The organism is Streptomyces lomondensis (assembly GCF_014651035.1).
Lineage (GTDB): Bacteria > Actinomycetota > Actinomycetes > Streptomycetales > Streptomycetaceae > Streptomyces > Streptomyces lomondensis.
Window position 1 is genome coordinate 280987 of record NZ_BMWC01000004.1, and the last position, 115343, is coordinate 396329.

Here is a 115343-nt window from a genome sequence, read left to right on the forward strand (position 1 = left end):
TGCTGTCCGACGACGTGGCCGAGGCCGGGATCACCGTGCTGACCGGCGGCACCGAAGTCCACCTGGTCCTCGTCGACCTGCGCCACTCCGCGCTCGACGGGCGCCAGGCCGAGGACCGGCTGCACCGCGTCGGCATCACCGTCAACCGCAACGCCGTGCCGTTCGACCCGCGCCCGCCGATGGTGTCCTCGGGCCTGCGGATCGGCACCCCGGCGCTGGCCACCCGGGGCTTCGGCGAGACGGAGTTCCGGGAGGTGGCCGACATCATCGCCGAGGTCCTGAAGGGGGACCGGGCCGACGACGAACTGCGCGCCCGCGTCGGGAAACTCGCCGCCGCCTTCCCCCTCTACGCCCACCTGAAGGGAGCCGAGGCATGACCGCCGCCCAGCCGCTTCCGGAGCACCCGGACTTCCTCTGGCGCAACCTCGAGCCGCGCTCCTCGTACGACGTCGTCATCGTCGGCGGGGGCGGCCACGGCCTGGCCACCGCCTACTACCTGGCCAAGAACCACGGCATCACGAACGTCGCCGTCCTGGAGAAGGGCTGGCTGGCCGGCGGCAACATGGCCCGCAACACCACGATCATCCGCTCCAACTACCTGTGGGACGAGAGCGCGGCCATCTACGAGCACGCGCTGAAGCTGTGGGAGCGGCTCCCGGAGGAGCTGGACTACGACTTCCTGTTCAGCCAGCGCGGCGTCCTCAACCTCGCGCACACCCTCCAGGACGTCCGCGAGGGCGTGCGCCGCGCGGGCGCCAACCGCCTCAACGGGGTCGATGCCGAGTGGCTCGAACCGGACGAGGTCGCCAAGGTCTGCCCCATCCTCAACGTCTCGCCCCGCACCCGCTATCCGGTCCTCGGCGCCACCTTCCAGCCCCGGGCCGGCATCGCCAAGCACGACCACGTCGCCTGGGCCCTGGCCCGCCGCGCCGACGAGCTGGGCGTGGACCTGATCCAGGGCTGCGAGGTCACGGGTTTCCTCAAGGACGGCGACCGGGTCGTGGGCGTCGAGACGAACCGGGGCCGTATCCACGCCGGCCGGGTCGGCCTCGCGGCGGCCGGGCACAGCAGCGTGCTGGCCGAGCGGGCGGGCGTCCGGCTGCCGGTGCAGTCCCATCCGCTCCAGGCGCTGGTCTCCGAGCTGCACGAGCCCGTGCACCCGACGGTCGTCATGTCGAACCATGTGCACGTCTACGTGTCCCAGGCCCACAAGGGCGAGCTGGTGATGGGCGCGGGCGTCGACTCGTACAACGGCTACGGCCAGCGCGGCTCCTTCCACGTCATCGAGCGGCAGATGGCGGCCGCCGTGGAGCTGTTCCCCGTCTTCGCCCGCGCGCACGTGCTGCGCACCTGGGGCGGCATCGTCGACGTCACCCCGGACGCCTCCCCGATCATCGGCGCCACCCCCGTCGGGAACCTCTACGTCAACTGCGGCTGGGGCACCGGCGGCTTCAAGGCCACCCCCGCCGCCGGCTGGACCTTCGCCCACACCCTCGCCACCGGCGAACCGCATCCGCTGAACGCCCCCTTCGCCCTCGAACGCTTCACCACGGGCGCTCTGATCGACGAACACGGCGCAGCGGCCGTGGCCCACTGAGGAGGCACCACCGTGCTGCTGATCACCTGCCCGTGGTGCGGTCCACGGGACGAGACCGAGTACCACTACGGCGGACAGGCCCACGTCCCCTACCCCGAGACCCCCGCCGACCTCACCGACGAGCAGTGGGCCGCGTACGTCTTCTACCGCGACAACCCCAAGGGCCCGTTCGCCGAACGGTGGATGCACAGCATCGGCTGCCGCCGCTGGTTCAACGTGCTGCGCGACACCGCCACCCACGAGGTGCTGACCTCGTACCGGCTGGACGAACCCCGCCCCGAACTGCCCCAGGCCGGAGGGAACCGATGACCGACCAGCACTTCCGGCTCCCGCGGGGCGGCCGCATCGACCGCGGCACCGTACTGCGGTTCACCGTCGACGGGCGGGAACTGACCGGCCACCCCGGCGACACCGTCGCCTCGGCGATGCTTGCCAACGGCCTCATCGAGGTCGCGCCCTCGCTCTACCGCGGCCGTCCGCGCGGCATCGTCGCCGCGGGCGTCGAGGAGCCCAACGCCCTGGTGCAGATCGACGGTCCGTGCTCGGAGGGCATGCTGCCCGCGACGACCGTGGAGCTGTACGACGGCCTGTCCGCCACCACGCTCTCCGGGATGGGCCGGCTCGACCCGGCCCCCGACCCCGCCGTCTACGACAAGAAGTACGTCCACACGGACGTCCTGGTCGTCGGCGCCGGACCCGCAGGGCTCTCGGCCGCCGCCGCTGCGGCCGGTTCCGGTGCCCGCGTGATCCTTGTCGACGACCAGCCCGAGCCCGGCGACTGGGAGGGAGCCGCCGAACTGCTCGCGGCCCTCGACGCCGCCCCCGAGGCCGTCGTCCTGCACCGCACCACGGCTTTCGGGTCGTACGACGACAACTATGTGCTGGCCCTCCAGCGCCGCACCGACCACCTCGGCGCCGACGCCCCCGCAGGCGTTTCGCGGCAGCGGCTGTGGCACATCCGCGCCCGTCAGGTGATCCTGGCGACCGGCGCGCACGAGCGTCCGCTGGTCTTCGCGGGCAACGACCGGCCCGGGGTGATGCTCGCCGGCGCCGTGCGCACCTACCTCAACCGGTATGCCGTGGCGCCGGGTTCGCGGGCCGTGGTGAGCACGACCAACGACAGCGCGTACGACACGGTCGCCGACCTGCACGCCGCGGGCGTCGCGGTGGCCGCGGTCGTGGACGCGCGCGCCGAACTGTCCGGGCGGGCCGCCGAGGTCGCCGCCGCGACCGGGGCGCGGGTCCTGTCCGGCAGTGCGGTGGTGGACACCTCGGGGGATCGACGGATCACTGGTGTCACCGTCCAGGGCCTCGACTCCGATGGCCGACTCGCCGGCGAGCCACGCCGGTTCGACTGCGACCTCCTCGCCGTCTCGGGCGGCTGGAGTCCGGTCGTCCATCTGCACAGCCAGCGCCAGGGCAAGCTGCGGTGGGACTCCGGACTGGTTGCCTTCGTGCCCGACGGGACCGTACGGGACCAGCAGGTCGTGGGTGCGGCGCGGGGGACGTACGGCTTCCACGGATGCGTGGCCGAGGGGGCGCGGGCCGGGGCGCTGGCGGCCACGGAGGCCGGGTTCCCGGTGCCGGTGCCTTCGGCGTCGTACGAGGAAACGCGTTCTGAGACGCGCGCCCTGTGGCTGGTGCCGGGCCCGGACGACGGCTGGGACACCCACTTCGTCGACCTCCAGCGCGATGTCACCGTCGCCGACGTCCGGCGCTCCACCGGCACCGGCATGCGAGGCGTCGAGCACGTCAAGCGCTACACCTCCCTCGGCACGGCGAACGACCAGGGCAAGACGTCCGGCGTCAACGCGATCGGCGTGATCGCCGAGGCCCTCGGCGGTTCCCCGGGAGAGATCGGCACCACGGCCTACCGGGCGCCCTACACGCCGATCGCCTTCGCCGCCCTCGCCGGGCGGGAGCGCGGCGAGCTGTTCGACCCGGAGCGGACCACCTCCATCCACAGCTGGCACGTCGCGCACGGCGCGGAGTTCGAGGACGTCGGGCAGTGGAAGCGCCCCCGGTACTACCCCCGGCCCGGGGAGGACATGGACGCGGCCGTCGCCCGTGAGTGCCGTGCGGCCCGTGAGGGCGTGGCGTTCATGGACGCCTCCACGCTCGGCAAGATCGAGATCCGGGGCACGGACGCGGGCGAGTTCCTCAACCGGATCTACACCAACGCCTTCAAGAAGCTGAAGCCCGGCACGGCCCGCTACGGCGTGATGTGCAAGCCCGACGGCATGATCTTCGACGACGGCGTGACCCTGCGCCTCGACGACGACCGCTACTTCATGACCACCACGACCGGCGGTGCCGCCGCCGTCCTGGACTGGCTGGAGGAGTGGCTCCAGACGGAGTGGCCCGAACTCGACGTGTACTGCACGTCGGTGACCGAGCAGTGGGCGACCATCGCCGTCGTCGGCCCCCGGTCGCGCGAGGTGGTCGCCCCTCTCGCCCCCGACGTCGACTTCGCGAACGAGGCCTTCCCGTTCATGGCCTTCCGCGAGACCCTCCTGGCCTCCGGCGTCCCGGCCCGCATCTGCCGGATCTCGTTCTCCGGCGAACTCGCCTACGAGATCAACGTGCCCGCCTGGTACGGCCTCGCGGTGTGGGAGGAGGTGGACGCGGTCGGCCGGCCGTACGACATCACCCCGTACGGCACCGAGACCATGCACGTCCTGCGGGCCGAGAAGGGCTACATCATCGTCGGCCAGGACACCGACGGCACCGTCACCCCGCAGGACGCGGGCATGTCCTGGGTGGTGTCGAAGCAGAAGGACTTCATCGGGAAGCGGTCCTTCGCCCGCCCCGACACCGCCCGCGGCGACCGCAAGCAGCTGGTCGGCCTGCTGCCGGGCGACCGCGCGACCCGGCTGCCCGAGGGCACCCAGCTCGTCGCGCCGGACGTCTCCCTGGAGACGGTGCCCGTGCCGATGCTCGGCCATGTCACCTCCAGCTACCACAGCCCGGCCCTCGGGCGCCCCTTCGCCCTGGCGCTCGTCGCCGACGGGCGGGCGAGGATCGGCGAGACCCTGCTCGCACCGGTGGGCGACAGGCTGGTGCCCGTCGAGGTGGCCGACTGCGTCCTCTACGACCCGGAAGGGACCAAGCGCGATGGCTGAGCCGATGACCGAGGCGGGCCCGGTGGCCCTGCGGACAAGCCCCCTGGCGCATCTGGAGGAGCGGATGCGCGCCGCCGCCGTCCCCGGCGCCCGGGGCGTCACGCTGACGGAGCGGCCGTTCCTCACCATGGTGAACCTGCGCGTCGGCCCCGGCTCCGAAGCAGCGGACCGGATCGAGCACACCCTGGGGGCACGGCTGCCGCGCCGGTGCGGCGACACCACCTCCGCCGGGCCCCACACCGTCGTCTGGCTGGGCCCCGACGAGTGGCTCGTCCTCTCCTCGGCCGAAGGGGCCGTCCTGACCGCCGAGTTGCGGGCGGCGCTCGGGCCGGCCCCGGGCTCGGCCGTGGACGTCTCCGCGAACCGCACCACGCTGGAGCTGAGCGGCCCGTCGTCCCGTCAGGTGCTGGAGAAGGGCTGCCCGCTGGACCTGCATCCCCGGGCCCTCGGTCCCGGGCGGGCGGTGTCGACCACGGTGGGCCCCGTGGCGGTGCTGCTCTGGCAGGTCGACGACGCGCCGACGTACCGCCTGTTCCCGCGCTCCTCGTTCGCCGACTACCTGGGGCGCTGGCTCATCGACGCGATGGAAGAGTTCCGCGGCCCGGAGGTGCCGTGAGGGGGCGCCGGCCGAGCACGGCAGCGGGTGAACGCCGTGCGGGGTACCAGGGGTGCGCCGGGTTCGTCAGCCGGCCAGGCGTTCCACCAGCAGGAACCCGCCGATGGCGATCATCAGCGCACCGGAGGCACGGGTGACCGCCCGGGCCGCGGAGGGCCTGGTCCGCAGGACGGTGCGGGCCAGGACTCCGACGGCGAGGTGGACGACGGCGCAGGCGGCCATGTGCAGCGAGCCGAGCAGGCCGGTCTGCGTGGCGACCGGCCAGCCGCCCGCGGGGTCGATGAACTGCGGGAACAGCGAGAAGTACAGCAACAGCGCCTTCGGATTCAGCCCGCTGGTGCCGGCCCCCTTGAGCATGATCCGCAGGGAGGACGAGCCGGCGGCGGAACCGGCCTCCGCCGCGGAGGCCGTCACGGCGGTCGGCTGCCGCAGCACGCCCCAGCCGAGCCACATAGATAGCCGGCTCCGGCCAGGGTCAGGGCGGTGAGCACAGTCGCCGAGCTCGCCACGAGGACCACCAGGCCCGCGACCGCGAGCAGGGTGTACCCCGCGTATCCGGCGATCAGCCCGGCGACCGCCGGAACGACCGACCGGTCCCTCAGGCCCGCGGCGATCGCATAGGCCCAGTGAGGAAGGCTAGGCCGGATCGCCCCGAAAGTGTTCCTTCTTTCCCCCTTGATCGCACCGTCCGGGGCAGAATCTTCCCCATGGATGCCCTGGACCGGAAAATTCTTACCGAGCTGCAGCGGGACGGCCGGCTCACCGTCACCGAGCTGGCCGCTCGCGTGCGGCTGAGCGTCTCGCCCTGCCACCGCCGGCTGCGCGACCTCGAACGCGAGGGCGCGATCCGCGGCTACCGGGCGGTCGTGGATCCGGCCGCCGTGGGCCTCGACTTCGAAGCCCTCGTCTTCGTCACCCTGCGCTGGGAGGACGCCGACACGGTCACCGCGTTCGAAGAGGCGGTGGCCGCCGTCCCGCATGTGCTCCAGGCCCAGCGCCTGTTCGGCGAACCCGACTACCTCCTGCGCGTCGCCACCGCCGACCTGGCCGCCTTCCAGCAGCTCTACGACCAGCGGCTGGCCCGGCTGCCCGGCGTGCAGCGCCTGACCTCCACGCTCGTGATGAAGCACGTCGTGGACGACCGGCCGCTGCCCGAATAAACCTGCCGCTGCCCGAAGGCCACCGGCCCCGGGGCGGCCACCGTCAGGCCCCGAGCGGCCTCAGCCCTCCAGGCCGCCGGCGAACGGCATCGTCCGCCACTGCTCGACGGCCGGCTTCAGCGCGTCCACGAGCAGCGGCAACTGCGGCGCCAGCGCGAGACACGCCACCGCGCGGGACATGCCCACGGCGTTGACGAAACGCAGCACGCCCTCGTCCAGCCGCCGCAGACCCCGGCGCTCGGCGGCCGCGTCGTAGGCGGCCTCGCACTCGGGGCCGAGAGCCGCCAGGTCCCACTCGACCGGTCCCAGCGTGGTCAGCTCGAAATCGGAGTACAGCTCGCCGTGCGGGGCGGAGACGATGTTGGCGGCGGGGGAGTCGCCGTGGATCGGCTGGACTTCGACACCCGGGAACGCCGCCTCGAACTCCGCGCGCGAGCTGAGGACGGGTTCCAGCACCTCCCACTCGCGCCGCGCACGGTCCAGGTCGGCCGGGTCGAGGAGGTCCGGACGCCCGTCGAGCGCGGCGAGCCCGTCGGTGACGAACCGCGGCTCGGCCGCCGACAGGAACGGCAGCTCACCCGGGTACGCGCGCAGCGCGGCGTGCAGATCGGCGACCAGGCCGGCGTTGCGCACGAAGTCGGGTTCGACGCTCTGGTCCAGCTCGACGAACTGCCAGAACGTCATCGAGAAACCGTCGCGCCGCACCGGCTCGCGCGGCACGAGCGGACTCGGCGGGATCACCGGGTGACCCTGGTCCGCGAGCCACCCCGCCACCTCCAGCTCCAGCCGCTGCCGCGCCGCCTGGTGATCGGGATCGGCGTACGGGGGCAGGACGGTGGGCACCCGCACCACCACGGGCGACGGAGCGAGGTGCACCACGACGGAGAAGACGTCGTAGAGCACCCGCGCGTCGGTCACCGCGAGCCCCAGATCACGCCCCGCCGCGACGGCCGCGGCGAGCGCGCGGGACGAGCGGGCGGCTATCTGATCAGGCGTCATCAACCCTTGCATGCCGCGATGGTGCCATGCCGCACACGGCCACGCGACGGATTAAGGATCAACGGCTCCGCCCCGGCAGCGGTGCGCCCCCGGTCAAGAACCGGTGCGCTGCACGGCAACCGGCCCGGTGCCCTCCGCCCTAGCGTGGCCGCGTCCGCACCACTCGCCCGGAAACGAGGAAGGAGCACATGCCGTACATCACCGTGGGCCAGAGAACCCGACGAGGACGGCGTTCTCCAGGTCGAGGCGGGGAGCTTCGACGCCTCCCTGGGCCGTCAGTTCGCCGCCACCGCGCTCGACCTGCTGGCGCTGCTGATCAACGAGCGGAGCGGCCGCTTCACCTCCCCGGCCCCGGAGACCGCCGCGGCCACCCTCGTCCGCGTGCAGGACCACATCCGCCGCAACCTCTCCGACCCCGGCCTGTCACCGACCGGGATCGCCCGCCCACTTCATGTCGGTCCGCTACCTGCACAAGCTCTTCGAGCCGGTGTCCGGGGCACGGGGTCGCGACCGTCGCCCGCCGCTGGGGGTTCGTGAGCCCCAGCCATTTCAGCCGTGCCTTCCGCGCGGCCTACGGAGTGACGCCCCGCGAGTGGCGGACGCACGGCCTGTGCGGCGAAGGGCAGCAGGAGGCGGCGGGGCGGGAACGTCCCGTGGGACCGGCTCGTTGCCCATGAGTTCGCCCACGTCACCGACCCAGGGAGCATCGTGCCCGACACCACGCCCGACCCGTCCACCGTCCTCCCCGCACTCCCGGCCCTGAGCGCGCAGGCCGAGCGGCTGATCGAGCTGGGCGTGCACGAGATCGCCGGGCTGTCCGCCGAGGAGGTCCGTACGTTCGCCGCCGAGGCCGACGGCGACGGTGCCCTGCTGACCGTGCACCCGGACAGAGCCCCCGCCTCCGCCCTCGCACCGCTGCTGCGCCGCGACGGCAGACCCGGCTTCGTCGTCGTCGACATGCCCGACGTCGACGAGTTCGCCCCGTGCGCCCTCGATCTGCCCGACGCCCCGCTCTACCTCGTCACCGGCGTCGACCGCGGCGACCACATGGCCAACTGGTCGCCGGACGAGGCACTGCCCGCCCTCAGCAAGGAGGACCGCACCCCGCTGGTGCTCACCGAAGGAATCCACTGGGTGCTCCAGCAGCCGGAGGCCCTGGAGCGCAACCGCTGCTTCATGACCATCGGCTCCCGGCTGCGCAAGCCCGACGGCACCCTGGACGCCCGCACCCCGGCGATCTGGATCAGCAACGGCACCGGGCGGGACGGCCGCGAGCGCCGCAACGCCCCGAAGGTCGGCTGGTGCTGGTGGAACAACCGCCACACCTGGCTGGGCTTCGCCTCGGCCACGGGCCGCGGGGTCTAGGACCCCCGGGGCCGGGGGTCACCGGCGCGGGCCTTGGCGTGGGCCCCTGGGACCGGCGTGCCGGCCCGGGTCGCGTCACTGTGTGAAGCGGAGGGGCGGTGCCGGGCGGCCCGCGGTCAGGGCGGTGAGGCCCGGCCTCCCGCCAGTTCCCCTGGCCGAGATGGACCAACGGCACCGAGTAGCCGACGGTCAGGACGGTGAAGTCCCGTACGTCGGGCGGGATTCGGTCGCGGTGGCAGGGGTCCGCGAGCGCCATCGCTCATTAGGCCAGGTACGCAGGCCCCGGCACTGGAGGGGTCAGAACCTGGGGCGGGGGGACTGGGACTGGACGAGTTCCTCGGCCTCCGCCTCGGTCTCGACGGAGGGCGGGGAGCCGGCCAGGGGCTTGTTGGCGGTTTCCCGCATGCACAGGACGGCGACCACACCGACCAGTGCAGCGGCCGTGGCGTAGTACGCCGGCATGAGGGTCGAGTCGAAGGCGCTGATCAGAGCGGTGATCACCAGAGGCGTCGTGCCGCCGAAGACCGAGGTGGCCAGGTTGTAGGCGACCGACAGGGACCCGTAGCGGACATGGGTGGGAAAGATCGCCGGGAGCGCCGCCGACATCGTGCCGAGCATCGTCACCAGCGAGAGCCCCATCATCAGCAGTCCCAGGGCGATGAGGAGGACACTGCCCTGCCGGATCAGCAGGAAGGACGGCAGGGACAGGAAGAGGAAGCCCAGCATCCCCGTCATCAGCAGCGGCCGGCGCCCGAAGCGGTCCGAGAGCCGTCCGACCTGGTTGATCAGGCACATCTGAAGGACCATCACGAGGAGCAGGATCAGCAGCCCGTGATTGGTGTCGTAGCCCAGTTCGTCGGACAGGTACGTCGGCATGTACGAGAGCAGCATGTAGTCGGTGATGTTGTACGCCGCGACGAGCGCCAGGCACAGCAGCAGCGGCCGCCAGTAGCGGGTGAAGATCTTGCCGAGGTCGGCGGCGGCCGAGGTCTCCACGGCCTCGGCGGCCTCGCTCGCCTTGACCTGCCCGCCCTCCAGCTTCTGGAACGCGGGCGTCTCGTCCAGCTTGAGCCGCAGATAGAGGCCGATGAAGCCGAGCGGGGCCGCGATCAGGAAGGGAATCCGCCAGCCCCACGCCAGCATCTGGTCGTCGCTCAGGAGGCTCTGCAGGACGACGACGAGGCCGGAGGCCCCGACATAGCCGGCGAGCGTGCCCAGCTCCAGGAAGCTGCCGAAGAAGCCGCGCCGCTTGTCGGGCGCGTACTCCGCGATGAAGGTCGAGGCGCCCCCGTACTCCCCGCCGGTCGAGAAGCCCTGCACCAGCCGGAAGAAGATCAGCAGGGCCGGGGCCCAGAGGCCGATGACGGCGTGCGAGGGGACGAGGCCGATGGCGAAGGTCCCCACGGCCATCATGATCATGGTGAGGGAGAGGATGCGCTTGCGGCCGACCTTGTCGCCGAGCGGCCCGAAGACCATGCCGCCGAGAGGACGCACCAGGAAGGCCACCGCGAACGTCGCGAACGAGCTGAGCAGCTGGGCGGTGTCGTTCCCCGAGGGGAAGAAGACCTGCCCGATGGTCGAGGCCAGATAGCTGTAGATGCCGAAGTCGTACCACTCCATCGCGTTGCCGAGGGCGGCGGCCTTGGTGGCGCGCTTGACCGCCGCCTCGTCGGTGACGGTGATGTCGCTGCGGCGCAGCTTCGGGTGGCGTCGTTTCTCGATCGCCCGGAACAGCATCCGGTGTCGTTTCACAGCCGCGCGATCCACCGACTCGTCGTTGTCGGGCGCCGCCATCACGTCGTTCCTTTCGCCGGTCGTCTTCCCGAGCAGAACGCCTGCACAGTTCTCGCGCGATCAAACGACCCCCTTCACACGGCGTCCGGTCGACTACCGAGGGTGAGGTGCGGGTGCTCAGGGTGAGATGCCTCGCGTCCGTGCCGGGCGGTGTGTGCGCCTGCCCCGGCGGGGGAACTTGTCCCGCCCGGGTGCGCCCGATGAGCGTCGCCCGGGCGCGCCTGGCGAGAGGAAGGAGCCCATGTGACGGCGTCGGCGGCGGATGGCCGGGACCAGGGCACGCCGGTGGCGGGCGGCGAACCGGATCCGCGCCGGTGGCGGGCCCTGTGGGTCACCCTGGTGGCCGGCTTCATGAGCCTGCTCGACGTGTCGATCGTGGCGGTCGCGCTGCCCACCGTCCAGCGCGAGCTGCACGCCTCCGCCGCGCAGGTGCAGTGGGTGGTGTCCGGATACGCCCTGACGTTCGCCCTCGCCCTCGTCACCGCCGGCCGCCTCGGCGACGCGCTGGACCGGCGCCGCATCTTCCTGCTGGCCCTCAGCGGCTTCGTGCTCTTCAGCGCGGCCTGCGGAGCGGCTCCCACCATCACCTGGCTGGTGGCGGCCCGTCTCGCCCAGGGGCTGGCGGCCGGCTTCATGGCCCCGCAGAACTCCGCGCTCATCCAGCAGATGTTCCGTGGCGCCGAACGCGGTCGCGCCTTCGGCTTCTTCGGCGCCACCGTCGGCATCTCCTCCGCCGTGGGCCCGCTCACCGGCGGCACCATCCTCGCGCTGGCGGACGGCGCCCAGGGCTGGCGGTGGATCTTCTACGTCAACGTCCCGATCGGCATCCTCGCCGTCCTCCTCGGCCGCCGCCTGCTGCCCCGCACCCCGCGCTCCGGTCGGGGACACGTGGACCTGCCCGGCGTCCTGCTCCTCGGCCTCGGCGTCCTCGCGCTCATGTACCCGCTGGTCCAGGCGGAGGCCGGCGGCCTGAGCCGGCTGTGGTGGCTGTTCCTCGCCGGTGCCGCGCTGCTCGTCGTCTTCACGCGGTGGCAGCGCCGCCTCGTCGCCGGGGGCACCCAGCCGCTGCTCGATCCCCGCCTGTTCACCACCGTGCGCGGCTATGCCATCGGTGCCGGCGTCGGCACGCTCTACTTCATCGGCTTCAGCGGCGTCTGGCTGGTCTTCGCGCTGTTCTACCAGAGCGGCCTGGGCTTCTCCCCGTTCCGGTCCGGCCTCGCCGTGACTCCCTTCGCGCTCGGCTCGGCCTGCGGGGCCGTGGTCTCCGGACGGCTGGTGGACCGGCTCGGCCGCGTCCTCACCGTGGGCGGGCTGACGGCGGTGATCGCCGGGCTGGGCGGTGCCGCGCTGCTGCTCCGCTTCGCGCCCCTCGGCATGGCGCCCTGGCTCGCCGCCCCGGCCCTGTTCCTCGGCGGCGTCGGCAGCGGCTGCGTGGTGTCACCCAACATCACCATGACGCTGCGCGAGGTGCCCGTGCGCATGGCGGGCGCGGCGGGCGGGGCCCTCCAGACCGGGCAGCGGCTCGGCGCCGCGGTGGGCACCGCCGCCCTGCCCGGGCTCTTCTACGTGGTGCTGGCCCGGAGCGACGACTACCGAGGCGCCCTTGTCACCGCGCTGGGTGCCGGCCTCGTCGGCATGGCGGCGTCCCTGGCCCTGGCGACGTACGACTGGCGCCGCGACCGGCGGACGGGCCGGCCGCACAAGAAGTGCCCGGACGACGTCGCCCACAGCCCCGTGCACGCCCGGCAGACCTGACGCGGGGCGCCTCAGGTGGCCTGCGGCTCAGGTGCCTGAGGGGTGGCCGGGGCCTCGTCCGTCAGCTCGCCGCGGAGGGCGGCGAGGGTGAAGGCCGTCATGGACGCCAGGCCGAGCAGCGCGAGCGGCCCCCAGATCGCCGGGATCGCCCAGAGCGGCCAGTCGTTCGCCGCCTGGGCCCAGAGCGCCAGGATCGCCGTGCCGCCCAGGGCGACGCCGTGCCACCGCACCACGGTCGCCGCCGCCGCGCGCCGCCGGTCGCCCCGCGCCAGGACCGACCAGACCCATCCCACGAGGGCCGGCAGGCCGAACGAGAGACACGCGAGCGCGCCGCCCAGCCGGTCCGCGGGCCACTCCTGGGGACCGACGGACGTCGGCTGGCTCCGCCCCTCGGCGTCCCGCACCTCGACGACCCGCCCGCGCCAGACCAGACCGACGACCTTCTCGCCCGGCGCCATCTCGGACAGGACGGGATCGGTGTTCCGGAACGTCACGTGCCACGGCTCGCCGGACGGCAGCGTGAGCTCCGCCTCCGGCGTCTCGTACCGATCATTGCGGTGCATGTCGGCGGTCCGCACGGTGAAGTCCTGCTCCCACACGCACGCGGACGCCCTCACCGGAGCGGAGGCACAGGCCGGCGCGGCCCGGAACTCCCGCTCCCGCTCCAGCGCCCCCCGCACCTGGAGGGCCGACACCACGCCCACCACGAGCGTCGCGACAGCGAACAGCAGCCACATGACGGACCGCAGCGTCCTGTTCGTCGACGACCCCACCGTGCCTCATCCCTCTCAGCCGAACCAGGCGGACGGCCCGCCTCACCACGTCGGGCCGGCGACCTCCGACCGGCAGAGTGTGCCAGTGACCTGCGCGGTCGTCGAGCGGGGGGCAGGAACAAGCTCTGGGGGTACACCGAGTAGCGCCGATCGCGCATGCTGCCGGTATGCGCTTCTCCGTCAACATCCCCAACTTCGGTGACTTCGCCGACCCCCGCAACGTCGCGACCGTGGCGGCCGCCGCCGAGCAGGCCGGCTGGGACGGGCTCTTCGTCTGGGACCACGTACTGCACCGGGAGCACCAAGGGCGTCCCTTCGCAGACCCCTGGATGCTGCTGACCGCTGCCGCGCTGGCGACCTCACGGATCCGGCTGGGCACCTTGCTGACGCCGGTTCCCCGCTACCGCCCACAGCAACTCGCCCGCCAGGTGGCCACGCTGGACGGGCTCAGCGGCGGCCGGGTGGTCTTCGCCGCCGGTCTGGGCGGTCCCGTCGAGGACGAGTACCGCAGCTTCGGCGACACCGCCGGGCCACGCGTCCTGGCCGAGCGGCTGGACGAGGGACTGGAGCTGCTGAGCCGCTTCTGGTCCGGCGAGCCGGTGCACCACCACGGCCCTCACTACGAGGTCCGGGACGTGACGCTGCTGCCCGCGACCGTGCAGCGGCCTGGTCCGCCGGTGTGGATCGGCGGGTTCTGGCCGCGGCGTCCGCCCATGCGGCGGGCGGCGCGCTGGGACGGCGCGGTGCCCCTGTTCGAGACGGCCCGGCACGGGCATGCGCCCGACCCGGCCGAGGTCCGGGAACTGGTCGCCTATGTGCGCAAGCACCGTACGGCCGGGGCCGAGCGCCCCTTCGAGTTCGTGCTCGGCGGGGCCACGCCCACGGACGCGGCCAGGGCCAAGGACGTGATCGGTCCGCTGCACGACGCCGGCGCCACCTGGTGGGACGAGCGGCAGCTCCAGACCGGCCCCGACCTGGACCGCCTGGCCCCGGTGCTGCGCCGCGTGGAGGCGGGCCCGCCGGTCCTCTAGCCGGCCGCTCGGCGTCCGGCACCCTCCAGAGGCCTGGGACAGTATCGGCGCAAGAGGCAGGGCCGCGTGCGGGGGTCGAGGCAGAGGACGAGTGGGATGAACCGGCCACCAGGAATCCGGCCACCAGGAATGATGGACGTGGCACGCGAGGCCGGGGTCTCGCACATCACCGTCTCCTGGGTCATCAACGATCACCCGTCGGTACGGCCGGAGACCCGGGCCCGCGTCGAGGCCGCGATCAGGAAGCTGGGCTATCGCCGCAACAGCGTGGCCAGGGCCCTCAAGAGCCGCCGTTCCTCGACGATCGGCGTGGTGATCGCCGGGTCGGACCTGTTCGAACTGCCCCGCATCCTGCTGGGCGTGGAGACGGCCGCCAAGCAGGCCGGCTACTGGGTGAGCCTGGCGGGCCGGCAGGGCGAGAGCACCACCGCCGACCTCGTGGAGACACTGCAGCGGCTCACCGACCAGTCGGTGGAGGCCATCGCGGTCGTCACCGACCGGCCCGTCGCCGTGGAGGCGCTGTCCGGCCTCGACTTCGGCGTGCCGGTCGCCGTGGTGATGTCCGGCAGCGAGCCCCACCCCGGCCTGTGCTTCGTCGAGGTCGATCAGGAACTCGGCGCCCGGCTGGCCGTGCGCCACCTGCTCGACCTCGGGCACCGGCGCATCGCCCATCTGACGGGCGCCCTGCGCGCCTTCGACGCCCGGGCCCGCGTCGAGGGCTGGCAGGCCGAACTCGCCGCCGCCGGAGCGGAAGGGGCCCTGCTGGAAGGGGACTTCAGCGCGGAGAGCGGATTCCGCCTGGCCCACCGGCTCGGCACGGACGGCTCCGGCCTGCCCACCGCGGTCCTCGCGGGGAACGACCAGATGGCGATGGGGGTCCTGGCGGCGTTCGCGGAGCGGGGCGTGCGGGTGCCGCAGGACGTGTCGCTCGTCGGGTTCGACGACATGAAGGGCGCCGGATACCTCGTGCCCGCCCTGACCACGGTCCGGCAGGACTTCGCCCACCTCGGCAGGAGCGCCATCGAGCTGCTGGTGCGGATGCTCGGCGGGGAGCGGGCGCGACGCCGGAAACTCACGCCGGAACTCGTCGTACGGCGCAGCACCGCCGTGCCTCGCGCGGATTCCTGAAGCGCGCCGCCGCTGCGAAAGTTTCGCTCTCCTGGCGTGCTGTCGCCCGGGTGCCCCCGTCGGTAGCGTCGTGCGGACATGTGTGCTGCCGGCCGGCGGCACAGGGAAGCGGCCCTCGCCAGGGGGCGTCTCACCCGAGGAGCACGAACAGCACATGCGTTATCGGGAACTCGGCCGCACCGGACTGACCGTGTCCGAGATCGGCTACGGGGCCTGGGGCCTCGGCCAGGGGGCCTGGGTCGGCGCCGACGACGACTCCGGCGTACGCGCCCTGCACCGGGCCGTCGACCTGGGCGTCACCTTCATCGACACCGCCAGGGCGTACGACCGCAGCGAGCGCGTCGTCGGCCGTGCCCTCAAGGCGCTCCCGGGCGGCGGGGACGGCATCCACGTGGCGACGAAGGTCGGGCCGAAGGTGCCGGTCTCGCTGTCGCCCAGCGGACTCGACCCCATGGCGGCGTTCCCCGGCTCGCACCTGCGCGAGAGCCTGGAGACCAGCCTGCGCGAACTGGGCCGCGACCACGTCGACCTCCTCCAGCTGCACACCTGGGAGGACGAGTGGACCGGCCGCGGCGACTGGCTGGAGACGGTGGACGCCCTCAAACAGGAGGGCAAGATCAGGTTCTTCGGGATCTCGGTCAAGGACCACCAGCCGGAGAACGTGCTCGCGGTGCTGCGCACCGGAGTCCTGGACGCGGTCCAGGTCATCTACAACATCTTCGAGCAGGCCCCGGCCGACGCCCTGCTGCCGGCCTGCGAGGAGCACGGCGTCGGGGTGATCGGCCGGGTCGCGCTCGACGAGGGCGCCCTCACGGGGGCGATCCGCACGGGCGTCACCTTCCCCGAGGGCGACTGGCGCAACTGGTACTTCAGGGACGACCGGCCGGCCCAGGTCGAGAAGCGCGTGGCCGCGATCCTCGCCGACCTGGGGACCGGCATCGAGGAACTCCCGTCCCTCGCCCTGCGGTTCGCGCTCGCCGGGCAGGCGGTGTCCACGGTCATCGTCGGGATGCGCTCCCTGGCGAACGTGGAACGCAACGCGGCGATCGCCGACGCACCGCCGCTCACCGGCCACGAGCTCTCGCTCCTGGCCGGGCACCGCTGGGCGAAGAACTTCTACGGCTGACCCGCTGCCGAACCGGCGCGCCCCGGGGCGTACTCGAACCAGTCCACGTGCGCCTCGGCCGCGCCGGTCCCGGCATCGCCGGTGCCGTACAGACCGAGGTGGACGCCGACGAACCCGCCGGCCCGTTCCGTGCTGAAGAAGGACCGCTCGATGCTGCCCGGGGTCACGGGCCCGGCCGGCCCCCAGGCGCACCACGGTCATCGTCACGCACCACGTCGCCCTCGCGGCCCGGGCCGACCTGATCGTCGTGATGCGCGCCGGACGGATCGTCGAGCAGGGCCGCCAGGAAGAGTTGCTCAGCGCCCGCGGAACCTACGCCACGCTGTGGTGCCGAGGCCGGCCACCAACGGACGCGGCACCGGCCACGTCCCGCGAAGCTTGACGTGGCCGACGTCAGCAGGATGGGCTGGAGTCGATCCGGATCTCCCGCAGCGTCTGGACGTGGTCCCCTGCCCAGCCGTTCGGTCCGATACAGGCCGATCCCCACCAGTGCCCGTGAGGTTCGGAGGGAAGCGAGTAGTAGATGTGCACCGTGTCGCCGTTTCGGGTGTTGAAGACGCTGAAGCCGGTGATCGGAGGGACGAGGCTCTGCGTCGAACTCGTGACGACCCGGAACTTGGCGACGATGGAGCCTCTGAGATCAGGCTCGTCGTAGACACAGGCGTACGGATACGGACAGCCGTGGGCGCTGTCGGCGCGCACAGGTGACGCGACGGCCACCGTGGCGAGTAAGGCTGACACGGCGGAGAGAACTTTCAGCCGTGTCATGCGAACCGCAGGGCCGGGACCGAGCTTCTCTTCCGCTTCAGTAGGTGGGTACCCACACGTCGTACGTCTCGTCATACTCTCTCCCCCCGCCCTGCCCGCCGGGCACGATCTCCCAGATGATCTCGCCGCGGCAGGGACCAATCTTCCGCAAGATGACCTGCACCGTGCGGTCGGTGTGGTTCACGATGTCCCAATCCGGCCAGTACCTGGGATTCTTGTTGATGCGTTGGATGCAGCCGCTGGGATCGAGATGCCAGACGCCGTTGACATGCAGCACCCCGGTAGCGGCGTGGGCCGAGGTGGGGGTTGTGATGACCAGGATGAGGGAAGCGGCGAAGGAGCCGACTCTGGCAGCCAGACGGAGCGTGTTCTTCCTCCAAGCTCTGGTGCTGAGGCCGCTCTTCGTCATGTGACTCATGCATCCAGTCTGACCATGGACAGCCGGGGCCCCAATCGCCCGTTCAGGTGATGCGGCAGGGCTGCGCGGAAGTCGACCACGAGAACGCCTTGGTACCGACGGTGCCCGTATGCTCCACGCGTGGCAGCCCGGTCCGTAACGACTCACAGAGAGAAACGGTGCATGCCGAAAGCCTGGAAGGAACCCGCCGAGCCCATGGCCTTCCCCGCGCACTTCCTCCTCGGTTCCGCGACCGCCGCCTACCAGATCGAGGGCGCCGCCACCGAAGACGGCCGCGGTCCCTCCATCTGGGACACGTTCTCCCACACCCCGGGCAGGACCTGGAACGGGGACACCGGGGACGTCGCCGCCGACCACTACCACCGCCTCGAGGAAGACCTCGACCTCATGGCGTCCCTGGGCCTGCGGGCCTACCGGTTCTCGATCGCCTGGCCGCGCGTCCAGCCCACCGGCCGGGGCGAGCCCAACCCCAAGGGCCTGGACTTCTACGGCCGCCTGGTCGACGGCCTTCTCGACCGGGGCATCACCCCCGTGGCCACCCTCTACCACTGGGACCTGCCCCAGGCCCTCGAGGACGAGGGCGGCTGGACGAACCGCGCCACCGCCTTCGCCTTCGCCGACTACGCCCGTGTCGTCGGCGAGGCCCTCGGCGACCGCGTCCCCGTCTGGACCACCCTCAACGAACCGTGGTGCTCCGCCTACCTCGGCTACGGCTCCGGCGCCCATGCCCCCGGCCGCACCGACGGCGCCGCGGCGCTGACGGCGGTGCACCACCTCAACCTCGCCCACGGCCTCGCGGTCCAGCAGCTCAGGGCGGTCGCCACCAACAACCCGCAGTGCTCCGTCACCCTCAACTTCCATGTCCTCAGGGGCAGCGGCGACGGCGCCGAGGAAGCCGTACGCCGTATCGACGCGCTGGCCAACCGCGCCTTCACCGAGCCCCTGCTGCGCGGCCACTACCCGCAGGACCTCATCGAGGACACCGCCGCCGTCACCGACTGGGCGTTCGTCGAGGACGGCGACCTGGCGCGGATCCACCAGCCCCTGGACCTGCTCGGCGTCAACTACTACGCCACCACCGCCGTCCGCCTCTGGGACGGCACGACCCCGCGCCAGAACCACGACGGCCACAAGGACGTGGGCGGCTCGCCCTGGCCCGGCTCGCCCCACGTCGAGTTCCTCGCACAGCCCGGCCCGCACACCGCCATGGGCTGGAACATCGACCCCGACGGGCTCGAAGAACTCCTCCTGGACCTGCACCGGCGGTTCCCGGACCAGCCCCTGGTCATCACCGAGAACGGCGCGGCCTTCGAGGACCACCTCTCCGTCCGCCCCGACGGCACCCGTGCCGTCCACGACCCCGAGCGCGTCGACTACCTCCGCCGCCACCTCCTCGCCGCCCACCGGGCACTCGCCGCCGGCGTCGACCTGCGCGGGTACTTCGTGTGGTCGCTGCTGGACAACTTCGAATGGGGCTACGGGTACTCCAAGCGCTTCGGCATCGTCCACGTCGACTACGAGACGCAGCGCCGCACGCTCAAGGACAGCGCGCTGTGGTACCGGGAGCTGGCGAGGACGGGCAGCATCCCGCCGTCGGCGACAGTTGGGTGAAGCATCAACTATGTTTACACTGTCTCCATGGCGGAGACAGTGCGATGGCTGACGCCGGAGGAGCAGCGCGCGTGGCGGGGCTTCATCCGGCTGCATGAGCGGCTCGGGGGGCGTCTGGGGCGCTTGCTCCAGTCCGAGTCGAAGGTCTCGCCTGCGGACTTCGCGGTGCTGGTCCATCTGACGGACGCCCCGGACGGACGGCAGCGGTACCAGGATCTGGCCCGGGCCCTGGAGTGGGAGAAGAGCCGGATGTCCCACCACATCGCGCGGATGGCCGGGCGGGGCATGGTGGTGCGGGAGGAGTGCCCGGAGGACGGGCGCGGCGCGTTCGTCGTCATCACGGACGCCGGGCGCAAGGCGATCGAGGCCGCCGCGCCCCGCCATGTCGAGGCCGTGCGCGCACTGTTCATGGACCATGTCACCCCGGCCGAGCTGCGCGTGCTGGCCGAGATCTCCGAACGAGTCATCAGCAGGATGGACGAGGACCCGGCCGGCTGACCCACGACGCCCACGGATGACCTGGAACCGAGCGCTGCTCCTCGCCGCCCGGTGCCCGCACGGCCGTGCGACGGGCCGTGCTCATCCAGGGCGTGGATGACGCGGATACCGGATGCGGATCGTACGGAGGTGGCGGCGGGCCCCCGGGCGCCTCATGGTCGCGCCTGCACGCACCCCGCCGCCCGGATCCGCCGCCGGCGTGCGGGCTTCCCCCAGCGCTCAGCATGCCGTGCGCCGCCACCTGGAGTCGTCATACCCGGTTCCGTGTCCCTGCCTCCGGCCGAGGCCGAGGAGACCGCCCCGCCGCCCGTCGCCGTGTCGGGCCCGGCTCCTGTGCCGCGCGTCGCCCTGCTGATGGCGGCCAGCTGCCTGCCGATCCTCGGGGCGGTGCTGATCGCACCGGTGCCGCCGGAGATGCAGGACCACTTCGCGTCGACACCCGGCGCCAAGGCGCTCGTCCCGCTGGCCCTCACGGTTCCGGCGCTGGCACTGGCGCTCCTGGCCCCGTTCGCGGGGTGCTCGTGGACCGGCTGGGCTGTAAGCGCCTGCTGGTCGTGGCGACGGTCCTGTACGCCGTGTTCGGACGGCCCCGCTGTGGCTGGACTCCCTGGGGGCCGTCATCGCCGGCCGTGCCCTGGTCGGGGTCGCCGAGGCCGCCGTCATGACCGGCTGCACGACACTGACCGGCGACTACTACGACGGACGGCGGCGGGTGAGGTACCTGGCCCTGCAGACCATGTGCGCCTCCGCGTCCGCGACCGTCTTCTTCGTGCTCGGTGGTCCCGTCGGTGCGGCCGGCTGGCGCGCGCCCTTCTGGATCTACGCCGTGAGCCTGCTGCTCGCGCCGGTGACGGCCGCCATGCTGCCCCGGGCCGGAATGACATGACCTCGTCCGCCCCGTCGGCCTTCCGCGAGGCGAACGTCCGAGAGACGCCGCTCGGCCGTACCGGCACGGTGGACGAGGTCACGCCGCTGGTGGCCTTCCTCCTCTCGGATGAGGCGTCCTTCGTCACGGGTGCCGAGATCCCCGTGGACGGCGGCCTCACCGCGCACGGCGGCGCCAAGTCGGTCTCGGACGCCCTGCGCCGGTACGCCGGAACGGGCCTCGGCCTACACCACAGGCTGTTCAGTGGTGGCGGAACCGGGGCTGAAGATCCGCTCAGCGATGGTGCCGGGCTGGAGGGCGTGGTTGCCGAGGAAGCCGGCGACGCGGGCGACGGCGGCCTCCCGGGCCGCGGCGGTGCCGCCGCCGCGGGGCCCGACGAGCTCCCGGAAGCCGGCGGCTTCCGGCGCGCACAGCAGACGCACCACCAGGCCGGCGTCCACCCCGGGAACGCCGGGCCGCGACGGCGGCTTCGAACGCCGTCGTCAGCGCCGTACGGTCGAGGCCGTCGAGCAGGTGTCCGGCCTCCCGGGGCCCGTAGGCGACCTGCAGGAGCCGCCGTACGTGGTCCGGGGCGGCGAACTCCGCGTCCGCGGACGCCCGTACAGCGCCGAACGGGGCGTAGCCCAGGCGACGCTCCTGCACGTCAGCCGCGCCGCACGAGGATGCTCAGCGAGTTGGCCAGGACGATGGCCCCGATGCTCGCCCACTCGGTCCGGCCCAGGTTCTGGCCCAGGCCGATCCAGCCCACCAGGGCGGCGAGCACGGGGTTGACGCTCATGAAGAGCCCGAACGCCTGGGCCGGCACGGTGCGCAGGGTGAACAGGTCCGCCAGGTACGGCACGGCGGAGGACAGGACACCCGCGGCGACGGCGCAGCCGACGGCCTCGGCGGTCGGCGGCTGCCGCAGCACGAGGACGACACCGACCGGCAGGAACATCAGCGCGGACAGTCCGGCCGCCGCCGCGGAGCCCTGGGCGCCCGGGACGCGCTGCCCGACCGTGCGGTTGAGCAGGATGTACGACGCCCAGCACACGGCGGCCAGCAGCCCCAGGCCCATCCCCAGGTAGTCGGTGGACGGCTGCGGGCGCATCAGGACGACGACGCCCGCCGCCGCGATCACCGCGCAGCACGCGTCCACGCGGCGCCGCGCGGCGGCCAGGGCGATGGTGAGCGGCCCGAGGAACTCCAGCGTCACCGCCAGGCCCAGGCCGATGCGGTCGATGGCGCTGTACAGGGACAGGTTCATGGTCCCGAACACCACGGCCAGCGCCAGCACCGGCTGCCACTGCCGCCAGGTGAAGGACCGCAGTTGCGGCCTGCCGACGGCGAGGAGGACGACCGCCGCGACGTACTGGCGGGCCGCGACGACACCGGCCGGACCGAGCACGGGGAAGGCGAGCGAGCCGATCGCGGCACCGGTCTGGTTGGACAGGCCGCTGCCCGCCATGGTGAGCACGCCGATGAGACGGCGCCGGCCCGGCTCCGGGTCCGCACGCGTCACGGGGTGTGCGGGCTCCGCGGGACGGGCGGAGGGCTTGGCGGGTGCGGAAGCGGCTCGCATGCGCCGATCGTGCGGCGGAGCGGGCCTTGCGCATAATGCGTTCGCCGACGCATCTATACGCTGACGTCATGGATGTGGAGCTTCGTCAGCTGCGCTGTCTCGTCGCGATCGTCGACGAGGGCACCTTCACCGACGCGGCCATCGCGCTCGGGGTCTCCCAGGCGGCGGTCTCCCGCACCCTCGCGTCGCTCGAACGGGCCCTGGGGGTACGGCTGTTGCGCCGCACATCCCGCGAGGTCACCCCGACCTCGACCGGGCTGCGGGTGGTGGCGCAGGCCCGCCGGGTGCTCGGGGAGGCGGCGGATCTGGTCCGGGAGGCCACCTCGGGCCGCACCAGCCTGCGCATCGGCTACGCCTGGTCGGCGCTGGGCCGCCACACCCCGGTCTTCCAGCGCCGCTGGGCCCAGAGCCGTCCCGGGACGGAGTTGCACCTGGTCCGCGTCAACTCGGCCACCGCCGGCCTGGCCGAGGGTGTGAGCGAACTGGCGGTGGTGCGCAGGCCGTTGGAGGACCGGCGGTTCGACTCGGCCATCGTGGGGCTGGAGCGGCGCGTCGTCGCCCTGGCCGCCGACGACCCCCTGGCCGGGCGCCGCTCGGTGCGGCTGGCCGACCTCAGCGGCCGGACCCTGCTGATCGACAAGCGGACCGGAAGCACCACACCGGATCTGTGGCCGCCCGACTCCCGCCCGGCGACGGAGGAGACGCACGACGTCGACGACTGGCTCACGGTGATCGCCACGGGCCTCTGCGTCGGCGTGACCGCGGAGGCCACCGCACACCAGTACCGGAGGGCCGGGATCGTCTACCGCCCGGTGCGCGACGCCGAACCGATCGCCGTACGCCTCGCCTGGTGGCGGGACGACCCGCACCCCGCAGCCCAGCCGGCGATCGAACTGCTCACCTCCCTCTATCGCAACGGCTGACGCCGACAGGGCCCTGCGCACGCCGATTCCGCAACAGCCGAAATTCGCGCGTTCCACTCCGATAACATGCTCGAACTAATGATCAAATCGGTAACCCAACAAATCGGCTGAAAACTTGATATCTAAATCATCGCGCATAAGATGCAGAATGCTGTGGGGCGCGGCAGGAATCGTGACCCTCGGATTCCTCGTCGCGCTGGAGATCACCGCCCGCCACTACGGCCTGCCGGGGCCGATGGTCAGCCAGGCGCGAGAGGTGGTGTTCGCCCCCAAGTCGGGCTTTCTGCTGTACGCCAGCATGGCGCTCACGATGGTGGTGCTCACCTGGCGGCAACGCCGCATCGCGATTGCCGCCGCCCTCGGCATCGACGCGGTGTTCCTGCTGGTGCGGTGGGCGGTCGGGGCCGATCTGACCGAGGGTCACCCCTTCGGCAACGGCGCTCTGTGGGTCATCCTGGGCATCGCGGTCATCGCCGTCACACGCCGCACCGGCCCCGAACGCCTCCTGCTGCTGAAGGGCGTCGGACTGGGGCTGCTGCTGGTGACCGGCCGCAAGACCGGCGACACCTGGCTGCTCATCACGTCGGAGACCCGCCGGACGGTGCTCGACCAGTACCTGGCGAACGCCGATCACGCACTGGGCAACCCGTCGTGGCTGGTGGGGCGGATGGTCACCGCGACCGGCCCGGTCGGCGCACGTCTCCTCGACTACGTCTACGCCCAGCTCGCGGTGGCCGCGGTCGTCGTCGCGCTGTACCAGATGCGGAAGGTGGCGGTCGAGCGCCGCTTCCCGAGCCATCACCTCGTGCGCACCTTCCTGGTGATCGGCCTCCTCGGGCCGGCCATCTACATGATCTTCCCGGTGGTCGGGCCGATCTTCGCCTTCGGCGCCGACGGCGGGCACTGGGCGGTGGCCAACCTCTGGCCGGACACGCCGCCGCCGGTCACCACCCCGCACGCGATGCCGTTCGACGAGATCACCCCCCGCAACTGCATGCCCAGCCTGCACACGGCCTGGGCCACCGCGATCTTCATCCACTCCCGCAAGGGCCCACGCGCCCTTCGGTACGCCGGCACGTTCTGGCTGATCGCCACCCTCACCGCGACACTGGGCTTCGGCTACCACTACGGCGTGGATCTCGTCGCCGGCGTGGTGTTCGCGTACACCATCGAGGCGGCACTGCGCTCGCTCGACCGCGGCTGGGACCGGTCGGGGATCCTGCTGGTCGCCTACGGCACGACGGTCTTCGCGGCGCTCCTGCTCTCCTATCGCTATGCGCCGGTGGAGATGGCCACCTATCCGTGGGTGTGCGGACCGCTTCTCATCCTGGCGATGGCGTCGGTGGTCTACGGCTATGTACGGACCACCGAACGGTGGGAACCGACGGCCGTGCCGGCGCAGCGATCGCCGTCGCAGGCCGATCTGACCGCCGTCCCGTAGACGGCTCCCGCAGCGGGGCGCCTGACCCGTATCCCGCCTCAGGCGCCCCTGGCGTGCCGCGCCGGTGCGGGTTACCGGTCCTTGGCCAGGGCGACGAGTTCGGCGAACAGGCCGCCGGCCGCGACCAGGTCCTCGTACCTACCCTGCTCGATCACCCGGCCCTCGTCCATGACGAGGATCCGGTCGGCGAGGCGGGTGTTCTCCAACTGGTGGGTGACGACGATCGTCATGCGCTCGGCGGCGATCCTCTTGATCTCCAGGAAGATCGCGTGCTCACCGCGTGCGTCCATCTGCGACGTCGGCTCGTCCAGGATCAGCAGCGGCGTCCGGCGGTACAGGGCCCGCCCGCACACCAGGCGCTGCCACTGCCCGCCGGAGAGTTCGGCGCCGCCCCACAACTCCTTGGCGAGCAGGGTGTCCAGCTGCCGGGGCAGCTTCTCGATCGCCTCCCGCATGCCGACGGCGTCGACGACGTCCCAGACGGGCCCGTCGTCGAAGGTCTTCGGCTGCCCGAGCGTGATGTTCTCCCGGGCGCGCAGGGGCCAGCAGGCGAAGTTCTGCGGGACGAGCGCGGTCCGCTTCCACACGGCGTCGGGGTCGGCGTGGGCCAGGTCGACGCCGTCCCACAGCACGCGCCCCTTGTCGGCCAGGAGGATGCCGGTGATGAGCTTGGCGAGGGTGGACTTGCCCGAGCCGTTCTCCCCGACGATCGCCAGGATCTCGCCCCGGCGCAAGGTGAGCGACACCCCTGAGACGGCGGGCTCCTCCTTGCCCGGGTACCGGTACACGACCTCGTCCAGGCGGATCTCGTCCACGCGTTCCGGAATGGTCGACTCGCCGCGCTGCGGGGCGCGTTCCGCGGCCAGGTCGAGGAAGGCGCGCATGTCCGCCAGGTAGAGCGAGGTGTGGAACATCGCGGCGCCGTGGATGACGAACTGGCCGAGCGCGGCGAGGGTGGTCTGCACGGCGACGACGGCGGTGGCGGCGACCGGCAGGGCGACCCGGCCGCCGGCGGCCAGCCAGGCGAGGGCGGCCCAGGTGCACAGCAGGAACACCCCGCCCAGGGCGCTGGTGGTCAGTGCGATGCGCAGCAGGCGCGGGGCCGCGGTGAGCGTGCGCTGGTCGATGCGGTCCGACAGCGCGCGGTACCAGTAGACGAGGTAGCCGGTCATGCCGTTGGCGCGGACCTCGTCGCCGAAGCGGGAGTAGGTGGCCCACCAGCGCATCATGGAGCGCACGTTGCGGTCGCCGACGTTGAGGTAGTGGGTCTCGTAGTCGACCCGCGCGGACAGGACGGCTCCGGCACCGGCCGGGAGGACGGCCAGCAGGAGCAGGGGCAGCATCAGCGGGTGCAGAGCGGTGATGACTCCGCTCGCCGCGATCATGCGGATCAGGGCGGACATGAACCGCTGGGCGTCCTGCACCATCAGCCGGGTGCGTGTGACACCGACCTCGGCGGCCTCCTGCCGGTCGGCGAAACCGTCCTCGCCGTAGGCGGAGGTCTCCACCCGGCATACGGCGGCGACCAGGGCGATGTCCGCCTCGGTCGTCAGCAGGGGGGTGATCCGGCCGTCGGCGTAGGAGGACAGGGCGCTGCTGATCCGGCCCACGGCGGCTGCCGTCGTCACCACGACCAGGGCGGGCAGGGCGCCGTGCAGGCGTTCGGGGACGGAGCCGCTGCCGAGGATGTGCGTCATGGCCTGAGCGGTGCACGCGAGGACGACGGCAGCCGCGATACCGGTCAGGAGCTGGCACGCCAGGAGCAGCACGACGCCGGTCCTGTCCACGGCCCACGCCATCCGGGCGGTGTGCCCGAGGACCGACGGCAGGCGGCGGCACATGGCGCCGAAACCGGCGTCTGCCAGCGGGTTCCTCCCATGCACCCCCTCGAAGCTCAGGGTCGCGGGCGGGGGAGGGGGTGGCGTCTTCTCGTCAGCGGTCGAGGTGTCGGTCACAGTCACCTGCGTCCCTCCTGGAGGTCCGTGCCGCGCCTGGACGGCTCGGCGGTGCCCGGCCTAACGACCCGGCACCGGAATCGAACGCGGTCGATTCCGGACGTGCTGAGCCCCTTGCCGTGCAAGGGGTCCACGGCGGCGGCTCGGTGCTCAGGCCGGTCCCGGCGACGCCGGTTTGGCCGAATCGCGGATGCGTGAAACCCCTGTGACGGATGGGTCCCGCGACGGCCGGGGATCGACAAGGCTCCCACCACGCGTGCCGCCCCCGTTTGCCGTCCCTGCTGGTGGGGGACCCGGCCGGGCATGAACGTGATGCCACGCCGCCTGCCGCGGCAGAACCGGGTCCTGTGGCTGCTGGACCGCCTGGAACGCGAGCCCAGGGCGGACGCGGTGATCGACACGCTCCGCAGGGGCGTGCGAGCCCTGCCGCTGGGGCGCGGCCGGGACGTGCTGCACGGCCGGTGGCTGGGGCATCCCGTGCACCCGCTGCTGGTGCAGGTGCCGATCGGCAGCTGGCTGTCGGCGGCGCTCCTCGACCTGCGGCCCGGCCGCTCCCGCGCGTCGCGGCTGCTGATCGGTACGGGGCTGGCCGCCGTCCCTCCCACGGCCCTGGCGGGCTGGGCCGACTGGGCGGAGCTGCACCGACCGCAGCAGCGCGTCGGGCTGGTGCACGCCCTGTCCAACACGACGGCCGTCGGCCTGTACGCCGCCTCCCTCGCCTCCCGCGTCAAGGGACGCGAGGCCGCGGGCCGGGTCTACGGCTTCCTGGGCCTGGCGGCGGTCGGGATCGGCGGCCTGCTGGGCGGCCACCTGGCCTACCGGCAGGCGTCCGGCGCCAACCACGCCGAGCAGGTCCCGTACCTCGTCACCGAGGGCTGGCACCGCATCGGAACCGTGGACGAGTTCCCGGTCGGCCGGCCGGTGCGGCGCAGTGTGGACGACGTGCCGGTGCTGGTGGTGCGCGAGCCCGGCGGCGCGATCCACGCGCTGGCCGAGCGGTGCAGCCACCTCGCGGGACCGCTCGCCGAGGGCACGGTCGCCGACGGTTGCGTCCGCTGCCCGTGGCACGGCAGTGTCTTCCGCCTCTCGGACGGCTGGAACGTACGCGGCCCCGCCACCGCGCCCCAGCCCTCCTTCGAGACCCGGATCACCGACGGCCGGGTCGAGGTGCGGCTGCGCCACCAGGACGGGGGACAGCATGCGGGAAGCGGCCGGGACCTGGCCGGGCAGGGGAGCGGAACGCGATCGGGAGCTGCTGATGGACACGACGCCCGTGGCTGACAGCCGTCCGGCACGGCGGCTGCGCGGACTCCTCCGGCGCACCGCGCGGAGCTACTCGGCCGGGCACGACCGGCCGCTGGGCGGCTACCTCGTCGCCATGGCGGGCTTCGCGGCGTACACGGCGGCCTGGACCACGGCGGTACGGCTCCGCGGGCGACCGCTGCCCGAGCGGCCCGAGCCCTGGGACGTCGTGCTGACCTCGGTGGCCACGTTCCGGCTCAGCCGGCTGCTGAGCAAGGCCTCGGTGACCAGCCCGCTGCGGGCCCCCTTCACGCGGTACGTCGGACCGCAGGGACCCGCCGAACTGCACGAGGAGGCACAGCCGCAGCAGGGCAGGCACACCGTCGGCGAACTCGCGACCTGCCCGTTCTGCATGAGCGTCTGGGTGGCCTCTGCCCTGACCGCCGGCCGGCTGCTCTGGCCCCGCGCCACCCGTACCGCCATGGGCACGCTCACCGCCCTGGCCGGGGCGGACGCGCTGCAACTGGCGTACGGCGCCCTGCTGGACAGGACGACCGGCGACCGGCCCGCCGATCCGGCGTCTCGGTCACGGCGTGCGGCGGACCGCCCGTGAACCGTGCGGCAGCCGGTCGCTCACCGTCCGCGCCTCCCCGTCTTCGCCGTGCTCCCGGCGGGGGAGCAGCGCAGCCAGGCGGTGATCCAGCCCGTCTGCATCGCGGCGTCGAGGAGATACGTCGGCCGGATCCGTCCCTTGGGCACATAGACCAGATCGACGGCCAGCAGGGTGAGGGCGGTGCCCAGGCCGATACGGCGGGCGTGTGCCGGGCCCTGCGGGCCGGCGGCCGCGGTGAGCTGGGCGAAGCCGGCGGAGGCCAGCAGTCCGCCCGTCGTCATCTGGAGCCAGACATCGGTCTTCGGGCCGAAGACCCACTCGAAACTGCGCAGGTGGACCAGCGGCCACAGCCCGCCCACGACATTGAAGGCACCGTGTGCGACGGCGACGGCGACCGCGTCCGCCGGCCCGGGAGTTCCGTTCCTGTCCAAGGCGACCTCCCCTCGTAGGACCGCCCGAGTACCCCCGGCCGACCGTCCCAACGCAGGTCAGGACCCGGCCGCGGGTTTCCGCCATCGCGTGTCGGGGACCCGCGACCTGTGGTGGCGTACGAGGCGGAGCATCGCGTGCGTCTGCCCGCCGTGCGGGCGGGCTGGCTGACCCAGACGTTCGTCCACTGGGCCTACCCGCCGGAAACGGTGCGGGCGCTGCTGCCCGACGGACTGAGCGTGGACGAGTACGACGGGGCGGCCTGGGTGGGGCTCACCCCCTTCGTCATGGCGGACGTGCGCCCGCACGGCGTCCCCGCCGCGCTGCCGGGCCTCCCGACGTTCGCCGAGACCAATCTGCGGACCTACGTCCGGCACCGGGACGGGCGGGACGGACTGTGGTTCCTGACCATCGAGGTCGCCTGCCCGCTGATGCTGGCGGCCCGCGCGATCGGCGCGCCGTACCACCAGGGCACCCTGCGTGTCTCCACGGACGGCGGCACGGTCGCGTACGGCGGTTCGAGAGGGACCGGCCGGCCCTCCTACCGCCTCGTCGTCCGCCCCGGCGCTCCGATCGAGCCGGCGGAGCGGGACGTGTGGCTGACCTCGCGCTGGCGGGCGTACACCCGCCTCGGCCTGCTCTGGGAGACGCCCGTCGAGCACGAGCCGTGGCCGCTGGCCGAAGCCAGGGCCGACGTACTGGAGGAGACACTGACCACCGCCGTCGGGCTGCCCGCGCCGGGGGGCGAGCCGGTGGTGCACTTCTCGGAGGGCGTCAGGGACGTGCGGCTCGGACCGTCCCGGCCGTGTCGGCGCGCATGACCGCCGAGGAGGAGGTTGTCCACCCCTTCGCCCGGCGGTCGCTGCCGGGCGGCGAGGAGGTCGTCGAGGACCGTCTCGCCGAGGAGCGGGCGGCCAAGGAGACCCTCGCCGCCCCGGACGGCATGGGCACCGACGACCCCGAGTTCCTGAAGGAGCGCTACGAGTTCCCGCATCTCCGCCGCAGCACGGACGTCACCGGCCTCGCCGCCATGGCCAGGCCTGAGTCCGCGCCGCCGTCGCAGGCCGGCCTGCGTACGCGTGCCGATGCCGGCCTGCCGGTGGCCGAGGAGCACGGGACCCCCTCATCCGCCGGTGAGTGTGCCGTCGGCCGACGTGACCGTGATGGCGGTGGTGCGGCCGTCCGGAGCGATCCGGAGGACGGGGATCGCCTTGTTCTTCGGGGCGCCGTCGCTGCCGAGGGCGATCCAGCCGCTCGCGCCGGGCAGCGGCCCCTGCTCCCGCAGCCGGGCGAGCGTCCGGTGCACGTCGGTGACCGTGGGGTGCGGCACCGCGGGAGTCTCCCGGACCGCCCGGGCCGCGGTCAGCAGGGCGTCGTACATCATGATGGCCCGGCCGTCCTCCAGGTCCCCGTGCCGGAACGTGTCGGTGAACGTGCCGTCGCGGAAGGGCGCCGCGAGCTTCAGGTCGAAGGCCTCCGGTGCCACGTCCCAGGCCCGGGGATGGGCGAGGCCGGTGTGGAGCAGGTCGATGCCGCCCTTGCCGAGCGCGTCGGCGAGATCCCGCGCGCCGAAGCCGTTCGTGTGCCTGATCATCATGGTGTCGTCGCCCGACATCACGGTGATCCGGTGGTCCTTGCAGGGGCGTGCGGCGAGGGCGGTCAGGAGCCGCGGCAGTGTGGTCCCGCGGCCCGCGAAGTAGACGACGTCCGGCCGTACCGCGCACACGTCCGCGAGCCGGGCGCGGAAGCCGGCCAGGCCGGACCGCGAGGAGTCGAACAGGGTGGGTTCCGCGCGGACGAGCCGGTCCGCCGGGATCCGGGCGCGGAACTGCTGGGCGAGGGTGCTCGTGTACTGGTCGCCGGGGGCGACGTCCTGCACGAACAGGATCCGGGCGCGGGCCAGTTTCCCGGTCGACAGGTGCTGGACGGCGGCCGCCGCCTGGTCGGCGTTGGTGGGCGCGATACGTGCCAGGCCGGGAACGGCGGCCCAGGAGTCGGCCGTGAGGACCGAGCCGAACGCGGGGAGGCCGCCGGCCGTCAGCTCCTCCACCATGTCCTGACTCGAGGCGGTGCTGCCGCCCAGGCCGAGTGTCGCCACGATCCGCTGGGCGCGCCGGGCCCCGAGTACCTGCCCGACCGCGTGGTTGCGCTGCTGGGCGGTGCCTCCCGTGTGGCCGAACAGCAGCCGGACCGAGGCGCCGTCCGGCGGGGCGCCGAGTCTGCCGTTGGTCCTGAGCTGGGCGAGGTGGGCGCCCTCCAGATCGCGCCGGACCGCCTCCATCGCGCCGCTGCCGTCGAACTCCTGGGTGATCGGCGTCAGATACACCATCGACACGTACGGCCGGCCGCCCGGCTTCGCGGCGGCCGCGACGACCCGCCGGTTCTCCGCGGCGATCCGCTCCAGGACCGGCGCGACGGCCCGGCTCGACGAGGAGCGCAGCCCCGCGGGCGACGCGTCCGTGTCCAGCAGACCGACACATCGGCGCATACGGCCCTCGCCGATGGCGGTCAGCCCCTCGGCGCACGGCAGCACCGCCGACGGCGTCGACGGCGGCACATCACCCGCGAGCAGCAGGGTGGTGAGGACGGCCAGCGCGGCGACCGCCGCTCTCCCGGGGCGCCGGCGCCGGCGTGACGGCGCGCTGCCGACCGCGTCGACGCCCTGCTCGGCGGCCCTGGCCGCCAGGCGGAGCACCTCGTCCAGGCCGGGCCGCCGCGCGGGGTCCTTCGCCAGACAGCGAGCCACCAGTGCGCGCAGCGGCCCGGGAACACCGCCCAGTTCCGGCTCCTGGTGCACCACCGCGAAGGCGACCGCGATCGGCTCCAGACCCGCCGCCTCCGGGTCCTCGAAGGGGCTGCGGCCCGACGCCGCGAACGCCAGGACGCCACCGAGCGCGAACACGTCCGTCGCCGGGGAGACGGCCTGGGCCGCGATCAGCTGCTCCGGCGCCATGAAGGCCGGGGTCCCCACCATCGCGCCGCTGCGGGTCAGCGCCCGGCTCTGGACGACGGAACGGGCGATGCCGAAGTCGATGACCCGCACGCCGTCCTCGGCGAGCAGGACGTTGGCGGGCTTCAGGTCCCGGTGCACGATCCCCTGCCGGTGGATGTCGCGCAGCGCCTCCGCCAGCTGTCCCGCCAGCCGGACCACGTCGGCCGCGGGCAGCGGACCGCCGGACCGCACGCGGGCGTCCAGGGAGTCGCCGACGACGTACTGGGTGGCCAGCCAGGGCGGATCGCCGTCCGGGTCGGCATCCACCACGGGCGCGGTGAAGGCCCCGCTCACCTTGCGGGCCGCCGCCACTTCGCGCCGGAACCGGGCCCGGAACTGCGGTTCGTCCGCGTACTCGGGCCGGATCACCTTCAGCGCCACCCGCCGCCCGGCGGGGGTGCGCGCGAGGTACACCACCCCCATTCCGCCGGCGCCGAGGCGCCGTTCCACGGTGAACTCCCCGATCCGCCGCACCCCGCCAACGTAGCGGCGCCGGCGGCCCGCGGTTTCCGCCTTCCCGGGGTACGTCCTCGATCAGCACACCTTCAGGTGAAGCGGCACGGGTCGGCCGGTGCCGACGGCGGGGCCTGTGCAGAGGCCGAGGAGACAACCGCTGCCGGTCCGTCCAGACTCGAAGGAGGAGAGGGAGTCTTCCGGTCGACCGGGTCTGCGAGGGCCGGGCTGTGCATGATGTGCCGCTGTGGCTGTGGATGGTGTTCGTCGTCACCGTGCTGGTGTCGCTGGCAATCGATCTGCTGGCGCATCGGCACGCGCACGTCATCGGCTTCCGGGAGGCCGCCGCCTGGAGCGGGGTGTGGGTGGGGCTGGCGGTCGTCTTCGGCGCCGCCGTCTTCCTCGTGGTGGGCACCACCGCCGGAGTGGAGTACACCACCGCCTGGCTGCTGGAGAAGAGCCTGTCGGTGGACAACCTCTTCGTCTTCGCGCTGATCTTCGGCTACTTCCGGGTGCCCCGCGCCTACCAGCACCGGGTGCTCTTCCTCGGAGTGCTCGGCGCCCTGGTCTTCCGGGGGCTCTTCCTGGCCGCCGGTGTGGCGGTGGTCAGCCGCTTCACCGCTGTGCTGTTCGTCTTCGCCGCCATCCTCTTCTACAGCACGTACAAGATCCTCAGGGAGGAGGACGACAGCTTCGACCCCGGCAAGAGCATCGCCGTACGCCTGCTGCGCAAGCTCGTCCCCGTGCGGGACGAGTACGCCGGCACCCACTTCTTCGTACGGGAGGCGGGCCGGCGCGTCGCCACCCCGCTGCTCGCCGTGGTCGCCGCGATCGAGGCCGCCGACCTGGTCTTCGCCGTGGACAGCGTGCCCGCGGTGCTGGCCGTCAGCAGTGACGCGTTCATCGTCTACACCAGCAACGCCTTCGCCATCCTCGGCCTGCGGGCCCTGTACTTCATGCTCGCCGGCCTGCTGGACCGCTTCCACTACCTCAGCAAGGGCCTGGCGCTGATCCTCGCCTTCATCGGCGTCAAGCTCATCCTCCAGGCGTCCCACAAGCTGATCAGCCCCGACGTGCCCGAGATCCCCTCCCCGCTCAGCCTCGCCGTCATCGCCACCGTCCTGGCGATCTCCGTCGCGCTGAGCATGCTGCGTCCCCCACCGGCCGAGCACGCCGGCGACCGCCAAAACATCCTAAAGCGGGATTAAAATCGGCGTTATGAGCAGCGACAAAGAGCCAAGAGCGGCCTCACGTTCCCGGTACGTCTGCCGCTCCTGCAAGCAGCCGGTGGACGCCGTGATGGAACGGCACAAGACGATGGGCGTCTTCGTCCCCGTCTGGGTGGCGGGCCCCTGCCACAACCGGCGGTGCGAGGAGTACGTACCGGAACAGGTGCCGGTCACCTCGGTGCGGGGTGCGACCTGGCAGCACCTGACCGGCTGGAAGCGCGACTGAACGACCGACGCCGTCAGCGGGCGGCGACAGCCGGTCTGTCTCGACGTGCGCACGGGGCGTGCGCAGGGTGGGGGCGGGGGTCAGCCGGCTTGCGGGTTCTCGCGTCGACGCAGCACGTCGTAGCCCACGAACTCGAAGAGCCGGGTGCCGGGGCGCAGGGGGCGGGGCGTGCCGGTGAAGCGGTGCACACCGACCCCGTAGCCGACCCCCGGTTCCGACAGCCACTCTTGTGCGAAGCCCTGCTCGGCGAACCGGTCACAGATCATGGGCACGCGGTCGGGGGCGGCCCGGTTGCGGGTCCAGACCACCGTGCCCCCGGTCGTGCACAACTGATCGCAGACGCTGATGGTGTGTTCGATGTCGCCGTCGGTGATGTTTCCGAAGACGCCGCAGATGAGAACGAGGTCCGCGGGGGCCATGTCCCGGTACTGGTCGATGAGGGAGGCGTCGCCGGTCACCACCTCGACGCCCTCCAGCCCCGCCAGGCGGGCCGTCTCCGACGCCGCGGCGGTGTTGCGGGGGTCCAACTCGACCAGTCTCGCCCGCACGTCGTGACGGCGCGGATGGTCGGACAGGACGTGGAGGAGGTCGCGACCGTCCCCGGCGCACAGGCTGATCACCTTCAGCGGCCCGGCCGGCGCACGGTCCAGGGCGGCCCGGATCCGCGATCGAACGGTCCGCAGCCGCCGGGCCATCCAGGAGTCCGCCACCTCGTACTCGTCGTGCCAGGCGTTCCAGTCCATTGCCGCACTCTACGGCCGGGGGGCCTTTGCCGGTAAGGAGAGGAACCTCCCGTGCGGTCAGCCGGTGCGGCGGGAGCGGGTCAGGGCCAGTGCGCCGAGGGACGTACCGGTCAGCCCCATCAGCAGGGCCACGTAGGCCCCGCCCAGCCCGTTGCCGGAACCGAGGCCGCCGTCGGCGGTGGCCGCGACCAAGCCGCCGAGGGCCATGCCGGCCGCCCCCGCCACCGTGGCGAGCCTGGCGCCGAGGGGTCCCCCTGCCGGTGCCGAGACGACCGGCCGGGCGGGCCGGCACCCGCCAGGCGCAGACCACACCGGCCAGCCCCGACAGGGCCCCCGTGGCGGCCCCCAGCCGCCCGAGGTCGAAGTCGTAGGCCGCGACGGGCCGGGCCGAGGCCGGCGCGGTCGGCACGAGGCCTGTGAGCAGGGCGGTCACAGCGGTGGCAAGCAGACGGCGAACAGACATCACGTGGTCCTGGCCTACGAGTCCGGCCCGGTGGCCCCGCGCGGCTCCTGACGCCCCCCGGCTCACTGGAACGCGGGGACGACCTCCTTGATGAACAGCTCCAGGGACCTGCGCTTCTCCTCGTGCGACATGCCGTTGTCGATCCAGAAGCTGTACTCGTCGACGCCGAGTTCCTCATAGGCGCGCAGCCGCTCGACGACCTCGGCCGGGGTGCCGATCATCGCGGTCCGGCGCAGCGACTCCGGCCGGAACTCCGGGCGGTCCGCGAACTTCGACTCCGGGCTGGGCGGCAGGAACCCGTTCCGGGGCGTGGTCTTGTTGCCGAACCAGGCGTCGAAGGTCCGGTAGAAGCGGTTGATCGCCTCCGCGGCCGGGCGCCAGCCGTCGGGCTCGTCGGGGGAGTGGACGTGCGTGTGCCGCAGCACCATCAGATCGGGACGCGGCACCTCCGGATGGTTCGCCACGGCGGTGTCGAACTTCCCCTTGAGCGCGACCACTTCCTCGTCGCCCTTCATCAACGGCGTGACCATGACGTTGCAGCCCTGGGCCACGGCGAAGTCGTGGGAGGCGGGGTCGCGCGCGGCGATCCACATCGGCGGGGTCGGCCGCTGCACCGGCTTGGGCACGCTGGTCGAGGTCGGGAACTGCCAGATCTCGCCGTCGTGGGCGTAGTCGCCCTGCCAGAGCGCCCGGACGGCGGGCACGAGCTCGCGCAGGTGCTGTCCGCCGTCGGCGGCCGGCAGCCCACCGGCCAGTCGGTCGAACTCGAACTGGTAGGCACCCCGGGCGAGTCCGACCTCCATGCGGCCGTTGCTGATGACGTCGAGCAGGGCGCACTCACCGGCGACCCGGAGCGGGTGCCAGAACGGGGCGATGACGGTTCCCGCGCCCAGCCGGATGGTCGACGTCCTCGCGGCCAGGTGGGCCAGCAGCGGCATCGGGCTGGGGGAGATCGTGTACTCCATCGCATGGTGCTCGCCGATCCACACGGTGCCGAACCCGCCGGCCTCGGCCATCAGGGTCAGTTCGGTGAGGTTCTCGAAGAGCCGGCGGTGGCTGACCTCCTCGTCCCAGCGCTCCATGTGCACGAACAACGAAAACCTCATGACTGCTCCTCGTCTGCTGGTGGGGTACGGCCCGCGGAGACCCGTGGCATGTCAGCTCCGCATCGTGAACGGGTCGGCCACGGGCTCCTCGCTCGTGTTGATCCAGACGCTCTTCAGCCGGGTGTACTCCTTGATCGCCTCGGTGCCGTGCTCGACGCCCGTACCGCTCGCCTTGAACCCCTGGCGCGGTGACATCGGGGACATGGCCCGGTAGGTGTTGACCCACACGGTGCCGGCGTCCAGGCGGGCCGCCATCCGGTGCGCCCGGGCGAGGTTCGTCGTCCAGACACCGGCCGCGAGCCCGTAGTCGGTGTCGTTCGCCAGGCGTACGACCTCGTCCTCGGTGTCGAACGGCATGACCGCCAGGACGGGGCCGAAGATCTCCTCGCGTACGACACGCATGCCGTTGTCCACGTCCACGAGGACGGTCGGCTCGTAGAACCAGCCGCCGAGGCCCCCGTCGGTGGCTCGCCCGCCGGTCAGTACCCGGGCGCCTTCGCCGCGTCCGAGGTCGACATACCCGGCGACCTTGTCGCGCTGGCCTTCGAAGGCCAGCGGGCCGAGTTCGGTCTTCTCGTCCAGGGGGTCGCCGATGCGGATGGTCCTGGCGCGTTCGCAGACGCGGTCGAGGAGTTCGTCGTAGACGGACCGGTGGGCGAACACCCGGCTGCCGGCGATGCAGGTCTGTCCGGCGGCGGCGAAGATGCCGGCGACGACGCCCATCGCGGCGTTCGGGAGGTTCGCGTCCTCGAAGACGATGTTGGGCGACTTGCCGCCGAGTTCGAGCGTGGAGCCGACGAACCGGCTCGCGGTCGCGGCGGCGATACGCGCCCCGGTGGCGGTGCTGCCCGTGAAGGAGATCTTCGCGAGGCCGCGGTGGTCGACCAGGGCCTGCCCGGCCTCGGCGCCGAACCCGGTGACGACGTTCACCGCGCCCGGCGGGAACCCCGCCTGGAGCGCCAGCTCGGCGAGCCTGAGCACCGTGGCCGAGGTGTGTTCCGAGGGTTTGACCACGACGGTGTTGCCGGCGCAGAGCGCGGGCGCCAGCTTGCTGCTGGTCAGCGTCAGCGGAGAGTTCCAGGGGGTGATCGCGCCGACCACGCCGAGAGGCTCCCGGGCCGTGTAGTTGAGTACCTGCCGGTCGGAGGTGGGGATGAAGTCGCCGTGGATCTTGTCGGCCAGTCCGGCGTAGTAGTGGAAGTACTCGGGCAGGACCGCCAGCTGCCCGCGCATCTCGCGCAGCAGCTTGCCGTTGTCCCGCGTCTCCATGCGGGCCAGGTCCTCGGCGTTCTCCGCGATCAGGTCCCCGAGGCGGCGCAGCAGGTGTCCGCGGCGGGTCTGGCTGAGGTCGCGCCAGCGCGGGTCCTCGAAGGCCTCCCGCGCGGCGGACACGGCTCGCTCGATGTCGGCGGCGTTCCCGCGCGCCGCCCGGTAGAGGACCTCGCGCGTGGCCGGGTTGGTGCTCTCGAAGTACGCGCCCGACGCGGGCTCGACCCACGTCCCGCCGATGAAGTGCCGCAGCGCGGTGGGTTCAGACATGTGCGCACGCTCCGATGAAGGTGGTGAGGGAGTCGGCGAACGCCTCGGGGCGCTCGACGGGCAGCATGTGACGCGCCCCGGGGACGACCACCGCACGGCAGTCGGGGAGCGCCGCGGCGAGCCGGTGGGTCATCTCGGGGGTGGACCCGGGATCGTTCTCGCCCGTCACCGCCAGTGCGCGTACGGCGATCCGCCCCAGGTCCGGCGCGAGTTCGGCGTCCGCCGTGGCGAACACGCGGTAGCAGCCGAGGAAGGACCCGACGTCGTTGGCGAGCAGCGTGGCCTCGGTGCGGGCCACCCGGTCGGGGGCGACGCCGGTGCCGGCGTACCAGCGCTTGAGGGACGCGGCCGCACTCGCCGGGAAGTCGGCCTCCGCGGCGCGCAGCCGGCCGAGTACGGAGGCCCGCTCCTCCTCCGTGCGCGCGCACACCGAGCTGACCGAGGTGAGCGTGGCCACCAGCTCCGGGCGGTGCAGCGCCACATGCTGGGCGACCAGCGCACCCAGCGAGAAACCGACCAGGTGCGAACCCGCCGGAATCTCGTCGGCCACCCCGTCGGCCAGGTCCGCGAGGGTCACCCCGTCCCTCACCGGCGGGCGCGAGCCATGGCCCGGCAGGTCGGGGGTGAGCACGGTGAAGCGGTCGGCCAGCAGCGCGGCGGCGGGCTCCCACATGGTGTGGTCGAGGCCGACGCCGTGCAGCAGCACCACGGTGGGCTTGCTCATGGACACCTACTGCTCGGTCGACAGCGGTGCCAGGCGCTGCTGGGGGCGCCCCTGGGCGGCCGCGGCGAGGGCGACGACGATCTCGTCCGGGTGGGGGGCGTCGCTGATCCGGACCTCGACGGTCTGGTGGTGCGAACGGATCGTGGCGTCGGTGATGTGCTTGAGCGGGATGTCGAAGACGATGCCGGCGGGCCCGCGCTTCTCGACCGCGGGCAGCAGGGTGGTGGCGTCCGCGGCCTTGCGGAAGTGGTCGCCGAACTTGAGCGTGTGGATCAGTGCCGAGCCGTGCTCGATCTCCCCGTCCAGGCCGACGATGGCGGCCTTGCCGTAGGCCTCGGCGGGTTCCGCGAGGGCGTCGAGCACCGCCGGCGCCAGCAGCGCGCCGAGATCGGAGGCGTGCGCGTCGATGCCCGGGTTGAGGTCCTCCACGAAGCCCTGACCGGACCAGGGGTTCTCGATCACCGCCGCGACGACGGCGACGCGGGCCGGGGGATCGACCCTGCGGCCGCCTTCGGTGCGGATCTCCTCGACGACGGTCACGATCTTGCGGACGTTCATGAGGGAACTACCTCCAGGCTCTCGGTGGTGACGACGGGGTCGGTCGTCCGGTCCCCGATGCGGGGGTGCGGGCGCGGCCCCGTCGACGCGGCGGCGATGACGACGATCTCGTCCGCACGCGGGGCGTCCGGGACGCGGGCGCTGATGGTCTGGTAGTGACTGCGCGTCGAGGCCCGGGTCTTGTGCCAGAGCGGGACGACCAGCGTCTCGCCGGCCTCGGCGCGGGTGTCGGCGAAGCAGATGATCGACTCGCCCTGGAGGAACTCCCGCACCAGATTGCCGAAGTACGGGGTGTGGATGAGGGCCCCGGCGTGCTCGATCTCGCCGGCCGTACCGACGATCGCGGCCTTGCCGAACGACTCGATCGCGTCCACGCCGCCCAGGGCGGCGATGAGCCGGTCGGTCAGCAGCTTCGCGAGCACCGGGGCGATGAGGGCCTGCTCCGGCGACAGGTCGGCCGAAGGGCCCGCGCCCACCCAGGGGTTGCGTATGACCGCGGCGACGCTGGCTCGCCGCGCGGGCTGAGCGGGTGCCTCGCCCGCCTCGGTGAAGACGACATCGCGGTAGAGCACGAGCTTCCGGAGACCGATGGTCTCGTCAGGGTGATCCATTCGCTCTTGCATGGCACAGGACGATAGGCATCCCCGCTTGTGACGGTCAAGGGGTCGGACGGAAGGGCTTCCCCGCGTCCCCGCCAGGCTCCCCTGCGGGGCCGTCTCAAGCAATTGACCTGCTGTTATCGGTGGCACTCCGTGCCGGGACGTGATTCGCTGCGACCGAACCCTTGACGCTCCATCTGTGCCATGCCTTACTGCTGCTTGCATGCCAGGGCGGGTGCATCAGGCCCTGCGGACTCTAAGGAGTTACATGTCCAGTCCCCTTCGAACCAGTGCGGAAGCGACGCTATCGGGCAGCGGTGAGGAAAACACCATCAACGGCACGGTCGAAGGCCATGACGGGGCCGGCAGGCTCGGTTCCGTCTTCTGGACCTCGCTCGGTGTCTCCGCCCTCTTCGTGGCCTGGGCGGTGCTCTTCACGGACAACCTGAACAAGGTCACGAACACCTCCCTGAACTGGGTGACGGCCACCTTCGGCTGGAGCTACCTGGTGGTCACGCTCGGCATCCTCGTCTTCCTGGTGTTCCTGGCGTTCAGCCCCGCCGGCGACATCCGCCTCGGCAAGGACGGCGACCGTCCCGAGTTCTCCACGCTCAGCTGGTTCGCCATGATCCTCAGCGCGGTCATGGGCATCGGGCTGGTCTCCTACGGCGTCGCCGAACCGATCTCGCACCTGGCGGCCCCGCCGCACGGTCTCGCCGAGCCGAACACGCCGGCGGCGGCCGTCCGCGCCCTCCAGTACTCCTACTTCGACTGGGGGCTCCAGGCCTGGGCGATCTTCGCCGTGTTCGGTCTGGCCATCGCCTACTCGACCCATCGCAAGGGCCGGCGGACCCTGGTGAGCCAGATGTTCACGCCGCTCCTCGGCGACCGGGTGAACGGGCCCATCGGCAAGGCGATCGACGTGCTGGCCGTGTTCGCGACGCTCTTCGGCACCACGACCTCCCTCGGCCTGGGAGCCCTCCAGGTCAACAACGGCCTGGGCCGACTGTTCGGGATGCCGGTCAACTCGGTGAGCCAGGTGCTCATCATCGCCGCCGTCACGTCCATCTTCACGCTCTCGGCGGTGACCGGCGTCAGCAAGGGCATCAAGCTGCTGAGCCAGGGCAGTTCGCTGCTGGCGATCGCGCTGTTCGTCTTCATGCTGGTCGTCGGCCCGACCGTGTTCCTCGCCAACCTGTACATCGAGTCAGTGGGCCAATGGGCCACCGACTTCTTCCGGATGAGCCTCCAGGGCACCGCGTTCGGCGGGCTCGAATGGATGCAGTGGTGGACCTACTTCATGATGGCCTGGTGGGTCTCCTGGGGCGCCTTCGTCGGCGTCTTCCTGGCCCGCATCTCCCGGGGCCGCACCATCCGCGGCTTCATCATGGGCGTCCTCGTCGTCCCCAGCGTGGTGTTCTTCACCTGGTTCACGGTCTTCGGCGGCACCGCGATCCACATCGACATGTTCCAGGGCGGCGACATCGCCAAGCAGACCGCGGCCGACATCAACAGCGCGTTCTTCGCGACCCTCGACCACTTCCCGCTCGCCGCGCTCACCTCGGCGATCGCGATCATCCTGGTCGTGATGTTCTTCGTCTCCGGCGCGGACGCCAACACCTACGTGCTGTCCATGATGACCTCGGACGGATCGCTCACCCCGCGCCGCTCGGTGCTCGTCCTCTGGGGCGTCCTCACCGGTGTCACCGCGGTCGTCCTCATGCTCGCCGGCGGACTCAACGCCCTGCAGAACACCGTCATCGTGACGTCCCTGCCGTTCCTCGTGATCATCGCCGGTCTGGCGGTGTCCTTCTGGAAGGAACTGTGCGCGGACCGAAAGGAGAAGACCGATGCCGCACACTGACGCCCGCCGCGGGCTCATCGAGAAGGTGTGGGCCGCGGCCTGGGGCCAGGGCGACGTCGACGCCCTCGACGCACTCCTGAGCCCGGCCTACCTCCGCCACGGCCAGGACCCGCACCCCCAGGACCTGAACGCCTTCAAGGCCGCGATCACCACGACCCGCGCGGCCTTCCCGGACCTCGTCACGACCATCGACGACATCCTCATCGACGGCGACCGGGCCGCGATCCGCTGGCACAGCAGCGGAACCCATGCGAACTCGTTCCTCGGCGTCCCTCCCACCGACCGGCACGTCGAGGTCAGCGGCGCCACGTTCGCCCGGTTCGAGGGCGACCGGATCGCCGAGGAGCACGTGACATGGGACCCCCGGGCGCTGCTCTCGGCGCTGGGCGTCATCCGGGTGGGACAGGACTGACGATCACGATGACCAGGAGCATCTCCATGACCCCGCTTGCCTCCCAGCCCGACCTCGACGTGATGAAGCAGGTCAACCGCCAGTTCGTCACCGGTGTGACGGTCGTGACCGCGATGGACGGGCAGACGCCCAGGGGACTGGCCGTCAACGCGTTCTCGAGCATCTCGCTCGACCCCGCCACCGTCATGGTGTGCGTCCAGCGCACCTCGTCCACCCACGCCTGCCTGTTCCGGGCGGACCACCTCGCGATCAACATCCTGTCCACGGACCAACTCGACGTCGTCCGTACGTTCGCGAGCAAGGCCGACGACAAGTTCAAGGACGTCGCATGGGAGAGCGGCCCGTACGGCAGCCCGCTCATCGCCCGGAGCAGCGCGCAGATGGAGACCGAGATCCGCGAGCGGCTCCAGGCCAGCACCCACACCGTGTTCATCTGCCGCGTGGTGCACGCCGCCGTCGCCGAGCGCCCTCCGATGGTCTACAGCGCGGGTAAGTTCTTCGACGGTGGCGCGCTCGCGCCGCTGGCATGACGGGCGGGTGGCTCGGGAGACGGAGGAGGGGTCGGTGAATCGCGCGAAGAGCGAACCGAAGAACGGCTCGGTGCAGGCCCGGGTGATCGCCGAGATGCGCCGGCGGATCATCAAGGGAGACATCGATCCCGGCGCGCCGCTCTCGGAGCTCGCCCTCGCGGAGGAGTTCGGAGTCAGCCGCACGCCGGTGCGCGAAGCCCTCAAGCAGCTTCAGACCGAGGGCCTGGTCGAGATCCGGCCGCGCGTCGGGACGTTCGTCACCACCCCCTCCCGCCGCGAGATCACGGAGCTCTTCGAGATGAAGGAGCTCCTCGAGGGCGCGGCGGCCCGCCTCCTCGCCCGGCGCGGCCGCGTCGCGGAGATCGACCTGCTCGAACGGAATCTGCGCGAGGCCGACGAAGCGGTGGAGCGGGACGACCGGGAGCGGTACGCGGAGCTGGTCCAGGAGTTCCACGACCTGCTCATCGCCGGTGCCGACAACAGCAAGCTGGAATCCCACTACCGGATGCTGATGAATCAGCTGGCCTACTCCCGGCTGGTCAACACGTCGCTGAGCCAGCCGGGCCGCCCCCTGCAGTCGGACCGCGAGCACCATCTCGTCCTGGAGCTGATCCTGGAGAAGGACGGCGACAGCGCCGAGCAGGTGATGCGCGAGCACGTCAGGGCCAGCCGACGGGCGCTGCTGGCGGGGCTCCCCCTCAGCGGCCCGAACGGGCGGCCCGGCACGGCAGGTTCCTGAAACCGGGCGATCACACCGCCGCCAGACGGGTGCTGATGGCGATCCGGTTCCAGGCGTTGACGGTGGCGACCGTCATGACGAGCGCCGCCAGTTGCCGGTCGTCGTAGTGGGCGGCGGCGTCGTTCCACACGGCATCGGGCACGCCCTCCGTGCCGAGGCGGGTCGCGGCGTCGGTCAGGGCGAGCGCGGCACGTTCGGCCCTGCCGAAGCAGGGGGACGTGCGCCAGCTCATCAGGGAGAGCAGCCGTTCGTCGGACTCGCCGCCGTCCCTGGCCTGCTGACGGTGCAGCTCCACGCAGAACGCACAGCCGTTGAGCTGACTGGCCCGCAGCTTGACCAGCTCACGGAGCGGCGCCGGCAGCGGGCTCGACGCGAGGTACTGCTCCAGCCCCAACATGGCCTGGTAGGCGGCGGGTTCCAGTTCGGCGAGGTTGATACGAGGGGTCATGGACGCTCCCGCTGTTCGAACCTGACCTCGATCTCGGGTGCGAGACCGAGCCGGGGACCGGTGAGCGGTTCGGGCACCGCGATGAGGATGTTGTAGTGGTTCGGGAAGTGACAGGCATCGAAGCCCAGGACCCTCCCGACCCGGTTCCCGCCCGCCCAGACCTCGTCGCCCCGGTCGATGACACCGGCGCACCCGATCTCCACGAAGCCCAGAAAGCCGACCCGGTCGATCCGGGCGCCGGCAGCGGTCTCCGTGTGGTCGGTCGTCACCAGCTCATGCACCTCCCCACGGCGGACGCACCGGCTCGCGAACCCCTCCAGGGTCATGCCGCGGTCGTCACGCCGGTGGGTGAGCACCTTCACCAGCTGCCCGTACACGGTGCGCTTGGCACCGTCCTCGCCCGGGGTCATGGGTGGGGCACCTCCTGTCGGGGGCCGGGCCGGCCGGCCCGTTCGTACGCGTAGGCGGCCGCCACCAGTTCCAGGGCGGCCAGGCCGTCGGGGTCGTTCGCGCGGCGGCCGGACAGGACGTCGGTGAAGTCCCGCAGCACGCCGACGTACTCGTGCCACAGGGATCCCTTGAACTCCTGGTGGCCCGCGAGCATGTCGGCACGATCCACGGTCCCGTCGGCGAGTCGCACCTCGACCGTCTTGCGCTCGCCGGGACGGGACCAGTCGAGCACCACGCGCGCCTCCGCTCCGGACGGGGCGCGCAGCAGCACCCGCGCCTGCCGGTCGACGCCCCGCGCGTCGCGGCGCACGGTCGCCTCGGTCACCCGGACCTCGCCGAGGAACAGGCGCACCAGGTCGAACGCGTTGGGGCCGTTGTCGGCGACACAGCCGCCCCCGCAGCGCTCCGGGTCGAGATACCAGCGGTCCTGACCGGCGTGTTCCTCGATCGTCTCCTCGTAGCGCACCGTCAGCGAGGCGATCGGCGCGCCGGAGGCGATGCGCCGGCGCAGCGCGCGCACCTCGCTGTTGTAGCGGCGGTGGAAGGACGTGAACAGCACGGCACCGTGCTGCCGGGAGAGCCGCACGAGGTGGTGGCCGTCCTCCGGCCGCGTGGCGAGCGGCTTCTCCACGCACACCGCGCGTCCCGCCGCCAACGCGTCCCCGCACACCGGGTAGTGCAGGTCGTTGGGCACGTTGACCACCACGGCGTCCAGGTCCGCGGCCCGCAGCAGCTCACGGTGGTCGCGGTAGCGCCGTACATGTGCCGGGGCGGCCGCGAGCCGCTTCCCGTCCAGGTCGCACACCGCCACCAGGCGCGCGCAGGACTCGCGTTCGAGAGCGGCCAGGTAGAAGCGGGAGATGACGCCGAGGCCGATCAGGCCGATGCGAGGAGTGCGAGGAACACCGGGGATACGGGGGATACGGGGGGCCGTCATGCCGGGCTCCCCGCCTCGGGCGCGGGTGCGCACGGTGCCGGGAAGCGAAGACCGCTGCTCCGGGCCAGGCCGAGCATCTCCTCGTGCAGGGCCGCTCCGAGCGGCACGCCGTGGGCGCGCCGGTCGCGGCAGCGGGCGTCCTCCGGCCAGCCGGGGTAGCGCACCGGCTCGTCCGCCCGCACCGGCGGACAGCCGAGCAGGGCACCGAACAGGCCGGCCGCGTCGGTGAGGAACTCCTCCTCGGACCGGAGCCGCCCGGGGGCGACGGCGAGCAGGAAGCAGCCGATGTCGTCGTCAGGGCCCCCCGCCTCAGCCCCCTGCGGCACGGCGTCCGACGGGCCGAGTCCGGCCCCGGGCACGAGCGCGGACAGCACCTCCACCAGCAGGCCCAGCCCGAAGCCCTTGTAGGCACCGGTGTCGGGGGCGCCGCCGAGCCAGCTCAGGTGCGCCTCGCCGCGGTCGAAGGCGGCCGGGTCGGTCACCGGGGCGCCGTCCTCGTCGTGCAGCCAGCCCTCGGGCACGCTCCGCCCGGCGCGTGCCGCGGCCCGGATCCTGCCGGTGGGAGCCACCGTGGTGGCCATGTCCAGGACGAACGGCGGCCGGTCTCCGGCCGGGGCGGCCAGCGCGAGCGGGTTGGTGCCGAGCATGGGGGACCGTCCGCCGACGGGGCGGACGATCCGCTGCCGGCCGCAGTTGGCGGTGACCAGGCCCACCATGTGGTGCCGGACCGCGCGCAGGGCGTGGTGGCCCGCGCAGCCGAAGTGCGTGGCGCCCCGTACCGAGACCATGCCGACCCCGTACTCGCGGGCGCGCTCGACCGCCAGCTCCATGGCCTCGGCGGCGGCCCACAGCCCGAGCGCCCGACGGGCGTCGAGGAGAACGGAGGCACCGTGGTCGGCGACGATCCGCGGCTCCGCCCGGGGGTCGCACCGGCCCGAGTCGAGCAGCGGCAGATAGAGCCGGGTGAGGTTGGTGACGCCGTGACTGGTGAAGCCGGTCAGGTCGCCGTGGCACAGTGCCTCGGCGGCGGTTCCCGCGCGGTCCTCGGGCAGTCCCCGGGCGACGAGGACGTCGGCCACGAAGGCGAGGAGGTCCCGGTACGGCACCCGCACCCCGGCGTCGCCGGGGGCCCGGGGCGGCACGACACGCGGGCCGGAGCGAGGCGGCCCGTCCGCCGCGGTGGTAGTGGTCTTCGGGGTGGTGGAGGTGGGGGAGGTGCTGGAAGCCGTCGAGGTCATCGGGCGGAGATCCTGTCCTCGGCCGCGCCGGGCGCGGCAGCCTGGTGAGCGTGGGGTTCTTCGGTGGCAGCGCCGCCGGGCGGCGGGTGGCGGACGCGGGCGACGAGCAGGCGGGCGATCTCGTCGGCGTACCGGTCCAGGTCGGCCAGGTCGGCGTACTCACCGGCGGCGTGCGCGCGGTTGGTGTCCAGATCGCCGGGGCCGAAGACCGCCGTGTAGGCGTCGGAGACCTCCGCCATCCAGATCGCGTCGCAGGTGAAGGCCGGTTCCTCGTCGGGCCAGCGCACCAGGCCCGCATGCCGTTCCAGCAGTTCCTCGGCCCACGGCGCGCGGCCTCGGCCGTCCAGGGCGGGCAGGCCGCGCTTGCACCAGTGCAGGGACGTGATGCGGGCCGCGTCGGCGGCCGTCCTGGCCAGGTCCCGGGTGCCGGCCGCCCCGGCGGAGAAGGCGGCGAGCGCCTCGTCCAGTGCTTCCCGCAGCGCGGCTTCGGCGGCTTCGCCGGCCGCCCGGGAACCGTAGGAGACGTTGAGCAGCAGCCGGCCGGTGCCGTAGACCCGGTTGTGCCGCTCGCCGGTGTGCAGGCCCGCCACGCACACCCTGCCGTCCCGGATCCGCGGTGGCAGGGCGCGGGCCAGGTGGTGGGCGATGTGCCCCAGCAGCACGGTCGCGTTGTGCCCGGCCTCGGGGCGATCGTCCACGGCGTCCTCGCCCGCGACGCGTACGACGGCCGTCATGGACGCCGTCGACCGGGGCAGGAAGCGGTGACCGGTGGGTTCGCAGAACATGTTCAGACCGCCGGTGAACCCGGCCTCCACCAGCGGCCTGGTGCCGAACGTCCCCATGGCGCCGCCTTCTTCACCGGCGACGGCTTGGACGAGCACGCCGACCCGCCGGCCCAGGTCCGGTTCCGCGGCCCGGGCCGCCCGGATGCCGGCGAGCAGGGCGACGGCGGGGCCCTTGGCGTCGATCGCTCCCCGGCCGGTGAAGCGCCGTCCGTCGAAGTGGGCCGGCCACCACCCGGCCACGGTGTCCAGGTGGACGTTGAACATCACCGTGTCCCGCCGCGGGAGCCGCGGACCGAGGCTCAGCACCAGGCTGGGCTGGCGGGCCAGGAACGTCTCGTCCCGCGCCGCCTCCCGGACCGTCAGCGGTACGTCGTCCCGGCACAGCACGCCCGGTTCCGCCGGGGCGTGGCGCAGCACCCGCAGGCCGAGCTTCGCCGCGGCCGTCGCATAGGTACGCCCGGCCTCCCACAGGGCCACGGCCGGGCCGCCGTCGCCCGTCTCCAGCGGCCCGGCCGTGGGGATGTCGAGCAGGCCGAGCAGCAGCTCGTGGTCGGCCGGTGTCAGCCGTGCGGGAGGCGACAGGGCGATCGACCCGGCAGGGCGCCGGGCGGGGAGGTCAGCCATGCCGCCCCCCGCCGGCGAGGGGGGTGCGGGCAGGCCGGATGTCCTGCCGTACGAGCCGCTCCAGGTGCCGGCCGTAGCGGACGAACGCCGCCACACCGTCGGCGTCGGTGGTGTCGTGGCCCTGGTGCGGCCGCAGGTGGGTGTGCGGTTCGATCGACCACGCCCCGGTGTAGCCGTGGTCCAGGAGGGCCCTGAGGCAGGAGCGCACACCGGACTCCCCGTCCCCGGGCAGCGTGTAGGTGACCTGGCCGCCCGGTCCGGTGCGGGCGTCCTTGACGTGCACGTGGGCGACATGGCCGATGATGTCGCCCAGCAGCGCGCGGGCGTCGTAGCCGTAGGGCACGCCGTTGCCGATGTCGAACAGCAGCCGCAGCGCGGGACCGCCGGCCCGGTCCAGGAGTTGAAGCATCCGGTCGGCCCGGGCGCCGGCCCAGCCGGTGCAGTTCTCGTGCAGCAGCACCAGCCCGTGCTGCTCCGCCTGCCGGACCAGCAGGGTCATCCGGGCCAGCACCCGCTTGCCCCACTCCTCCTCGTCCAGACCGGCGTTGGGGTAGGACATCACCCGGACGTAGCGGGTGCCCAGGGCGGCGCAGCGCCGGGCCAGCACCCGCAGCTCCGCCTCGTCGTCCTCGAAGCGGCCGGTGACCGGACGGCTCCAGTTGGCTATCCGGGAGTCGACGCAGACGACGTCGAGTCCTGCTGCCGCGATCCGGTCGGCCAGGCCGGCGAAGGCCCGGTCGTCCAGGTCGGCGACCGCGACGCCGTCGACGTTGCGCAACTCGATGGCACCCCAGCCGAGTTGGCGCAGTGCGTCCAGTTGCCCGGCGAGATCCGCCGCGGCCTCGTCCCCGATGCCGGCGAAGCGGATGCCGGGAGCCGCGTGTCCGGCGCGGTCGCTCCCGGGCAGGCCGGACGGGGGCCGCCGGCCGTTCCCTCCGGAGGGGTGGTCAACGCCCATGGGTGATCGCCTCCTTGCGGCGGGTCGTGCCACCGGTGGGGGGTACGGCGGCCTGCTCGCCGGCGGCCAGCCGCTTCGCCTCGTCGAGCAGTTCGACCGTGCGCACGTGCAGGCCGAGGTCGTCGGCTCCGAGGCCGTCGGGGGCCCCGCCCTCGGCGAAGCCGCGGTAGGCCCGCGTCAGGCATGCCGTGAGGGAGTCGTCGGGGAAGACCTCACGCGTGGTGTGGCCGTCACGCGTGATCTCCAACTGGGCGAAGTCGTCGTCCTGGCCGACCGCGTAGTGCCCGACGACCCTGCCGTCCGCCATGTCGAGGGCGATCCGCCGCTGGCGCACCGGTGCGGACAGGTCGGACAGCACCTCGCTGCGGATCCCGCCCGCGTGCCGCAGTTCGAGGTGCGCGCTGCCCATGCGCGGCACGGTCACCGGCCCCACCCGCAGGTCGGCGCCGGTGGCGCGGTACACCTGCGCGTCGCCCAGGAGGCGCAGGAGGACGCCCACCGCGTGCGGTGCCTCCACGTCGAAGGCGGAGGTGTGGCTGCTGCTGCCGAGGGAGCGCCGGAACCGTGGCTTGTGCTGGGTGACGGACACCGAACGCACCCCGCCGAGCCTCCGGTCACCCAACAGTTGGACCAGACGCTGGGTCAGCGCGCTGTGCAGCCAGGGCGCCACCACCGACAGGCGCAGCTCGTGTTCCCGCGCGAGACGCAGCAGGCTCCGGAGGGCCTCCCGGTCACCGGCCAGCGGTTTCTCCGTCAGGATCCGCGAGAACCCGAGCGCGGCGACCTCGCGGAGCACCTCGACGCGCACGGCGGGCGGGGTGCACAGGTGGACGACCGTCCGCGCCGGGTCCAGCAGATCGCACGCCTGGCGCAGGGAATCGGCGATCAGCAGGTCCCCCCGCCCGGCCGGGGAGGCGTTCCCGGGGTCCACGCCCACGATCGGGTGATCAGCGAATGCTCCGAGGGCCTGGGAGCGCGCACGCAACAGCACGGGCACATGCAGTCCCAGGCCGGCGCGGCCCAAGCCGACGATCAACGTGCACAGCACGTCTCGACCCCCCTTTGTGCATCTTTTCAGAAAGTCATATTCGAGTATTGATTCAAGCTCGGGTATTTTGAAAACGATGTGCCTACCCATTCCATCGCCCCAGGAAACGCGTATGGCAGTTCTTGTGAAATGTGCGGCGAATGGGGCGCGGGTTGCGTTGGCGCGGCCTCGACGCATCGTATCCGATGGTGGCCTTCTCCGCCTTTGGTCTCGCCACTTCCGCGGTCGACGGGAAGATGGCTGAAATGAACGTCGAGAGCGGCGGTGATGTCCGTCCGGCTGGGCAGGTGGGGCGATTCTGTCGGTACAGCCGAACCTGCGGGCGAAAACAATCGGCCGTGAGGAGGAGGCCGGCCTTCCGGGAAAAATGTTTCTGCGGTTTCGACGTTCTCGCGTTCCATTGACAGGTCTCGACGGCTGCCAGTACTCATGTAGCTTGCAGCGAGGCGTTGGAATTTCGTCTTGCATGGGGCGGTTGATCGCCCGGACCTGTGCTCGGGTTTTTCATTCTCCCTTGGTTTGGGTGCGAGACTGCCGGTTTTCGCCGCAGCTTTCCGACGACAAGGAGTGAGATGTCCAACAAGACTGCCCAGGTCGAGCGTCTTCAGCAGCGCTTCGGGCTGTACGACACCGACGGGGACGGACTGATCCAACGCGGCGACCTGGTGGCCGAGGCCCGGCGCATCGTCGAGGCCTTCGGCGAGCCGGAAGGCTCACCCAAGGCCCAGGCACTGCTGCACGCCTACCCGCACATGTGGGACTACATGATGGAACAGGCCGGCCTCGGCGCCGACCAGTCCCTGACGCTCGAGCAGTTCGTCGACATCGCCGGCACCCAGATGCTGAGCCGGGGCGCGGCCGGCTTCAGCACCGTGCTCCGGCCCAGCATCCGCGCGATGGTCGACCTCTGCGACGTCGACGGCGACGGGCAGGTCGATCCGGCGGAGTTCCGGAAGTGGCTCGCCGCCATCGGCAACGACCGGGTAGACGCCGACAAGGTGTTCCGCCAGGTGGACACCAACGGAAACGGGCAGCTGTCCGTCGAGGAACTCGTGGCCGCGGTGGGCAAGTACCACGCGGGCGAGCTCGACGCCCCGCTGCTGGGTGTCTGAGCCGCAGGCCGGCCGGGGCCGCTCCGGGCGCGAGACGCTCCGAGCGGCCCCATGCCCGCGGACCCTGCCGGGTCGCGCGGGACCGGGGGACGGGTCACGGCCCGCCGAGCCTCGCGAGACCCGTCGACCGGCCGATACGGCGGGCCCGCCGGCGACCGGACTCCTCCTCGTGCGTGCCGCCCTGGTGCTGCTCGCCCTGGGGCAGGGACTGCCCGGGCTGTGGGCGCTGTTCGCGCCGCGGTCCTTCTACGGCGAGTTCCCTTTCCCGGGCCTCGGGTGGGTCGCCAGATTCCCGCCGTACAACGAACACCTGGTGCGCGATCTCGGCGCCCTGTCGCTCGGCCTGACGGCGGTCCTGATTGCGGCCGCTGTCGTCCCCGAGCGGCGCCTGGTGCGGGCGGCGGCCTTCGGATGCCTCGGCTTCACGATTCCGCACCTGATTTTCCACGTCGCGCATCTCGGGCGCTTCGACACCGCGGACGTGGTCGGGCAGCTCGTCTCACAGGTGGCCCCGATCGTTGTTTCGGGATGGGTCCTGCTGTTGAGCCGGCGGGATCGAGAAACAGGATGAATTGCCATTCTCACTCGTACGAGTGGGTTGGCGGGGCCTGCCCCGGTAAGTATCTGAACCGCGGGTTCACAGAAGAAAAAAGAAAGGAAGAAGCATGACGACTTCCGTACAGGAAGAGCGGCTGCGTCGCCGTTTCGATATGTGGGACAAGAACGGCGACGGCACCGTCGACCGCAGTGACTGGGCCGAGGAGGCGCAGCGCATCCTGGCCTCGTTCGGGGAAAGCGAGAGTTCCCCGAAGGGCCGGGCTCTCACCGAGGCGTACCTCGGTATGTGGGAGTACGTGGCCGGGCAGGCGGGAATCGGCCCGGACGGAGCGCTGGGCTTCGGCGAGTTCGCGGAGGTGGCCCAGAAGCAGGTGCTCGAACGCGGGCAGGCCGGCTTCGACCAGGTGCTGCGCCCGACGATCAGCGCGATCGCGAACCTGTGCGACACCGACGGCGACGGCCAGATCAGCCCTGCGGAGTTCCAGCGCTGGATGCAGGCCGTCGGCAGTGACGAGACCACCGCGGACACGGCGTTCGGTCAGATCGACACCGACGGCGACGGTCAGCTGTCGGTCGAGGAGCTCGTCGAGGCGGTACACCGCTACCACTCCGGCGAGCTGGAGTTCGCCCTCCTCTGACCGTCCGGGACCCACCCGGTCACCCGCTCATGCGTCCGGCGCCCCCGGCCCCACCGGGGAGCGCCGCCGTAGGCGCGCACCGGCCCCCTTCCTGCCGACGGCCCGGCCCGCCTCCGTCACCACCGCCACGAGAGGAACCATGCGCGACGCATTCTCCGGACCGAGGAACGGCAGGCACGGCAGGGCGACCGGTGGCGCGGCCGGCCCAGCGATCGGCCCTGCGGCCGGCACCGCGGCCGGCGCTTCGGGGTCGGTGCCCTTCTTCACCCAGGCCCGGACCTTCGAAGCCCTCTGGCCGGACATCCGGTCCCGGCTGGCCGAGGTCTTCGACGACGGCAAGTTCTCGCACGGCCGGCAGGTCGCCCGGTTCGAGGAGGCCCTCGCTAGATGGACCGGCGCACGCTACGCGGTGGGCGTGAACAGCGGCACCGACGCCCTGGTACTGCTGCTGCGCGCCTGCGGGCTGCAGCCCGGCGACGAGGTCATCGTCCCCGCGTTCACCTTCGTGGCCTCGGCCTCCGCCGTCGTGCTGGCGGGCGGCCGACCGGTCTTCGCCGACATCGACCCCGTCACCTACACGCTCGATCCCAAGTCCGCGGCCGACGCGGTCACCCCGCGCACCCGCATGATCATGCCCGTCCACCTGTTCTGCCAGATGGCGGACATGGACGCGCTGCTCGACGTCGCGCGCCGGCACCGGCTGACGGTGGTGGAGGACAGCGCGGAGGCCATCGGCATGCGGTGGAACGGCGTACACGCCGGGCTGCTGGGAGCCGGCGGTGTGCTCTCGTTCTTCCCCACCAAGACGCTCGGTGCCCTCGGGGACGCCGGGGCGATCCTCACCGACGATCCCCGACTCGCCGAGACCGCCGGGGCGTTGCGCCACCACGGGCGCTACGGCCGTACGCTGGCCCACTTCCCGGGCATCAGCAACGAGACCACCGTCAACGGTGTCAACAGCAAGATGGACGACATCCAGGCCGCCGTCCTGCTCGCCAAACTCACGCGGCTGCACGAGGACATAGCCCGCAGGGCCCGGCTCGCCGCCGCCTACACCGAACGGCTGGCCGGCACGCCCGGCGTGCTGCGGCTGCCCACGGTGGTGCCCCGCACCGCACGGACCAACCCCGTCTTCTACGTCTACCTCGTCGAGGCCGAGCTGCGTGACGAGCTGGCCGCGTACCTGGCCGCGCACGGCGTGGGCACCGAGACGTACTACCCGGCCCCGCTGCACCTCCAGGAGTGCTTCGCGTCTCTGGGGCACCGCCGGGGCGACTTCCCGCACGCCGAGGCGGCCTGCGAGCGCACGATCGCCCTGCCGCTGTACCCCGACATGAGCCTCGACGACGTCGACCGGGTGTGCGACCTCGTCCGCCGTTTCGCGACGGGGAGGCCGGCGTGACGATCCCCTTCTTTCCCCCCGACCTCTTCGAGGACGACCGGCAGGTGCTGCTGGACCTCGTCCACGCCATCGGCACCGCGCCGGAGCAGAGGTTCCTCCTCGGCGAGCACACCGCCCGCTTCGAGGAAGCCCTGCGCGCCTCGCTCGGCGCCGCCGACGTGGTGGCCTGCTCCAGCGGCACCTCCGCGCTGACCCTCGTCCTGCACGCCCTGGGCATCGGGCCCGGTGACGAGGTCGTCGTACCGGCCTACGGCTGCGCCCCGCTCGCCAACACCGTGGCCGGACTGCGGGCGACGCCGGTGTTCGCGGACATCGACCCGTGGACGATGGTGGCCGACCCCGACGAGGTGGAACGGGCGATCAGCGACCGGACCCGGGCCGTCATGCCGGCGCACATGTTCTCGGTGATGGCCGACATGCCCCGCATGCGCGAGATCGCCCGGCGGCACGGCGTGCGCCTGGTCGAGGACTCGGCGGTCGCCCAGGGCGGTGTCCTCGACGGCCGCCCCGCCGGCACCTGGGGAGAGGCCGGGGTGTTCTCCTTCGTCCAGGTCAAGACCTTCGGAACAGCCGGCGAGGGCGGCGCCGTCGTCACCATGGACCCCGAACTCGGCCGTGCTGTCCGGTCGTTGCGCAACCACGGGCAGAGCGAGCGGTTCGTCTACCCGCGCACCGGCTACAACAGCCGCTTCGACGAGGTCCTCGCGGCCTTCCAGCTCCACCGTCTGCCCGGCCTCCCCGCCCGGCTGGAGCGCCGGGCCCGCATCGCCGACTACTACACCGAGCGCTTCACGCCGCTGCGCGAGCGCGGTGTGCTGCCCCCTCCGCCCGGCCGGAACGGCCGCTGCTACTACGTGTACTCGCTGCTCGCCGAGGAGCGGGACGAGCTGAAGCGGTACCTGGCCGACCGGGGCGTCGAGAGCCACGTCTACTACCCCCTCCCGTTGCCGCGCCAGTCCGCCTTCACCCGGTTCGCGCCCGCGGGCCGCGGCTGGCCGCACGCGGAGAGCGCCGCCCGGCGCCAACTGGCCATCCCCGTCCACCCGCGCCTGACCGACGCCCAGGTGGAACACATCGCGGACACGGTCTGCGCCTACGCACACTCGAAGGAGCGGAACAGTTGACCAGCCGCACCGAGGCCGGACCGATCACGTCCGGCATCGCACGTCCCGAGAGCAAGCTGCGCAGCTACGCCCGGCTGGGCAAACTCGACGTCTACGACTACTACCCGAGCGTCGCCGTGGCGCTGTCCGCGGTGCTGCTGCCCGTCTCCGACCTGCCGGCCGCGACGGTCGTGACGCTCGCCCTGTTCCTCCTCGGCGCGGTGTTCGTGATCGTGGCGATGGTCGCCCTCGACGACGTGACCGGCTACCGCGACGGCAGCGACGCCGCCAACTACGGCCCGGACGACCCCCTGCGCAACAAACTCCGCAAGCCGCTCGTCGCGGGGACCCTGACCCTGCGCGAGGCACTCGTTTTCGGCTGGGGCACCGCCGCGGCCGGCGCCGTGCTGTGGGCCGCCGCCGTGTCGACCGCCCCCTACCGGCCCACCTGGACCGTGGTGCTGGTCGTGGTGCTGTTCGTGGTCTCCGTGCAGTACTCCTACGGGCTGAAGATCAGCTACCACGGCTTCCAGGAGATCTTCATCGCGGGCCTGGGCGCGGCGCTCGTGATGGGGGCGTACGGGCTGGCGGCCGGCCACTTCTCCGGATTCGTGATGGTGCAGGGGGTGCTGTTCGGCTTCGGACCTCTGCTGTTCGGCGTGTACTCCAACACCAACGACATCCCGGGGGACCGGGCCGTCGGGCGGCCGACCGTGGCGTGCCTGGTCTCGCCGAAGGGCAACGCCGTCTTCATCGGCGCCCTGTCCGCCGCCGAGTTCCTGATCGGCGCGGTCGCCTCCGCCGTCGGGATCGCCCCGTGGTGGTTCGTCCTGCTGATGCTGCCCGTCACCGTGCTGCGCGTCCGGCAGTACCTCACCGGCTTCCGCCAGGGGGACATCATGCGCGCCCGCAAGCTCGGGTTCCCCGCGCACCGGGTCAGCACGGTGCTGCTGATCACCGCGAACCTGATCGTCGGTGCCGGGGCCGCCGGATGAGCCCCGATCTCGACGTGGCCGTGGTCGGCGCGGGCATGGCCGGACTGACCACCGCGCACGAACTGCGGCGCGCGGGCCTCCAGGTGCGGGTCTTCGAGGAACAGGACCACGTCGGCGGCCGGATGCACAGCTTCCGGCAGGACGGCTACACCATCGACGAGGGCGCCGAGCAGATCTCGGAGCAGGGCTACCGCGCGACCTGGGAACTGCTCGCGCGGCTGGGCGTCCCGGACCACGACGTGCCGCGCATCGGCAAGTCGGTCGGAGTGTGGCGCGGCGGACGGGCCCACCCCGGCGTGGCGGACCCCTCCGCGGTGCTCACCGGGGCCGGACTCTCGCCCCGCGCCCGGTTCGACCTCGCCCGGCTCCTGGCCTGGACGGGCGCGCACCGCCGCGACTTCGACGCCGACCACCCCGAACGGACCCCGGCACGGGCCCTGACGGTCCGGGAGTTCGCGCGCCGGTACCACAGCGACGTCCACGACTACCTGCTCCAGCCCGTCGCCGGCAGCTTCTTCGGCTGGGACACGGCACGCTCCGCGGCGGCGCCCATGCTGAGCCTGCTGCTGGCGGTGGGGCCGGCCGCCGGCTGGCGGACGTACCGCGACGGCATGGACCTGCTCGCCCGGCGGCTGGCCGAGGGACTCGACGTGGTCACCGGCACGGCCGTGCACGAGGTCGTCACCGAGGAGGGCTCCGTGCGGCTGCGCGTCGGGGACGACACCGTCACGGCCCGCTCGGCGGTCCTCTGCGTGCCCGCACCGGTCGCCGCGCGCCTGCACGCCAACGCCCCCGCCGACGAGCTTCCGTTCCTGTCGGCCTGCACCTTCACCCCCTCGCTCAAGGTCAGCTGCCTGCTGGACCGGCCGCTCGCCCCCGAGTCCCGCAAGCCGCTGTACGTCCTGCTGACACCGGACGCGGAGGACGACGTGCTCTCCGCGATCATCGTCGACCACGCCAAGCACCCCGGCCGGGCCCCCGCGGGCAGGGGACTGCTGACCCTGATGGCCGACGCCCGCCGCATCCCCGACCTGCTGAACGCGCCGGAGCGGCAGACGGTCGACCGGCTCGTGCGGGCGGCCGGCCGGTACGTCCCCGGTCTGGAGACGGCCGCCACACGTCACTTCGTGCACGCCTTCACCCACGGCCTGCCCGAGGCGACCCCCGACGCCCTGCGCCGGCGCGCGCGGTTCATGGCCCGCCCCGCACGGCCGGTGGAGTACGCCGGCGACTGGGTGATGCTGCGGCCGGCCAGCGAGGGCGCCGTGCGCTCGGGCGCCCTCGCGGCCTCACGGGTCCTCAGCCGGCTGCGACCACCCAGACCCGCCGCACGAACCCGCCCGGCCACTCGCCCCACCGAGGAGAACGTCTCGTGAAACCGCACGACATGGGCGTCCTCTTCGACGAGTGCGCCGAACACCGGGTCCACACGCAGGTCCACCTCGACCGGCCCTTCGACATCGACACCGGCGCCCGGACCCACTACACGCTCCCCCAACTCGCCACGCTCGTACGGGAGGCGGCCGGCTGGCTGACCGCCGCCGGAGCCGGCCCCGGGGACCGGGTGGCGATCGTCAAGGACAACCACTGGGACTACGACCTGCTGGCCTGCGCCGCCGTGCGCGTCGGCGCCGTCCCCGCGCAACTCTCCGCGCACCTGTCCGGCGAGGTGCTGGGCACGCTTCTGGCCCGCCTCGGCCCCGCCCTGCTGGTCACGACGGCACAGGTGCTGGAACGCGGCCGGCGGGAGGGCACCGACCTGGCCGCCGCCGCGCGCGCGACGCTGGTGCTGGACGCTGCCGTGCCCGGGACGCTCGGCATCGACGACGTACGCGGACACACCGCCCCCGGACCCCACCGCCGGCACGACGACGAACCCTTGGTCGTCCACCACACCTCGGGCACCACCGGAGTGCCCAAACTGGTGGTGCACTCGACCCGTACGATCGTCCGCAAGCTGGCCAGGTTCGAGAGCGTGCGGCTGCCGCGGATCGGACTGCGCCGCGGCGACACCCTGGTCAACGCCAGCGCGTTCGCCCACGGCCGGACGTTCTGCTGGACCGCGAGCGCCCTGTGCATGGGCCCCGCCGCGATCTCCATCATCACCACGCAGGACCCGAACCTCGCCGACCCCGTGCTGCGCGCCCATCCGCCGACCGTCCTGGAAGCGCTGCCCGCCTCGTTCGTCCGCTTCCAGCCGCTCACCGAAGGGCTGGACAACCCGTTCCGGCGCCTCCGCCTGGTCATCAGCACGTATGACGCCATGCATCCGCCCACCGTCCGCGCCTACCTCAGGGCGAGCCGGCATCGCAGCCCCCTGTGGGTGGAGGGGTGGGGACAGACCGAGACGGGACCGCTGACCTTCCGCTTCCACACCCGGAACTCCGTCCACCGGGCCTCGGAAGGCTCCGGCACCCGCAACCTCGGACGCCCGGTACCCGGCAAGACGCGGCTGCGGGTCGTCGACCCCGACACCCTCCGGCCCCTGCCGCGCGGGCAGGCGGGCCTCGTCCTGGCCAGGACCGCCGCCTGCGCCCTCGGTTACGTCGGCGAGGAGGACCGCTGGTCGGCCAAGCGGCACGGCAGCTGGTGGAACACCGGCGACATCGGCGCCCGCAACCGCGACGGAAGCATCGACCTGCTCGACCGCGAGGTGGACCGCACCCCGCAGCTCAGCTGCCTGCGCACCGAGGACCTCCTGGAGACCCGGCTGCCGCAGGCCCTGGAGTGCGTCGTCCTGGCCGAGCCGGGCCGGGACCCGCTGCCGGTCGTGGTCACCGCCGACGGCGCGATGGACCGGGCCCGCTGGAAGGAAGCGGTGCGGGACCTGCCGCCCCTGCGGGAACCGGTCGCACTCACCTGGGACCAGGTGCCGCGCACCGGCACCGGCAAGGTGCGGCGCAGGGAGCTGCTGCACCGCCTCACCGGCCGCAGCGACACCTACGGCTCCGGCCGCTGGACCTGAGACGGACAAGCGCCTGAGACGGACCAGCGCGCGGACAAGCGTCTGAGACGGACAAGTGCCTGATACGGCACAGGGGGAGACACATGCGCGAGAGCCTGGGCCGGGCCCCGGGATACGCCTTCGACAACGACAGCGCGCACAGCGGCGAACTGCACCGCTGCCTCACCGACGCCTACGACGCCATGACCTTCGACAGGCTCGCCGAGACCGGCGTCACCACCGGCTGGCGGTGCCTGGACATCGGCTCCGGGAGCGGGACCGTGGCCCGGTGGCTCGCCGAACGCGTCGCTCCGGCCGGCGAGGTGATGGCCACCGACGTCAAGCCGCAGCACATCCCGGAAGGGCCGTGCCTGACCGTCGTCGAGCACGACGTGGTGACCGATCCGCTCCCCGAGGCGGCCTTCGACCTCGTCGTCGCCCGCCTCGTCCTCCAGCACCTGCCCGAACGGCTCGCCGTCCTCGACAAGCTCGTGCGCGCCCTCACACCCGGAGGGTGGCTGCACATCGAGGAGTTCGACGCCTCCTACGAACCGCCCCTGCTCACCCCGGACGAGGAGTCCGCGCGGCTCTACGCGGCCTTCCTCGACGCCAAGTGCGCCGTCCTGCGGGCCGGCGGCGGAGACCCCCACTGGGCCCGGCACGCACCGGCCGCCATGCGGGCGGCGGGGCTCGTCGACATCGACCCCCGGCCCCGCATCGAACTGCGCACCGCGGGCTCACCGGGGCTGCTGATGCAGCTCAACCACACCTACCACCTGCGGGACGGGCTCCTCGCCGCGGGCATGACCGAGGCCCAACTGGCGGACGTGCGCGCGCTGATGCGGGACCCGTCGTTCTGCGCCGCGTCCAGCGTCATCTACTCGGTCCACGGCCGGCGGCCCGGCGCGCGGGACGGCGCCCGATGACGCTCTGCGCGCCGCGCGCCGGGGCCGCGACGCCGGTGGCCACTCGGGTCGCGGCACACCTGCTCGCCCTGGTGGACGAGCCCGCCACCGCCACCGTCCGCTGGGACATCGACTGGCAGGGCCCGCTGCTGGTCCCCCTGGCCGACGAGCGTGCCGTCCAAGCGGCCTGCGGGATCATGCACGTCCACGGCCGGGCGGCCGGGCACCCCGTCCCGCTCGCCGTCGACTACGCCTCCACGGTGGCGGGCGTCCTCGCGGCCCAGGGAGTCTGCGCGGCCCTCCTCGCGCGGGCCGCGGGCGCGGACGTCAGGCAGGTACGGACCTCGGTGAGCCAGGCCGCGCTGCTGGCCCTCGCCCAGTACCTCGCGGCCGCGACCGCCGACGGCGACGACCCGGAGGACGGGAGTCCGGCGGGCATCACCGGCACGGAAGCAGAGGGCTTGTTCGTCTCCGCCGACGGCGTCCGTTTTGAACTCGAAGCCCTCGACGCCGACCGGTGGCTGGACTTCTGGCAGCGGCTCGGCGCGGACCGTGCCGAGACCGGCTGCGGCTGGCGGCCGTTCCAGCAGCGGTTCGCCACCGCCACCTGCCCGCTGCCCCCCGGCCTGGCCGCCACCGCGCGCCGCGCCACCTTCGCGGCCGTCCGGGCGGCGGCGGACCGGTCGGGAGCCGCCGTCCTGCCCGTACGGGACGATCCCCTCCCGCCGACGGCGACGCCGCCCTGGACCCTCACGCCGTTCCCCGAACCGGGCGGTACCACGAGCGGGCGTACCCGTACCGGCGACGCCCTCCGCACGGCCGGGGCACCCCTCGCGGGCCTCCGGGTCGTCGAGTCGGCGCGCCGCGTCCAGGGGCCCATGGCCGGTCACATCCTGCGGCTCCTGGGCGCCGACGTCGTACGGATCGAACCTCCGGGCGGCGACCCGATGCGCGGTATCCCTCCCGTAGCGGGGGCGTGTTCGGCCCGCTTCAGCGCCCTCAACGCCGGAAAGACCGTCCAGGAGATCGACTTCACCACGCCGGCGGGGCGGCGGGCGGTCCGCGAGCTCGTGGCCGGGGCCGACGTCTTCCTGCACAACTGGGCGCCGGGCAAGGCGGCCCGGCTCGGGCTGGACGCCGAGGACCTGCGTGCGGCGCGCCCCGGACTGGTGTACGCGTGGGCGTCCGGCTGGGGCGACGTCCTGGGGCCGGCACCGCCGGTGGGCACCGACTACCTGGTCCAGGCGCACAGCGGCCTCGCCGCCGCCGTCCGGCCCGCGCACGAGGCACCCGCACCCTCCCTGATGACGCTCACCGACGTCCTCGGCGGGCTGGTCTGCGCGCAGGGGATCCTGGCGGCGCTGCTGGCCCGGCTCCGCACCGGACGGGGCGGCCGGGTGGACTCCTCCCTGTACTCCGCCGCCGCCCTCGTCCCCCGCGGGCGGCGACGGCCCGCAGCGACGGACCGTCTCCTGCGCACCCGGGACGGCTACCTCTCGCTGGGACCGCAGGCCCGCGAGCCGCACCGCCTCGCCCGGGCCCTCGGCCTCGGCACCCGGGCGGGCGCGGAAGTGATCGCCGCCCGGGCCCGGACACTGCCCACCGCGGCCTGGCTGCCCGGCCTGGCGGCAGCGGGCGTGCCCGCCACACCGGTGTGCACCAGCCTCGCCGACCTGGCCCGCGACCCGCGGTTCGCTCCGGCGCTGGCCGTCGGGGAGTACGCCGCCCCCCTCGCACCCTGGGAGTTCTCATGAGGGCCCGCTGGACATCGAACGCCGGCGTCGAGATCCGCGACCTGGTGCCGGCCCGGGCGCGGCGCGCCTGGGTCGCGCGGGGCCACTGCCCCGACCGCGACCTGTACACGCTCTTCTCCGCACACGTACGGCGTCACCCCGGCCGGACGGCCGTCATCGACTCGGCGGGCGCGCTGGACTACGCCGGGCTCGACGCCCGGGTACGCCACATCGCCGCCCGGCTCGCCGAACACGGCCTGGACGAACGGGACATCGTCGCCGTACGGGTGCCGAACGGGCGCGACGCGGTGGCCGCGGAACTCGCCGTCGCGGCCCTCGGCGCGGTCGCCCTGCCCTATCCACCGGGGCACGGCAGCCGGGGCCCGGTGAGCCTGCTCGCACGCGCCCGCGCCCGCGCGGTCATCCTCGGCGATCCCTCCGACGCGGTGTCACACGCCCATCTCCCTCATCTGGAAGCGGTGTTCACCTTCGGAGAGGGCCAGGGCGCCGCGCAGTCCCTCGCGGCGCCCGCCCGGCGGCCCTTCGTTCCCCGCCCCGTCGACCCTGAGGCGCCCGCCCGGATCCTGGTCTCCTCCGGTTCCGAGGCCGAACCCAAGATGGTCGCCTACTCCCACAACGCGCTGGCCGGCGGCCGGGCCGGCTACGTCCGCGCCCTGCACGACGGGGACGGCCCGATGCGCAATCTCGTGCTCGTCCCGCTGGCCTCCTCCTTCGGTTCCTGCGGTACGTCCGTCACGCTCGCCGCGCTCGGCGGCACCCTGCTGGTGCAGGAGTCCTTCGACCCGGCCGCGGCGCTCCGCATGATCGTCGAGCACCGGCCCACGCACGTCTTCGGCGTGCCCACCATGCTCCACCGCATCGCCGAGCAACCGCCCGCACACCGCGAGGACTTCACCGGCCTGCGGGCCGTCGTCTCCAGCGGCGCGGCCCTGCCGGACGCCATCGCCGAGGCGTGCCGCGACCGGTTCGGCCGCCCCGTCATCACCGTGTACGGGTCGGCCGACGGCGCCAACTGCCACACCGCCGCCACCGGGCTCCACCCCGAGACCGGCACCGGGCTTCCCGACCCGGCCGTGGCGCGGATCCGCGTCATCGAAGACACCGGTGCCCTCGTGCCGGCCGGGCAGCCCGGGGAGATCTGCGCCAGAGGCCCGATGACCCCGCTGTGCTACGTGGCCGACCCCGGCCTCGACGCCCGGTACCGCACCTCGACCGGCTGGGTCCGCACCGGCGACCGCGGGCTCCTGGACGAGCACGGCCGGCTCCACGTACTGGGCCGCATCAAGCAGATCGTCGTCCGCGGCGGCTACAACATCAGCCCGGCCGAGGTGGAACGCGAACTCAGCGCGCACACGGCCGTGGCCGAGGTGGCCTGCGTCGGCGTGCCCGACCCGGAACTGGGGGAGCGCCTGTGCGCCTGCGTCCGCCAGAAGCCGGGCGTCCCCCCACCGGACCTGCGGGACCTCACGGCGTTCCTGGAGTCCCAGCGCGGCCTCGAACGCCGAAAGCTCCCCGAACTCCTCCTGCGCGTCCGGGAGATGCCCCTCGGCCCCACCGGAAAGATCTGCCGCCGGACCCTGGCGCTCCTGGCCGCCCGTGAGACCTCCGACAGCCGCTGACCGTCCACCACACGAAGGGTCTGCCCCATGACGAGTACGACCGGAGAACAGCACGCCGTGGTGCGCAGTGACTACGAGCGCCTGCTGAAAAGCTACTGGGACACCAAGACGACGGACGACATCAACCTGCTGCTGGGCGCGGAGGACGGCCTCTACCACCACCACTACGGCGTCGGCGACTACGACCCCGGCGTCCTCACCGCACCCCCCGAGCACCGGGACGCGCTGATCCTCCGGGAACTGCACCGCATGGAGAACGCGGAGACCGAACTCATCCTCGACGCGCTCGGCGCCGTTCCCGCCGACGCGCGCGGCATGGACGCCGGCTCAGGGCGCGGCGGCACCTCCTTCATGATCACCCAGCGGTTCGGCTGCCGGATGGACGGCGTCAACTTCTGTGCGCACCACATCGACTTCGCCGAGCGGGTGGCCAAGGAGCGCGGCTGGGACGACCGGGTGCGCTTCCACCTCGCCAACATGCTGGAACCGCCCTTCGCGGACGAGACCTTCGACTTCGTCGTCAGCAACGAGACGACGATGTACGCCGACCTCCACGACCTGTTCCGGGAGTTCGCCCGGGTGCTGCGGCCGGGCGGACGCTATGTGGTGGTGACGTGGTGCCGCAACGACTCCGTCGACGCCCGCTCGTCCGCCTCGCGCCGCATCGACGAGCACTACGTGTCCAGGATGCACAAGCGCAGCACCTACTTCGAGGCGCTCGCCGCCAACGGCCTCGTGCCCTACCGGGTGACGCGCCACACCGACGAGGCCATCCCCTACTGGGACCTGCGCAACCGCTCCGGGCTGCGCACCGGCGTCGAGGTGCCGTTCCTGGCGGGCTACCGGGAGAAGAGCCTCGACTACCTGCTCATCGCCTGCGAACGCGTGCGATAGGGGAGCGGTCCGCCCTCCCCGGGGCGGGCGCCACCGCGGCCCTCACCGGGGTGCTGTGGCCCCTCCTCACCGACATCCGGCATCGCATCCAGGGAGCGACATGAACAGCGTTGCTGTCATCGGACTCGGCTACACCGGTCTCCCGCTGGCCCGGGAGGCGTGCCGCGCCGGCATGCGGGTCACGGGGATCGACGAGAACCCGTCCGTCACCGCGGCCCTCAACTCGGGCCGCTCGCACGTCCCCGACGTCACCGACGCCGATCTGGCCGCCATGCTGGACGCCGGTTTCCGGGCCGCCACCGACGAGAGCCCCCTGGCGGAGGCCTCGGTGGCCGTGATCTGCGTCCCCACACCCCTGGACGCCACGGGCTGTCCCGACCTGTCCCACGTGCGACGCGCCGCCTCCGGTGTCGGGGACCGCCTCAAGCCGGGCACCCTCGTGGTCCTGGAGTCCACCTCCTTCCCCGGCACCACGGACGACGTCGTCCGAGGGATCGTGGAGCAGGCTTCCGGACTCAGCGCCGGCACGGACTTCGCCCTCGCCTTCTCGCCGGAGCGCATCGACCCGGGCAACGGCACCTTCGGTGTGCGCAACACCCCGCGCGTCGTGGGCGGTTGCACCCGACGGTGCACGGCGGCCGCGGCCGACTTCTTCCGGCACCTGTGCGACCGGGTCGTGGAGGCGGGCTCCGCACGGGAGGCCGAACTGGCGAAACTCCTGGAGAACACCTATCGCAGCGTGAACATCGCCCTCGTCAACGAACTCGCCGTCGCCGCCCGGGCATGGGGAGTCGACGTGTGGGACGCTCTCGACTGCGCGCGCACGAAGCCCTTCGGCTTCCAGGGGTTCCGGCCCGGACCGGGGGTCGGCGGGCACTGCATTCCGGTCGACCCCGTCTACCTCACGCACTGGGCGCGCACCGCAGGAACCCCGCTGCGGCTGGTCGAACTCGCGCAGGAGGTCAACGCCGGGATGCCGGCGCACGTCGTGCGGCGTGCCGAGCACCTGCTGCGGGAGCGGGGGAGGAGCCTGCGGGACGCGCGGGTGCTGCTGGTCGGAGTGACCTACAAGCGCAACAGCCCGGACCTTCGCGCCACCCCGGCCGCCGCCCTCGTCCGCCTCCTGCGGCAGCGCGGCGCCCATGTCGCCTATCACGATCCGCTCGTCGCGGCCTGGGCCCCGGACGGCGAACCGGTGGACCGGGCCGCCGACGCCCTGACCGCCGCCGCGGAAGCGGCCCTCACGATCCTGGTGCAGGACCACGACACCGTCCCACTGGACCGACTGCCCGAGCACGCGCCCCTGCTGCTGGACACCCGGGGGCGGCTGCGGGGCACCAGCGCCCAGCAGCTCTGAGCGTGCCGCGGCGGAAGTCCGGCCGCACGTCTTCCTGACGTCCGCAGCTCAGTTCGGTTCCGGTCGGTTTTCCTTCTCGACCGCCTCGCGAACGGCCATCGCGAGCTGCGCGGCTCCCTCGACAAGGCCGGTGACGAGGACCGTCCACGTACAGCTCGAACGCCTCACCGACGCGTGTCAGGGACAGCCAGCCCTGCCAGCACCCCATGAGTACTGCCCCGAGGCCGCAGCCGAGTACGAGGCTCGGGAGGAAATCGTCGCCGGTGGTCGAGTTCGGGTACGTCGGTATCGCGAACACCACGCCATCATTGTTCGACCTGTCGGACATTGTTCGGAACCTATTGACGCTGCCCCCGGCGTCGACTGAGACTCTCGCCACACACGTCACCTGCGTGTCACGGCAGGGCCACGGCAAGGACGTTGCCGTCGCCCCGTCGGCTCCTCGTTCGCGCTCCGCCTTGCCCGCCATCAGCCATGCCTCAGCAGGGGACCTCGACATGACGCACGTCGCACGACCTCGCAGCCGCGCGAGACGTCGGGCGGGCCATCTCGCCGGACTGACCGCCGCGTCGATGCTGCTCACCCTCGCCGGGCCCACCGCCTCCGCGCAGCCGGCACCGGCGGCCGAAGCCTCGGACATCACCGACGGCCTGGCCCTGTGGTACAAGCTCGACGCGGGCTCCGGCAGCACCGTGACCGACGCCTCCGGCAACGGCCGCAACGGCACGGTCAGCGGCACCGCTGACTGGTCGGCCTCCGGTCAGGGGCTCGCCTTCAACGGGTCGGACACCTACATCAAGGTGCCGGACGATGTCATGAAGGGCATGGACTCGATCACCGTCTCCATGGACGTACTGATCGACTCCGCCCAGAGCACGCCCTACTTCCTCTACGGCTTCGGCAACACGAGCGCGGGCAACGGCAACGGCTACCTGTTCACCACCGGCAACTCCTTCCGCACCTCCGTCGCGACGGGCAACTGGTCGACCGAGCAGACCACCAAGCCGTCCGACTCCCACAACCTGACCCGCGGGGTGTGGAAGCACATCACCTACGCCCAGACCGGCTCTACCGGCGTGCTCTACGAGGACGGCGTCGAGGTCGGCCGCAACACGTCGGTCACCATCACGCCCGGTGCCATCGGCTCCGGCACCACCAAGGCCAACTACATCGGCAAGTCCGTCTACGACGGCGACAAGCTCTTCAAGGGCCGGATACGCGACTTCCGTGTCTACGACCGGGCACTGGCCGGCTCGGAGGTCGAGCAGCTCTCCCTCCCCGTCGCCACGCAGGGTGTCGCCGACGACAAGGAGGCCCTGAGTCTCGGTGACACCAGCGGCGTCACCTCCGACCTGGACCTGCCGAGGACGGGCCCGGCCGGCGGCTCCTCCATCACCTGGGACAGCGACAACCCGTCCGTGGTGTCGGACACCGGCAAGGTGACCCGCCCCGCGGCCGGCTCACCGGACGGCCGTGCCACGCTCACGGCGACCCTGAAGAAGGGCACCGTGACCGGCACCAAGACCTTCGACGTCACGGTCCGGCCCGCGCTCGACGACGACGCGGCCACCCGGCAGGCCGCCGAGGCGCTCACGGTCCACAACCTCGACGACGCGCGCGGCAACCTCACCCTGCCCAGGAGCGGCGCCTTCGGCACGACCGTGACCTGGTCCTCCGCGAAGCCGGACGTCGTCTCCGCCGACGGCGAGGTCCACCGCCCCGCGCACGGCGACGGCGCCACCACCGTCGACCTGACCGCCACCGTCGCCAAAGGCGAGGCCAAGGCGACCCGCGTCATGACGGCCAAGGTGCCCGAACTGCCCGCGAAGCAGGCCCTCAAGGGCTACATGTTCAGCTACTTCACCGGCGAGGGCACCTCGGACGGCGAACAGCTCTACGCCGCCCTCAGCAAGGGCAACGACCCGCTGCACTGGCGCGAACTGAACGACGGCAAGCCGGTGCTCACCTCCACGCTCGGCGAGAAGGGCCTGCGCGACCCGTTCATCATCCGCTCCCCGGAGGGCGACAAGTTCTACCAGATCGCCACCGACCTCAGGATCTACGGCAACGGCGACTGGGACGCCTCCCAGCGCACCGGCAGCAAGTCCATCATGGTCTGGGAGTCCACCGACCTGGTCCACTGGACGAACCAGCGCCTGGTCAAGGTCTCACCCGACAGCGCGGGCAACACCTGGGCGCCGGAGGCGTTCTACGACGCCGAGCGCGGTGAGTACGTCGTCTTCTGGGCGTCGAAGCTGTACGACAACGCCGACCACTCCGGCGACACGTACAACCGCATGATGTACGCCACCACCCGCGACTTCCACACCTTCAGCGAACCCAAGGTCTGGATCGACCGCGGCTACTCGGTCATCGACTCCACGATGATCCGGCACGACGGGACGTACCACCGCCTGTCCAAGGACGAGCGGAACAACACGTCCTCTACCCCCAACAGCAAGTTCATCTTCCAGGAGAAGAGCGACTCGATCCTGAACCCGTCCTGGACCCCGGTCGCCGAGGGCATCGGCAAGGGCGCGATGAACGCCGCCGAGGGACCGCTGGTGTTCAAGTCCAACACCGAGGAGAAGTGGTACGCGTTCCTCGACGAGTTCGGCGGACGCGGCTACATCCCGTTCGAGACGACCGACCTCGACTCCGGCACCTGGACCCCGTCCACCGGCTACGACCTGCCCGCCAAGCCCCGCCACGGCACCGTGCTGCCGGTCACCCAGGCCGAGTACGACCGGCTGCTGCGCGCCTACCAGCCCGACCAGCTCGTGACGAACGTCGAGGACGTGACGGTGAAGACCCGGGTCGGCGTCGCCCCGGTCCTGCCGGCCACGGTCGTCGCCGAGTACGCCGACGGCGTCAGGCGGCCGGTCTCCGTCGACTGGGCGGACGTACCGGCGGCGTCGTACGCACAGCCCGGCACCTTCACCGTGACCGGCAGCCTGCCGAACGGCGCCGCGGCTGCGGTCCGGGCCGAGGTCACCGTGTCGCAGGAGGTCTCCGACGTCCCGGCCGACCTGCTCCTGCACTACGACTTCGACGAGACGAGCGGCAGCATCGCCCGTGACTCCAGCGGGCACGGCCGCCACGGCACGTACGTCCGCACCCCCGACTTCGGCAGCGGCGTGCACGGCGGCTCGTTCAAGATGTCCGGCGGCTCCAGCAGCTCCACCGCCTCTCCGTACGTGAAGATCCCGAACGGCGTGCTGAAGGACACCGACAGCGTGACCGTGTCGACGTACGCCAAGTGGAAGGGCGGCGACGGCTTCCAGTGGCTGTTCGGGCTCGGCCCGGACAGCAACAAGTATCTCTTCGCCACCCCGTCCAACGGCGGCTCCAAGCTGTACTCGGCCATCACGAAGGCGAGTTGGCAAGGCGAGTCCAAAATGACGGCCGGCTCGCAGCTCACGCCGGGGGAGTGGCGGCACGTCACCGTGACCCTCGACGGGTCGACCGGCACGATGGTCCTGTACGTCGAAGGCTTCGAGGCGGCCCGCGCGACCGGCGTCGGCATCAAGCCGTCCGACCTGTACGACGCGAACAAGGACTACAGCGGCTACATCGGCAGGTCGCTGTACGGGGCGGACCCGTACTTCGGCGGCGAGGTCGACGACTTCCGCGTCTACGACCGGGCCCTGTCAGCCGCGGAGGTCCAGGAGCTCAGCGGCAACACGACGGGCATCGCCGAGGCGACGCACCCGGCGCTGAAGGTCGACGCACTGATCGACGACGCCGGCAGCCGGATCACGCTGCCGCTGAAGGCGGGCACGGACATCACCGCGCTGGCACCGGAGTTCACCCTCGCCCACGGCGCCTCGATCAGCCCCGCCTCCGGCAGCGTGCAGGACTTCACCAAGCCCGTGACCTACGAGGTGACCGGATCCGACGGCAAGAAGCGCACCTGGACCGTGTCGGCACTGATCATGAGGACACCGGTCCTGCCGGGTCTGAACGCCGACCCGAACATCGTGCGCTTCGGCGACACCTTCTACCTCTACCCGACGACCGACGGCTTCGAGGGCTGGAGCGGCACGCAGTTCAAGGCCTACTCCTCCACGGACCTGGTCCACTGGAAGGACCACGGCGTCATCCTCGACCTGGGGCCGGACGTCAGCTGGGCGGACAGCCGGGCCTGGGCACCGGCGATGACCGAGAAGGACGGGAAGTACTACTTCTACTTCTGCGCCGACGCGAACATCGGCGTCGCGGTCTCCGACTCACCCACCGGACCGTTCAAGGACGCCCTGGGCAAGCCGCTGCTGAAGGCCGGTGACTTCCGCGGCCAGATGATCGACCCCGCGGTCTTCACCGACGAGGACGGCAAGCAGTACCTCTACTGGGGCAACGGCCGAGCCTACGTCGTCCCGCTGGGCGACGACATGACCACCATCGACACCTCGAAGGTCAAGGACATCACCCCGACCGGCTACAACGAGGGCACCTTCGTCATCAAGCGCAAGGGCACCTACTACTTCATGTGGTCGGAGAACGACACGCGGGACGAGAACTACCGCGTCGCCTACGCGACCGGTCCCTCGCCCACCGGCCCCTGGACCAAGCAGGGCGTGATCCTGGAGAAGGACCTGGCCCTGGGCATCAAGGGCCCGGGCCACCACTCCGTCGTGCACGTCCCGAACACCGACGACTGGTACATCGCCTACCACCGCTTCGCCATCCCCGGAGGTGACGGCACCCACCGCGAAACCACCATCGACAAGCTGGAGTTCGACTCCAACGGCATGATCGAGAAGGTCGTCCCGACCCTGAGCGGCATCGATCCCGTCACCGTCGTCCACGCGGGGCCGGACGCCACCGGCTCCGAGGGCGAGGCGATCACGCTCGCCGGCACCGTCTCCGGGGCCGGCACCCCCAAGTGGACCGTCCAGGACGGCGCCCCGTGCGCCGTCAAGGACCCCGCGGCGGCCCGGACGACCCTCACCTGCACCGACGACGGCACCTTCGAGGTCACCCTGACCGGCGGGCGCGGCACCGACACCGCGACCGTCAAGGTCTCCAACACGGCCCCGTCGATCACATCCGCCAAGGGCCCCGGCTCGCCCGTCCCGGCGGGCGAGGCCGCCGTCGTCACGGCCGCCTTCGTCGACGCGGGCACGGCCGACGACCACACCTGCGAGGTCGACTGGAAGGACGGCAGCAGGCCGACGACCGGCACGGTCACCGACTCCGGCTGCCGCGTCGCACACGTCTACGACGACGCGGGCATCCACCGCCCGGTCGTCACGGTCACCGACGACGACGAGGGCACGGACACCACCACGCTCCCGGAGCTGATCGTCTACGACCGCGCCGCCGGCCCCGCTGCCGGCGTCGGCACGATCACCTCGCCGGCCGGTGCCTACCCGGCCCAGCCGGGGCTGACCGGCAAGGCGGCGTTCACCCTGAGCGCCCAGTACCGGGAGGGAGCCGACGTCCCCACCGGCAAGGCCACGTTCGTCTTCGGCTCCGCCCGGCTCACCCTCCGCTCAACCGGCTCCGACTGGCTTGTGGTGAACGGCTCCCAGGCCGTTTACCAGGGCACCGGCACGGTGGGCGGCGAGGACGGCCACGCCTTCAGAGTCACCGCCACCGACGGCCCGGACACCTTCCGCATCAAGATCTGGAAGAAGTCCACCGGCGAGGTCCTCTACGACAACAGGACCGGCACCAGAACGAAGGGCACGGTCACCATCGGAAACGACCGCCGCTAGAACCGCGACACCGCGCCCGGGACCGTCCCGGGCGCGGCCCGTCCGGTCGGGCCGGAGGGGCAGGGGGCACAGTGGCACCGCGCAGTTGATGTACCTCCAGTGCAGAACAAGTCCTGTGTGGTGAGGCCGCATCCCGACATGGAGCCTCCACTCAAACCCGTTGGCGGACCACGGCGACCGTTGCTAATCTCCCGGAGGCCGTGCGAGAGAACGAGGAGGTGGTACCCGTGAACGCAGTATCGACATGGGTGCTCCCCTCCGGGGTCGCGGTCGGGCGATAGGTCGTCCGGGAGCGCCGTTCACGAGCCCTCCCGAAAGGCACGACAGTGCACTTCACTTCTGAACAGCGCCTCGACGACGGCGTCCTCGAGCGCGAATTCACCCTCGGCGAGATCCCCGGCACCCTGTGGACGCCTGGATCCGCCCCGGCCCCGCTGGTCCTGATGGCCCACAACAACGGTCTGCCCAAGGCGGAACCCCGGCTGGTGGCCCGGGCCCGGTACACCGCGGCGCGCGGCTACGCGGTGGCCACCATCGACGCCGCCGGGTGCGGTGACCGCCCCCGTTCCGCCGCCGACGAGCAGGCCCGCGCCGACCTCCGGCGGGCGATGCAGGCCGGCGAACCGGTCGACGAGATCTTCGAGGCCCTCATCGGCCCGCTGGTCGAGAACGCGGTCCCGGAATGGCAGACCACTCTGGACGCCCTCCTCGAGCTGCCCGGGATCGGCGGCCCGGTCGGGTACTCCGGGGGGTGGACCGCCCTCGGCATTCGGCTGGCGGTGGTCGAGCCCCGCATCGCGGCCGCAGGCTTCTTCGCCGGGGGGTACGTGCCCCGTGCCCAGCGCGAGGAGGCCCGGCAGGTCACCATTCCGCTGCTGTTCCTGCTGCAGTGGGACGACGAAGGGAACCCCCGGCAACGGGCCCTGGACCTGTTCGACGCCTTCGGCAGCAAGGAGAAGACGCTGCACGCCAACCTGGGAGGGTACACCGGCACCCCGTGGTTCGAGCTGGAGGACGGGTGCCGGTTCCTGGACCGACACCTGAAGTGAGGCCGGGCCGGCCGGTCGCGGCGGGACAGTAGGCAAGCAGCGCGGCGTTCAGCGGGAAGTGGGAGCGCCGGTTGCCGGTGCTCAGTGGCGGTACGCGGCTGTCGCGATCTCGACGAAGGATCGGATCAACGGGTTGGTGTCACCTTCGTTCCACACCGCGACGACTCGGCTCGGCGCCATGTCGATCAGCGGTACCACGGCCAACTCGCCGGGCAGGTCGTGTCCGAGCGGGGCCAGGCCGATCGTGCCGTTCCACAGCACGGCCTGCAAGCATTCCTGGACGGCGCGCACGACTGGGCCCTCGCGCGGCCTGCCGCCGTTCCAGTACGACTGCCAGACGGGGTCAGTGCCCTGCGGGAAACTGGAACCAACGGCGGTCGCTCAGCTCGGCAAGCCGCAGCCGGGTGCGGCTTGCCAGCGGATCGTCGGCGCGCAGAACCACGCCGACCGGATCGGTTCGCAGCGCACGCACCGTCAGGGCAGTCCCGTCGAACGGTGCCCGGGTCATCGACCTGTCCGGCGCGCAGCCCGCACGTCGGGTCGGTCAGGTCGGTGTCGCGGATGCGGATGTCGGTGCCGGGGTGGCTTCGGTGGTAAGCGGCGGCCAGCCTGGACACTCCCGGGTCGGTGCCGTCGCCCAGGATGCCGACGGTGAGGGTCGCGACGCCGGCTGCCGCGCTGACGCGTACACGGACGCGGTCGGCATGGTCGAGCAGAGCCCGGGCCGCGTCGAACAGCACCGTGCCCACCGAAGTGAGCGCGACGCCGGTGGGCGAGCGGGCGAAGAGCAGGGCCCCGACATCGGCCTCCGTGCACTCGTGCGCATGACGCCTACAACGTTCGCCGTATCTGCCTCGCGCATGGCTCGAGGTCTGGTTACGGCGAGTTCTCGCCGGGAAGTTCCCTCCACAACCGCCCGGATGTGAGCAGGGCCAGGAGCCCTGAGAGCCGGGCAGGCCACGTGCGCCGATGCGGGGAGGCGAAGGATGGGTCCTGATCCGTCGGCCCGTCAACGGGGGTTCAGGGCGCCGCTGTGCCCGCGCTGTCGGGGCGACTGGGTGCACTCCGTGCCCCGCATCGTCGAACGAGGGACGGATACCGCGTGAGCAGCGGCAGGACGGCGGCGCGGCGTACTCCTCCCTCGCCCGGCGGCTCGCGCTCGCTCCTGAGCCTCCCGGGTCACCGGGCATCATGATCGTGGCTGCCGCGACGCTGCCCTGGTTCGCCTTCTTCGCCCTCTTCGGGCCGGTCATCTGGCTGGTGCTGGCAGGCTGCGATGCCCTCGTACTCATGCTCGTCGGTCTGCGGAGACGACGGGACCGTGCGCAGATACGCGCAGGCGTGGCCCGCGCGTATCCCCTCTGGAGGGACGCCTGGTACTGCTACCGATGCGATGTGGTCTGGCGCCGCGAAGAGGAAGCGGCCTTCATGTCGCCCGCCCGGTTCCAGAGGGAGGTCTGGGCTCGTGGCGGATATGACGACCTCATACCGCTGCCTCCGCGCTGACGGACGATCAAGCGCACGGTGCCAGTGACGCTCCGACAGCCGCGCAGGCGCGGGCACTGTCACGGTGCATGTGTGAGCCAGGACACATGTCAGGGGTGCATAGCGGGGCGGGGGCCAGCGCCTTTAGTGAAGGTGTAGGGGCGTGTCGAGGTAAGGGACGACGCTGATGGGGGAGTTGCGGGCCGAAGCGTTCGACCGGTTCGTGGCGGCTCGGTGGTCGGCGTTGCTTCACCTGGCGCGGCTGCTCACCGGTGGGGACCGGCACCGGGCCGAGGATCTGCTGCAGGAGGCACTGGTCAAGTTGTGGTTCGCCTGGCCGAGGGTGGCCGAGCAGGCGCCCGAGGCGTATGTGCGCAGGGTCTTGGCCCGGGCCGCGGCTCGCTCGGCACGGCGTCGCTGGTGGGGCGAGCACCCCGTGGACCAGCTGCCCGACCCGCCCGAGGCGGGAGACGAGACCGCCGCCGTGGACGAACGGACCCGGTTGGAGGCCATGTTGGCGTTGCTGCCGGCGCGGCAGCGGGCCGCTGTGGTGCTGCGCTACTACCAGGACCTGCCCGAGCGGCACGTCGCGGAGGCGCTGGGGTGTCCGGTGGGTACCGCCCGTTCACTCACGGCACGCGGCGTTGCGCGGTTGCGGCAGCTTCTGGCTGAGGCGACAGAGCCGGTGGAGTGAAGAAGGAGCCATGGATCACTTCGAGCAGGAGCTGGCACGGATGATGCGTGACAGCCAGGAGGACACGCCCTACGAGGACCGGCACCGACGCCGACTGCACGCCGGCGTGCGCGCCCGGCAGCGGGCCCGGACCGCCTGGCTGGCCACCGGATCCGTGCTGACCCTTGCCGGACTCGCCGTCGGACTGACGGTCCTGCCGAGCTCTTTCGCTCAGGGCGGGCCCCCTGGCCCTCAGCACCGCCCCGCCACCTCTGCCGATTCGGTCCCGACGCCGTCGACGGCCCGTCCCGCCTCCACTGCCTCGGGGGTGCCGAGGCTCACCTGCACGTCCACCACCCAACCGGCGCCGATGCCGTCGACGGCCCGTCCCGCCCCCACTGCCGCTGGGATGCCGATGCCGACCTGCACGTCGACCACCCGGCCGGTGCCGATGCCGTACCGCCCCTCGACCCCCGAGCCGGTCCCCATGCCGACACGGCCCTCGACCACCAGGTAGCGCCTTGGCCAGGTGCAAGCGGTCCCGATGTCCGGGGGCTGCCTGAGCCGGCGTGACCACCACCGACCTCCGGGCAGCTGACCCGGCCCGCCTCGCCCTGCTCTCGCCGAGTTGAAAGCTGACCACGTGATCCGTGAGAACGCGACCGCGTTCGCCGACGTGCCGCGGAAGGCGGCGGATCGCCGGCCGACCTCCTGGGAGCGGCGGTTGCGCCGCTTCGGGTACGTGGAGCCGCCGCGTACCTCCACGCGCGACCGCCTGGCGGTGCCGTTTCCCGAACCCGGCTCACGGCTGTGGCGCACGCTCGGACTGTCACCGGCAGCGGCGGGCCGACTGGCACGCTGGTCGGGGTGGGGCGGGCCGCTGCTGGTGGCGCTCCTTGCCGGCCTGACGCGCTTCTGGCACCTGGGCAGCCCGCGGGCGGTCGTGTTCGACGAGACGTATTACGCCAAGGACGCCTGGTCCCTGCTGCGGCTCGGCTACGAGGGCACCTGGCCGGACCGTAAGATCTCCGACCCGCAGATCCTGGCGGACCCTCAGGTGATCTCGCTCGCCGACACCGGGTCCTTCGTCGCGCACCCGCCGATGGGCAAGTGGGTGATCGCCGTTGGCGAGTGGATGTTCGGTCTCACCCCGTTCGGCTGGCGCTTCATGACGGCGGTCCTGGGCACGCTGTCGGTGCTGATGCTGTGCCGAACAGGACGCCGCCTGTTCCGTTCGACGGCGCTGGGCTGCCTGGCCGGATCCCTGATGGCGGTGGACGGCCTGCACTACGTGATGAGCCGCACCGCCCTGCTCGACCTCATCGTCATGTTCTTCGTCCTGGCGGCGTTCGGATGCCTGCTGATCGACCGGGACCACGCACGGGCCCGGCTCGCGGCGGCCTTACCGGTCGGCGGGGGCGGCCATACGCGCCCAGACCATGTCACCGGCGACCGCGCCGGGACGGGAGTGCGTCCATGGCGGCTCGCCGCCGGCTTCTTCCTGGGACTGGCGGCCGCGACCAAATGGAACGGCCTGTATTTCCTCGCCCTCTTCATGGTGCTCACGGTGCTGTGGGATGTCGGCGCCCGCCGCGTGGCGGGGGCACGGCGCCCCTGTCGGGCGGTGCTGCGCAGAGATCTCGGCTGGTCGGTGTCGTCCCTCGTCCCGGTCACCGTGCTGACGTATCTGGCGACGTGGACCGGCTGGTTCCTGTCCGACAACGGCTACGGACGGCACTGGGCGGACGGCCGCGGCGGCACGTGGTCGTGGATTCCGGCCCCGCTGCGCAGCCTGTGGCACTACGAGTACGGCGTCTACCAGTTCAACGTGGGACTGCACACTCCGCACAAGTACGAGTCCAACCCGTGGAGTTGGCTGGTCCTCGGCCGCCCCGTGCTGTTCGACTACCGGTCGCCGGAACCCGGCAAGGACGGCTGCCACGCGACGGCAGACTGCTCACAGGCGATCCTCGCCCTGGGCACACCGCTCCTGTGGTGGTCGGCATGCTGCGCACTCGTGTACCTGCTCTACCGATGGGCACTGCGCCGCGACTGGCGCGCCGGGGCCATCCTGTGCGGGGTGGCTGCCGGTTATCTGCCCTGGTTCCTGTACCAGGACCGCACGATCTTCTCCTTCTACGCAGTCGTCTTCGTGCCGTACCTGAGCCTGGCCGTGACGATGATGCTGGGCGCGCTGCTGGGTCCCCCGGGGGCGACCGAGAAACGCCGCACACGGGGTGCGGTGGCCGCAGGCACGCTCGTGCTGCTCATCGCCTGGAACTTCATCTACTTCTTCCCGATCTACACCGGGCAGACGATCCCGTACGCCGATTGGCGGGCCAGGATGTGGCTGGACACCTGGATCTGAGCCCGACCTCGCAAGTCCCTCGACGTCGGGACCGATGTTCATCTCCCCGAGTTCGCCAGTGGTTCCCGCTGAGATTTCGTGAGGTCAACACCCACCATGGACATCCAGGTCCAGACCCTCAGCCCGACCATGCCCTGCGAGTGGATGAGTGCGGCCCGCCTGCGTCGCACCCAACAGCGCGGCGGAGCGGTCCGCTTCGTCCGCGACCCGCAGGGCGGCTGCGCCGGCGGCGCGTCGTGCTCGCCGCCGGCCGAAGACACCGCAGAGCTGTCCGGCGTCGGAACCCGCCCCGCCTAGACCGGAGCGATGTTTGCCCGCGGAGCCGGGTCGGTCTGGCTGGAGTACTCCGGAGAGGGATCCCGCCGCGTCTACGCACGCGCCGGTTACCGACCCCAAGGCACCCGCCTCTACCTCTCCTTGCCCCCGCAGCAACCCATCAGTGCTCGGCAGCCGCTTGCTGTAGCTGAGCAGCTATTCCCTGCCGGTCGATCTGGATCCAGTACTCGACGATCAATCCGTCCTCGACGCGATAGACCGCGCTGGTCATCGCCGTGACCTGCGCGCCGGTCGGTGGATGATGGTCTACCGGTCCGACGTGTCGCCCGCGCTGGGTCCAGCGCGCGTAGACCCGATCTCCTTCGGCGATGAGCTCGTCCACGGTCAGGGTGAAAGCGCCGTATGCGTCGAGCATCTCCTCAACGTGCTCGGTGTACTGCCGTGGTGTCCGCTCTACGACCACCGGCGCCTCCGAGACGACCTGATGGGCCCGGACCCGCTCGGCCATGAAGTGACTGGCGCGGTCAGGGTGCAACCCCGAGCGCACCTGCAGAAGGAACTGGTGAACGGTGTCCTTGGCGTTGGTCATTGGCAAAGTCTGGCATTCCGTTCATGCCGCGGCGGAACAACCGCACCCGCACCTGACTCCGACGGCTTGCCGACCTGTACGAGGAGGCGGTATAGGCCGCGCCAGTAGCGGGAGGTCACCAAGCATGGCCCTCCACGGCGAGCGCGAGCGGAGACCGGCCGGGTGTGTCGGCAGTGTTGCCGGATTCCCGCCGCCGGGGCGAGAACTCCGTTCGAGTGGAGGACGGTCGCGCGACCGGCCCGGTCGTGCCCTGAACGGGCGACCGCCTGACTGGATGTTTGTCCGGTGCTCGCATGCCGCCGTCCGGGTGACGCGTTCACTCGACCCGACGGACGGGGTCCCGGCCGCGTACCACCGGCGGGCGGCGCCGCGTTGCCCTGGCATGGACAGCACTGAGACGGCGCGGCGCCTTCTCGTGGCCGACGCCGCGCCCCGGCCGTACGCCGAACTCACCAGCGGATACGCGGGCCACCCGCCGATCTACGCGGCCCTGGTCGCCGAGTGGGAGGCACGGGGCCACACCGTCCCGGAGCACCGCGACGGCCAGTGGGTCTCCTTCGCCGCGCCGGCCGAGAGCGAGACCTGGACCGCCGTCACCTCGTGGACCGCCGGCCGGCACATGGGCCCGGTCGTCTCTTCCGGCCCCCGCCTCACCACGCCCCGTCCGGCACCACAGGCTCCGCGCTGACGGGTGCCAGCACGGCGAGGGTGCCGGTGGCCTCCCGCAGGGCCGTCTCGAGCGTGCCGGGCCGATGCAGGGTGCCCATGCCGTCCGGCGGGACGAGCCACTCCAGGCGTCCGGCGGGCCGGTACGGCGGCGGCACGGCGACCCAGGAGCCCCGGCCGACGTGCCGGACCCCGAAGCCGATCCACTCGCTGACCGGATCGGGTGGCAGGAAGAACCCCACTCTGCGTGCGGCGCTGTCCACCAGGGTGGGGCCGGGCACCTTCAGCGGGTCGCGCCACAGGATGTCCAGGGCGAGCAGGCCGAGCCGGTCGGGGACGCTGAGCACGTCCCAGTAGCGCCCGGCCTCCACGAGCACCGTCCCGGTGCCGTGGTCCCACTCCCGCTTGCACTCCTGGGGGTCCGTGGCGGCCGCGGCGAGCCACTCGACGGCTTGCTTCCACATGACGCTCTGCATGGCCACCCCAGGCGCAGTCGGCGGCGCCGCGAGGGCGCGCGCGGGACACGGACCGGTGACCCGCGAGGTCTCCGCGTGCCACCCGGCACTGGCCATGCTCGTAGATATTTCTACGCGCTGGAAGGGGTGGCGCGGTCTGGCGTTTACGTCGGGCATGTCCCGGTCGAAAGGGGGCACTCGACGGTGCGGCCCGTAAGGCATCGGTCAACTCCGTGCGCGTCCATGACCGTCCATGCCCGTCCATGGTGCCCCGTCGAAATCGGCCACCGAGGTGTGTGTGCGACTCGCGGAGAACCCGAGGAGCGTGAGCCTCGGCGGCGGAAATGCGGGTCTCGCAGGCATGCCCTCGGTGGCGCCCGGCCACCCACGTACAGGAGGCGTGGTCCAGTCCAAGGGGGCGCGCGGGCGCAATGTGCGGATCCGGGGAAGTTCGCCTTCACGAAACCTTCCTCTGTGCTGGCCAGAACCCGTCTTGTTCGCTCAACTCCGGACGCAGCAAGGTGGGTTGAGCACTTGAGCATCAGGAGTCACAAGCGAGCTGCTTGGCCCGTGCGACCGACAGCGTGGGCACTGACGGGGGAACTGATGAAGTGCGCGAGACCACTGCCGACGGGGTGAGTGGGCCCTCGCGCACCGTCCGGAACGTCTCTCTCCCTCACCGTCTCTTGGTGCCTTCATCCGGTGCCCGAGACAGGGATAGGAGGGGGAATGCCGATGAGTGCAGTGAGCGCCGCCAAGCCGACGTATCCCGGTGTCTACGTCGAAGAGCTTCCCAGCAGCACCCGCACCATCTCGACCCTGACCACGTCGGTGACCGCGTTCGTGGGCCACACCCGGCGCGGTCCGCTGAACGAGCCGGTCCGCGTCACCAGCTTCACCGAGTTCGAGCGCCGCTTCGGGGGCCTGAGCGCCCAGAGCGCCGTCGGCTACGCCGTTCACCAGTTCTTCGGCAACGGCGGCACCGTCGCCGTGATCGTCCGGGTCGCCAAGGCCGGCAGCGGCAAGGCCGCGTGCGTCACGCTGGAGTCCACCGAGGGCCACAGCGAGAGCCGCGTCCTCGCCGTGCACGCCAAGGAGCCCGGCGTGTGGGGCAACGGCCTGCGCATCGCCGTCGACCACGACACGCCCCGCCCCGACGAGACCTTCAACCTGCGCGTCCACGACGCCAAGGGCGAGGCCCGCGAGAGCTTCACCGGCCTGTCCACCGACCCCTCCCACGGGCGGTACGTGCAGACGGTCGTCAACGCCGGCTCCCGGCTGATCCGCGTCGAGGTCGTCGGCGAGGGCCGCCCGGACCCGTCCGGCACCGTCTCCAAGCCCTTCGGGCACGAGCTGCCCGACCTCGCCGTCGACCTCACCGTCAAGATCGGCGACGTCGAGCGGGAGTTCACGCTCTACGACCCCGACTGCGACGGCGAGGCCCCGTCCTCCGTCGCCGAGCTGGCGCTGCTGCTGGAGCGCAAGCTGCGCGCCCTGCCCGACGCGCCCGGCAAGCACGCCTTCGCGGGCGCCGAGGTCACCGCCTTCGGCCGGCGCGTCCAGGTCGTCGCGGGCTCCACCGACCCCGAGGACGTCGTCCGCTTCCTCGGCGAGTGCGCCAACGACCTCGGCCTGGAGGCCTCCGTCAACCCGCCCGTCTTCCCGCTGGAGGGCGGCGAGGACGGCGCCGCGCCCGGCCCCCGCGACCTCATCGGCTCCGAGGCCGACAAGTCCGGCATCCAGGCCCTGCGCGGCGTCCCCGACGTCAACCTGCTGGTGCTGCCCGAACTCGCGGCGTACGAGAAGACCGAGGACGCCGTCACCGTCGTCTCGGCCGCCCAGCGGCTCTGCCAGGAACGGCGGATCTTCCTGCTCGTCGACGCGCCCAGCACCTGGGTCAGCGTGGACACCGCCCGCGCCGGGCTCGCCGCGTTCGACGCCGTCCGCGGCAACCACGCGGGTCTGTACTTCCCGCACCTCCAGCTCACCGACCCGCTCACCGGCCGGCTGCGCTCCTTCCCGCCGTCCGGCGCGGTCGCGGGCGTCATCGCCCGTACGGACTCCGAGCGCGGCGTGTGGAAGGCCCCGGCCGGCACCGAGGCGCGGCTCGCGGGCGTGCGCTCGCTCACCGTCGACCTGACCGACCGCGAGAGCGGCCTGCTCAACCCGCTCGGCGTCAACTGCCTGCGCACCTTCCCGGTGACCGGCCCGGTCGTCTGGGGTGCTCGCACGCTGGAGGGTTCCGACGCCCTCGACAGCGAGTGGAAGTACGTGCCGGTGCGGCGGCTCGCGCTGCACGTCGAGGAGAGCCTGCAGCGCGGCCTGCAGTGGGTGGTGTTCGAGCCCAACGACGAGAACCTGTGGCAGCAGATCCGCCTCGCCGCCTCCTCGTACCTGCACACGCTCTTCCGCCAGGGCGCCTTCAAGGGCGGCACGCCGCGCGAGGCCTACTTCGTCAAGTGCGACAGCGACACCACGACCGCCGAGGACATCGAGAACGGCATCGTCAACGTCCTGGTGGGCATCGCGCCGGTCCGGCCGGCCGAGTTCGTCGTCGTCAAGATCCAGCAGACGTCCGGGCAGTTCGCGCTCTAAGGAACGCACCAAGGAATCCCTGAGGACATTTCGATGGCAGAGTTCACGGTCAACGCCCATCGCTTCGACCCGTACAAGAACTTCAAGTTCCTGGTGCTGTGGGACGGTCGGACGGTCGCCGGCATCAGCAAGATCAGTCCGCTGAAGCGGACCACCGAGGTCGTCAAGCACCGCCACGGTGGCGACCCCTCGTCCCCGCGCAAGTCGCCGGGCCGCTCCGAGTTCGAGGGCATCACCCTGGAGCGCGGCGTCACGCACGACCCCGAGTTCGACCGCTGGGCCAACAAGGTCTGGCAGGTCGGCGCGGGCCTCGGCTCGGAGGTGTCCCTCGCGGACTTCCGCAAGGACATCGTGATCCAGGTCCTCAACGAGGCCGGCCAGGTCGCCGTCTCGCACAAGCTGTACCGGACCTGGCCCAGCGAGTACCAGGCTCTCGGCGAACTGGACGCCAACGCCAACGCGGTGGCCATCCAGTCGCTGAAGCTCGAGTGCGAGGGCTGGGAGCGGGACTACGAGGTGCCGGAGCCGGAGGAGCCCTCGTTCCTCAACCCGGCGTAGAGGGTCGTTTTTCGTCTGCGGGTTCGTCGTGGCTTGTCGCGCAGTTCCCCGCGCCCCTTCGGGCACGTACTGAAGCTGCTGAGACACAGGCACTGGGGGAGGCATGGCCATCACACAGGCGGCCGAGTTCCTGGCCACCTGGGAGACCGGGCTGGCCCAGGCCCCGGCCGGGCGTGCCCTGCTGTTGCACGGGGCCGCCCGGCCGGACCTGGGAGGCGACCCGCAGGCCCTGCTGGCGCTGCCGGTGGGGGAGCGGGAGGCGGATCTGTTCGCGCTGCGCCGGGCCCTGTTCGGCGAGCGGATGCAGGTGCGCCTGGAGTGCCGGGCGTGCGGCGCGGACATGGAGTTCGAGCTGGACGCCGGGGAGTTCGCCCGCACCCTGGCCGACCGGGGCGAGCCGCTGGTGCGGGTCGCCGAGGACGGCTGGGAGGTCGAGTTCCGGGTGCCCGGCGTCGCCGACCTGACGGCGGCGGCCCGGGACGCCGACCCGCGCCGGGCGCTGCTCGCGCGGTGCGTGGTCACCGCCGTGCGCGACGGGCGGTCCGTGTCCGCGGACGCGCTGCCCGCCGCCGTGCAGCGGCGGATCGCCGAGGCAGCCCAGGCCGCGGACCCGGGCGCCGACGTCACGCTCAACGTCGCCTGCCCCGAGTGCGGGGAGGCGACCCGGGCCGAGCTGGACATCGCCTCCTACCTGTGGACCGAACTGGACGCCTGGGCCCGGGACCTCCTGCTCGACGTCCATCTGCTCGCCACCGCCTACGGCTGGAGCGAGCCGGAGATCCTGGCGCTCAGCCCGCTGCGGCGCCGCTACTACCTGGAGCTGTGTGCGGATGTCTGAGTCCACCGCGGACGGGCGGCCCGAGCCCGACTTCCTCGACCGGTTGCTCGCCCGGCACGCGGCGCCCGCCGCGCGGCGCCCCGGAGTGGTGCGGGTACGGCCGCGGCTGGCCGGGCCGTTCGAACGGATCGAGGCGGTCCGGGCCGGCGCACCCGGCCCGGACGGCACCGAGCCACTGTGGCCCGTCGCCGCCCCGGCCACCGGGCCCCGGCCGGATCCGGCCCGCCCGGCGGCCCGCGAGGTCGTCCGTACGGAACGGGAGCGGACGGTCGTACGGACCGAGCAGGCGCCGGCGCCCCACGACCCGGCCGTGCGTCCGGCCCGGCCGGCCGAGACCGAGGGGCCGCTGCTGCGTCCCGTCGCGGCGACCGGCCCCGCGCTGCGGCCGGTGCCCGACTCCGCGCGCCGCGCGGCGGGCCGGGGCCGTACCGAGCGGGCGGCCCCCGTGAACGCGGCGTCCGTGCCGACCCCCCCTGGCACGGACGCCGCTCCCCCCGCCGCCGTGTCCGCCCCGCTGCTCCCCAGCGCGGCGGACACGGCGGCCGCCCGGGACGCCGCACGGCAGGCGGCGGTCCGGCGCCCCGGGCGCCGGACCGAGCAGGTGGTGCAGGTGCAGATCGGGCGGCTGGAGGTCACGGCCGGCGGGGCGCCCCAGGGCGGTGGCGGCAGGACCCGGTCACGGGAGGCGGAGCGTCCCCGGCCCACGGTCAGCCTCGCGGACTACCTGGCCAGGGGGCGCGAGTGAACCGCGGCCGAGAAGCACGCGTACGTCGAGAAGGACCGGGACCACGCGTACGACGAGAAGGACCAGGACGAGGAGAGGGACCGAGGAACTGACGCCATGAGCAACGCACTTGCCCTCGCCCACGTCACCCAGGCCCTCGCCCTGCTGATCGAGGACAACCTGCCGCCGGACATCGACATAGCGGTCAAGGTCGAGCCGCGCAAGCCGCCGGCCGACCCGCCGGCGGATCCGACCATCACCGTGTTCCTGTATCAGGTCACGCCCAACACCTCGCAGCGCAACAACGACCTGCCGACCCGGGCGTCCGACGGCACGCTGGTCCGGCGGCCGGCCGCCGCGCTCGACCTGCACTACCTGATCAGCGCGTACGGCGAGGAGGCCGAACTGGTCGGGCAGCGGCTGATCGGCTCGGTGGTGCGGACCCTGCACGAGATACCCGTGCTGCCCAAGGACATCATCGAACTCGCCGGTCAGCGCCCGCACTTGAGCGGGAGCGACCTGGCCGGGGCGGTGCAGCGGGTGCGGTTCACGCCGACGGTGATGGACATCGACGAGACGTCCAAGCTGTGGGGGATGCTGCACCAGACGCCGTACACGCTGTCGGTCGTCTACCAGGCCGCGCTGGTCTTCATCGACGGCCGCGCGACGCCGGTGCCGGGGAAGCCGGTGGAACGGCCGGAGGTACGGGTGCTGCCGTTCGGGGCGCCGGGGGCGCCGTCCCCGGGCGCCGCTCCGGGTGAGCCGGCCGGGCCCGCGCGGGAGGCCGTCGTGCCCGCGCAGGAGGCCGTCGTTCCCGCGCGGGAGGCCGCGGACTCCGCCGACGGCCAGACGAAAGCCGTGGCCAGGACCGAGGCGAAGGCGCCCGCGAAGACGGCCCGGGGCCGCAAGTCCGCGCAGCCGGCCAGGACCGCGAAGAAGACGGCCGCCAAGCCCGCGAAGTCCGCACGGTCCCAGCAGACGGCCAGGAACGCGGACAGCGGCGAGGACACGGAGAACTGAGGCGCATGGGAGCGACGGGGGCAGGTGAGGACATGGGAGCGCAGGCAGCGGCCGGGGCCGCCGCACCGGGCGACGGTACGACGCTGACGGCGGAGATCCGCCGCGTCCTCGCCCGCGTCGACGCTCACGCCCTCCGCGGCACGGGCGGCACGGAGGACATGGCCGAGGGCCGGGACGCGCACGCACCCCTGCCCGAGCCGGCCGACGGCCCCGGCGCCGCCCCCCTCGACGCCCTGGTCACCTGCTTCGGGCTCACGGCGTTCGAGCGCGACCTCGTGCTGCTCACCGCCGCGCAGGAGCTGGAGCCCACCGCCGCCGCCCGCTGCGCCGCCGCCAGCGGTGACCCGCAGCGGGCGCATCCGACGTTCTCGCTCGCCCTGGCCGCCCTGGACGAACCGCACTGGAGCGCGCTGACGCCCGTGTCGCCGCTGCGGCGCTGGCGGATCCTGGAGCTGGACGACGAGTCCCGGCTGACGACCTCCCGGCTGCGCCTCGACGAGCGCATCCTGCACTTCCTGCTCGGCTCGCCGTACCTGGACGCCCGGCTGCACGGGCAACTGCGCCGCACGGCCGTGCCGGACCGGCTGCCGCCGTCGTACGACCTGGCCGCGAGCGACGTCGCGGCGGGCTGGACGGACGGCGCCCGCCCCGACGCGCCGCTGCTGGTGGAACTGGTCGGCGGCGACCTGCGCAGCCGTGCCGACATCGCCGCCGCGGCCGCCGCGCGCGCCGGGCTCGGGCTGTACGCCGTGAGCGCCGAGGACATCCCCGTCGACCCCGCCGAGCGCGACCGGTTCGCCCGGCTGTGGCAGCGCGAGGCGATCCTGCTGCCCGCCGCGCTGCTCGTGGAGTTCGGCGAGCCGGACCGGGACCAGCAGGCCGCCACGGAGGCGTTCCTGGCCGGGGCCGCCGTACCCGTCGTCGTGTCGAGCACCGACCCGCGCCGGACGGACCGCGCGCACGGCACCCGGGTGAGCGTGCCGCCCCTGGACGACGACGAGCAACTGGCCCTGTGGGCGGACGCGTTCAGCGACGTCGCCGACCTGGAGGAGCGCGAACTGCGGTCGCTGATCGCGCAGTTCCAGCTGCCGCCGCACGTCGTGCGGTCCGCCGCCGCCACCGTACGCCGGGAACTGCCCCACGAGGACGAGCTCGACGCCGCGGCCCTGGCCTGGCGGGCCGGTCTGGACGAGGCCCGGGTCGGCATGGACGAACTCGGCCGCCGGATCGAACCGCGGGCCGGCTGGGACGACCTCGTCCTGCACGAGCGGCAGACCAGCGTCCTGCGGGAGATCGTCGCGCACGTCCGGCAGAGGCCGGTGGTCCACCAGGAGTGGGGATTCGGGGCGGCCCTGCGCCGCGGGCTCGGCGTCACCGCGCTCTTCGCGGGCGGCTCCGGCACCGGCAAGACCCTGGCCGCCGAGGTGATGGCCAGGGAACTCGGCCTCGACCTGTTCGTGATCGACCTCTCCCAGGTCGTCAGCAAGTACATCGGCGAGACCGAGAAGAACCTCCGCCGCGTGTTCGACGCCGCCGAACGCGGCGGCGCGCTCCTGCTGTTCGACGAGGCGGACGCCCTGTTCGGCAAGCGCAGCGAGGTCAAGGACAGCCACGACCGGTACGCCAACCTGGAGGTCAGCTACCTGCTGATGCGGATGGAGGCCTACCGCGGCCTCGCCATCCTCACCACCAACATGAAGAAGGCCCTGGACACCGCCTTCCTGCGGCGCATCCGCTTCGTCGTCGACTTCCCCTTCCCGGCCGAGCACGAACGCGCCGAGATCTGGCGCCGCGTGCTGCCGCCGCAGGCCCCGGTGAAGGACATCGACCCGCAGCTGCTGGCACGGCTGACCGTCGCGGGCGGCTCGATCCGCAACATCGCCCTGTCCGGGGCGTTCCTCGCCGCCGAGGAGGGCGAGGCGCTCCAGATGCGGCACATGCTCGCGGCGGCCCGCACCGAATACCTCAAGCTGGAACGCTCCTTGACGCCGACGGAGGTCCGCGGATGGGTGTGACACGGACGGGTGTGACGCAGACCGGTGTGACTCCGGTGGGCGGGACACCGACGCCGCGCGAGATCCGCGTGGAGATAGGCGAACTGGTCCTCGACGGCTTCCGCGCGGACCCCGACCGGGTCTCGGCCGCGTTCGAACAGGAGCTGACCCGGCTGGTCCGCGAGCGCGGCGTACCCGCCGACCGCCCGTGGACGGCCGACGTCCTGTCCGGCCTGCCGCCGCTGCCCGCCGGGCTGTCCGCGCGCCGGCTCGGCCAGGAACTGGCACGCGCTGTGCACGAGGGCCTGTGCGGCCGCGGGGAGGTGACCTCGTGAGCAACTCCCAGACCCAGGACAGCCGTTCCGAGCAGTCCGCCGAGCAGCGCCGCCGCAAGCGCAAGGAGCGCGCCGCCAAGTCCCGTACCCCCGAGCCCAAGGACATCGTCAGCGGCGCCGGCCAGCCGCTCGACCCGGGCGTACGACGCGATCTGGAGGAGCGCCTCGGACACGACCTGAGCCGCGTACGCCTGCACACCGGCCGGGACGCCGGCCAGCTGGCCGACCTGCTCGGCGCGGACGCGGTCGCCGTCGGCCAGGACATCTTCTTCCGCGAGGGCGCGTACCGGCCCGGCACGGACGAGGGCCGCCGGCTGCTCGCCCACGAGCTCCTGCACACCGTCCAGAACCCGCACGGCCTGGGAGCGTTGCGGGCCGGGCGGGAACTCGGGGCGGTGAGTCTGCCGCAGCAGGGCATCGAGCGGCAGGCGGAGTCGGCGGCCCAGGATCTCGTAGGACCGTCCGAGGAGATCCGGCCGACGGAGGTCGAGGAGGGGCAGGCCACCCCCGGCTGGCTGCGCTACGCGACCGTCGACGCCGACCGCCGCCGCATGGAGCAACTGGACCCCGCCACCCTCGTCGACCGCCTCGCCAACGGCCTGCTGCGGTCCCTGAGGGGTGACCCGGAGGACCGGTCGGGCCGCGTGCGGCTTCAACTGGCCCGCATGGCGCCCGAGGTGCAGGACAGCGTCCTGGACCGGCTGGAGCTACGGCTGCCCGCGCCCGTCGTGGACCGTCTCCTCGAAGGGGTCGAGGAGACGGAGCGGCGGGGGCCGCTGCCGATGGACGCGACGGTGGCGCCGGAGGCGGTGCCCGGGGCGGCGGAGGAGATCGAGGAGGAGCGCGCACGCGAGGACTCCGCGCCCGAAGCGGGCGACTCCCAGGACCGTGACGAAGAGCGGCACGACACCGGCAAGCCCGGCGGGAAACCGAAGGACGAGGAGGCGGGGGGCCGGGACGACTCCGGGGCCGCCGGCCAGGACGGTGCTCAGGACCCGGCCCAGGGCGAGGCCGGCTCGGCCACCCGGCAGCAGGAGAACGCGAAGGACGAGCAGGACCGCTCCCAGGACCAGCAAGAGGACAAGGACGCCTCCGGCCGGGACGCCCGGAAGGACGCCGAGGACGAACGCGAGGACGCGTCGGACACCGAGCGCGAGCAGCAGGACCAGGACCAGCAGGACGAGCGCGCCGCCGAGGAGGAGGAAGGCGGGCCCGACGAGGCCGTCCAGGAGCCCGGGAAGCAGGCCGTCGAGGAGGAGCAGCGCCAGGGCGAGAGCGAGGGCGAGGCGGGCGGCCGCGAGGCCGCTGCCCCCGGCACCGTGGACCGCAGCGGTGCCGAACCCGGCGAGAAGTCCCGCACCGGCGGTGACGCCAGCACGGTACGCACGCTGGGCGACCCGGAGAACGAACAGGACGCCGACGACGAGCCGTTGGGGCTGGACGCGGAACCCGCGCAGGACGACACGGAACGGGAAGCGGGGGACGACACGGCCGCGGCAGCCGGCCAGGAGCCCGTGCCCGACGTCGACCTCGTCGGATACACCGACGCGGCGAAGAACCCGACCCTCGCCGAGGAACGGAGGAAGGGTACGGCCCCGCTGCCCAGCCTGTCCTCCGCCACCGGCGCTCCGGCGTCGGACACGGCACCGCAGGAGACCGAGCCCGGCACGTCCCCGGACGCCACGTCACGCGCCGAGGACGAGGGGAACGGCAGCGAGTCCTTCGAGGACCTCCTCAGCGGTACGGCCGACGGGCGGCAGACCGATGGCTCCGGAACGGGCGGTGGTCCCGGTTCGGCGTCCCCGGGCGTGGAAGCGGCGGTGGCGGAGGCCACCGGGGCGGACTCGGACCGGAGACAGTCGGACGAACGCAAGGAGGACGCCGAGGCCGCGCGACGCGACGAGGAGGCCCGGGCCTCGGACGCCGCTGCGAGCGGGGCGGTCACCGGGCCCGTGGAGACCGCCGCGCCGGACCAGTTGGCCAAGGCGGGGGAGGACGCCCGTACGCAGGGGGCCGGTTCGCAGGCCGGCACCGGCGCTGAGAAGGGTGGCGAGAGCCAGGCGCAGAGCGCCAGGAAGCCGGAGGCCGGAGCACCCGACCGCAGTGGCGGGAAGGAAGTGGGCTCCGGGGCGGAACAGGGCAAGGACCAGCAGGCCGACAAGCCCGAGGGCGGGGCGAACGGCCGGGGCGAGGCCGGGGACCAGGGGACCACGGCCCCCACGCCCGAAACGCCACGCGGCGGCGGCCAGGACGTCACCGAAGGCAAGGGCCCGGCCACCATCCCCGGCCCGGAGAGCGGCCCGGAGAAGGTCTCCACGCCGGGACCCGCGAGCGCGCCGAAACTGGCGGCGGGCAACGGGCCTTCGCCGATGGCCGCGGGGCCGGCACCGAAGACCAACCTGCCCAAGGCCGCCGAGTCCCCGGGATCCGGTGGGGCATCGGGCGGGTCCACGGGCTCGCGCTCCCGCCCGGCGGGCAGCAAGCGCCAGGCGGCACAACGTGCCGCGAAGACCGCGTCGCGCCGTAACGGCGGCTCGGGCGGAGGCGGCGGCCGCAAGTCCCCGGCCCCCGCTCCCGTCCGATCCGGCGGCCGCTCCGTCGCAGCCGGCGGTTCCAGGGCGAAGACCTCGGCCAAGAAGGAGGCCCCGCCCCCGGACGTCTCCAACGCCACCCCCGAGTCCGGCCTGTCCACGGCCGCCGGACTCAAGCCGCACCAGGCCCTGGAGACGCTCAAGGGCGTCGACAGCGCGGTCGGCCGCTCGGTCGACAAGGAGCGCACGGCCCTGCGCAAGGCGCCGCCGAAGATGCAACGGCCCTCCGGCTCCCCGCGCACCGTCCCCGGCGGCCCGACACCGGCGGCCCCGGGCACGTACACCAACGCCAAGGTCGCCCGTACGGAAGCCGCCCCGGGCAAGACGCCCGAGATCACCGGCGAGCAGAAGCCGGAAGGCGACGTCCCGGGCGCGAACGTGCCGGAGCCGAGCTGGTGGGACATCGCCGTCACCATCGGCGCCCAGCTGTTCGGCAAGCTGCTGAAGGAGATCCTGCCGCTCGACGACCTGATCGACTCCATCCTGGGCCTGCCGACCAAGGACGAGGGCCTGAAGAACGCCAAGGTGGGCGACGCTCCCAGGCTGCCGCTGGAGAACGACTCCGACCCGCAGCGCACGGACGAGCAGGGCCAGAAGCTCGACGAGCGCCGCGACGAACTGCACCGGGCGGGACGCGAGGACGCGGCCCGCCCGATGGGCGAGGACCAGATCTATCCCGACGTGCCCAAGGAGACCCTGACCGGCAAGGTGGCCGGCGGGAAGAAGGGCGGCAAGGCCGGCGGCGCACGGTCGGTGTCCGGCGGTGGCGTGCCGATCGAGTCCGCGTCCGCCGTGGCCGAGCACGACCGGGGCCCGCAGATCCAGGCGGGCTTCTCCCAGGGCCGGCAGAAGATGGGCCAGGAGCGCCAGGCCAAGGACAAGAAGGCGGCGGACGACCGCAAGCAGCACGACCAGGACCTCCAGAGGGAGGTCACGGCCAGTGGCAAGAAGCAGTCCGACGCCCGCGACAAGGGCCGTTCCGACATCGCCGACTCCCGCGACCGGTGGCGCAAGGAGCAGGACGACAAGGTCGGGGAGATCGACGACAAGAAGGGCAAGAAGTACGACCAGGTCCGCAAGGACATCAAGAAGAAGGAGGAGGACACCGACAAGGACGTCGACAAGCGGACCGAGGACGACAACAGGAAGATCGACGAGGAGCAGACCAACGCCGAGCAGGAGGCGGAGAAGAAGCAGGAGGAGGGCAAGGACGACGCCGACAACTGGCTCGAAGAGGCCATCGAGAAGCTGAAGGAGTTCTTCGAGGGCCTCAAGAACGCCATCAAGGGCATCTTCGAGAAGGCCCGTCAGGTCGTCACCGACCTCATCGACAAGTTCAAGCAGCAGGTCTTCAAGCTCATCGACGACGCCCGCAACTGGGTCATCGACCAGATCAACACCTTCGCCGACGCGCTGATCGCCCTCGGCGACGAACTCCTCGCCGACTACCCGGCGATGCGCGACAAGTGGCGCAACACCATCGACGGCGCACGCGACTGGGCCGTTCAGAAGGTCAACGAGGCGGCGGACGCGCTGAAGGAAGTCGCCGGGAAGCTCCTCGACGGCCTGTGCGGCGCCCTGCTGGCCGGGCTCGACGTGCTGGAGTCCGGCATGCTCGCGGCCGTCGACATCGCCGAGACGGTCACCGTCGGCGCGCTGGAGTTCGGTGCCGCGGCCGTCGCCGCGCTCGGCGAGTGGGCGGCCATCTTCAACGACATCGTCTCCGACCCGGGCGACTGGATCAGCAAGGCCGGGGCGGCTGCGGAGACCGGTGCCAAGGAGCACCTCTTCGAGGAGGTCAAGACCGCCGTCAAGGCCTGGTTCAACCAGAAGGTCCAAGAGATCATCGGCATCCCGATGGAGGACTTCCAGGAGCTGGTCTCCGGCGGCGTCACCGTCGAGCAGATGGCCCAGATGGCCTGGGACGAGGCGCTGCCCCAACTCCCGATCATCGTCGGCGTGATGGTGGTCGAGAAGGTCGTCGCCAAGCTCATCCCCGGCGCCGGCTGGGTGATGGCCATCATCGATGCCCTCCAAGTCGCGTGGGGTGCGCTTAGCGAGATCCTCGCCGCGTTCGGCCTGTTCATGGACTTCCTGAAGTCGGTGAAGAGCGGCAACGGCGCGCTGCCCTTCGCCAAGGCGGTCGCGGCCGGGGTCGTCGCACTGCTGGAACTGATCTACGAGTTCCTCATCGAGGGCGTCAGCCGCTTCATGGGCAAGGTGGCCGAACGGCTCGGCGACATGCTCAAGGACCTCCGCAGGAAGAAGAACCAGCCGGGCCCGTCCGACGACAGTCCGGACGCCCCGACCAAGCCCCAGGACGACCGCCCCGCACCCACGGACGACCGCACGCCGGCCCCGGACCGCCCGACCGACCGGCCCACCGACCGCCTGACCCCACGCAAGCCGTCCCCCGACAGGACCTCCCGCCCGCCGTCGAGGCCTCGCCCCGGCAAGCGCTCCACCCCCGAGAAGAAGCCCCGCCCGGCCCACACCACCCGCCCGAAGAAGCGCCGCGACGACGACGAACGCCGCGACGAGGGCCGCGAGGTGAACGCGGCGAGGCGCCGCGTGCGGGACGCGGAGCGCCGCATGAAGGACGACGACAGGCCCGACCGCACGGACACACCGAAGCGCCGCGGCCCGGCCCGCGACACCCTCCGCCCGGAACGCCGCCGGGACACGGACGACCGCGACCGCGATCCCCAGGGCACGCGTCCGGGCGACCGCCGCACAACGGACCGCCGTCGGGACGACGACCGCCGTCGGGACGACGACCGCCGCCGCGACGACGAACGCCGCCGCGACACCGACAAGGACCGCCCTCGCCGTCGCCCGCTCCGACGCGCACGCCAGACCATCAAGTCGGCCGTCAACCGTGCGCGCCGCGCCACCGGCAAACTCTTCGGCAAGGCACGCCGCAAGCTGGGCAACCGCCTGAACGACAGGCTGCGCAAGTTGCGGGAGCAGTGGCGCCGCAGTGACGACCGGGACCGGTCAGGCGATCGCCACAGGGATCGCATGCGGGACCGGGAGAAGCAGGCGTGGCAGCAGGGCAGGAAGGACTACGAGCTGCCTTCGGTCCGCTTCCGTGCCGTGGACGGGGCCATGCACACCCTGCTCTTCGATGGCAAGGGCAAGAGCGGTGACCTGGCCATGCGGAGCACCCTGGCCGCGATCACGGCGTACATCAGTGACTGGGAGCGGGAGAACAACACGCCCCCGATCTCACGGCAGCAGGCGTTGCGCACCAGCCAGGAGACAGCCCGGAAGCAGGCGGAATCACTGCGCGAGAGCGCGGAAAGGGCCCAGAGTCGCCTCCCCGACCGGGAGACCAGCAACAGCGGGTACACCCGGCGCACCGGACGGCAGACGTACGGAGAACCGATCTTCCTGTCAGGTGACCAGGCCGGTGTCGAGGCGCAACTGACGGCCCTCAGGGCGCTGATGGAGCAGCTGGCGACCGCATTGGAGCAGCGTTCGCGAGGCGGGGACGAGCCGCCGCTGCCGGACACCATTCTGCCGGTGTTCTCCGACGGCGACACCGCCAAGTCCTTCAAGGCGCATTACATCCAGGAAGACACACCGGTGGGCACGGAAGCCAATCACCGCCCGGACGCATGGCCTTTGGGCTGGGACCGGGCTGTCGCACATGGCATCACCGCGCGAGGCGACTGGGTGCGCATGCACATGCTCACGGCAGTCCTCGGCGGTCATGCCTCGACGTCGAACCTGGCGCCGGCCACCCGGGAGGACAACATCGCCGCGCGGGAGAAGGCCGAACATCCCGCCGCGCGCGCGATCGGCAAGAAGTCCGGATGGCCCGGTCAGCTCGAGCGAATGGTCTGGTATGACGTCGACATCACCATGCGGAGCAACTATCCGGGATATCCGAGTGCCGTGGACATGCGCTGGGGGACGTATGAGTACCCCAACGGGCACTGGCAGCGGAAGAGCCGGCCGGGCGGATCCTGGACCACAGGTTCCTTCGACCCGCCTCCGTGGCAAGCCACCGGAAACACACCGCTCTCCGTCAACCTCAACCAGGCCAAATACAAGGAATTGATCGCGGTAACCAAACTGAATGCCGCCACCGCCAAGAGGGTTCTGAAGCTCCGGGACGACCAGCCGGGCAAGAAATTCCCGGGAATGGGTGACCTCGAGACAGAGCTGGAGAATCAGGCGACAAACGCTGCCGCGCTGGCTGGGGCGAAGAGAGTGATCGCGATCTTGCAGGCGGCCGAAGCGGCCAAGCGGCTTTATTTCAAGTAGGTCATGGGAGAGGGTATGGAACTCGAGGAGCCGACAGCGTACGAGGAGAGCTGGCTCAAAGTCCTCGACGAGCTGTGCGAAAGCCCGGCTGTCGACGTGTTGAACGAGGTGCGGGAGGACATCGATCCAACCGCGGAGGACACGGCCTTCGACGACCTCGCCGAGTGGGAGGGCATCGAGATCGGTGCGGAACTCCGTAGGGACTACATTCGATTTTCGCAGCTGGGCAGTCAGTGGCGAACCGTCGATCCCTACCCGTATCTGACGGGAGAGTTCCGGCTCACTCCCTTGCCGTTGGCCGTGCACGAGGACGCTCCTGAATTCCCGTCCTCCCTCTACTCGGACGAACAGCGCGAGCTGGCCACCGGGTTCCGGGTGATCGACGACAGCCCCTTCACCGGAAACGGTTCCTTCGTCGCTTTGCGGTTGCAGCCCGGAGTCGGGAATCCCGAGGTCTGGTTCTCCGATCACCGGACGAACACGCTCTGGCAGATGGACCTCGACTACCCCGCTTACATGGACACCCTGCGGCTGACCAAGGGTGTGTTCGACTGGCAGCACCTCTTCACGGAGGCGCCGCTGAACGACGAGGAATTCGCCGGCACGGCCACGGACCTCCAGGCCATGCTGGAAGTGCTTCCGGAGCTCTTCCCCGACCACGACTACACGGACCTTCAGGCCCGTCTCCGGGAGCGCACGTGACCCGCTACGCCGACATCCCCAAACCCATCCGCTCCGGCATAGTCGTCGTCGACCCCGACACCGGCACCCCGCAGCGCATCATCGTGCTGCAGTTCAACCCGGACACCCTCGAACGCAGCGTGAGCCCCCAGTCGGCCGGGGACAGCGGGGACGCCGGAGGGGGCGGTACCGGCAGCGGGGACCGCAACGAGGCGTTGCGGCTGAAGGGGCCCGCCCAGGAGACCTGGAAGTTCACCGCCGAGATCGACGCCACCGACCAGTTCGAGATCGCCGCGCCCGACGGCATCCACCCCCAGCTCGCCACGCTGGAGATGCTCGTGCAGCCGACGACCGCGAAGCTGCGTGAGGCGATGCGCCTGTCGCAGAAGGGCGCCATCGAGATCAGCCCGATCGAGATGCCGCTCACCCTCTTCACCTGGGGCAGCAAGCGCGTCATGCCCGTGCGGCTCACCGAACTGTCCATCAACGAGTCGGCGTTCGACGTGAACCTCAACCCGATCCGGGCGAGCCTCAGCATCGGGATGAAGATCCTCACCGTCAGCGACCTGCCCGCCGGGCACCGCGGTGCCGACCTGTACATGGCGCACCTGGCGCAGAAGGAACGCCTGGCGGGCGCCGCGCGGGGCGCCCGCCTGGGTGCCCTGGGGCTGTCCGGAACCAACGCCGTGATCGGAAGGGGCTGAGCCGCACATGGCCGACATCGAACCGTACGAGAACGCCCTGGACGCGATACCCGGCGCCCACCCCTACCCGCGCACCAGCCGCTACCACGACGCCGAGATCGGCATCCACCGCAACCCGGACGGCACCGAAGTGCGCTACACCAAGCGCCGGCTGCTGCCGCCCCTGGACGAGCAGGAGACCCAGGACCACACCGTCGGCGCGGGCGAGCGGCCCGATCTGCTCGGACAGCGCTACTTCGGCGACCCCGGCCAGTGGTGGCAGATCGCCGACGCCAACCCCGTCCTCGATCCACGCGAGTTGACCGACGAGGCCGGACGCGTCATCGGCATCCCGCTCGCCGGCGGCTTCCCGCAGGGGGACCGGCGTGTTTGACCTGCCCGTGGGGCGGGGCCCCGTCCACATCACCCTCCTCATGGGACCCAAGCTCGCCCGGCCGGTCCCGGCGGAGGTCACCGAGGCCCTGCTCACCGCCCAGATCACCGCGACCGCCGGCGAACGCAGCGGCTTCCAGATCGCCTTCGACCTCACCAAGAACGGGCTGATCAGCCGCCGACTGCTGCCCGAGGGCTTCTTCGACCCCAAGACCCGGATCGTCGTCACCGTCAGCGTCAAGGGCACCCCCGACGTGCTCTTCGACGGCCTGATCGTCCGGCACGAGGTCGGCGCCAGCAACCGCCCGGGCCACTCCACCCTCACCGTCACCGGCGAGGACCTCACCCTGCTGATGGACCTGGAGGAGCGCACCGCCCGCTACCCCAACCTGCCGCCCTCCGAGCGGGTCCTCAGCATCCTGCGCCGCTACTCCGACTACGGCATCCGCCCCGACGTCTACACCGAGAAGGTCGCCCAGCCCCCGCACCAGGATCTGCGGGTCCACTACCAGACCGGCACCGACCTCCAGTACGTCACCGAGCTGGCCCGCGCCAACGGCTACACCTTCTACCTGGAGCCGGGGCCCAACCCGGGCCAGTCGTCCGCCCGTTGGGGCCCGGAGGTCCGGCTCGGCATCCGCCAGCACGCCCTCAACGTCAACATGGACGCCCACTCCACCGTCGACCAGCTGACCTTCGCCTACGACGGCACGGCCCGCGAGGAGCCGCAGGCCCGCTGGCAGGACCCGGCCAACCGGCACTCCACCCTGCTGCCCCAGCCGCCGATCAGCCCCCTGCGACCGCCCCTCGGCAAGCGGCCCACGCCCGCCCTCAAACGCAGGACGCTCTCCGGCACCGCCAAACAGCAGCGGGAGCAGGCCGAGGCCGAGCTGCTCGCCCGCGCGGCCGTCTCCGCCGACGTCGTCTCCGGCTCCGGCTCCCTCGACGTCAACCGGCACGGCTACATCCTCCAGCCGCGCCAGCTCGTCGGCGTCCGGGGCGCCGGACGGGCCTACGACGGCGACTACTACGTCAAGTCCGTCACCCACAACCTGCGGCCGGGCTCGTACCAGCAGAACTTCACCCTCTCCCGCGAGGGGCTGGAAGCCCGCAGCGACTACGTCCGGCCCTGACCCGCACGCACCCACGACCCACGACCACCAACCAGGAGCACCTCCACCATGGCGGCACCCAGCAATCGCTACCTCGGCAAGTTCCGCGGCCGGGTCGTCGACAACAACGACCCGCTGCGCATCGGCCGCGTCACCGTCGAGGTCCCGGACGTGCTCGGCGACGAGCCGTCGACCTGGGCGCTGCCCTGCCTGCCCTTCACCGGGCCGGAGTCGGGACAGTTCGTGGTGCCGCCGCCGGGCGCGGGCGTGTGGGTGGAGTTCGAGCAGGGCGATCCCAGCTTCCCGGTGTGGACGGGGTGCTGGTACGGCACGGCCGAGGAACTCCCGCCCGACGCGCGCCGCGAACTCCAGGCGGGCTCGCCGAGCAAGCCCGTCGTCGTGCAGACGCCGGGCGCGCACAAGCTCGTGATGAACGACACCGCCGGCGCCGAGCAGGGGATCCTCCTCCAGGCCCAGGGCGGCGCGTACATCCGCATCACCAGGGAGGCCGTGGTCATCGCGACCGGCGCGGGTGCCGAGGTCGTGCTGCGCGGACGTGAAGTGACGATCAACGAGGGCCAGTTGACCGTGCTCTCCAAGCGATAGACGGGGGAAGAGATCTTGTCCGGGAATCTGCTCGACGCCGGCACCGTGATCGGCTGCCCGCACGGCGGCCGGGTCACCGCCGCCACACCGCCCGCCGGCGGCATCCGCGTCGCGGGCGCCGCCGTCGCCACGACCGCGCACAGCTACGTGGTCACCGGCTGCCCGCACACCGTCGACCGGGTGCCCTCGCCGTGCGTGACGGTCCGCTGGACCGCCGCCGGCACCGGCATCACCGTCGACGGCGCGTCCGTGCTGCTCGACACCTCCGCCGCCCAGTGCTTCAGCGCGGCATTCGTCCCGCAGGGGCCGCCCGTCGTCCAGGCCGCGCAGCGAAAGGTCACCGTCCGATGAGTCCGACAAGCCGGGGCACGCGCACCGACATCGCGTTCCCCTTCCGCGCCGACCGCCGGGGACGCACCGCGCACGCCCGCCACGGCGAGCACGTCCACGACCTGATCGAGCAGCTGCTGTTCACCAGCCCCGGCGAACGCGTGATGCGCCCCGACTTCGGCTGCGGACTGCTGGACCTGGTGTTCGCGCCCAACAGTCCCGAACTGATGAGCACGCTCGAACTCTCCGTGCAGGCCGCGCTCCAGCGCTGGCTCGGGGACCTCATCGACATCCAGGCCCTCGACATCGTCAGCGAGGGCGGTGCGGACGGCGTCGTCCGGGTCCATCTCTCGTACGCCGTACGCGCCACGGGCGCGCAGCGTGACGACGTCTTCGAAGGGAGGGCCGCCGCATGACGGCCGGCACCACCGCGTCCCGCCGCAGCAAGGTGCGGGCCGCCCAGCTGGGCGGAGTCGACAACGTCGAGGTGAGCGACGACGGCCTGCTGCTCACCGTCACCTTCCTCGGCAAGGCCCCGCACGGCCTCGGCCCCGAGAACGTCCGCATCGACGGCGGCCGCCGGGTCACCGGCATCACCGCCGTCGACGTCAGCGTCGAACGCGAGGAGGACCCGGAGCTCGACGACCGGCTCTACGTCACCCTCGACAAGGCCGGCGACACCTCCCGCTACCGGCTCTCGCTCGTCGAGACCGACCCCTACGGACGGCCCGGCACCGAGCCCTACCGCGGCTTCGACCAGCGCTACCACAGCGCCACGTTCCACTTCCGGCCCGACTGCCCGACCCCCTTCGACTGCAAGGACGAGGAGCAGGCCGAGCCGGACTTCCCCGCCGCGCCCGTCGTCGACTACACGGCCCGCGACTACGACACCATCCGCAAGCTGCTCCTGGACCGGCTCGCGCTCACCACCCCCGACTGGGCCGAGCGCAACCCCGCCGACCTGGGCACGACCCTCGTCGAACTCCTCGCGTACACCGGTGACCAGATCAGCTACCAGCAGGACGCGGTCGCCACCGAGGCCTACCTCGACACCGCCCGCCGCCGCGTCTCCGTACGCCGCCACGTGCGGCTCATCGACTACGCGATGCACGACGGCTGCAACGCCCGCGCCTACGTCACCGTCCGGACGGCGGACGACCGGACGCTCGCCCCCGGCACCTTCCGCTTCGCCTCCGTCGACGTGCGCAGCCTCGATCCGCACGACCGCCCCGAGCCGGGCACCGTGATCGACGAGGCCGACCTCGGGGACCTCGACGAGCGCGGCTCGGTGGAGGTCTTCGAACCGGTCGTCGCCGCCGACCCGCTGGAGTTGAAGGTCGCGCACAACGCGATCCGGCTGTGGACCTGGGGCGGCGAGGTGTGCACCCTGCCGCAGGGCGCCACCGCCGCCACCCTGCGCGACGCGTGGGTGGACCCGGAGACCTGCCGCGAGCGCCGCCTCGACCTCAAGCCCGGGGACGTCATCGTCCTGGAGGAGGTGAAGGGCCCGCGCACCGGCACCCCCGGCGACGCCGACCCCGCCCACCGCCAGGCCGTCCGCCTCACCTCCGTCACGCCCGGCCTCGACCGGATCGAGGACCAGCCGGTCCTGGAGGTCACCTGGGCCGCCGAGGACGCGCTGCGCTTCCCGCTCTGCCTCACCACCCGCGGCGGACGCGACTGCCTGCCCGTCGAGGACGTCACCCTCGCCCGCGGCAACGTCGTCCTCGTCGACCACGGCCGCACCCTGACCGGCCTGCCCGAGACGGTCACCGTGCCGCCCGTGCCCGCCGTGGTCGCCCCCTGCGACCCGCCCGCCTTCGGCTGCCGCGACACTGAGGAGGGCAACGCGCCCGCGCGTCTGATCAACGCCCTGACCGACCGGACCCGCTCGGGCCGCGCCCTAGTACCCGACGACGTCCGCGAGCTCTTCGACGTCGTCGGCGAGGCCGCGGTCAACCGGGCCGGGATCGGCCTGGAGAGCGCCGGGCAGCGGCACGAGCAGGTCGTGCCGGGCACGGCGTACGCCCAGGCCACCGCGCTGCGCACACTGCTCGCCCAGTCGGTCTACCCGGGCATCGCGCCCCGCTTCCGGCCCGTCCTCGGCCGGACGCCCGTCACCCAGGCGGTGCCCTTCCCCGACCCCGGCACCGTCGCCGCCGGGCAGGCCGAGCGCATCGCGGCCATCCCCGGCCGGGTGCGGCAGAGGCTGGTCGAGCTGTGGCGCAGCGCCCGCGACCGGGACGGGCTCGGCGAGGAGGAGATCGCCGAACTCGCCGTGATCTACGGCCTGAACGTGCTGGAGCGCTTCGAACTGCGCCGCCACCCGGTCCGCGCGCTGCGCGAACTGCTCTACCGCAGCGACCAGTTGCTCGACACCAAGCTGCGCCGCGTCGAGGTCCTCGCCGCCCGGGCCCGTGCGGGCACGGTCCTCGACGGGCACATCGCCTGGGAGATCGCGCACGCCTGGGGCCCGGCCTACGCGGCCGGACTGCACCCCGAGGAGACGGTGCTGCGCGGCTCGGCGACCGCCGCCCTCGCCCAGGACCCGCGCCGGGCGCTGCCCGCCGTACGCCTGCACGGCGCGGACGGGACCTGGGTGCCGCGCCGCGACCTGCTCGACAGCGGGCCGCGCGAGAAGCACTTCGTGGGCGAACTGGAGGACGACGGCCGACTGGCCGTGCGCTTCGGCGACGGCCGGCACGGCGCCCGGCCCACCCCCGGCTCCCGCCTGGAACTGCGCTACCGGCTCGGCGGCGGCACCGCCGGCAACGTCGGCGCCGAGGCCATCAACCACCTGGTGGTGCAGGGCGACTGCGACGTACCGGCCGCCGTCGTGCGCAACCCGCTGCCCGCCACCGGCGGCACCCGGCCCGAACCCGTCGAACAGGTCCGCCAACTGGCCCCGCTCGACCTGCGCCGCACCCGGCTGCGGGCCGTGACCGCCGAGGACTACGCGGCCCTCGCGAGTGAACTGCCGGGCGTGCAGCGGGCGGCGGCCGAGATCCGCTGGACCGGCAGCGCCCAGGAGGCGCACATCGCGATCGACGCGTACGGCACCGCCGCCCCGTCGCCCGAGCTGCTCGACTCGGTCGCCCAGGCCGTGGAGGCGTACCGGCGCATCGGCCACGACCTCGTGGTCGGGCCCGCCCGCCTGGTGCCGCTCGACATCGCCCTGACGGTGTGCGCCGAGCCCGGCCACCAGCACGGGCAGATCCTGGCCGAGCTGTACCGCGTGCTGGGCAGCGGACGGCTGCCCGGCGGACGGCTCGGCTTCTTCCACCCCGACGCGCTGAGCTTCGGCGAACCGGTCCGGCTCAGCCGCCTGGTCGCCGTCGCCGCGGCCGTGCCCGGGGTGGCGAGCGTCGAGGTCACCCGGCTGCGGCGGCTGTCCGGACAGGACCGAGGAGAGAGGGAGGACGGCGTGCTGCGGCTCGGCCCGCTGGAGATCGCCACCTGCGACAACGACCCGGACCGGCCGGAGAACGGCCTGCTGGCGATATCCCTGGGAGGTGCCCGATGACGGACCCGCACCCTGTCACCGCGACCGACGCGTGCGGCTGCGGCGGCGCCTGCCGTGGCGGCCACGACGAGCGGCTCGCGCCCGCCCCGCTCCACAACCCGCCCGGCCGCACCGCGCTGGACTACCGCGTCGGCGCGTACGGCTCCTTCCGGGCCGCCCTGCTCGACCGGCTCGCCTCGCCCGCCTACCCGGCGCTGAACGACCTCACCGTCCGCACCCCGGACGACCCGGCGATCGGCCTGCTGGATGCCGCCGCCGTCCTCGGCGACCTGCTCACCTTCCACTCCGAGCGGATCGCCGACGAGGCCTACATCCGCACCGCGAACGAGCATCGCTCCCTGGTGCTTCTCGGCCGGCTCGTCGGACACCGGCCGCGTCCCGGCGTCGCCGCCGCCACGCACCTGGCGTACACCCTCGAACGCGACCCGCGCGCCGAAGCCCAGAGCGTGCTGATCCCGCGCGGGGCGCGCAGCCACAGCGTGCCCGCCTCGGCCGACGAGGAGTCGCTGACCTTCGAGACGAGCCGGGACCTGACGGCCCGCTGGGACTTCAACGAACTGAAGGTGCGCCGGCGCCGTCCCTCGCTGCTCACGCCGCAGGACCTTTCGAAGCGCTCGGAGCTGTTCGTCGAGGGCACGGCGCACTCGTTGCAGACCGGTGACCAGTTGCTCTTCGTCTTCGGGGAGCAGGCCGGCGGCGAGCGCAAGCTGCTGCCGGTCGCGAAGGTGCGTGTCGACCGGGACGACGACGTCACGGCGATCTCCCTGCCGGAGTCCGCGCCGGCGACGCTGAAGGAACTCGTCGATGAGGTGCGGCGCTGGACGGCTCCGCCTGTGCAGCCCGGTGAGCCGGGGGAGGAGGCGCCCACGCCGGAGGTGCCCAACCCGCGGCCGGTCAGTCGGCTCATCGAGGACTTTGAGGATCAGGTCCTGGAGCCTTTGCGTAGCGACCTGGACGGTGTGAAGACACCCGAGCGGCTCGCGGCGCGGCTCGCGGAGCCCCTCGCGCGACTGGGCGAGGCCCAAGTGCTGGCCACGCCGTACGAGGATGTGGCGGGGTGGTTCGAGCAGTTGCAAGCGGTGTTGGCGGAACTCGCCGAACGGGCACTGGAATTGGCTCCGGCGCAGACGGATGCGGAGGGTGCCTCGATCGGCCGTCGGCCGTCTGCGGCGCCGTCTGGGCTGGTCGCGCAGTTCCCCGCGCCCCTTAAGGACGACACCCGCACCGCCGCTTGGGATGCCCTGGGCGCCATACTCCCCGCCCTTCGCGCCACCGCGCCCGCCCCGGTGGGCACCCCCGGCCGTCAGCTTCCCGGCACCGACACCGCACGCCTTCTCTCCGCCCTCAACCCCGGCCTCGGCAGCCTCTACCCGGCCTGGCGCACGGCCGTCGCCCCGGGCGCCCCGCGGCTGCTGCGCGAGCTGCTCGCCCTGCGGGTCACCGCGGCGCCCTTCGGTGCCACGGCGCCGCTGAAGCCGGTCCAGGACGATCGCGGACGGGTCATCCGTACCGCCGACTGGCCGCTGACCGGAGCGGTGCTGGCGACCATGCGGGTCGTGTACGACACGGCGGGCAAGGCGCCGGTGCGGGCCGAGTTCCAGTACGTCGAGGGCAGCAGCTCCGACCAGCGCGCCGAGAACCTGCCCGTCGCCCAGCCGGTCACCTTCACCCTCGGCCCCGGCCAGGTCGAGCTGTCCGTGCGCTCCGGCCAGGACCGCGACCTGAGCTGGCTCAACCGGAGGCCCGCCGACTCCCAGGACCCCGGAGTCACCGCCCGCCTCCAGTCCGGCCTGCCCGAGCGCACCCTGTTCGTGTCGCGGCCCGACGACGAGGGCCTGGTCCACGTCGGCGTCCACAACGGCACGTCCGAGCAGATCGCCCTCCGGCCGGGGGCGAGCGAGCAGTTCACGCACGGCGAGTACGAGGTCAGCCTCAAGTACACCGTGGGCAGCGCCGAGCCCAACGTCGAGGTCGTCATCGCCACCAAGCCGGAGCCCGTCAACCGGCGCACGCTCCAGCTCGACACCGTGCACGAGGGCATCACCGTCGGCAGCTGGGTGGCGATCCAGCGGCCCGCCAAGGGCGCCGACAACGGCGTTCCCGGCGACCCCAAGCTGGCGTTCGTCACCACCCAGGTGGTGGCCGCGCGCACGGCCGCGTACACGAACTACGGCATCACCGGACGCGGCACCGAACTCACCCTCGCCGACCCGTGGCTGGACGAGTTCGACGTGCTGCTGTCGCACATCCGCGACACCACCGTGCACGCGGCGGGTGAGCCCCTGCGCCTGGCCGACGAGCCGCTCGGCGAGGACGTGCACGGCAACGAGATCGAACTCGCCGAGCTGTACGAGGGGCTGCGGCCGGGCCGCACGCTCATCGTGGCGGGCGAGCGCAGCGACATCCCCGGAACGGCCGGAGTGCGGGCCACCGAGGTCGTGACCGTCGCCTCCGCCGACCCGGCGGCCGACCCGCGGCTGCCCGGCGACCACGTCCACACCCGGCTCGTCCTCACCGCGGACCTCGCCCACCGCTACCGCCGTGAGACGGTCCGCATCCTCGGCAACGTCGTCGAGGCCACCCACGGCGAGAGCCGCGAGGAGGCCATCGGCAGCGGCGACTCCGACCGCGTCAACCAGACCTTCGCGCTCTGGCAGTCCCCGCTGACCTGGCTCGCCGACGACAACCCCCTCGGCGCCACACCCGTGCTGGAGATCCGGGTCGACGGCGTGCTCTGGCACGAGGTCGACAGCCTCGCCGGACGCGGCCCGACCGAGCGGGTCTACATCACCGGCGCCACGGCGGACGGCCGGACGACGGTGACCTTCGGCGACGGGGTGCACGGGGCCCGCCTGCCCTCCGGGCACGAGAACATCCGCGCCCGGTACCGCTTCGGCACCGGCAAGGCCGCCAACGTGCCCGCCGACCGGGTCACCCAGCCGCTCACCCGGCCGCTCGGCGTCACCGCGGTCACCAACCCGCGTCCCGCGACCGGCGGCGCGGACGCCGACGGCCCGGGCCTGACCCGCCGCACGGTCCCCCTGGCCGTGTCGGCCCTGGACCGGCTGGTGTCCGAGTCGGACTACGAGGACTTCGCCCGCTCCCGCGCCGGTATCGGCCGGGCCTCAGCGCGCGAACTCTTCGACGGGCGTCGGCGCGTGCTGCACGTGACGGTCGCCGGGACGGACGATGTCCCGATAGCCCCCGACTCGGACACGCTGCGCGCCCTGCGCGGCGCCCTCACCGAGTACGGCGACCCGGGTCTGCCGGTCCGCGTGGACGGCCGCGAGTTGGTCCTGCTGCTGATCGCCGCCCGGGTGAAGGTCGCCCCCGACCACGCCTGGCAGAACGTCGAACCGCAGCTGCGCCAGGCCCTGTTGCGCCGGCTCGGCTTCGAGGGTCGCGAGCTGGGCCGGCCCGCCCGCCTCTCCGAGGTCCTGGCCACCGCCCACACCGTGCCCGGCGTCGACTACGTGGACGTCGACGTCTTCACCGGCGTCCCCGCCTCCGCCACCCCGGAGGAGCTCACCGAGCTGCTCACCCGGCCCGGACCGCCCCGGGCGTCCGTCCCCGCGCACCCGGCGACGTACGACGAGCGGACCCACACGGTCCGCGCCGAGAACGGCGAGACGCTGTCGGAGATCTGCGCCCGGTACGGCGTGCCGCTCGCCGAGCTCCTGCGCCTCAACCCCGACATCACCGACACCCGGCGCCTGCCCAAGGGCTGGTCGGTGTACGTCTTCCGCGGCATCCGCCCGGCCCAGCTCGCGCTGCTGTCGCCCCGGGCCGCGGACACCCTGATTCTGACGGAGGTCAAGTGATGTCCTCGGACACCCAGTTGGAGACGCCGGCCCCGGTGGTGCCCAGGGAACCGGACGGGCTCGCCGCGCTGCTGCCCCGCTGGCACCGGCTGCGCGACACCGAGGAGGGCGAGCCGCTGCGGGCGCTGCTCGCCGTGATCGCCGAGCAGCTCGACCGCGTCCGCGACGGCGTCCAGCAGGGCTACGAGGACCTGTTCGTGGAGACGGCGGCCCCCTGGGTGCTGCCGTACCTCGGTGACCTCGTCGGCTACCGCACCCTGCCCGGCTACGAACGTGTCCTCACCACCGCCCTGCACGACGGCGGCCGGGCCGCCCTCGCGGAGGCGGTCGCCCCGCGCCGGGACGTGGCCGCCACGGTTGCCCACCGCCGCCGCAAGGGCACCCTGCACCTGCTGGAGGAACTGTCCGAGCAGGTCGCCGGCTGGCCGGCCCGGGCCGTCGAACTGTCCCGGCAGGTCGCCCACACCCAGCCGGTGAAGCTGTACGGCACCGGCACCCACCGCGGCGGACGCGGCCGTCTCCTCGACCTGCGCGACGGCGCCGAACTCGCCCTCGGCGGCGGACCGTTCGCCGCAGTCGCCCGCACGGCCGACGTCCGCCGCGCCGAGTCCCGGCACCGGCAGGGCGGCTGGACCCCGGCCGGCGTCGCGCTCTTCGTGTGGCGGCTGAAGGCGTACCCGCTGACCCGGACCCCGGCCTACTGCATCGACCGGGCCCGCAACCTGTACACCTTCTCGATCCTCGGCAACGACACCCCGCTGGCCACCAAGCCGTTCCCGGAGCCCTCGCCGACGCACATCGCCACCGTCGACAACGTGCCGGCGTTCGTCACCCGCCGGCTCCTGCACGACCGGCTGCTCGACTACTACGGCCCCGGCAAGAGCTTCGTCATCCGGCGCGACGGCGAGGACAAGCCCGTCCCGCCCTCGGACATCGTGGTCGCCGACCTGTCCGACTGGCGCTACCGGCCGAGGCGCGGCCAGGTGGCCGTCGACCCGGAGCTGGGCCGGATCGCGTTCGGCTCGCGGTCCGCGCCCCGGCAGGGCGTGTGGGTCGACTACCACTACGCCTACGCGGCCGACCTGGGCGGCGGCGAGTACCAGCGGGACCGGGAGCCGCGGCCGGACGCCGAGGTGTACCGGGTCGGGCCCGGGCAGCCGTACCGGCAGATCATGGACGCCTACCGGGCCTGGCAGCAGGACCGCAGGGCCGACCGCACCGGCCCGGCCGGCATCATCGAGATCACGCACAGCGGCGCCTACCAGGAGCAGCTGGACTTCGACCTCGACCCGGGCGACCGGCTCGAACTGCGGGCGGCGGAGGGCACCCGCCCGGTCGTCCGCCTGCTCGACTGGTACAGCAACCGGCCCGACGCCCTCAACATCCGCGCGGTGTCCGACGACTGCGCCCCGCACGAGCGGCCCCGGGTCGTGCTCGACGGGCTGCTCGTCGCCGGCCGCGGCATCAACGTCACCGGCGCGATGGGCGCCGTCGTCGTACGGCACAGCACGCTCGTGCCCGGCTGGTCGCTGGAGCCCGAGTGCGCACCGCACTCGCCCGAGGAGCCCAGCATCGTCCTGGACCGCACCACCGCGTGCCTCCAGATCGAGCACAGCATCCTCGGCACCATCGAGGTCATCGGCGACGAGGTGAGCGAGGACCCCCTCGACATCCACATCCGCGACAGCGTCCTCGACGCCACGGCCGACGACCGCGAGGCCCTGTCCGCCCCGGACTGCCGCCACGCCCACGCCGTGCTGCACCTGCACCGCACGACCGTCTTCGGCGAGATCCACACGCACGCGGTGAAGATCGCCGAGAACAGCGTCTTCACGGGCCGCCTCCACGTGGCCCGGCGCGGCATCGGCTGCCTGCGCTATTCCTACGTCCCCACCGGTTCGCGCACCCCGCGCCGTCACCGCTGCCCGGACACCAAGCCGCTGTTCGCTTCCCAGCGCTACGGCACGCCTTGGTACGGCCTGCTCGCGGACCGGTGCCCCGAGGAAATCCGGCGCGGCGCGGACGACGGCGCCGAACTGGGCGCCTTCCACGACCTGTACCGGCCGCAGCGCGAGGACGGCCTCAGGGCCCGGCTCGCCGAGTACACGCCCGCGGGCACCGACGCCGGGATCTTCTTCGTGACGTGAGGCGCGCACCCGCCACCGACCTTGTGAACCCGCACTTCTGAACCAGGGGGGACACCCTTCATGCACGCAGACCTCTCCCGCTCCACGTTCCGCCCGGAGCGGCACTACTCCGCGGTCGTCGCCCAGCAGGGCCGCGTCCAGCTCGACGCCGACCTCAACGAGCAGACCGCGATCCAGCTCCACCAGGCCCGCACCCTCGCCGCCGACCTGATCGGCCCGCACGGCGGACCGCGCGACGCCGCCGGCTTCCGCATCGAGTACGTGGGCGGCAAGCACGAGATCGACACCCTCCTCATCCACGGGGGCCGCTACTACGTCGACGGCATCCTGTGCGACGCCGACCGCCCGGCGGCCGGGGTGCCCGTCACCGACGAGGAGAACGCGGAGTCCGCGCCCGAGCCGCCCGCGCACTGGACCTACTGGGACCAGCCCGACGGCCACCGCGACCCGGAGAAGCCCGGCGACCGGCTGCCCTCGCCCGCCCAGTCGCCGTTCGTCGTCTACCTGAACGTGTGGGAGCGCTCGGTCACCGCGGCCGAGGACCCCGCGCTGCGCGAGGTCGCCCTCGGCGCGGCCCTGCCCGACACCGCCGCCCGCGTGAAGGTCGTCTGGCAGGTGCTGCCGCTGTCCCTCGCCGCGCTGGAGATCGAGGAGACCGACCCGTCCAAGGAGGTCGTCCGGGCCGCCTTCACCCGCTGGGCGCAGCGGCAGTCGGCCCCCTCGGCCCGGCTCGCCGCGCGCAGCGAGCGGCCCGACCACGCCGACGAGGACCCGTGCCTGGTCAAGCCGGACGCCCGCTACCGCGGCCCGGAGAACCAGCTGTACCGGGTGGAGGTCCACGAGGGCGGCGAGGCGAAGGAGGCCACCTTCAAGTGGTCCCGCGAGAACGGCTCCGTCGTCTTCCCCGTCGACGAACTCGACGGCACCTGGGTGCAGTTGGCGTCCCTCGGCCACGACGACAAGCTGGACCTGGACGTCGGCGACCACGTCGAGTTCGTCGACACCGCCTACGCCTCCCGCCTGGAGCCCCTGCCGCTGCTGCGCGTCGAGGAACTGGACCTGCCCGGCCGCCGCGTCCGCCTGTCCGCCGAACCAGCCCCGGGCGTCGGACGCCTGGCCCACCTGAACCCGTACCTGCGCCGCTGGGACCACACCGGCGGCCCCAAGCGCAAGGGCCGCAGCACCGCCCTGCGCGGCGGCGCCATCCCCGTCACGGAGGGGGAGTGGCTGCCGCTGGAGGACGGCGTCGAGGTGTACTTCGCCCAGGGCGGCACCTACCGCACCGGCGACCACTGGATCGTTCCCGCCCGCACCGCCACCGGTAGCGTCGAGTGGCCGGTCGACCCGGCCCGCCGCCCCCTGCTCCGGCCACCGGCCGGCATCGCCCGGCACTTCGCCCCGCTGGCCCTGATCAAGGGCGAGGGCAGCGCCGTCGACCTGCGCCTGGCCTTCGGTCCGCTGGCCAGCAGCATGCCGGCCGCCGACGAGGCGACCCTCGCCGCCGAGGAGCAGGCCCGGCGCGAGGAGCAGGCCGCCGAGTCCGACCCCTCCCACGGGAGGTCCCAGACCACCGCGCAGGCGGAAGCCGCCGTGGAAGGAGACAACTGATGGCCAAGCCGCTGAGCGCGTCCAAGCTGGTGGAGATCCTGCGGGCCGAGGGCCTGACCGTCCACGAGGTCCGCAGCTGGCGCACCCACAACCGCAACAGCAAGGGCCCCTGGGGCCCGGTGAACGGCGTGATGATCCACCACACCGTCACCTCCGGCACCGCCGCCTCCGTCGACATCTGCTACGACGGCTACTCCAGCCTGCCCGGCCCGCTGTGCCACGGCGTCATCGACAAGAAGGGCCACGTCCACCTGGTCGGCAACGGCCGCGCCAACCATGCCGGCCTCGGCGACGGCGACGTGCTGCGCGCCGTGATCAACGAGTCGAAGCTGCCGGCCGACAACGAGGCCGACACCGACGGCAACCGGCACTTCTACGGCTTCGAGTGCATCAACCTCGGCAACGGCAAGGACCCCTGGCCCGAGGCGCAGAAGGAGGCCATCGAGAAGGTGGCCGCGGCGATCTGCCGCCACCACGGCTGGTCCGAGCGGTCCGTCATCGGCCACAAGGAGTGGCAGCCGGGCAAGGTGGACCCGCGTGGCTTCACCATGGACAGCATGCGCTCGCGCATAGCCCAGCGGCTCAAGGGCGGCGGGGGCGGGAGCAAGCCGGCCCCGGACCCGAAGCCGTCGCCCAAGCCGTCCTACGAGCCGTTCCCGGGCGCCGCGTTCTTCCACATAGGGCAGCGCTCCCCGATCATCACGGCGATGGGCCGCCGCCTGGTCGCCGAGGGGTGCGGCCGCTACGAGGAGGGGCCGAGCCCCGACTGGACCGAGGCCGACCGCCGGTCCTACGCACTGTGGCAGCAGAAACAGGGCTTCTCCGGCAAGGACGCCGACGGCATCCCCGGCAAGCTCACCTGGGACCGGCTGAAGGTGCCCAGGTCGGGGAAGTGAGCGCGTGCGCCCCTCCGCGGGGAGGGGCGCACGGGTGTCACCAGCGGGGGAGCCTCAGCTCGTAGTCCGGCTGGAACCGCCGCATATAGCCGGTGTCGTCCCGGCTGCGCATCCCGGAGTCGACGTACCGCCGGTGCAACTGCTCCAGCTTGTCGTGGTCGAGCTCGACCCCCAGCCCCGGCCCGGTCGGCACCTTGACCTCCCCGTCGCGCAGCTCCAGCACGCCCGGCACGATCACGTCGTCGGCCGAGTTCCACGGGTAGTGCGTGTCGCAGGAGTGGTCGAGGTTGGGAATGGCCGCGGCGACATGGGTCATCGCGGCCAGGCTGATGCCCAGGTGCGAGTTGGAGTGCATCGACAGCGCGAGCCCGAACGCCTCGCAGACGGCGGCCAGTTCACGCGTGCGGCGCAGGCCGCCCCAGTAGTGGTGGTCGGTGAGCAGGACCTGGATCGCGTCCTGCTCGACGGCCGGCTTCAGATGCTCCCAGGCGATCACGCACATGTTGGTCGCGAGCGGCATGGGCGAGTCCTTCGCCACCTCGGCCATGCCGGGGATGCCCTTGGTCGGGTCCTCCAGGTACTCCAGGACACCGTCCAGTTCACAGGCGACGTACTTCGACGTCTCCACCGTCCACGCCACGTTCGGGTCCAGGCGCAGCGGCTGCCCGGGGAAGGCCTCCGCCAGGGCCCGGATCGCGGCGATCTCCTCGTCGGGCGGGAAGACACCGCCCTTGAGCTTGAACGACCGGAAGCCGTACCGCTCCCGCATCAGACGGGCCTGCTCGACGATCCCGGCCGGGTCGAGGGCCTCGCCCCAGTCGTCGCCGATGGCGGCGCGGCCGTCGAGGGCGGGGTGCTCGGCCCACTTGTAGAAGAGGTACGCGGCGAACGGCACCGAGTCGCGGACCGTGCCGCCCAGCAGGTCGCTGACCGGACGGCCGAGCAGCTTGCCCTGCGCGTCCAGGCACGCGACCTCCACGGCCGACGTGGTCCAGCCGCGCTCGTGGGAGCTGGGCACGGTCGGCAGCAGGGCCGCGTCGATCGCGGCGGCCACGGCGGTGGTGTCGAAGACGTCCATGCCGACGACCACCTTCGCGGCGGCGTGCAGCCGCTCCAGCCGGGCCGCGCCGCCCGGGGACTCGCCGAGACCGACCGTGCCGTCCTCCAGGACCAGTTGGAGGACGATCCGCAGGGCGAGCGGCTCGTGCACGCCGTTGGAGTTGAGCAGCGGCGGGTCGCCGAACGCGATCGGGGTGACGATCAGCTCGCGGATGCGCGTGGAGCTCATGCGCCGGCCACCTCCAGTCCGTGGTCGATGAGTTTCGACAGCCGGGCCACGTGCTCCGGCGTCGGATCCAGCAGCGGCGCCCGTACGCCGCCCACGTCCAGGCCGCGCAGCGTCACCCCGGCCTTGACGAGCGACACGGCGTACCCGGGCATCTCGTCGCGCAGGGCGACCAGCGGGCCGTAGAACTCGTCGAGCAGCAGGGACACCCGGGCGTCGTCACCCTCGGCGAGCGCCCGGTGGAAGGCCAGGGCGATCTCCGGGGCGAAGGCGAACACCGCCGAGGAGTACAGCTCGACGCCGATCCCCTGGTAGGCGGGCGCGGTCATCTCGGCCGTGGGCAGCCCGTTGAAGAACTGGAAGTCCTCCCCGCCCGGCACGGCACGCACCGCGCGGACGATGCGGTGCATCCGCTCGATGTCCCCGATGCCGTCCTTGAGGCCGACGACCCCGGGCAGGGCGGCGATCCGGGCCGCCGTCTCCGCGGTGAGCCGGGCCGTGCCCCGCTGGTAGAAGACGACGGGCAGCCCGGTGACGGCGGTCACCTCCTCGACGTACCGCACGAGGCCCTGCTGCGGGGCGCTCACCAGGTAGGGCGGCAGCAGCAGGATGCCGTCGGCACCCGCCCGTTCGACGCGGGCGGCCTGGTCCCGGGCGACCGGTGCGGGACCGCCGGCCGCCGCGAGGACCGGCACCCGTCCGGCCGTGGTCTCGACGGCGACCCGCGTGGCCCGCTCGATCTCCTCCGGCGACAGCGCGTGGAACTCGCCGGTGCCGCAGGCGACGAACACACCTCCCGCACCCGCGGCGACACCCGACTCGATGTGCCGGGCCAGCCGTTCCTCGTCCAGTGACCCGTCCGCCGCGAACGGCGTGACCGGGAAGAACAGCACTCCGTGGAACTTCATGTCTCCCTCATACGTGGGGGGGGGTGGGGTGGTCAGCCCTTGGTGGCACCGGCGGCGATGCCGGTGACCAGCGAGCGCTGGAGGAGCAGATAGACGATCAGGCTGGGCACGAGGGCGATGACCGCACCGGCCAGCACCACCCCGGAGCCCACCTCGGGGTCGGTGCGCAGGATGAACAGGGCGACGGTGACCGTGTAGTCGGTGGGGTCCTTGGCGGCGATCAGGGGCAGCAGGTACTGGTCCCAGATCATGATGAAGCCGAGCACCCCGGCCACGCCGAGCGCGGGCTTGCACAACGGCAGGACGACCTGCCACAGCATCCGCAGCTCACCGACGCCGTCGATCCGGGCGGCCTCCTCGATCTCGGCGGGGATGTCCTTCATGAACTCGGTGAGCACCATCACCGAGATACCCCAGGCGCCGAGCGGCAGGATCACACCCCAGACCGTGCCCTTCAGGTCGAGGCCGACCACGGGCACATGGCCGAGGACCAGGGACAGCGGGATGGCGATGACCTCCTCGGGGAGCATCATCGTCAGCATGAACAGGGTCAGGACCAGCGCCTGACCGCGGAACCTGTGCCGGGCCAGGGCGTACGCGGCGAGCGTGCAGACGACGAGCTGGAGCAGCAGCCCGCCGCCCGCGATGACCAGGGAGTTGCCGAAGTAGTCCCAGATGCCCCGCTCGCCCGCCACCTCGAAGTTCAGCAGCGTCGGGTGGTGGGGGAGGAAGGACAGGCTGGAACCGCTGGCCTTCTCGCTGAACGAACCGGAGAAGATCGTCAGGAACGGCGCCGCGAAGACACCCAGGGCGAGCAGGCACAGCAGGACGCGCAGCGCCCAGGCGGGCCCCGGCCGGTCGCTCCAGCCGAGGGCGGTGTCGAAACGGGCGGGGGTGGTGCGCTGCTTCCCCGCGGACTTCCGCGCGGGGGAGGCGGTCACCGGGGTCCGGACGGGGTCGATGGCGGGGGCGCTCATCGCACGTCTCCCCTCTTGCGGAGGTAGTTGACCGTGACGGTGAGCAGCAGCGTCACGCAGAGCAGGACCACGGAGGCGGCCGAGGCGCCGCCGATGTCGTTACGGGTGAAGCCGAGGGTGTAGGCGCGGGTCATCCACACGTCGGTGGACCCGGCCGGGCCGCCGCCGGTGAGGACGTACACCTCGGTGAAGACGCGCAGTCCGCGGATCGCGGCCAGGGTGAGGACGATGCCGAGGGCCGGGCGGATCGCGGGCAGCGTGATGTGCCGCAGCCGCTGCCACAGCGAGACCCCGTCCATCGCGGCGGCCTCGTACAACGAGCGGTCCACGCCCGCCAGTCCGGCGAGGATGATCACCATGTTGTACGGGGCGAGCATCCAGATGCCCATGGCCATCGTCGCCCACAGCGCGGTGTCGGGGTTGTCGAGGTAGGGCACGGGCCCCAGGCCGAGGAGCCCGAGACCGCTGTTGATCAGGCCGTCGGAGGTCGGGTAGTACATCAGCCGCCACATCTCGCCGACCACCGCGGTGGCGGTGACGACGGGCAGGAACACGGCGGTGCGGATGATCTTCAGGGAGCGGGCCTGCCCCTCCAGCAGCAGGGCCAGCGCGAAACCGGCGACGATGCCGCCGAGCGACATCCCGATGCCCAGGACCAGCGTGTGGCCGATGGCGTCCTGGAAGCGGTGGTCGGTCAGGACCCGCGTGTAGTTGTCGAGGCCGACCCACTGGTCGCCGAGGAAGGGCCGCACGTCGAAGAAGCTGAGCCAGACGCCCTTGCCCATGTGCAGGAACTTGAAGACGAGGGCGAGCAGCAGGCCCGGCGCGAGGAACAGCCAGGGCAGCACGGCCTTCTTGCTCAGGAACCGGGCTCCGCGCGGCCCCGGCGTCGTCACGGTCGCGGTCATGTCAGCAGCTCCTGGTCCTTGAGATCACCGGCGAGGGTGTCGTTGAGTTCCTTGAGGCCGGAGCGGACGTCGCTGCCGCAGTACGTGAAGAGCGCGTTGAGTGCGTCGGCGGTGTCCTGCTTGATCGGGGCGAAGTCGGGCGCGTTGGGGAACTGCACGGAGGCCGTCTCGTACGCCTTCTGCACCACGCTCCAGCGCGGGTCGTTACGCACCTTCGCCGCGTCGAGCGTGGAGTTGACGGGGATGCGCACCACCGGCTGGTGGTCGCCGGTCATGGCGAGCGTCTGGCCCTCGGGGGAGATCAGGAAGGCGGCGAGCGCCTGCTCCTGCTTCGCCTTCCCGGTCTTGGCGCCGAAGTAGATGTTCTCGCCGTCGGCGAGCACGTCGTTGTTGCCGGCCGGGCCCGAGGGCGCGGGCAGGACCTCGTACGTGTCCTTGCCGAGCGCCTTGTCGAAAGTGGAGATGTTGTAGGGGCCGGTGAGGTACATCCCGGCGTTGCCGTCCTGGAAGTTGGTGGTGTTCGCGGTGACGGAGGTGAGCGCGCCGGGCTGGATGACACCGTTGTCACCGCAGAAGAGGTTGTCCTTCATCCAGGTGACGGTGCGCAGGGCGGCCGCCGAGTCCATGGTCGGCCGGTAGCCCGAGCCGTCCTTCTCGATGATCCGCACCCCGCCCTGCCACAGCCAGCTGGCACCCCACCAGGCGACATAGCCGTTCTGCGCGCTGCCGGGCACGACCATGCCGTACGTGTCCTTCCTGCCGTCCCCGTCCGGGTCGCGGGTGGCGAAGGCCTTGGCGAGGGCGAGGGTGTCCTGCCAGGTCCTCGGCTGCGGCAGGCCGAGCTTCTCGCGCCAGTCCTTGCGGACGAACAGCGTCATGGCCTGCCGGGAGTACGGGATGCCGTAGTGCCTGCCGTCGCGGCCCACCGTCGAGGACCAGGACTTGGCGGTGATCTCGTCATGCCCCGCGATCGACGCCGGGGTGATGGGCTCGAGCAGGCCCTGCGCCTGGTAACTGCCCATCAGGGCCGTGTCATTGATCATGACGTCCGGGAGGTCCTTGGTGGACGCCCGGCTCTGGAGCTGCTGGTCGAAGTTCATGACCGGCTGGTAGTCGATCTTGATGCCGGTCTTCGCGGTGAAAGCGGCGAACACCCGCTCGTAGGTCTGGGCGGACTCCGGATCGCTCCGGGTCCACACCTCCAGCGTGTTCGGATCGCCGGCCCGGGCGCTGCCGGAACCGGAGCCGCAGGCGGCCGTTCCGAACAGGAGCCCCGAGACGGCGAGCGCGGCAGCCAGGCGGTGGAGCCGCATGTCGATGCGGCGTCGGCGATCCCGCATGGATGGTTCTCCGTTCATATTCGTGAACTGCCTTCACGAATCTAAATGATCGGCCAAGCTACGGATCGTTTCATCGCCATGTCAAGACATGGCTGAAAGATTTCACCGAGGCCACACGGGGGCGGGAGAGGGCCGGGCGTGGGCCGGAGAAACGACAGCGGCCCCGACCGGATGGACCGGTCGGGGCCGTCTGACAGAAGGCGGGAGGTCAGTCGTTGCGCTCGGCGTGCTTCTTCTTGATGCGGGCCGCCTCCTTGCGGACCTCCGCCTGGGTGGCGCGCTCCCGCACCAGCCACTCGGGGCTCTCCTGCTTCAGCGTCTCGATCTGATCCGTGGTGAGGGGCTCGGTGACGCCCCCGCGGGCGAGACCCGCGATGGAGACGCCGAGCTTCGCCGCGACCACGGGGCGCGGGTGCGGGCCGTTGCGCCGCAGGTCCTGAAGCCACTGCGGCGGGTTCGCCCGGAGCTCGTCCAGCTCGGCGCGCGAGACGGCACCCTCCCGGAACTCGGCGGGTGTGGCCTCGATGTACACACCCAGCTTCTTCGCCGCGGTCGCGGGCTTCATCGTCTGGGTGCTCTGGTGCGACGTCATACCGTCCAGCGTATCGAGCGTGTGCACGACCGCTGACCACGACCGCTGACCACGGCCGGTAACCTGGCCAGGTGACAGGCTCGGAAGTTCCTCCCCCGTTCCGGCTCGTATACGTCCCCGGGGTGATGCCCGACAAGTGGGTGCGCATCTGGAACGAGCGGCACGACGTCCCGCTGACCCTCACTCAGGTGCCCGCCGGAGCGGCGGCCGGGCGGCTGCTGGGCGGGGACGCCGACGCGGGCCTCGTCCGGCTGCCCGTGGACCGCACGGTCTTCAGCGCCATCCCCCTCTACACCGAGCAGACCGTCGTCGTCGTGCCCCAGGACCACCTGGTCACGGCCGTCGACGAGGTGTCCCCCGAGGACCTGGCCGACGACATCGTGCTGCACCCCCTCGACGACGTCCTCGACTGGGAGACCCTGCCCGGACGGCCCGCCTTCGAACGCCCCGCCACGACGGCCGACGCCGTCGAACTGGTCGCGGCCGGCATCGGCGTCCTGATCGTCCCCCTGTCGCTGGCCCGCGTCCACCACCGCAAGGACCTCACCCACCGTCCCCTCACGGACGC

At 72.3% G+C, this 115343-nt stretch carries 98 protein-coding genes and 6 pseudogenes (2 of these 104 only partly in view); 68 read left to right on the forward strand and 36 right to left on the reverse strand.

The window, feature by feature from the left end; genetic code table 11:
* The 5 genes in view from glyA to IE255_RS16425 are tightly spaced (at most 12 nt apart) and all read left to right on the forward strand, a layout consistent with a single transcriptional unit that may run on beyond the window.
* Positions 1-377 carry the end of a serine hydroxymethyltransferase gene (gene glyA, locus IE255_RS16405; RefSeq protein ID WP_190051001.1) on the forward strand. 928 nt of this gene lie to the left of the window's left edge, so 377 of the gene's 1305 nt are visible here — the last part of the coding sequence; the start codon falls outside the window, past its left edge; its stop codon occupies positions 375-377.
* On the forward strand, positions 374-1597 hold the full coding sequence (locus IE255_RS16410) for a sarcosine oxidase subunit beta family protein (protein ID WP_190051002.1): 1224 nt from the start codon (positions 374-376) through the stop codon (positions 1595-1597). Before glyA ends, IE255_RS16410 begins: the two co-directional genes overlap by 4 nt.
* Before the next feature lie 12 nt (positions 1598-1609).
* Positions 1610-1906, forward strand: a complete 297-nt coding sequence (locus IE255_RS16415; protein ID WP_190051003.1) for a sarcosine oxidase subunit delta — start codon at positions 1610-1612, stop codon at positions 1904-1906.
* On the forward strand, positions 1903-4719 hold the full coding sequence (locus IE255_RS16420) for a sarcosine oxidase subunit alpha family protein (RefSeq protein ID WP_190051004.1): 2817 nt from the start codon (positions 1903-1905) through the stop codon (positions 4717-4719). Before IE255_RS16415 ends, IE255_RS16420 begins: the two co-directional genes overlap by 4 nt.
* Entirely contained in the window at positions 4712-5335 is a 624-nt protein-coding gene (locus IE255_RS16425; RefSeq protein ID WP_190051005.1) for a sarcosine oxidase subunit gamma, read from the forward strand. The genes IE255_RS16420 and IE255_RS16425 overlap by 8 nt, the downstream gene beginning before the upstream one ends.
* A gap of 66 nt (positions 5336-5401) precedes the next feature.
* Here the strand turns inward: IE255_RS16425 and IE255_RS16430 are convergent.
* A pseudogene (locus tag IE255_RS16430) lies at positions 5402-6015 on the reverse strand (LysE family translocator).
* 27 nt (positions 6016-6042) lie between these two features.
* On the opposite strand from IE255_RS16430, the gene IE255_RS16435 reads away from it, so the two are divergent.
* Positions 6043-6495, forward strand: coding sequence for an Lrp/AsnC family transcriptional regulator (locus IE255_RS16435; protein ID WP_190051006.1), 453 nt, complete (start codon positions 6043-6045; stop codon positions 6493-6495).
* A gap of 60 nt (positions 6496-6555) precedes the next feature.
* Here the strand turns inward: IE255_RS16435 and IE255_RS16440 are convergent, their stop codons facing one another.
* The gene (locus IE255_RS16440; protein ID WP_190051007.1) at positions 6556-7506 is read right to left on the reverse strand and encodes an aminoglycoside phosphotransferase family protein; all 951 of its coding nucleotides are present in this window, start codon (positions 7504-7506) and stop codon (positions 6556-6558) included.
* A gap of 231 nt (positions 7507-7737) precedes the next feature.
* On the opposite strand from IE255_RS16440, the pseudogene IE255_RS16445 reads away from it, so the two are divergent.
* Both IE255_RS16445 and IE255_RS16455 read left to right on the forward strand, forming a co-directional pair.
* Positions 7738-8123 (forward strand): annotated as a pseudogene (locus IE255_RS16445) (AraC family transcriptional regulator); the annotation flags it as partial.
* A gap of 79 nt (positions 8124-8202) precedes the next feature.
* Positions 8203-8859 carry a DUF5701 family protein gene (locus IE255_RS16455; protein WP_190051008.1) on the forward strand — a complete coding sequence of 219 codons (657 nt, stop codon included), beginning with the start codon at positions 8203-8205 and terminating at the stop codon, positions 8857-8859.
* Positions 8860-9156: 297 nt separating this feature from the next.
* Here IE255_RS16455 and proP read toward each other — a convergent pair whose 3' ends face one another.
* Positions 9157-10653, reverse strand: a complete 1497-nt coding sequence (proP, locus tag IE255_RS16460; RefSeq protein WP_190051009.1) for a glycine betaine/L-proline transporter ProP — start codon at positions 10651-10653, stop codon at positions 9157-9159.
* A 243-nt stretch (positions 10654-10896) separates the two neighbouring features.
* Between proP and IE255_RS16465 the strand changes: the two genes are divergently transcribed.
* A complete protein-coding gene (locus IE255_RS16465; protein WP_190051010.1) occupies positions 10897-12408 on the forward strand; it encodes an MFS transporter in 1512 nt (503 codons plus the stop codon).
* An 11-nt stretch (positions 12409-12419) separates the two neighbouring features.
* Here IE255_RS16465 and IE255_RS16470 read toward each other — a convergent pair whose 3' ends face one another.
* Entirely contained in the window at positions 12420-13181 is a 762-nt protein-coding gene (locus IE255_RS16470; RefSeq protein ID WP_229906438.1) for a hypothetical protein, read from the reverse strand.
* Between the two features lie 167 nt (positions 13182-13348).
* Here IE255_RS16470 and IE255_RS16475 point away from each other — a divergent pair, with 167 nt between their 5' ends.
* The 3 genes from IE255_RS16475 to IE255_RS16485 all read left to right on the forward strand — a co-directional run bounded on the left by IE255_RS16475 (position 13349) and on the right by IE255_RS16485 (position 16466).
* A complete protein-coding gene (locus tag IE255_RS16475; RefSeq protein WP_190051011.1) occupies positions 13349-14212 on the forward strand; it encodes an LLM class flavin-dependent oxidoreductase in 864 nt (287 codons plus the stop codon).
* A gap of 132 nt (positions 14213-14344) precedes the next feature.
* On the forward strand, positions 14345-15340 hold the full coding sequence (locus IE255_RS16480; protein ID WP_229906439.1) for a LacI family DNA-binding transcriptional regulator: 996 nt from the start codon (positions 14345-14347) through the stop codon (positions 15338-15340).
* 154 nt (positions 15341-15494) lie between these two features.
* Positions 15495-16466: an aldo/keto reductase gene (locus IE255_RS16485; RefSeq protein WP_190051013.1), complete on the forward strand. Its 972-nt coding sequence runs from the start codon at positions 15495-15497 to the stop codon at positions 16464-16466.
* Here IE255_RS16485 and IE255_RS16490 read toward each other — a convergent pair.
* From IE255_RS16490 to IE255_RS16500, 3 genes are all read right to left on the reverse strand, one after another.
* Positions 16457-16633, reverse strand: coding sequence for a beta-xylosidase family glycoside hydrolase (locus IE255_RS16490; RefSeq protein ID WP_190051014.1), 177 nt, complete (start codon positions 16631-16633; stop codon positions 16457-16459). The two genes, IE255_RS16485 and IE255_RS16490, sit on opposite strands and share 10 nt — an antisense overlap.
* Positions 16634-16859: 226 nt before the next feature.
* The gene (locus IE255_RS16495) at positions 16860-17207 is read right to left on the reverse strand and encodes a hypothetical protein (RefSeq protein WP_190051015.1); all 348 of its coding nucleotides are present in this window, start codon (positions 17205-17207) and stop codon (positions 16860-16862) included.
* Between the two features lie 64 nt (positions 17208-17271).
* On the reverse strand, positions 17272-17652 hold the full coding sequence (locus IE255_RS16500) for a hypothetical protein (RefSeq protein ID WP_190051016.1): 381 nt from the start codon (positions 17650-17652) through the stop codon (positions 17272-17274).
* 162 nt (positions 17653-17814) lie between these two features.
* Here IE255_RS16500 and IE255_RS16505 point away from each other — a divergent pair, with 162 nt between their 5' ends.
* The 4 genes and pseudogenes from IE255_RS16505 to IE255_RS16520 all read left to right on the forward strand — a co-directional run.
* Entirely contained in the window at positions 17815-19263 is a 1449-nt protein-coding gene (locus IE255_RS16505) for a GH1 family beta-glucosidase (protein ID WP_190051017.1), read from the forward strand.
* Between the two features lie 27 nt (positions 19264-19290).
* Positions 19291-19761 carry a MarR family winged helix-turn-helix transcriptional regulator gene (locus IE255_RS16510; RefSeq protein WP_190051018.1) on the forward strand — a complete coding sequence of 157 codons (471 nt, stop codon included), beginning with the start codon at positions 19291-19293 and terminating at the stop codon, positions 19759-19761.
* Positions 19762-20013: 252 nt separating this feature from the next.
* Positions 20014-20632: pseudogene (locus tag IE255_RS16515) on the forward strand (MFS transporter); the annotation flags it as partial.
* Positions 20633-20640: 8 nt separating this feature from the next.
* Positions 20641-20847, forward strand: a pseudogene (locus IE255_RS16520) (SDR family oxidoreductase); the annotation flags it as partial.
* Positions 20848-20871: 24 nt separating this feature from the next.
* Here the strand turns inward: IE255_RS16520 and IE255_RS16525 are convergent.
* Positions 20872-21087 carry a hypothetical protein gene (locus tag IE255_RS16525; protein WP_190051019.1) on the reverse strand — a complete coding sequence of 72 codons (216 nt, stop codon included), beginning with the start codon at positions 21085-21087 and terminating at the stop codon, positions 20872-20874.
* A gap of 203 nt (positions 21088-21290) precedes the next feature.
* The gene (locus tag IE255_RS16530) at positions 21291-22208 is read right to left on the reverse strand and encodes an EamA family transporter (RefSeq protein ID WP_190051020.1); all 918 of its coding nucleotides are present in this window, start codon (positions 22206-22208) and stop codon (positions 21291-21293) included.
* Positions 22209-22276: 68 nt separating this feature from the next.
* On the opposite strand from IE255_RS16530, the gene IE255_RS16535 reads away from it, so the two are divergent.
* Both IE255_RS16535 and IE255_RS16540 read left to right on the forward strand, forming a co-directional pair.
* Positions 22277-23131: a LysR family transcriptional regulator gene (locus tag IE255_RS16535; protein WP_190051021.1), complete on the forward strand. Its 855-nt coding sequence runs from the start codon at positions 22277-22279 to the stop codon at positions 23129-23131.
* Positions 23132-23279: 148 nt separating this feature from the next.
* Positions 23280-24572 (forward strand): phosphatase PAP2 family protein, encoded by a 1293-nt coding sequence (locus tag IE255_RS16540; RefSeq protein WP_190051022.1) that lies wholly within the window; start codon positions 23280-23282, stop codon positions 24570-24572.
* 71 nt (positions 24573-24643) lie between these two features.
* Here the strand turns inward: IE255_RS16540 and IE255_RS16545 are convergent, their stop codons facing one another.
* Entirely contained in the window at positions 24644-26533 is a 1890-nt protein-coding gene (locus tag IE255_RS16545) for an ATP-binding cassette domain-containing protein (protein WP_190051023.1), read from the reverse strand.
* A 306-nt stretch (positions 26534-26839) separates the two neighbouring features.
* Between IE255_RS16545 and IE255_RS16550 the strand changes: the two genes are divergently transcribed.
* Complete coding sequence (locus IE255_RS16550; protein ID WP_372487556.1) at positions 26840-27808, forward strand: Rieske (2Fe-2S) protein; 969 nt, start codon at positions 26840-26842, stop codon at positions 27806-27808.
* A complete protein-coding gene (locus tag IE255_RS16555; RefSeq protein WP_190051025.1) occupies positions 27786-28382 on the forward strand; it encodes a DUF1360 domain-containing protein in 597 nt (198 codons plus the stop codon). Before IE255_RS16550 ends, IE255_RS16555 begins: the two co-directional genes overlap by 23 nt.
* A gap of 20 nt (positions 28383-28402) precedes the next feature.
* Here the strand turns inward: IE255_RS16555 and IE255_RS16560 are convergent, their stop codons facing one another.
* On the reverse strand, positions 28403-28813 hold the full coding sequence (locus tag IE255_RS16560; RefSeq protein WP_190051026.1) for a hypothetical protein: 411 nt from the start codon (positions 28811-28813) through the stop codon (positions 28403-28405).
* A gap of 135 nt (positions 28814-28948) precedes the next feature.
* Here IE255_RS16560 and IE255_RS16565 point away from each other — a divergent pair, with 135 nt between their 5' ends.
* On the forward strand, positions 28949-29632 hold the full coding sequence (locus IE255_RS16565) for a YqjF family protein (protein WP_190051027.1): 684 nt from the start codon (positions 28949-28951) through the stop codon (positions 29630-29632).
* A 302-nt stretch (positions 29633-29934) separates the two neighbouring features.
* Here the strand turns inward: IE255_RS16565 and IE255_RS39210 are convergent, their stop codons facing one another.
* Complete coding sequence (locus IE255_RS39210) at positions 29935-32277, reverse strand: bifunctional serine/threonine-protein kinase/ABC transporter substrate-binding protein (protein ID WP_229906440.1); 2343 nt, start codon at positions 32275-32277, stop codon at positions 29935-29937.
* A gap of 209 nt (positions 32278-32486) precedes the next feature.
* On the opposite strand from IE255_RS39210, the gene IE255_RS16575 reads away from it, so the two are divergent.
* Both IE255_RS16575 and IE255_RS16580 read left to right on the forward strand, forming a co-directional pair.
* Entirely contained in the window at positions 32487-33464 is a 978-nt protein-coding gene (locus IE255_RS16575; RefSeq protein WP_190051028.1) for a TerC family protein, read from the forward strand.
* Between the two features lie 10 nt (positions 33465-33474).
* Positions 33475-33711, forward strand: coding sequence for a hypothetical protein (locus IE255_RS16580; protein WP_190051029.1), 237 nt, complete (start codon positions 33475-33477; stop codon positions 33709-33711).
* A gap of 80 nt (positions 33712-33791) precedes the next feature.
* Here IE255_RS16580 and IE255_RS16585 read toward each other — a convergent pair whose 3' ends face one another.
* The 7 genes from IE255_RS16585 to IE255_RS16615 all read right to left on the reverse strand — a co-directional run bounded on the left by IE255_RS16585 (position 33792) and on the right by IE255_RS16615 (position 39455).
* Positions 33792-34454 carry a class I SAM-dependent methyltransferase gene (locus IE255_RS16585; RefSeq protein ID WP_190051030.1) on the reverse strand — a complete coding sequence of 221 codons (663 nt, stop codon included), beginning with the start codon at positions 34452-34454 and terminating at the stop codon, positions 33792-33794.
* A 57-nt stretch (positions 34455-34511) separates the two neighbouring features.
* Entirely contained in the window at positions 34512-34679 is a 168-nt protein-coding gene (locus tag IE255_RS39215; RefSeq protein ID WP_229906441.1) for a DUF6223 family protein, read from the reverse strand.
* Between the two features lie 300 nt (positions 34680-34979).
* Positions 34980-36023, reverse strand: a complete 1044-nt coding sequence (locus IE255_RS16595; RefSeq protein WP_190051031.1) for an LLM class flavin-dependent oxidoreductase — start codon at positions 36021-36023, stop codon at positions 34980-34982.
* Between the two features lie 51 nt (positions 36024-36074).
* On the reverse strand, positions 36075-37562 hold the full coding sequence (locus tag IE255_RS16600; protein WP_190051032.1) for an aldehyde dehydrogenase: 1488 nt from the start codon (positions 37560-37562) through the stop codon (positions 36075-36077).
* Positions 37555-38286 carry an alpha/beta fold hydrolase gene (locus IE255_RS16605; RefSeq protein ID WP_190051033.1) on the reverse strand — a complete coding sequence of 244 codons (732 nt, stop codon included), beginning with the start codon at positions 38284-38286 and terminating at the stop codon, positions 37555-37557. Before IE255_RS16605 ends, IE255_RS16600 begins: the two co-directional genes overlap by 8 nt.
* Before the next feature lie 6 nt (positions 38287-38292).
* Entirely contained in the window at positions 38293-38844 is a 552-nt protein-coding gene (locus IE255_RS16610) for an amino acid synthesis family protein (RefSeq protein WP_190051034.1), read from the reverse strand.
* Positions 38841-39455, reverse strand: a complete 615-nt coding sequence (locus tag IE255_RS16615; protein ID WP_229906442.1) for an amino acid synthesis family protein — start codon at positions 39453-39455, stop codon at positions 38841-38843. The genes IE255_RS16610 and IE255_RS16615 overlap by 4 nt, the downstream gene beginning before the upstream one ends.
* 256 nt (positions 39456-39711) lie before the next feature.
* On the opposite strand from IE255_RS16615, the gene IE255_RS16620 reads away from it, so the two are divergent.
* From IE255_RS16620 to IE255_RS16635, 4 genes are read left to right on the forward strand one after another with little or no spacing between them, the layout of a single operon-like run.
* Entirely contained in the window at positions 39712-41307 is a 1596-nt protein-coding gene (locus IE255_RS16620) for a BCCT family transporter (RefSeq protein WP_190051036.1), read from the forward strand.
* On the forward strand, positions 41294-41719 hold the full coding sequence (locus tag IE255_RS16625; RefSeq protein WP_190051037.1) for an ester cyclase: 426 nt from the start codon (positions 41294-41296) through the stop codon (positions 41717-41719). Before IE255_RS16620 ends, IE255_RS16625 begins: the two co-directional genes overlap by 14 nt.
* Before the next feature lie 26 nt (positions 41720-41745).
* Positions 41746-42249, forward strand: a complete 504-nt coding sequence (locus IE255_RS16630) for a flavin reductase family protein (protein ID WP_190051038.1) — start codon at positions 41746-41748, stop codon at positions 42247-42249.
* A gap of 34 nt (positions 42250-42283) precedes the next feature.
* Positions 42284-42988, forward strand: a complete 705-nt coding sequence (locus IE255_RS16635; protein WP_372487553.1) for a GntR family transcriptional regulator — start codon at positions 42284-42286, stop codon at positions 42986-42988.
* Positions 42989-42998: 10 nt separating this feature from the next.
* Here the strand turns inward: IE255_RS16635 and IE255_RS16640 are convergent, their stop codons facing one another.
* Genes IE255_RS16640 through IE255_RS16670 form a run of 7 tightly spaced genes read right to left on the reverse strand, consistent with a single transcriptional unit; the run spans position 42999 to position 49476 of the window.
* Positions 42999-43436, reverse strand: a complete 438-nt coding sequence (locus IE255_RS16640) for a carboxymuconolactone decarboxylase family protein (protein ID WP_190051039.1) — start codon at positions 43434-43436, stop codon at positions 42999-43001.
* The gene (locus tag IE255_RS16645; protein WP_190051040.1) at positions 43433-43846 is read right to left on the reverse strand and encodes a DUF6917 domain-containing protein; all 414 of its coding nucleotides are present in this window, start codon (positions 43844-43846) and stop codon (positions 43433-43435) included. Before IE255_RS16645 ends, IE255_RS16640 begins: the two co-directional genes overlap by 4 nt.
* On the reverse strand, positions 43843-44823 hold the full coding sequence (locus IE255_RS16650; RefSeq protein WP_190051041.1) for a Gfo/Idh/MocA family protein: 981 nt from the start codon (positions 44821-44823) through the stop codon (positions 43843-43845). The genes IE255_RS16645 and IE255_RS16650 overlap by 4 nt, the downstream gene beginning before the upstream one ends.
* Positions 44820-46061, reverse strand: a complete 1242-nt coding sequence (locus tag IE255_RS16655) for an Ldh family oxidoreductase (RefSeq protein ID WP_190051042.1) — start codon at positions 46059-46061, stop codon at positions 44820-44822. The genes IE255_RS16650 and IE255_RS16655 overlap by 4 nt, the downstream gene beginning before the upstream one ends.
* Complete coding sequence (locus IE255_RS16660; RefSeq protein WP_190051043.1) at positions 46058-47470, reverse strand: M20/M25/M40 family metallo-hydrolase; 1413 nt, start codon at positions 47468-47470, stop codon at positions 46058-46060. The genes IE255_RS16655 and IE255_RS16660 overlap by 4 nt, the downstream gene beginning before the upstream one ends.
* Positions 47463-48428, reverse strand: coding sequence for a sugar phosphate isomerase/epimerase family protein (locus IE255_RS16665; RefSeq protein ID WP_190051044.1), 966 nt, complete (start codon positions 48426-48428; stop codon positions 47463-47465). Before IE255_RS16665 ends, IE255_RS16660 begins: the two co-directional genes overlap by 8 nt.
* Entirely contained in the window at positions 48418-49476 is a 1059-nt protein-coding gene (locus IE255_RS16670) for a Gfo/Idh/MocA family protein (protein ID WP_190051045.1), read from the reverse strand. Before IE255_RS16670 ends, IE255_RS16665 begins: the two co-directional genes overlap by 11 nt.
* Positions 49477-50048: 572 nt before the next feature.
* Between IE255_RS16670 and IE255_RS16675 the strand changes: the two genes are divergently transcribed.
* The 15 genes from IE255_RS16675 (at position 50049) to IE255_RS16745 (ending at position 71526) form a co-directional block, all read left to right on the forward strand.
* On the forward strand, positions 50049-50588 hold the full coding sequence (locus IE255_RS16675; RefSeq protein ID WP_190051046.1) for an EF-hand domain-containing protein: 540 nt from the start codon (positions 50049-50051) through the stop codon (positions 50586-50588).
* A gap of 169 nt (positions 50589-50757) precedes the next feature.
* A complete protein-coding gene (locus IE255_RS16680) occupies positions 50758-51159 on the forward strand; it encodes a hypothetical protein (protein WP_190051047.1) in 402 nt (133 codons plus the stop codon).
* A gap of 94 nt (positions 51160-51253) precedes the next feature.
* Positions 51254-51784, forward strand: a complete 531-nt coding sequence (locus tag IE255_RS16685; RefSeq protein WP_190051048.1) for an EF-hand domain-containing protein — start codon at positions 51254-51256, stop codon at positions 51782-51784.
* Between the two features lie 139 nt (positions 51785-51923).
* On the forward strand, positions 51924-53186 hold the full coding sequence (locus tag IE255_RS16690; protein ID WP_190051049.1) for a DegT/DnrJ/EryC1/StrS family aminotransferase: 1263 nt from the start codon (positions 51924-51926) through the stop codon (positions 53184-53186).
* Entirely contained in the window at positions 53183-54310 is a 1128-nt protein-coding gene (locus IE255_RS16695) for a DegT/DnrJ/EryC1/StrS family aminotransferase (RefSeq protein WP_190051050.1), read from the forward strand. The genes IE255_RS16690 and IE255_RS16695 overlap by 4 nt, the downstream gene beginning before the upstream one ends.
* On the forward strand, positions 54307-55284 hold the full coding sequence (locus tag IE255_RS16700; RefSeq protein WP_190051051.1) for a UbiA family prenyltransferase: 978 nt from the start codon (positions 54307-54309) through the stop codon (positions 55282-55284). Before IE255_RS16695 ends, IE255_RS16700 begins: the two co-directional genes overlap by 4 nt.
* Positions 55281-56660: a protoporphyrinogen/coproporphyrinogen oxidase gene (locus IE255_RS16705; protein WP_190051052.1), complete on the forward strand. Its 1380-nt coding sequence runs from the start codon at positions 55281-55283 to the stop codon at positions 56658-56660. The genes IE255_RS16700 and IE255_RS16705 overlap by 4 nt, the downstream gene beginning before the upstream one ends.
* Positions 56661-56671: 11 nt before the next feature.
* The gene (locus IE255_RS16710; protein WP_190051370.1) at positions 56672-58249 is read left to right on the forward strand and encodes an AMP-binding protein; all 1578 of its coding nucleotides are present in this window, start codon (positions 56672-56674) and stop codon (positions 58247-58249) included.
* 83 nt (positions 58250-58332) lie between these two features.
* Complete coding sequence (locus IE255_RS16715) at positions 58333-59154, forward strand: methyltransferase domain-containing protein (RefSeq protein ID WP_190051053.1); 822 nt, start codon at positions 58333-58335, stop codon at positions 59152-59154.
* On the forward strand, positions 59151-60887 hold the full coding sequence (locus tag IE255_RS16720) for a CaiB/BaiF CoA transferase family protein (RefSeq protein ID WP_190051054.1): 1737 nt from the start codon (positions 59151-59153) through the stop codon (positions 60885-60887). Before IE255_RS16715 ends, IE255_RS16720 begins: the two co-directional genes overlap by 4 nt.
* Entirely contained in the window at positions 60884-62506 is a 1623-nt protein-coding gene (locus IE255_RS16725; protein ID WP_190051055.1) for a class I adenylate-forming enzyme family protein, read from the forward strand. The genes IE255_RS16720 and IE255_RS16725 overlap by 4 nt, the downstream gene beginning before the upstream one ends.
* 27 nt (positions 62507-62533) lie before the next feature.
* Positions 62534-63400 (forward strand): SAM-dependent methyltransferase, encoded by an 867-nt coding sequence (locus IE255_RS16730; RefSeq protein ID WP_190051056.1) that lies wholly within the window; start codon positions 62534-62536, stop codon positions 63398-63400.
* Between the two features lie 100 nt (positions 63401-63500).
* Entirely contained in the window at positions 63501-64757 is a 1257-nt protein-coding gene (locus tag IE255_RS16735; RefSeq protein WP_190051057.1) for a nucleotide sugar dehydrogenase, read from the forward strand.
* 497 nt (positions 64758-65254) lie between these two features.
* Entirely contained in the window at positions 65255-70477 is a 5223-nt protein-coding gene (locus tag IE255_RS16740; RefSeq protein WP_190051058.1) for a family 43 glycosylhydrolase, read from the forward strand.
* 326 nt (positions 70478-70803) lie between these two features.
* Positions 70804-71526, forward strand: coding sequence for a dienelactone hydrolase family protein (locus IE255_RS16745; RefSeq protein ID WP_190051059.1), 723 nt, complete (start codon positions 70804-70806; stop codon positions 71524-71526).
* Between the two features lie 81 nt (positions 71527-71607).
* Here the strand turns inward: IE255_RS16745 and IE255_RS16750 are convergent.
* Positions 71608-72317: pseudogene (locus IE255_RS16750) on the reverse strand (LysR family substrate-binding domain-containing protein).
* A 406-nt stretch (positions 72318-72723) separates the two neighbouring features.
* On the opposite strand from IE255_RS16750, the gene IE255_RS16755 reads away from it, so the two are divergent.
* Positions 72724-73032, forward strand: a complete 309-nt coding sequence (locus IE255_RS16755) for a hypothetical protein (RefSeq protein WP_190051060.1) — start codon at positions 72724-72726, stop codon at positions 73030-73032.
* A gap of 166 nt (positions 73033-73198) precedes the next feature.
* Positions 73199-73705 carry a SigE family RNA polymerase sigma factor gene (locus IE255_RS16760; protein WP_190051061.1) on the forward strand — a complete coding sequence of 169 codons (507 nt, stop codon included), beginning with the start codon at positions 73199-73201 and terminating at the stop codon, positions 73703-73705.
* Between the two features lie 231 nt (positions 73706-73936).
* Here the strand turns inward: IE255_RS16760 and IE255_RS16765 are convergent, their stop codons facing one another.
* Positions 73937-74194, reverse strand: a complete 258-nt coding sequence (locus IE255_RS16765) for a hypothetical protein (RefSeq protein ID WP_190051062.1) — start codon at positions 74192-74194, stop codon at positions 73937-73939.
* 166 nt (positions 74195-74360) lie between these two features.
* On the opposite strand from IE255_RS16765, the gene IE255_RS16770 reads away from it, so the two are divergent.
* Both IE255_RS16770 and IE255_RS16775 read left to right on the forward strand, forming a co-directional pair.
* Positions 74361-76052, forward strand: a complete 1692-nt coding sequence (locus tag IE255_RS16770; protein ID WP_229906467.1) for a dolichyl-phosphate-mannose--protein mannosyltransferase — start codon at positions 74361-74363, stop codon at positions 76050-76052.
* Between the two features lie 153 nt (positions 76053-76205).
* Positions 76206-76481: pseudogene (locus IE255_RS16775) on the forward strand (GNAT family N-acetyltransferase); the annotation flags it as partial.
* A gap of 7 nt (positions 76482-76488) precedes the next feature.
* Here IE255_RS16775 and IE255_RS16780 read toward each other — a convergent pair.
* Complete coding sequence (locus tag IE255_RS16780; protein WP_190051064.1) at positions 76489-76917, reverse strand: ester cyclase; 429 nt, start codon at positions 76915-76917, stop codon at positions 76489-76491.
* Between the two features lie 382 nt (positions 76918-77299).
* Between IE255_RS16780 and IE255_RS39220 the strand changes: the two genes are divergently transcribed.
* The gene (locus IE255_RS39220) at positions 77300-77605 is read left to right on the forward strand and encodes a hypothetical protein (protein WP_229906444.1); all 306 of its coding nucleotides are present in this window, start codon (positions 77300-77302) and stop codon (positions 77603-77605) included.
* Here the strand turns inward: IE255_RS39220 and IE255_RS16790 are convergent.
* The gene (locus IE255_RS16790) at positions 77568-78059 is read right to left on the reverse strand and encodes a hypothetical protein (protein WP_190051065.1); all 492 of its coding nucleotides are present in this window, start codon (positions 78057-78059) and stop codon (positions 77568-77570) included. The two genes, IE255_RS39220 and IE255_RS16790, sit on opposite strands and share 38 nt — an antisense overlap.
* Positions 78060-78767: 708 nt before the next feature.
* Between IE255_RS16790 and IE255_RS16795 the strand changes: the two genes are divergently transcribed.
* The 20 genes from IE255_RS16795 to IE255_RS16890 all read left to right on the forward strand — a co-directional run bounded on the left by IE255_RS16795 (position 78768) and on the right by IE255_RS16890 (position 108765).
* Positions 78768-80633, forward strand: coding sequence for a phage tail sheath subtilisin-like domain-containing protein (locus tag IE255_RS16795; protein WP_190051066.1), 1866 nt, complete (start codon positions 78768-78770; stop codon positions 80631-80633).
* 33 nt (positions 80634-80666) lie between these two features.
* A complete protein-coding gene (locus tag IE255_RS16800; protein ID WP_190051067.1) occupies positions 80667-81191 on the forward strand; it encodes a phage tail protein in 525 nt (174 codons plus the stop codon).
* 103 nt (positions 81192-81294) lie between these two features.
* A complete protein-coding gene (locus IE255_RS16805; protein WP_190051068.1) occupies positions 81295-82029 on the forward strand; it encodes a T4 family baseplate hub assembly chaperone in 735 nt (244 codons plus the stop codon).
* Positions 82022-82774, forward strand: coding sequence for a hypothetical protein (locus IE255_RS39915; protein ID WP_190051069.1), 753 nt, complete (start codon positions 82022-82024; stop codon positions 82772-82774). The genes IE255_RS16805 and IE255_RS39915 overlap by 8 nt, the downstream gene beginning before the upstream one ends.
* Before the next feature lie 96 nt (positions 82775-82870).
* Entirely contained in the window at positions 82871-83773 is a 903-nt protein-coding gene (locus IE255_RS16815; protein WP_190051070.1) for a Pvc16 family protein, read from the forward strand.
* Positions 83774-83805: 32 nt separating this feature from the next.
* Positions 83806-85788: an ATP-binding protein gene (locus IE255_RS16820; protein WP_229906445.1), complete on the forward strand. Its 1983-nt coding sequence runs from the start codon at positions 83806-83808 to the stop codon at positions 85786-85788.
* Positions 85779-86102, forward strand: a complete 324-nt coding sequence (locus tag IE255_RS16825) for a hypothetical protein (protein WP_229906446.1) — start codon at positions 85779-85781, stop codon at positions 86100-86102. The genes IE255_RS16820 and IE255_RS16825 overlap by 10 nt, the downstream gene beginning before the upstream one ends.
* Complete coding sequence (locus IE255_RS16830; protein ID WP_190051072.1) at positions 86099-92965, forward strand: eCIS core domain-containing protein; 6867 nt, start codon at positions 86099-86101, stop codon at positions 92963-92965. The genes IE255_RS16825 and IE255_RS16830 overlap by 4 nt, the downstream gene beginning before the upstream one ends.
* 15 nt (positions 92966-92980) lie before the next feature.
* Positions 92981-93667 (forward strand): hypothetical protein, encoded by a 687-nt coding sequence (locus IE255_RS16835; protein ID WP_190051073.1) that lies wholly within the window; start codon positions 92981-92983, stop codon positions 93665-93667.
* A complete protein-coding gene (locus IE255_RS16840; protein ID WP_190051074.1) occupies positions 93664-94350 on the forward strand; it encodes a hypothetical protein in 687 nt (228 codons plus the stop codon). The genes IE255_RS16835 and IE255_RS16840 overlap by 4 nt, the downstream gene beginning before the upstream one ends.
* 7 nt (positions 94351-94357) lie before the next feature.
* Positions 94358-94723 carry a LysM peptidoglycan-binding domain-containing protein gene (locus IE255_RS16845; protein WP_190051075.1) on the forward strand — a complete coding sequence of 122 codons (366 nt, stop codon included), beginning with the start codon at positions 94358-94360 and terminating at the stop codon, positions 94721-94723.
* Positions 94716-95855, forward strand: a complete 1140-nt coding sequence (locus IE255_RS16850; RefSeq protein WP_190051076.1) for a hypothetical protein — start codon at positions 94716-94718, stop codon at positions 95853-95855. Before IE255_RS16845 ends, IE255_RS16850 begins: the two co-directional genes overlap by 8 nt.
* A gap of 48 nt (positions 95856-95903) precedes the next feature.
* Positions 95904-96440, forward strand: a complete 537-nt coding sequence (locus tag IE255_RS16855) for a phage baseplate assembly protein V (protein WP_190051077.1) — start codon at positions 95904-95906, stop codon at positions 96438-96440.
* A gap of 15 nt (positions 96441-96455) precedes the next feature.
* Positions 96456-96791: a hypothetical protein gene (locus IE255_RS16860; RefSeq protein WP_190051078.1), complete on the forward strand. Its 336-nt coding sequence runs from the start codon at positions 96456-96458 to the stop codon at positions 96789-96791.
* Positions 96788-97186: a GPW/gp25 family protein gene (locus IE255_RS16865; protein ID WP_190051079.1), complete on the forward strand. Its 399-nt coding sequence runs from the start codon at positions 96788-96790 to the stop codon at positions 97184-97186. The genes IE255_RS16860 and IE255_RS16865 overlap by 4 nt, the downstream gene beginning before the upstream one ends.
* Positions 97183-100293 (forward strand): putative baseplate assembly protein, encoded by a 3111-nt coding sequence (locus tag IE255_RS16870; protein WP_190051080.1) that lies wholly within the window; start codon positions 97183-97185, stop codon positions 100291-100293. The genes IE255_RS16865 and IE255_RS16870 overlap by 4 nt, the downstream gene beginning before the upstream one ends.
* Positions 100290-104114 carry a putative baseplate assembly protein gene (locus IE255_RS16875; protein WP_190051081.1) on the forward strand — a complete coding sequence of 1275 codons (3825 nt, stop codon included), beginning with the start codon at positions 100290-100292 and terminating at the stop codon, positions 104112-104114. The genes IE255_RS16870 and IE255_RS16875 overlap by 4 nt, the downstream gene beginning before the upstream one ends.
* Positions 104114-106261, forward strand: coding sequence for a hypothetical protein (locus IE255_RS16880; RefSeq protein ID WP_190051082.1), 2148 nt, complete (start codon positions 104114-104116; stop codon positions 106259-106261). Before IE255_RS16875 ends, IE255_RS16880 begins: the two co-directional genes overlap by 1 nt.
* 60 nt (positions 106262-106321) lie before the next feature.
* On the forward strand, positions 106322-107869 hold the full coding sequence (locus IE255_RS16885; protein WP_190051083.1) for a DUF6519 domain-containing protein: 1548 nt from the start codon (positions 106322-106324) through the stop codon (positions 107867-107869).
* Positions 107869-108765: a peptidoglycan-binding protein gene (locus tag IE255_RS16890; protein ID WP_190051084.1), complete on the forward strand. Its 897-nt coding sequence runs from the start codon at positions 107869-107871 to the stop codon at positions 108763-108765. Before IE255_RS16885 ends, IE255_RS16890 begins: the two co-directional genes overlap by 1 nt.
* A gap of 37 nt (positions 108766-108802) precedes the next feature.
* Here IE255_RS16890 and IE255_RS16895 read toward each other — a convergent pair whose 3' ends face one another.
* The 6 genes from IE255_RS16895 to IE255_RS16920 all read right to left on the reverse strand — a co-directional run bounded on the left by IE255_RS16895 (position 108803) and on the right by IE255_RS16920 (position 114775).
* The gene (locus IE255_RS16895; RefSeq protein ID WP_190051085.1) at positions 108803-110053 is read right to left on the reverse strand and encodes a glucarate dehydratase family protein; all 1251 of its coding nucleotides are present in this window, start codon (positions 110051-110053) and stop codon (positions 108803-108805) included.
* Complete coding sequence (locus IE255_RS16900) at positions 110050-110958, reverse strand: 5-dehydro-4-deoxyglucarate dehydratase (RefSeq protein ID WP_190051086.1); 909 nt, start codon at positions 110956-110958, stop codon at positions 110050-110052. The genes IE255_RS16895 and IE255_RS16900 overlap by 4 nt, the downstream gene beginning before the upstream one ends.
* A 32-nt stretch (positions 110959-110990) precedes the next feature.
* Entirely contained in the window at positions 110991-111935 is a 945-nt protein-coding gene (locus IE255_RS16905) for a carbohydrate ABC transporter permease (protein ID WP_190051087.1), read from the reverse strand.
* A complete protein-coding gene (locus IE255_RS16910; protein WP_190051088.1) occupies positions 111932-112843 on the reverse strand; it encodes a carbohydrate ABC transporter permease in 912 nt (303 codons plus the stop codon). Before IE255_RS16910 ends, IE255_RS16905 begins: the two co-directional genes overlap by 4 nt.
* On the reverse strand, positions 112840-114183 hold the full coding sequence (locus tag IE255_RS16915; protein ID WP_229906447.1) for an ABC transporter substrate-binding protein: 1344 nt from the start codon (positions 114181-114183) through the stop codon (positions 112840-112842). The genes IE255_RS16910 and IE255_RS16915 overlap by 4 nt, the downstream gene beginning before the upstream one ends.
* A 208-nt stretch (positions 114184-114391) precedes the next feature.
* The gene (locus tag IE255_RS16920) at positions 114392-114775 is read right to left on the reverse strand and encodes a DUF5997 family protein (protein ID WP_190051089.1); all 384 of its coding nucleotides are present in this window, start codon (positions 114773-114775) and stop codon (positions 114392-114394) included.
* A gap of 71 nt (positions 114776-114846) precedes the next feature.
* Between IE255_RS16920 and IE255_RS16925 the strand changes: the two genes are divergently transcribed.
* Positions 114847-115343: the 5' portion of a LysR substrate-binding domain-containing protein gene (locus tag IE255_RS16925; protein ID WP_190051090.1), read on the forward strand. Its footprint extends 268 nt past the window's final position; 497 of the gene's 765 nt are visible here — the first part of the coding sequence; it begins with the start codon at positions 114847-114849; the stop codon falls past the right edge of the window.

Excerpts from the sequence above, each read along its gene's own strand:
- IE255_RS16710 (WP_190051370.1), top strand. The coding sequence starts at position 56,672 with ATGGGCGTCCTCTTCGACGAGTGCGCCGAACACCGGGTCCACACGCAG.
- IE255_RS16790 (WP_190051065.1), bottom strand. The coding sequence starts at position 78,059 with ATGCAGAGCGTCATGTGGAAGCAAGCCGTCGAGTGGCTCGCCGCGGCC.
- IE255_RS16795 (WP_190051066.1), top strand. The coding sequence starts at position 78,768 with ATGCCGATGAGTGCAGTGAGCGCCGCCAAGCCGACGTATCCCGGTGTC.
- IE255_RS16645 (WP_190051040.1), bottom strand. The coding sequence starts at position 43,846 with ATGACCCCGGGCGAGGACGGTGCCAAGCGCACCGTGTACGGGCAGCTG.
- IE255_RS16730 (WP_190051056.1), top strand. The coding sequence starts at position 62,534 with ATGACGAGTACGACCGGAGAACAGCACGCCGTGGTGCGCAGTGACTAC.
- IE255_RS16410 (WP_190051002.1), top strand. The coding sequence starts at position 374 with ATGACCGCCGCCCAGCCGCTTCCGGAGCACCCGGACTTCCTCTGGCGC.
- IE255_RS16600 (WP_190051032.1), bottom strand. The coding sequence starts at position 37,562 with ATGTCTGAACCCACCGCGCTGCGGCACTTCATCGGCGGGACGTGGGTC.
- IE255_RS16655 (WP_190051042.1), bottom strand. The coding sequence starts at position 46,061 with ATGACCTCGACGGCTTCCAGCACCTCCCCCACCTCCACCACCCCGAAG.
- IE255_RS16610 (WP_190051034.1), bottom strand. The coding sequence starts at position 38,844 with ATGAACGTCCGCAAGATCGTGACCGTCGTCGAGGAGATCCGCACCGAA.
- IE255_RS16630 (WP_190051038.1), top strand. The coding sequence starts at position 41,746 with ATGACCCCGCTTGCCTCCCAGCCCGACCTCGACGTGATGAAGCAGGTC.
- IE255_RS16845 (WP_190051075.1), top strand. The coding sequence starts at position 94,358 with ATGGCCGACATCGAACCGTACGAGAACGCCCTGGACGCGATACCCGGC.
- IE255_RS16425 (WP_190051005.1), top strand. The coding sequence starts at position 4,712 with ATGGCTGAGCCGATGACCGAGGCGGGCCCGGTGGCCCTGCGGACAAGC.
- IE255_RS16895 (WP_190051085.1), bottom strand. The coding sequence starts at position 110,053 with ATGAGCTCCACGCGCATCCGCGAGCTGATCGTCACCCCGATCGCGTTC.
- IE255_RS16880 (WP_190051082.1), top strand. The coding sequence starts at position 104,114 with ATGTCCTCGGACACCCAGTTGGAGACGCCGGCCCCGGTGGTGCCCAGG.
- IE255_RS16505 (WP_190051017.1), top strand. The coding sequence starts at position 17,815 with ATGCCGAAAGCCTGGAAGGAACCCGCCGAGCCCATGGCCTTCCCCGCG.
- IE255_RS16900 (WP_190051086.1), bottom strand. The coding sequence starts at position 110,958 with ATGAAGTTCCACGGAGTGCTGTTCTTCCCGGTCACGCCGTTCGCGGCG.
- IE255_RS39915 (WP_190051069.1), top strand. The coding sequence starts at position 82,022 with ATGTCTGAGTCCACCGCGGACGGGCGGCCCGAGCCCGACTTCCTCGAC.
- IE255_RS39220 (WP_229906444.1), top strand. The coding sequence starts at position 77,300 with ATGGACAGCACTGAGACGGCGCGGCGCCTTCTCGTGGCCGACGCCGCG.
- IE255_RS16550 (WP_372487556.1), top strand. The coding sequence starts at position 26,840 with ATGCCACGCCGCCTGCCGCGGCAGAACCGGGTCCTGTGGCTGCTGGAC.
- IE255_RS16855 (WP_190051077.1), top strand. The coding sequence starts at position 95,904 with ATGGCGGCACCCAGCAATCGCTACCTCGGCAAGTTCCGCGGCCGGGTC.
- IE255_RS16475 (WP_190051011.1), top strand. The coding sequence starts at position 13,349 with ATGCGCTTCTCCGTCAACATCCCCAACTTCGGTGACTTCGCCGACCCC.
- IE255_RS16500 (WP_190051016.1), bottom strand. The coding sequence starts at position 17,652 with ATGAGTCACATGACGAAGAGCGGCCTCAGCACCAGAGCTTGGAGGAAG.
- IE255_RS16870 (WP_190051080.1), top strand. The coding sequence starts at position 97,183 with ATGACGGCCGGCACCACCGCGTCCCGCCGCAGCAAGGTGCGGGCCGCC.
- IE255_RS16625 (WP_190051037.1), top strand. The coding sequence starts at position 41,294 with ATGCCGCACACTGACGCCCGCCGCGGGCTCATCGAGAAGGTGTGGGCC.
- IE255_RS16510 (WP_190051018.1), top strand. The coding sequence starts at position 19,291 with ATGGCGGAGACAGTGCGATGGCTGACGCCGGAGGAGCAGCGCGCGTGG.
- IE255_RS16890 (WP_190051084.1), top strand. The coding sequence starts at position 107,869 with ATGGCCAAGCCGCTGAGCGCGTCCAAGCTGGTGGAGATCCTGCGGGCC.
- IE255_RS16800 (WP_190051067.1), top strand. The coding sequence starts at position 80,667 with ATGGCAGAGTTCACGGTCAACGCCCATCGCTTCGACCCGTACAAGAAC.
- IE255_RS16740 (WP_190051058.1), top strand. The coding sequence starts at position 65,255 with ATGACGCACGTCGCACGACCTCGCAGCCGCGCGAGACGTCGGGCGGGC.
- IE255_RS16690 (WP_190051049.1), top strand. The coding sequence starts at position 51,924 with ATGCGCGACGCATTCTCCGGACCGAGGAACGGCAGGCACGGCAGGGCG.
- IE255_RS16480 (WP_229906439.1), top strand. The coding sequence starts at position 14,345 with ATGGACGTGGCACGCGAGGCCGGGGTCTCGCACATCACCGTCTCCTGG.
- IE255_RS16885 (WP_190051083.1), top strand. The coding sequence starts at position 106,322 with ATGCACGCAGACCTCTCCCGCTCCACGTTCCGCCCGGAGCGGCACTAC.
- IE255_RS16825 (WP_229906446.1), top strand. The coding sequence starts at position 85,779 with ATGGGTGTGACACGGACGGGTGTGACGCAGACCGGTGTGACTCCGGTG.
- IE255_RS16915 (WP_229906447.1), bottom strand. The coding sequence starts at position 114,183 with ATGCGGGATCGCCGACGCCGCATCGACATGCGGCTCCACCGCCTGGCT.
- IE255_RS16640 (WP_190051039.1), bottom strand. The coding sequence starts at position 43,436 with ATGACCCCTCGTATCAACCTCGCCGAACTGGAACCCGCCGCCTACCAG.
- IE255_RS16865 (WP_190051079.1), top strand. The coding sequence starts at position 96,788 with ATGAGTCCGACAAGCCGGGGCACGCGCACCGACATCGCGTTCCCCTTC.
- IE255_RS16920 (WP_190051089.1), bottom strand. The coding sequence starts at position 114,775 with ATGACGTCGCACCAGAGCACCCAGACGATGAAGCCCGCGACCGCGGCG.
- IE255_RS16435 (WP_190051006.1), top strand. The coding sequence starts at position 6,043 with ATGGATGCCCTGGACCGGAAAATTCTTACCGAGCTGCAGCGGGACGGC.
- IE255_RS16580 (WP_190051029.1), top strand. The coding sequence starts at position 33,475 with ATGAGCAGCGACAAAGAGCCAAGAGCGGCCTCACGTTCCCGGTACGTC.
- IE255_RS16675 (WP_190051046.1), top strand. The coding sequence starts at position 50,049 with ATGTCCAACAAGACTGCCCAGGTCGAGCGTCTTCAGCAGCGCTTCGGG.
- IE255_RS16660 (WP_190051043.1), bottom strand. The coding sequence starts at position 47,470 with ATGGCTGACCTCCCCGCCCGGCGCCCTGCCGGGTCGATCGCCCTGTCG.
- IE255_RS16815 (WP_190051070.1), top strand. The coding sequence starts at position 82,871 with ATGAGCAACGCACTTGCCCTCGCCCACGTCACCCAGGCCCTCGCCCTG.
- IE255_RS16715 (WP_190051053.1), top strand. The coding sequence starts at position 58,333 with ATGCGCGAGAGCCTGGGCCGGGCCCCGGGATACGCCTTCGACAACGAC.
- IE255_RS16540 (WP_190051022.1), top strand. The coding sequence starts at position 23,280 with ATGCTGTGGGGCGCGGCAGGAATCGTGACCCTCGGATTCCTCGTCGCG.
- IE255_RS16835 (WP_190051073.1), top strand. The coding sequence starts at position 92,981 with ATGGAACTCGAGGAGCCGACAGCGTACGAGGAGAGCTGGCTCAAAGTC.
- IE255_RS16530 (WP_190051020.1), bottom strand. The coding sequence starts at position 22,208 with ATGCGAGCCGCTTCCGCACCCGCCAAGCCCTCCGCCCGTCCCGCGGAG.
- IE255_RS16615 (WP_229906442.1), bottom strand. The coding sequence starts at position 39,455 with ATGGATCACCCTGACGAGACCATCGGTCTCCGGAAGCTCGTGCTCTAC.
- IE255_RS16725 (WP_190051055.1), top strand. The coding sequence starts at position 60,884 with ATGAGGGCCCGCTGGACATCGAACGCCGGCGTCGAGATCCGCGACCTG.
- IE255_RS16780 (WP_190051064.1), bottom strand. The coding sequence starts at position 76,917 with ATGACCAACGCCAAGGACACCGTTCACCAGTTCCTTCTGCAGGTGCGC.
- IE255_RS16605 (WP_190051033.1), bottom strand. The coding sequence starts at position 38,286 with ATGAGCAAGCCCACCGTGGTGCTGCTGCACGGCGTCGGCCTCGACCAC.
- IE255_RS16820 (WP_229906445.1), top strand. The coding sequence starts at position 83,806 with ATGGGAGCGCAGGCAGCGGCCGGGGCCGCCGCACCGGGCGACGGTACG.
- IE255_RS16650 (WP_190051041.1), bottom strand. The coding sequence starts at position 44,823 with ATGACGGCCCCCCGTATCCCCCGTATCCCCGGTGTTCCTCGCACTCCT.
- IE255_RS16485 (WP_190051013.1), top strand. The coding sequence starts at position 15,495 with ATGCGTTATCGGGAACTCGGCCGCACCGGACTGACCGTGTCCGAGATC.
- IE255_RS16685 (WP_190051048.1), top strand. The coding sequence starts at position 51,254 with ATGACGACTTCCGTACAGGAAGAGCGGCTGCGTCGCCGTTTCGATATG.
- IE255_RS16805 (WP_190051068.1), top strand. The coding sequence starts at position 81,295 with ATGGCCATCACACAGGCGGCCGAGTTCCTGGCCACCTGGGAGACCGGG.
- IE255_RS16620 (WP_190051036.1), top strand. The coding sequence starts at position 39,712 with ATGTCCAGTCCCCTTCGAACCAGTGCGGAAGCGACGCTATCGGGCAGC.
- IE255_RS16910 (WP_190051088.1), bottom strand. The coding sequence starts at position 112,843 with ATGACCGCGACCGTGACGACGCCGGGGCCGCGCGGAGCCCGGTTCCTG.
- IE255_RS16535 (WP_190051021.1), top strand. The coding sequence starts at position 22,277 with ATGGATGTGGAGCTTCGTCAGCTGCGCTGTCTCGTCGCGATCGTCGAC.
- IE255_RS16760 (WP_190051061.1), top strand. The coding sequence starts at position 73,199 with ATGGGGGAGTTGCGGGCCGAAGCGTTCGACCGGTTCGTGGCGGCTCGG.
- IE255_RS16905 (WP_190051087.1), bottom strand. The coding sequence starts at position 111,935 with ATGAGCGCCCCCGCCATCGACCCCGTCCGGACCCCGGTGACCGCCTCC.
- proP (WP_190051009.1), bottom strand. The coding sequence starts at position 10,653 with ATGGCGGCGCCCGACAACGACGAGTCGGTGGATCGCGCGGCTGTGAAA.
- IE255_RS16735 (WP_190051057.1), top strand. The coding sequence starts at position 63,501 with ATGAACAGCGTTGCTGTCATCGGACTCGGCTACACCGGTCTCCCGCTG.
- IE255_RS16665 (WP_190051044.1), bottom strand. The coding sequence starts at position 48,428 with ATGGGCGTTGACCACCCCTCCGGAGGGAACGGCCGGCGGCCCCCGTCC.
- IE255_RS16420 (WP_190051004.1), top strand. The coding sequence starts at position 1,903 with ATGACCGACCAGCACTTCCGGCTCCCGCGGGGCGGCCGCATCGACCGC.
- IE255_RS16875 (WP_190051081.1), top strand. The coding sequence starts at position 100,290 with ATGACGGACCCGCACCCTGTCACCGCGACCGACGCGTGCGGCTGCGGC.
- IE255_RS16705 (WP_190051052.1), top strand. The coding sequence starts at position 55,281 with ATGAGCCCCGATCTCGACGTGGCCGTGGTCGGCGCGGGCATGGCCGGA.
- IE255_RS16595 (WP_190051031.1), bottom strand. The coding sequence starts at position 36,023 with ATGAGGTTTTCGTTGTTCGTGCACATGGAGCGCTGGGACGAGGAGGTC.
- IE255_RS16440 (WP_190051007.1), bottom strand. The coding sequence starts at position 7,506 with ATGCAAGGGTTGATGACGCCTGATCAGATAGCCGCCCGCTCGTCCCGC.
- IE255_RS16585 (WP_190051030.1), bottom strand. The coding sequence starts at position 34,454 with ATGGACTGGAACGCCTGGCACGACGAGTACGAGGTGGCGGACTCCTGG.
- IE255_RS16555 (WP_190051025.1), top strand. The coding sequence starts at position 27,786 with ATGGACACGACGCCCGTGGCTGACAGCCGTCCGGCACGGCGGCTGCGC.
- IE255_RS16720 (WP_190051054.1), top strand. The coding sequence starts at position 59,151 with ATGACGCTCTGCGCGCCGCGCGCCGGGGCCGCGACGCCGGTGGCCACT.